Source organism: Aquimixticola soesokkakensis (genome assembly GCF_900172375.1).
GTDB classification, from domain to species: domain Bacteria; phylum Pseudomonadota; class Alphaproteobacteria; order Rhodobacterales; family Rhodobacteraceae; genus Aquimixticola; species Aquimixticola soesokkakensis.
Genome location: NZ_FWFS01000003.1, coordinates 54,393 through 166,477 on the forward strand (window position 1 = coordinate 54,393; position 112,085 = coordinate 166,477).

The 112,085-nt window shown below is 61.7% G+C and carries 105 protein-coding genes and 1 riboswitch (1 of these 106 only partly in view); of the genes, 35 read left to right on the forward strand and 70 right to left on the reverse strand.

Annotated features, from left to right (window positions below; all coding sequences use genetic code 11):
• The first annotated feature begins 111 nt into the window (after positions 1-111).
• Entirely contained in the window at positions 112-1,053 is a 942-nt protein-coding gene (locus AQS8620_RS04695; protein WP_085835700.1) for a LysR family transcriptional regulator, read from the forward strand.
• Between the two features lie 204 nt (positions 1,054-1,257).
• Positions 1,258-2,865: a peptide chain release factor 3 gene (locus AQS8620_RS04700; protein WP_085835888.1), complete on the forward strand. Its 1,608-nt coding sequence runs from the start codon at positions 1,258-1,260 to the stop codon at positions 2,863-2,865.
• Between the two features lie 138 nt (positions 2,866-3,003).
• On the opposite strand, the gene AQS8620_RS04705 is transcribed toward AQS8620_RS04700, so the two are convergent.
• Entirely contained in the window at positions 3,004-3,429 is a 426-nt protein-coding gene (locus AQS8620_RS04705; protein ID WP_143267421.1) for an OsmC family peroxiredoxin, read from the reverse strand.
• Between the two features lie 293 nt (positions 3,430-3,722).
• Between AQS8620_RS04705 and AQS8620_RS04710 the strand changes: the two genes are divergently transcribed.
• Complete coding sequence (locus AQS8620_RS04710; RefSeq protein ID WP_085835701.1) at positions 3,723-5,381, forward strand: DEAD/DEAH box helicase; 1,659 nt, start codon at positions 3,723-3,725, stop codon at positions 5,379-5,381.
• Between the two features lie 149 nt (positions 5,382-5,530).
• Here AQS8620_RS04710 and AQS8620_RS04715 read toward each other — a convergent pair whose 3' ends face one another.
• From AQS8620_RS04715 to AQS8620_RS04850, 27 genes are all read right to left on the reverse strand, one after another.
• Entirely contained in the window at positions 5,531-7,198 is a 1,668-nt protein-coding gene (locus AQS8620_RS04715; protein WP_085835702.1) for a ribonuclease J, read from the reverse strand.
• On the reverse strand, positions 7,195-7,974 hold the full coding sequence (locus AQS8620_RS04720) for a type III pantothenate kinase (RefSeq protein WP_085835703.1): 780 nt from the start codon (positions 7,972-7,974) through the stop codon (positions 7,195-7,197). Before AQS8620_RS04720 ends, AQS8620_RS04715 begins: the two co-directional genes overlap by 4 nt.
• A 30-nt stretch (positions 7,975-8,004) precedes the next feature.
• Positions 8,005-8,718 carry a biotin--[acetyl-CoA-carboxylase] ligase gene (locus tag AQS8620_RS04725; protein ID WP_268805297.1) on the reverse strand — a complete coding sequence of 238 codons (714 nt, stop codon included), beginning with the start codon at positions 8,716-8,718 and terminating at the stop codon, positions 8,005-8,007.
• Positions 8,719-8,740: 22 nt separating this feature from the next.
• Positions 8,741-10,180 carry an NADH-quinone oxidoreductase subunit NuoN gene (gene nuoN, locus AQS8620_RS04730; protein WP_085835705.1) on the reverse strand — a complete coding sequence of 480 codons (1,440 nt, stop codon included), beginning with the start codon at positions 10,178-10,180 and terminating at the stop codon, positions 8,741-8,743.
• A gap of 10 nt (positions 10,181-10,190) precedes the next feature.
• Positions 10,191-11,729, reverse strand: a complete 1,539-nt coding sequence (locus AQS8620_RS04735; RefSeq protein WP_085835706.1) for an NADH-quinone oxidoreductase subunit M — start codon at positions 11,727-11,729, stop codon at positions 10,191-10,193.
• The gene (gene nuoL / locus AQS8620_RS04740) at positions 11,729-13,867 is read right to left on the reverse strand and encodes an NADH-quinone oxidoreductase subunit L (RefSeq protein WP_085835707.1); all 2,139 of its coding nucleotides are present in this window, start codon (positions 13,865-13,867) and stop codon (positions 11,729-11,731) included. Before nuoL ends, AQS8620_RS04735 begins: the two co-directional genes overlap by 1 nt.
• 6 nt (positions 13,868-13,873) lie before the next feature.
• A complete protein-coding gene (gene nuoK / locus AQS8620_RS04745; RefSeq protein WP_085835708.1) occupies positions 13,874-14,179 on the reverse strand; it encodes an NADH-quinone oxidoreductase subunit NuoK in 306 nt (101 codons plus the stop codon).
• Positions 14,180-14,302: 123 nt separating this feature from the next.
• Positions 14,303-14,917 (reverse strand): NADH-quinone oxidoreductase subunit J, encoded by a 615-nt coding sequence (locus AQS8620_RS04750; protein ID WP_085835709.1) that lies wholly within the window; start codon positions 14,915-14,917, stop codon positions 14,303-14,305.
• Positions 14,914-15,321 carry a carboxymuconolactone decarboxylase family protein gene (locus tag AQS8620_RS04755; protein WP_085835710.1) on the reverse strand — a complete coding sequence of 136 codons (408 nt, stop codon included), beginning with the start codon at positions 15,319-15,321 and terminating at the stop codon, positions 14,914-14,916. The genes AQS8620_RS04750 and AQS8620_RS04755 overlap by 4 nt, the downstream gene beginning before the upstream one ends.
• Positions 15,318-15,815, reverse strand: a complete 498-nt coding sequence (nuoI, locus tag AQS8620_RS04760) for an NADH-quinone oxidoreductase subunit NuoI (protein WP_085835711.1) — start codon at positions 15,813-15,815, stop codon at positions 15,318-15,320. The genes AQS8620_RS04755 and nuoI overlap by 4 nt, the downstream gene beginning before the upstream one ends.
• Before the next feature lies 1 nt (position 15,816).
• Entirely contained in the window at positions 15,817-16,857 is a 1,041-nt protein-coding gene (nuoH, locus tag AQS8620_RS04765) for an NADH-quinone oxidoreductase subunit NuoH (RefSeq protein WP_085835712.1), read from the reverse strand.
• An 11-nt stretch (positions 16,858-16,868) separates the two neighbouring features.
• Positions 16,869-17,237 carry a YNQ4 family lipoprotein gene (locus tag AQS8620_RS04770; RefSeq protein ID WP_085835713.1) on the reverse strand — a complete coding sequence of 123 codons (369 nt, stop codon included), beginning with the start codon at positions 17,235-17,237 and terminating at the stop codon, positions 16,869-16,871.
• Positions 17,238-17,281: 44 nt separating this feature from the next.
• Positions 17,282-19,300: an NADH-quinone oxidoreductase subunit NuoG gene (nuoG, locus tag AQS8620_RS04775; RefSeq protein WP_085835714.1), complete on the reverse strand. Its 2,019-nt coding sequence runs from the start codon at positions 19,298-19,300 to the stop codon at positions 17,282-17,284.
• A gap of 6 nt (positions 19,301-19,306) precedes the next feature.
• Positions 19,307-19,732, reverse strand: a complete 426-nt coding sequence (locus AQS8620_RS04780; protein WP_085835715.1) for a DUF5333 family protein — start codon at positions 19,730-19,732, stop codon at positions 19,307-19,309.
• Entirely contained in the window at positions 19,732-20,148 is a 417-nt protein-coding gene (locus AQS8620_RS04785; protein WP_234990372.1) for a DUF5333 domain-containing protein, read from the reverse strand. The genes AQS8620_RS04780 and AQS8620_RS04785 overlap by 1 nt, the downstream gene beginning before the upstream one ends.
• A gap of 304 nt (positions 20,149-20,452) precedes the next feature.
• On the reverse strand, positions 20,453-21,748 hold the full coding sequence (gene nuoF / locus AQS8620_RS04795) for an NADH-quinone oxidoreductase subunit NuoF (RefSeq protein WP_085835717.1): 1,296 nt from the start codon (positions 21,746-21,748) through the stop codon (positions 20,453-20,455).
• A gap of 12 nt (positions 21,749-21,760) precedes the next feature.
• Positions 21,761-21,979, reverse strand: a complete 219-nt coding sequence (locus AQS8620_RS04800) for a DUF5337 domain-containing protein (RefSeq protein WP_085835718.1) — start codon at positions 21,977-21,979, stop codon at positions 21,761-21,763.
• Between the two features lie 3 nt (positions 21,980-21,982).
• Entirely contained in the window at positions 21,983-22,747 is a 765-nt protein-coding gene (locus tag AQS8620_RS17210; RefSeq protein ID WP_234990373.1) for a helix-hairpin-helix domain-containing protein, read from the reverse strand.
• A gap of 64 nt (positions 22,748-22,811) precedes the next feature.
• A complete protein-coding gene (locus AQS8620_RS04810) occupies positions 22,812-24,134 on the reverse strand; it encodes an NADH-quinone oxidoreductase subunit E (protein ID WP_085835719.1) in 1,323 nt (440 codons plus the stop codon).
• Positions 24,134-25,342 (reverse strand): NADH-quinone oxidoreductase subunit D, encoded by a 1,209-nt coding sequence (locus tag AQS8620_RS04815; RefSeq protein WP_085835720.1) that lies wholly within the window; start codon positions 25,340-25,342, stop codon positions 24,134-24,136. The genes AQS8620_RS04810 and AQS8620_RS04815 overlap by 1 nt, the downstream gene beginning before the upstream one ends.
• 3 nt (positions 25,343-25,345) lie before the next feature.
• On the reverse strand, positions 25,346-26,257 hold the full coding sequence (locus tag AQS8620_RS04820; RefSeq protein WP_085835721.1) for a sulfotransferase: 912 nt from the start codon (positions 26,255-26,257) through the stop codon (positions 25,346-25,348).
• Between the two features lie 5 nt (positions 26,258-26,262).
• Positions 26,263-26,862 carry an NADH-quinone oxidoreductase subunit C gene (locus AQS8620_RS04825; RefSeq protein ID WP_085835722.1) on the reverse strand — a complete coding sequence of 200 codons (600 nt, stop codon included), beginning with the start codon at positions 26,860-26,862 and terminating at the stop codon, positions 26,263-26,265.
• 5 nt (positions 26,863-26,867) lie between these two features.
• A complete protein-coding gene (locus AQS8620_RS04830) occupies positions 26,868-27,401 on the reverse strand; it encodes a NuoB/complex I 20 kDa subunit family protein (RefSeq protein WP_085835723.1) in 534 nt (177 codons plus the stop codon).
• A complete protein-coding gene (locus AQS8620_RS04835) occupies positions 27,392-27,757 on the reverse strand; it encodes an NADH-quinone oxidoreductase subunit A (RefSeq protein ID WP_085835891.1) in 366 nt (121 codons plus the stop codon). Before AQS8620_RS04835 ends, AQS8620_RS04830 begins: the two co-directional genes overlap by 10 nt.
• Before the next feature lie 309 nt (positions 27,758-28,066).
• Complete coding sequence (locus AQS8620_RS04840) at positions 28,067-28,636, reverse strand: hypothetical protein (RefSeq protein ID WP_085835724.1); 570 nt, start codon at positions 28,634-28,636, stop codon at positions 28,067-28,069.
• Positions 28,620-29,819 (reverse strand): DegT/DnrJ/EryC1/StrS family aminotransferase, encoded by a 1,200-nt coding sequence (locus tag AQS8620_RS04845; protein WP_085835725.1) that lies wholly within the window; start codon positions 29,817-29,819, stop codon positions 28,620-28,622. Before AQS8620_RS04845 ends, AQS8620_RS04840 begins: the two co-directional genes overlap by 17 nt.
• Entirely contained in the window at positions 29,816-30,505 is a 690-nt protein-coding gene (locus AQS8620_RS04850; RefSeq protein ID WP_085835726.1) for an HAD-IA family hydrolase, read from the reverse strand. The genes AQS8620_RS04845 and AQS8620_RS04850 overlap by 4 nt, the downstream gene beginning before the upstream one ends.
• Before the next feature lie 69 nt (positions 30,506-30,574).
• Here AQS8620_RS04850 and glmU point away from each other — a divergent pair, with 69 nt between their 5' ends.
• The 3 genes from glmU (at position 30,575) to moaA (ending at position 33,695) form a co-directional block, all read left to right on the forward strand.
• A complete protein-coding gene (gene glmU, locus AQS8620_RS04855; RefSeq protein ID WP_085835727.1) occupies positions 30,575-31,927 on the forward strand; it encodes a bifunctional UDP-N-acetylglucosamine diphosphorylase/glucosamine-1-phosphate N-acetyltransferase GlmU in 1,353 nt (450 codons plus the stop codon).
• A gap of 36 nt (positions 31,928-31,963) precedes the next feature.
• Positions 31,964-32,596: a DNA alkylation repair protein gene (locus tag AQS8620_RS04860; RefSeq protein ID WP_085835728.1), complete on the forward strand. Its 633-nt coding sequence runs from the start codon at positions 31,964-31,966 to the stop codon at positions 32,594-32,596.
• Between the two features lie 88 nt (positions 32,597-32,684).
• The gene (gene moaA / locus AQS8620_RS04865) at positions 32,685-33,695 is read left to right on the forward strand and encodes a GTP 3',8-cyclase MoaA (protein WP_085835729.1); all 1,011 of its coding nucleotides are present in this window, start codon (positions 32,685-32,687) and stop codon (positions 33,693-33,695) included.
• Positions 33,696-33,768: 73 nt separating this feature from the next.
• On the opposite strand, the gene AQS8620_RS04870 is transcribed toward moaA, so the two are convergent.
• The 3 genes from AQS8620_RS04870 to pepN form a co-directional block, all read right to left on the reverse strand.
• The gene (locus AQS8620_RS04870) at positions 33,769-34,932 is read right to left on the reverse strand and encodes a M20 aminoacylase family protein (RefSeq protein WP_085835730.1); all 1,164 of its coding nucleotides are present in this window, start codon (positions 34,930-34,932) and stop codon (positions 33,769-33,771) included.
• An 80-nt stretch (positions 34,933-35,012) separates the two neighbouring features.
• Positions 35,013-36,296 carry a DUF3422 family protein gene (locus AQS8620_RS04875; RefSeq protein WP_085835731.1) on the reverse strand — a complete coding sequence of 428 codons (1,284 nt, stop codon included), beginning with the start codon at positions 36,294-36,296 and terminating at the stop codon, positions 35,013-35,015.
• A 145-nt stretch (positions 36,297-36,441) separates the two neighbouring features.
• A complete protein-coding gene (gene pepN / locus AQS8620_RS04880; RefSeq protein ID WP_085835732.1) occupies positions 36,442-39,009 on the reverse strand; it encodes an aminopeptidase N in 2,568 nt (855 codons plus the stop codon).
• Between the two features lie 144 nt (positions 39,010-39,153).
• On the opposite strand from pepN, the gene AQS8620_RS04885 reads away from it, so the two are divergent.
• Positions 39,154-39,471, forward strand: a complete 318-nt coding sequence (locus AQS8620_RS04885) for a hypothetical protein (RefSeq protein ID WP_085835733.1) — start codon at positions 39,154-39,156, stop codon at positions 39,469-39,471.
• 87 nt (positions 39,472-39,558) lie between these two features.
• Here the strand turns inward: AQS8620_RS04885 and AQS8620_RS04890 are convergent, their stop codons facing one another.
• Positions 39,559-40,065 carry an SRPBCC family protein gene (locus AQS8620_RS04890; RefSeq protein WP_085835734.1) on the reverse strand — a complete coding sequence of 169 codons (507 nt, stop codon included), beginning with the start codon at positions 40,063-40,065 and terminating at the stop codon, positions 39,559-39,561.
• 132 nt (positions 40,066-40,197) lie between these two features.
• On the opposite strand from AQS8620_RS04890, the gene AQS8620_RS04895 reads away from it, so the two are divergent.
• Together AQS8620_RS04895 and AQS8620_RS04900 are read left to right on the forward strand one after the other, a co-directional pair.
• A complete protein-coding gene (locus AQS8620_RS04895; protein ID WP_085835735.1) occupies positions 40,198-40,626 on the forward strand; it encodes a GlcG/HbpS family heme-binding protein in 429 nt (142 codons plus the stop codon).
• Positions 40,627-40,736: 110 nt separating this feature from the next.
• Positions 40,737-41,522 carry a gamma-glutamyl-gamma-aminobutyrate hydrolase family protein gene (locus tag AQS8620_RS04900; protein WP_085835736.1) on the forward strand — a complete coding sequence of 262 codons (786 nt, stop codon included), beginning with the start codon at positions 40,737-40,739 and terminating at the stop codon, positions 41,520-41,522.
• Here AQS8620_RS04900 and AQS8620_RS04905 read toward each other — a convergent pair.
• On the reverse strand, positions 41,519-42,052 hold the full coding sequence (locus AQS8620_RS04905) for a GNAT family N-acetyltransferase (protein ID WP_085835737.1): 534 nt from the start codon (positions 42,050-42,052) through the stop codon (positions 41,519-41,521). The genes AQS8620_RS04900 and AQS8620_RS04905 overlap by 4 nt on opposite strands.
• Positions 42,053-42,395: 343 nt before the next feature.
• On the opposite strand from AQS8620_RS04905, the gene AQS8620_RS04910 reads away from it, so the two are divergent.
• Both AQS8620_RS04910 and AQS8620_RS04915 read left to right on the forward strand, forming a co-directional pair.
• Positions 42,396-43,970, forward strand: coding sequence for a Re/Si-specific NAD(P)(+) transhydrogenase subunit alpha (locus AQS8620_RS04910; protein ID WP_085835738.1), 1,575 nt, complete (start codon positions 42,396-42,398; stop codon positions 43,968-43,970).
• Between the two features lie 15 nt (positions 43,971-43,985).
• On the forward strand, positions 43,986-45,419 hold the full coding sequence (locus tag AQS8620_RS04915) for an NAD(P)(+) transhydrogenase (Re/Si-specific) subunit beta (RefSeq protein ID WP_085835739.1): 1,434 nt from the start codon (positions 43,986-43,988) through the stop codon (positions 45,417-45,419).
• Positions 45,420-45,472: 53 nt separating this feature from the next.
• On the opposite strand, the gene AQS8620_RS04920 is transcribed toward AQS8620_RS04915, so the two are convergent.
• Both AQS8620_RS04920 and AQS8620_RS04925 read right to left on the reverse strand, forming a co-directional pair.
• A complete protein-coding gene (locus AQS8620_RS04920; RefSeq protein WP_085835740.1) occupies positions 45,473-45,928 on the reverse strand; it encodes an Lrp/AsnC family transcriptional regulator in 456 nt (151 codons plus the stop codon).
• Positions 45,925-46,383 carry an Lrp/AsnC family transcriptional regulator gene (locus AQS8620_RS04925; RefSeq protein WP_085835892.1) on the reverse strand — a complete coding sequence of 153 codons (459 nt, stop codon included), beginning with the start codon at positions 46,381-46,383 and terminating at the stop codon, positions 45,925-45,927. The genes AQS8620_RS04920 and AQS8620_RS04925 overlap by 4 nt, the downstream gene beginning before the upstream one ends.
• Before the next feature lie 149 nt (positions 46,384-46,532).
• Between AQS8620_RS04925 and ilvC the strand changes: the two genes are divergently transcribed.
• A complete protein-coding gene (gene ilvC, locus AQS8620_RS04930; protein WP_085835741.1) occupies positions 46,533-47,555 on the forward strand; it encodes a ketol-acid reductoisomerase in 1,023 nt (340 codons plus the stop codon).
• Positions 47,556-47,674: 119 nt separating this feature from the next.
• Here ilvC and glmM read toward each other — a convergent pair whose 3' ends face one another.
• The 8 genes from glmM to AQS8620_RS04970 all read right to left on the reverse strand — a co-directional run bounded on the left by glmM (position 47,675) and on the right by AQS8620_RS04970 (position 58,409).
• Positions 47,675-49,021 (reverse strand): phosphoglucosamine mutase, encoded by a 1,347-nt coding sequence (gene glmM, locus AQS8620_RS04935; protein WP_085835742.1) that lies wholly within the window; start codon positions 49,019-49,021, stop codon positions 47,675-47,677.
• A 1-nt stretch (position 49,022) separates the two neighbouring features.
• Positions 49,023-50,036, reverse strand: a complete 1,014-nt coding sequence (gene folP / locus AQS8620_RS04940) for a dihydropteroate synthase (protein WP_085835743.1) — start codon at positions 50,034-50,036, stop codon at positions 49,023-49,025.
• Positions 50,037-50,066: 30 nt separating this feature from the next.
• The gene (locus AQS8620_RS04945) at positions 50,067-51,026 is read right to left on the reverse strand and encodes a dihydroneopterin aldolase (RefSeq protein WP_085835893.1); all 960 of its coding nucleotides are present in this window, start codon (positions 51,024-51,026) and stop codon (positions 50,067-50,069) included.
• A 148-nt stretch (positions 51,027-51,174) separates the two neighbouring features.
• Positions 51,175-51,939, reverse strand: a complete 765-nt coding sequence (locus AQS8620_RS04950; RefSeq protein WP_085835744.1) for a cell wall hydrolase — start codon at positions 51,937-51,939, stop codon at positions 51,175-51,177.
• A gap of 198 nt (positions 51,940-52,137) precedes the next feature.
• Positions 52,138-54,699, reverse strand: a complete 2,562-nt coding sequence (locus AQS8620_RS04955) for a putative PEP-binding protein (RefSeq protein ID WP_085835745.1) — start codon at positions 54,697-54,699, stop codon at positions 52,138-52,140.
• Between the two features lie 149 nt (positions 54,700-54,848).
• Positions 54,849-56,909 carry a glycine--tRNA ligase subunit beta gene (glyS, locus tag AQS8620_RS04960; RefSeq protein WP_085835746.1) on the reverse strand — a complete coding sequence of 687 codons (2,061 nt, stop codon included), beginning with the start codon at positions 56,907-56,909 and terminating at the stop codon, positions 54,849-54,851.
• Position 56,910: 1 nt separating this feature from the next.
• Entirely contained in the window at positions 56,911-57,435 is a 525-nt protein-coding gene (locus AQS8620_RS04965) for a DUF6446 family protein (protein WP_085835747.1), read from the reverse strand.
• The gene (locus AQS8620_RS04970) at positions 57,432-58,409 is read right to left on the reverse strand and encodes a glycine--tRNA ligase subunit alpha (protein ID WP_085835748.1); all 978 of its coding nucleotides are present in this window, start codon (positions 58,407-58,409) and stop codon (positions 57,432-57,434) included. The genes AQS8620_RS04965 and AQS8620_RS04970 overlap by 4 nt, the downstream gene beginning before the upstream one ends.
• Positions 58,410-58,577: 168 nt before the next feature.
• Here AQS8620_RS04970 and AQS8620_RS04975 point away from each other — a divergent pair, with 168 nt between their 5' ends.
• Positions 58,578-60,443 carry a serine protease gene (locus AQS8620_RS04975; RefSeq protein ID WP_159453199.1) on the forward strand — a complete coding sequence of 622 codons (1,866 nt, stop codon included), beginning with the start codon at positions 58,578-58,580 and terminating at the stop codon, positions 60,441-60,443.
• A gap of 102 nt (positions 60,444-60,545) precedes the next feature.
• Here the strand turns inward: AQS8620_RS04975 and folE2 are convergent, their stop codons facing one another.
• Both folE2 and metZ read right to left on the reverse strand, forming a co-directional pair.
• Positions 60,546-61,649 (reverse strand): GTP cyclohydrolase FolE2, encoded by a 1,104-nt coding sequence (gene folE2, locus AQS8620_RS04980; RefSeq protein WP_085835750.1) that lies wholly within the window; start codon positions 61,647-61,649, stop codon positions 60,546-60,548.
• Positions 61,650-61,754: 105 nt separating this feature from the next.
• Positions 61,755-62,936 (reverse strand): O-succinylhomoserine sulfhydrylase, encoded by a 1,182-nt coding sequence (gene metZ / locus AQS8620_RS04985; protein WP_085835751.1) that lies wholly within the window; start codon positions 62,934-62,936, stop codon positions 61,755-61,757.
• Positions 62,937-62,994: 58 nt separating this feature from the next.
• Positions 62,995-63,072: riboswitch (SAM riboswitch) on the reverse strand.
• Between the two features lie 145 nt (positions 63,073-63,217).
• Between metZ and AQS8620_RS04990 the strand changes: the two genes are divergently transcribed.
• Positions 63,218-64,162, forward strand: coding sequence for an alpha/beta hydrolase family protein (locus AQS8620_RS04990; RefSeq protein WP_085835752.1), 945 nt, complete (start codon positions 63,218-63,220; stop codon positions 64,160-64,162).
• A 27-nt stretch (positions 64,163-64,189) separates the two neighbouring features.
• Positions 64,190-64,894 carry a glutathione S-transferase N-terminal domain-containing protein gene (locus tag AQS8620_RS04995; RefSeq protein WP_085835753.1) on the forward strand — a complete coding sequence of 235 codons (705 nt, stop codon included), beginning with the start codon at positions 64,190-64,192 and terminating at the stop codon, positions 64,892-64,894.
• A 38-nt stretch (positions 64,895-64,932) separates the two neighbouring features.
• Here AQS8620_RS04995 and AQS8620_RS05000 read toward each other — a convergent pair whose 3' ends face one another.
• From AQS8620_RS05000 to ftsY, 4 genes are read right to left on the reverse strand one after another with little or no spacing between them, the layout of a single operon-like run.
• Positions 64,933-65,556 (reverse strand): inner membrane-spanning protein YciB, encoded by a 624-nt coding sequence (locus AQS8620_RS05000; RefSeq protein WP_085835754.1) that lies wholly within the window; start codon positions 65,554-65,556, stop codon positions 64,933-64,935.
• 9 nt (positions 65,557-65,565) lie between these two features.
• On the reverse strand, positions 65,566-66,468 hold the full coding sequence (locus AQS8620_RS05005) for an EamA family transporter (protein ID WP_085835755.1): 903 nt from the start codon (positions 66,466-66,468) through the stop codon (positions 65,566-65,568).
• A gap of 15 nt (positions 66,469-66,483) precedes the next feature.
• Positions 66,484-66,984 carry a hypothetical protein gene (locus AQS8620_RS05010; RefSeq protein ID WP_085835756.1) on the reverse strand — a complete coding sequence of 167 codons (501 nt, stop codon included), beginning with the start codon at positions 66,982-66,984 and terminating at the stop codon, positions 66,484-66,486.
• 1 nt (position 66,985) lies between these two features.
• Positions 66,986-68,194, reverse strand: a complete 1,209-nt coding sequence (gene ftsY, locus AQS8620_RS05015) for a signal recognition particle-docking protein FtsY (protein WP_085835757.1) — start codon at positions 68,192-68,194, stop codon at positions 66,986-66,988.
• A gap of 240 nt (positions 68,195-68,434) precedes the next feature.
• Between ftsY and AQS8620_RS05020 the strand changes: the two genes are divergently transcribed.
• Positions 68,435-69,628: an alkane 1-monooxygenase gene (locus AQS8620_RS05020; protein ID WP_306345899.1), complete on the forward strand. Its 1,194-nt coding sequence runs from the start codon at positions 68,435-68,437 to the stop codon at positions 69,626-69,628.
• Positions 69,629-69,729: 101 nt separating this feature from the next.
• Entirely contained in the window at positions 69,730-70,218 is a 489-nt protein-coding gene (locus tag AQS8620_RS05025; protein ID WP_234990374.1) for a hypothetical protein, read from the forward strand.
• Between the two features lie 2 nt (positions 70,219-70,220).
• Here AQS8620_RS05025 and xseA read toward each other — a convergent pair whose 3' ends face one another.
• The gene (gene xseA / locus AQS8620_RS05030; RefSeq protein WP_085835758.1) at positions 70,221-71,840 is read right to left on the reverse strand and encodes an exodeoxyribonuclease VII large subunit; all 1,620 of its coding nucleotides are present in this window, start codon (positions 71,838-71,840) and stop codon (positions 70,221-70,223) included.
• Between the two features lie 83 nt (positions 71,841-71,923).
• On the opposite strand from xseA, the gene purD reads away from it, so the two are divergent.
• On the forward strand, positions 71,924-73,186 hold the full coding sequence (gene purD, locus AQS8620_RS05035) for a phosphoribosylamine--glycine ligase (RefSeq protein WP_085835759.1): 1,263 nt from the start codon (positions 71,924-71,926) through the stop codon (positions 73,184-73,186).
• Positions 73,187-73,639: 453 nt separating this feature from the next.
• Here purD and purU read toward each other — a convergent pair whose 3' ends face one another.
• The 3 genes from purU to AQS8620_RS05050 are packed head-to-tail and all read right to left on the reverse strand — an operon-like array spanning position 73,640 to position 75,621.
• Positions 73,640-74,536, reverse strand: a complete 897-nt coding sequence (gene purU, locus AQS8620_RS05040) for a formyltetrahydrofolate deformylase (protein ID WP_085835760.1) — start codon at positions 74,534-74,536, stop codon at positions 73,640-73,642.
• Between the two features lie 39 nt (positions 74,537-74,575).
• Positions 74,576-75,298, reverse strand: a complete 723-nt coding sequence (locus AQS8620_RS05045) for an FG-GAP repeat domain-containing protein (RefSeq protein ID WP_085835761.1) — start codon at positions 75,296-75,298, stop codon at positions 74,576-74,578.
• Positions 75,298-75,621 carry a 2Fe-2S iron-sulfur cluster-binding protein gene (locus AQS8620_RS05050; RefSeq protein ID WP_085835762.1) on the reverse strand — a complete coding sequence of 108 codons (324 nt, stop codon included), beginning with the start codon at positions 75,619-75,621 and terminating at the stop codon, positions 75,298-75,300. The genes AQS8620_RS05045 and AQS8620_RS05050 overlap by 1 nt, the downstream gene beginning before the upstream one ends.
• Positions 75,622-75,789: 168 nt before the next feature.
• Here AQS8620_RS05050 and AQS8620_RS05055 point away from each other — a divergent pair, with 168 nt between their 5' ends.
• Complete coding sequence (locus AQS8620_RS05055; protein WP_143267423.1) at positions 75,790-76,323, forward strand: peptidoglycan-binding domain-containing protein; 534 nt, start codon at positions 75,790-75,792, stop codon at positions 76,321-76,323.
• A gap of 134 nt (positions 76,324-76,457) precedes the next feature.
• Here AQS8620_RS05055 and AQS8620_RS05060 read toward each other — a convergent pair whose 3' ends face one another.
• From AQS8620_RS05060 to rpiA, 5 genes are all read right to left on the reverse strand, one after another.
• On the reverse strand, positions 76,458-77,900 hold the full coding sequence (locus AQS8620_RS05060) for a Do family serine endopeptidase (protein WP_143267436.1): 1,443 nt from the start codon (positions 77,898-77,900) through the stop codon (positions 76,458-76,460).
• Between the two features lie 409 nt (positions 77,901-78,309).
• Positions 78,310-79,290: a protease modulator HflC gene (gene hflC / locus AQS8620_RS05065; protein WP_085835764.1), complete on the reverse strand. Its 981-nt coding sequence runs from the start codon at positions 79,288-79,290 to the stop codon at positions 78,310-78,312.
• The gene (gene hflK / locus AQS8620_RS05070) at positions 79,290-80,444 is read right to left on the reverse strand and encodes an FtsH protease activity modulator HflK (protein WP_085835765.1); all 1,155 of its coding nucleotides are present in this window, start codon (positions 80,442-80,444) and stop codon (positions 79,290-79,292) included. Before hflK ends, hflC begins: the two co-directional genes overlap by 1 nt.
• Positions 80,445-80,611: 167 nt before the next feature.
• Positions 80,612-81,973, reverse strand: a complete 1,362-nt coding sequence (gene gor / locus AQS8620_RS05075; protein ID WP_085835766.1) for a glutathione-disulfide reductase — start codon at positions 81,971-81,973, stop codon at positions 80,612-80,614.
• A gap of 153 nt (positions 81,974-82,126) precedes the next feature.
• Positions 82,127-82,903 carry a ribose-5-phosphate isomerase RpiA gene (gene rpiA, locus AQS8620_RS05080; protein WP_085835767.1) on the reverse strand — a complete coding sequence of 259 codons (777 nt, stop codon included), beginning with the start codon at positions 82,901-82,903 and terminating at the stop codon, positions 82,127-82,129.
• Between the two features lie 205 nt (positions 82,904-83,108).
• On the opposite strand from rpiA, the gene AQS8620_RS05085 reads away from it, so the two are divergent.
• Positions 83,109-83,624 (forward strand): YbaN family protein, encoded by a 516-nt coding sequence (locus tag AQS8620_RS05085; RefSeq protein ID WP_085835768.1) that lies wholly within the window; start codon positions 83,109-83,111, stop codon positions 83,622-83,624.
• 72 nt (positions 83,625-83,696) lie between these two features.
• Here AQS8620_RS05085 and AQS8620_RS05090 read toward each other — a convergent pair whose 3' ends face one another.
• Positions 83,697-84,368, reverse strand: coding sequence for a thiamine diphosphokinase (locus AQS8620_RS05090; protein WP_085835769.1), 672 nt, complete (start codon positions 84,366-84,368; stop codon positions 83,697-83,699).
• Positions 84,369-84,509: 141 nt separating this feature from the next.
• Here AQS8620_RS05090 and AQS8620_RS05095 point away from each other — a divergent pair, with 141 nt between their 5' ends.
• Positions 84,510-86,969 carry a hypothetical protein gene (locus AQS8620_RS05095; protein WP_143267424.1) on the forward strand — a complete coding sequence of 820 codons (2,460 nt, stop codon included), beginning with the start codon at positions 84,510-84,512 and terminating at the stop codon, positions 86,967-86,969.
• Between the two features lie 129 nt (positions 86,970-87,098).
• On the opposite strand, the gene AQS8620_RS05100 is transcribed toward AQS8620_RS05095, so the two are convergent.
• The 3 genes from AQS8620_RS05100 to AQS8620_RS05110 form a co-directional block, all read right to left on the reverse strand.
• Positions 87,099-87,398 (reverse strand): DUF2842 domain-containing protein, encoded by a 300-nt coding sequence (locus AQS8620_RS05100; RefSeq protein ID WP_085835771.1) that lies wholly within the window; start codon positions 87,396-87,398, stop codon positions 87,099-87,101.
• Entirely contained in the window at positions 87,398-88,693 is a 1,296-nt protein-coding gene (locus AQS8620_RS05105) for an adenylosuccinate synthase (RefSeq protein ID WP_085835772.1), read from the reverse strand. The genes AQS8620_RS05100 and AQS8620_RS05105 overlap by 1 nt, the downstream gene beginning before the upstream one ends.
• Positions 88,694-88,810: 117 nt before the next feature.
• Positions 88,811-89,386, reverse strand: coding sequence for a GNAT family N-acetyltransferase (locus tag AQS8620_RS05110; RefSeq protein ID WP_085835773.1), 576 nt, complete (start codon positions 89,384-89,386; stop codon positions 88,811-88,813).
• 181 nt (positions 89,387-89,567) lie between these two features.
• On the opposite strand from AQS8620_RS05110, the gene secG reads away from it, so the two are divergent.
• Entirely contained in the window at positions 89,568-89,939 is a 372-nt protein-coding gene (gene secG / locus AQS8620_RS05115; RefSeq protein ID WP_085835774.1) for a preprotein translocase subunit SecG, read from the forward strand.
• A 183-nt stretch (positions 89,940-90,122) separates the two neighbouring features.
• The gene (pyrG, locus tag AQS8620_RS05120) at positions 90,123-91,766 is read left to right on the forward strand and encodes a CTP synthase (protein ID WP_085835775.1); all 1,644 of its coding nucleotides are present in this window, start codon (positions 90,123-90,125) and stop codon (positions 91,764-91,766) included.
• 87 nt (positions 91,767-91,853) lie between these two features.
• Here pyrG and AQS8620_RS05125 read toward each other — a convergent pair whose 3' ends face one another.
• Positions 91,854-92,306, reverse strand: a complete 453-nt coding sequence (locus AQS8620_RS05125) for an Lrp/AsnC family transcriptional regulator (RefSeq protein ID WP_085835897.1) — start codon at positions 92,304-92,306, stop codon at positions 91,854-91,856.
• Positions 92,307-92,486: 180 nt separating this feature from the next.
• Between AQS8620_RS05125 and AQS8620_RS05130 the strand changes: the two genes are divergently transcribed.
• The 8 genes from AQS8620_RS05130 (at position 92,487) to AQS8620_RS05165 (ending at position 99,453) form a co-directional block, all read left to right on the forward strand.
• Positions 92,487-93,080: a LysE family translocator gene (locus tag AQS8620_RS05130; RefSeq protein WP_085835776.1), complete on the forward strand. Its 594-nt coding sequence runs from the start codon at positions 92,487-92,489 to the stop codon at positions 93,078-93,080.
• 60 nt (positions 93,081-93,140) lie between these two features.
• Complete coding sequence (ppk2, locus tag AQS8620_RS05135; RefSeq protein ID WP_085835898.1) at positions 93,141-94,097, forward strand: polyphosphate kinase 2; 957 nt, start codon at positions 93,141-93,143, stop codon at positions 94,095-94,097.
• Between the two features lie 58 nt (positions 94,098-94,155).
• Complete coding sequence (locus AQS8620_RS05140; protein WP_085835777.1) at positions 94,156-94,599, forward strand: tellurite resistance TerB family protein; 444 nt, start codon at positions 94,156-94,158, stop codon at positions 94,597-94,599.
• Positions 94,600-94,773: 174 nt separating this feature from the next.
• Positions 94,774-95,589 carry an ABC transporter ATP-binding protein gene (locus AQS8620_RS05145; RefSeq protein ID WP_085835778.1) on the forward strand — a complete coding sequence of 272 codons (816 nt, stop codon included), beginning with the start codon at positions 94,774-94,776 and terminating at the stop codon, positions 95,587-95,589.
• Between the two features lie 38 nt (positions 95,590-95,627).
• Entirely contained in the window at positions 95,628-96,347 is a 720-nt protein-coding gene (locus tag AQS8620_RS05150) for a transporter substrate-binding domain-containing protein (protein WP_085835779.1), read from the forward strand.
• 39 nt (positions 96,348-96,386) lie between these two features.
• Positions 96,387-97,265, forward strand: a complete 879-nt coding sequence (locus tag AQS8620_RS05155) for an ABC transporter permease (RefSeq protein WP_085835780.1) — start codon at positions 96,387-96,389, stop codon at positions 97,263-97,265.
• Positions 97,262-98,089 (forward strand): ABC transporter permease, encoded by an 828-nt coding sequence (locus AQS8620_RS05160; RefSeq protein ID WP_085835781.1) that lies wholly within the window; start codon positions 97,262-97,264, stop codon positions 98,087-98,089. Before AQS8620_RS05155 ends, AQS8620_RS05160 begins: the two co-directional genes overlap by 4 nt.
• Positions 98,086-99,453 carry a glutamine synthetase family protein gene (locus AQS8620_RS05165; protein ID WP_085835782.1) on the forward strand — a complete coding sequence of 456 codons (1,368 nt, stop codon included), beginning with the start codon at positions 98,086-98,088 and terminating at the stop codon, positions 99,451-99,453. The genes AQS8620_RS05160 and AQS8620_RS05165 overlap by 4 nt, the downstream gene beginning before the upstream one ends.
• 37 nt (positions 99,454-99,490) lie before the next feature.
• Here AQS8620_RS05165 and AQS8620_RS05170 read toward each other — a convergent pair whose 3' ends face one another.
• Genes AQS8620_RS05170 through AQS8620_RS05180 form a run of 3 tightly spaced genes read right to left on the reverse strand, consistent with a single transcriptional unit; the run spans position 99,491 to position 102,845 of the window.
• On the reverse strand, positions 99,491-100,801 hold the full coding sequence (locus AQS8620_RS05170; RefSeq protein ID WP_085835783.1) for an NAD(P)/FAD-dependent oxidoreductase: 1,311 nt from the start codon (positions 100,799-100,801) through the stop codon (positions 99,491-99,493).
• Complete coding sequence (locus AQS8620_RS05175; protein WP_085835784.1) at positions 100,801-102,156, reverse strand: glutamine synthetase family protein; 1,356 nt, start codon at positions 102,154-102,156, stop codon at positions 100,801-100,803. The genes AQS8620_RS05170 and AQS8620_RS05175 overlap by 1 nt, the downstream gene beginning before the upstream one ends.
• Complete coding sequence (locus AQS8620_RS05180; protein WP_085835785.1) at positions 102,153-102,845, reverse strand: type 1 glutamine amidotransferase; 693 nt, start codon at positions 102,843-102,845, stop codon at positions 102,153-102,155. Before AQS8620_RS05180 ends, AQS8620_RS05175 begins: the two co-directional genes overlap by 4 nt.
• 240 nt (positions 102,846-103,085) lie before the next feature.
• Between AQS8620_RS05180 and AQS8620_RS05185 the strand changes: the two genes are divergently transcribed.
• The gene (locus AQS8620_RS05185) at positions 103,086-104,294 is read left to right on the forward strand and encodes a DegT/DnrJ/EryC1/StrS family aminotransferase (RefSeq protein ID WP_085835899.1); all 1,209 of its coding nucleotides are present in this window, start codon (positions 103,086-103,088) and stop codon (positions 104,292-104,294) included.
• Between the two features lie 68 nt (positions 104,295-104,362).
• Here the strand turns inward: AQS8620_RS05185 and AQS8620_RS05190 are convergent, their stop codons facing one another.
• Entirely contained in the window at positions 104,363-105,331 is a 969-nt protein-coding gene (locus AQS8620_RS05190) for a LysR family transcriptional regulator (protein ID WP_085835786.1), read from the reverse strand.
• 142 nt (positions 105,332-105,473) lie between these two features.
• On the opposite strand from AQS8620_RS05190, the gene AQS8620_RS05195 reads away from it, so the two are divergent.
• A complete protein-coding gene (locus tag AQS8620_RS05195) occupies positions 105,474-106,835 on the forward strand; it encodes an aminotransferase (RefSeq protein WP_085835787.1) in 1,362 nt (453 codons plus the stop codon).
• A gap of 82 nt (positions 106,836-106,917) precedes the next feature.
• Here the strand turns inward: AQS8620_RS05195 and AQS8620_RS05200 are convergent, their stop codons facing one another.
• The 3 genes from AQS8620_RS05200 to AQS8620_RS05210 form a co-directional block, all read right to left on the reverse strand.
• Positions 106,918-108,501: a SulP family inorganic anion transporter gene (locus tag AQS8620_RS05200; protein WP_234990379.1), complete on the reverse strand. Its 1,584-nt coding sequence runs from the start codon at positions 108,499-108,501 to the stop codon at positions 106,918-106,920.
• A gap of 158 nt (positions 108,502-108,659) precedes the next feature.
• The gene (locus AQS8620_RS05205; RefSeq protein WP_085835788.1) at positions 108,660-109,301 is read right to left on the reverse strand and encodes an aminotransferase class IV family protein; all 642 of its coding nucleotides are present in this window, start codon (positions 109,299-109,301) and stop codon (positions 108,660-108,662) included.
• Between the two features lie 10 nt (positions 109,302-109,311).
• Entirely contained in the window at positions 109,312-110,502 is a 1,191-nt protein-coding gene (locus AQS8620_RS05210) for an aminodeoxychorismate synthase component I (protein ID WP_085835789.1), read from the reverse strand.
• A gap of 200 nt (positions 110,503-110,702) precedes the next feature.
• Between AQS8620_RS05210 and AQS8620_RS05215 the strand changes: the two genes are divergently transcribed.
• On the forward strand, positions 110,703-111,587 hold the full coding sequence (locus AQS8620_RS05215) for an S-methyl-5'-thioadenosine phosphorylase (RefSeq protein ID WP_234990375.1): 885 nt from the start codon (positions 110,703-110,705) through the stop codon (positions 111,585-111,587).
• A gap of 4 nt (positions 111,588-111,591) precedes the next feature.
• Positions 111,592-112,085 carry the 5' portion of an adenine phosphoribosyltransferase gene (locus AQS8620_RS05220; protein WP_085835790.1) on the forward strand. It continues 40 nt past the right edge of the window, so only the first 494 of its 534 coding nucleotides appear in the window; its start codon is at positions 111,592-111,594; its stop codon lies beyond the right edge, outside the window.

Here is a 112,085-nt window from a genome sequence, read left to right on the forward strand (position 1 = left end):
AGGCGGGGCTCACCAAAAGCGCCCTTCAGTGCCTATCATATAGGGCGCGCCCCAATATAAGCAAAACGATTAATCATTGACTTTCAAGTGAATTTATCTTATGGATGATCCATGGACATCACCCTGCTCAAAACCTTTATCGAGGTCGCGCATACCGGCTCGTTCAAAGCGGCCTCAGACCGCTTGTTCGTCACGCAATCGGCGGTCTCCCTACGGGTGCAGCGGATTGAAACCACGCTTGGCAAAGCGCTGTTTGCGCGTTCCAAAGCGGGGGCAGAGCTGACCCCCGCCGGGCGCGAGTTTGAAAAATATGCCGTCTCCCTGATCAAACTCTGGGAAGAGGCCCGCCAGCAGATCGCGATTCCCCAAGGTTACAGCCAAAGCCTGTCCATCGGGGCGCAATATTCGCTTTGGCCGCGCCTCGGGTTTCGCTGGCTGGATGCCTTGCAAGCGGACAGCCCACAGCTCAGCATCCGGACGGAGATGGGGATGCCGGACCGGTTGATGCGCTTTCTGATCGAAGGATCGGTGCAGGTCGCCTTGATGTACACACCACAGTTTCGCCCCGGATTGCGGGTGGAAAAACTGATGGAAGACGAATTGGTGATGGTGGCCTCATGGCCCGATCCGACGCTGGATGTCGCCGGGCGCTACAGCTTTGTCGATTGGGGGCCGGAGTTTGTTCACGCCCATGCCAGCGCCCTGCCCCATCTCACCAGTCCGGGGCTGACGCACGGTCTGGAAGCGATGGTCGCGGAATATATGATCCAGCGCCAATGTGCAGGCTACCTGCCAGCGCGTTACGTCATGCGCTATCTTGAGGAGGGCCGCCTGCACCTGGTGCCCGACGCGCCCCTGTTTCCCTATCCCGTCTACGCGGTTTGGCGCGACGATCTTGACCCCGATGTCACCCGCGCCGCCCGCAGTGCCCTGCAGCGCGTTGTGAGCGCCGTCGATGCGACCCAAGGCGCGATCCTGGACGAGCTGCGCGACCTTAGCGAGGACGCCACTCTGGAAATCCTTGGCCAAGGCGCCCCCCCTCCGCAAGACTGACGCCAGGCACACAGGCCCGCGGCCCTTTTGCGCCAGCGGACCGGCGGCGCGCGCAGGGGCGCTCCGGGGTGCTGGCAGCGGGAAAATACCGCGCTCTGCGGGACTGGCACACGCGGGTATCGCCGCGCGGCCAGCGCGGTGCAAAACAGGGCGCAGGCGCCTTCGCGTCTTGCCCCACGCCCGCCCGCATTGTACATGCAGCCCATGACACAGACCGCTCCCTCCGCCTCCGCCCTTCCGCCCGAGATTGCTCGTCGGCGGACCTTTGCGATCATTTCCCACCCCGATGCCGGCAAGACCACGCTGACGGAGAAATTCCTGCTGTTTGGCGGGGCGATCCAGATGGCGGGTCAGGTGCGGGCCAAGGGCGAAGCGCGGCGCACCCGTTCGGACTTTATGCAGATGGAAAAGGACCGCGGGATTTCCGTGTCCGCCTCGGCCATGTCCTTTGAATATGGCACCTATCGCTTCAATCTTGTGGACACGCCCGGCCACTCGGATTTCTCCGAGGATACCTATCGCACGCTGACGGCTGTGGATGCGGCCGTTATGGTGATTGACGGGGCCAAGGGCGTCGAAAGCCAGACGCAAAAGCTGTTCGAAGTCTGCCGTTTGCGCGATCTGCCGATCCTGACCTTTTGTAACAAAATGGACCGCGAAAGCCGCGACACCTTTGAAATCATTGACGAGATTCAGGAAAATCTGGCAATTGACGTCACCCCTGCAAGCTGGCCCATCGGGGTCGGGCGCGACTTTTTGGGCTGTTATGACATCCTGCACGACCGCCTCGAACTGATGGATCGCGCAGATCGCAACCGCGTCGCTGAAAGCATTTCCATCAACGGCCTCGATGACCCTAAACTGGCCGACCATATCCCCGCGCCGATGCTTGCCAAGCTGCGCGAAGAGGTCGAAATGGCGCGCGAACTGATGCCGACCTTTGACCACAAGGCGGTGCTTGAGGGCACGATGACGCCGATCTGGTTCGGCTCTGCGATCAATTCCTTTGGTGTGAAAGAGCTGATGGACGGGATCGCGCAATTCGGCCCCGAACCGCAAACCCAATCTGCCAGCCCGCGCAACATTGCCGCCGACGAGAAAAAAGTCATGGGCTTCGTGTTCAAGGTGCAGGCCAATATGGACCCCAAGCACCGCGACCGCGTGGCCTTCGTGCGCCTTGCCTCGGGGCATTTCGAACGCGGCATGAAACTGACCCATGTGCGCACGAAAAAGCCGATGGCGATCACCAATCCGGTGCTGTTTCTGGCCTCCGACCGCGAATTGGCCGAAGAGGCTTGGGCGGGTGACATCATGGGCATCCCCAACCACGGCCAGCTTCGGATCGGCGACACGCTGACCGAGGGCGAGGCGATCAGCGTCACGGGGATCCCGTCTTTCGCGCCCGAATTGCTGCAAAATGTGCGCGCGGGCGACCCGATGAAGGCCAAACACCTTGAAAAGGCGCTGATGCAATTCGCCGAGGAAGGCGCTGCCAAAGTGTTCAAACCCTCGATCGGCTCGGGCTTTATCGTCGGGGTCGTGGGCGCGCTGCAATTCGAAGTGCTCGCCAGCCGCATCGAGCTGGAATACGGGCTGCCCGTGCGCTTTGAACCCTCGCAGTTTACGTCTGCGCGCTGGGTCACGGGACCAAAGGACAAGGTCGAAGCCTTCGTCAAAGCCAATCCCCAGCACATCAGCACGGACCATGACGGCGATGTGGTCTTCCTCACGCGCTTGCAGTGGGACATCGACCGCGTCCTGCGCGACCATCCCGAACTCACGCTTTCGGCAACCAAGGAAATGGTGGCCTGATCCCCGGATCGCACAGCCGATCCCGGCCTCCCGCTCCTTGATCAAGCGCCATGCCCGGGTATAACGGGGGGCAGATTGCCACAGAAAAAGGGGCCACAGGGGCCCCTTTTGTCATTGGTCTGGCTTGCGCGCTTGGGATCAGGCGGCGGAAACCTTGGCGTCCATCGTGATTTCACAGCTCAAAACCGCCGACACCGGACAACCCGTTTCGGCCTCTTTCGCGCAGGCCATCACCGTGTCTTCGTCGCCATCCGACTGGATCGACACATCAAGATGGGCCTTCACGATTTTCGGGCCATCGTCCATCGACAGGGAAATTGTCGACGTGGTCTCGACCTTGGCCACTTTGATGCCTTTGCCGCTGAGAATATTGGACAGCGCCATCGAAAAACAGGCCGCATGCGCCGCACCGATCAGCTCTTCGGGGTTGGTGCCCGGCTGGCCATCAAAGCGCGTGTTGAACCCGTAGGGGTTGGAGGAAAGCGCACCGGATTGGGTGGAAACCTTGCCCGTGCCCTCTTTGAGATTGCCTTGCCAGATCGCGGAACCATGTTTGGTGATCATGTTAAACTCCATATTGGCGAGGGCAAAGCAATGCCTTGCGCACCCGCTGTGCGGCGCACCCTGCACGGGCCGCCATGTTACGCAGCCCAACCCGTGGCCGGGCGGAAGGTTCCCTGCGAATTTTTACGAAACCTGCACGATATCGTGCTAGATTGCCGCTCGGATTGACCTTTGCGGGATTCTGCGGTAGCACCGCGCCACTTGAGGGTCATTTTGTGCAAAGACGCACTTTCGCCGCTTCCCTCGCTGACGTTACGGGCCAGAAATCGTGTCCGTAAAACATCCGGATACATATGACAAAATTTTCTGATCTGAACTTGGACCCCAAGGTTCTCAAGGCCATCGTCGAGGCGGGGTACGAAACCCCCACCCCCATTCAGGCCGGTGCCATCCCCCCTGCGCTCGAGGGCCGCGACGTGCTTGGCATCGCGCAGACCGGGACGGGCAAGACCGCGTCCTTCACCCTGCCGATGATCACGATGCTCGCCAAGGGCCGGGCGCGTGCGCGCATGCCGCGCAGCCTTGTGCTGTGCCCCACGCGCGAACTCGCCGCGCAGGTTGCCGAAAACTTCGACACCTACACCAAACACCTCAAGCTCACCAAAGCCCTGCTGATCGGCGGCGTGTCGTTCAAAGAACAGGACATGCTGATCGACCGCGGCGTGGACGTGCTGATCTGTACCCCCGGTCGTTTGCTCGACCATTTCGAGCGCGGCAAACTGCTGCTGACCGGCGTGCAAATCATGGTGGTCGACGAGGCCGACCGGATGCTCGACATGGGGTTCATTCCCGATATCGAGCGCATCTTTTCGCTCACCCCCTTCACCCGCCAGACCCTGTTCTTTTCGGCCACGATGGCACCGGAAATCGAGCGGATCACCAATACTTTCCTGTCGGCCCCGGCCCGCATCGAAGTCGCCCGTCAGGCGACCTCGGGCGAAAACATTGCCCAGAGCGTGGTGATGTTCAAAGCCTCGCGCAAGGACCGCGCCGCGACCGAAAAACGCAACGTTCTGCGCGCGCTGATCGATGCCGAGGGCGAGAAAATGACCAACGGCATCATTTTCTGCAACCGCAAGGCGGATGTGGATATCGTGTCGAAATCGCTGGTCAAATACGGCTATGACGCCGCGCCGATCCATGGCGACCTCGACCAGTCGCAACGCACCCGCACGCTGGACGGTTTTCGCGCAGGCACGCTGAAAATCCTTGTGGCCTCCGATGTTGCCGCGCGCGGCCTCGATGTGCCTTCGGTGAGCCATGTGTTCAACTTCGACGTTCCCGGCCATGCCGAGGACTATGTGCACCGCATCGGTCGTACCGGCCGTGCAGGGCGCGATGGCAAAGCCATCATGATCTGCGAGCCGCGCGACGAGAAAAACTTTGAAGATGTTGAACGCCTGATCGCCAAGGAGATCCCGCGCCTCGACAATCCGATTGCCAAAACCAAAACCGCCGCGAAATCTACCGCTGCGAAATCGACCACAGCGCCCGCAAAAGAAACGCAAGATCAGGCGACAGATCAAGCAAGCGCGCAGACCACGGGCGATCAGGCGGTTGAAACCGCGCCCGAGGGCGATTCGCCCAAGCCGCGCAGCAGCTCCTCGCGCTCGCGGTCCCGCTCGCGCTCCAAGTCCAAAGCCAAGACCGAGGCTGCGCCGGAAACGACCAGCGACGCGCTTGCGCAAGAGACCCCTGCCGCCGCCAGCCAGGATGCCCCCAAAGACGCGCCCAAAGCTGTCGAGAAAGAGGCCGCAAACGCCGATCACAGCCAGAGCCATCACCACGGCTCCGACACCAGCCGCAGCAGCAGCAGCAGCCGGTCCTCATCCTCGCGCAGTTCCACCTCGCGCGGGCGCAGTGATTACAACGACCGCAACACGGTGGTGGGCTTGGGCGACCATCTGCCCGACTTTATCGCCCTCAGCTTTGACGAACGCGCCGCAGGGTAATCCCCGCGCGCCAAATCTGAACGCCGCTCAGAAAGCCGCTGCACCGAAAGGTCGGCGGCTTTTTCATGCGCCCTGCCCGGCACCGCTCAGGCACAAAAAAGCCGCCCCCTTCACATAGAAGCGGGCGGCATTCAGACGTGCAGGCCGGCTTATTCGCTCAGGCGCGAAATCACGATCTGCACTTCGGCTTTCTTGCCAACCTCGTCATTGGTGGTGCGGCGGATCACGCGCCGCATTTCTTCTTCGAGCTTGTCATCATCGGCCAGCGTTTTGCGCGCGGCGCGTTGCAAGAACTGGTTGAGGTCGGCCTCAAGCACCTCGACCAGCGGCGCGCGCGACGTGCCATTGGCGGGCAAGCCCATGGTTTCACACCAGCAATCGCCCAAGGGCGCATCGTCTTCGATGATGATTGTCGCCACCACCAATCCGTTCAGCGCCAGCCGGATACGGTCGCGCACAACCCCGTCCAATGCGCCGATCTGTACCGAACCATCCAGATAGGTGCGCCCCGTTTCGACGAATTCGACCACCTTGGGGGTCTCTCCCGCAAGGTCCACACCCGTGCCATTGGGGGCGAGGACCGACTGCAGGCCGTTCTCTGCCGCCAGTTTGCAATGTTCGCGCAGGTGACGGTGTTCGCCATGCATCGGCACCACGATCTGCGGTTTGACCGCCTTGTGCATCGTGCTCAGATCAGGGCGGTTGGCGTGGCCCGAGACGTGGTAGAGACCGCCGCGATCATCAATCACATCGACGCCCATTTCCGAAAAGGCGTTCACGATCCGCGCCACAGACATTTCATTGCCCGGAATGGTTTTGGACGAAAAGATGACCGTGTCGCCCTCTTGCATCTTGAGGCCAAGGTATTTGCCCCGGCTCAGCTGCGCCGTGGCGGCGCGGCGTTCGCCCTGCGACCCCGTGGTCAGCAGCATGAGGTTCTCGCGCGGCACCGACCCTGCATCTTCGGGGCTGATGGTCGAGGGGAAATCTTCGATGATGCCCGTTTCGATACCCGCCGTGACCATGCGGCGCATGGCGCGCCCCATCAACACCACCGAGCGGCCCGCCTTTTCCCCGGCGCGCGCAAGGGTGCGCACGCGGGCGATATTGGAGGCAAAGGTCGTCGCCGCGATCATGCCGCGCGAATTGGCAACCAATGCGTTGAGCGGCTCGATCACTTCGCTTTCCGAGCGACCGGCATGGGGAGAAAAGACATTGGTAGAGTCACAGACCAGTGCTTTGACACCGGCTTTGGAAATCTCTTCCCACATCTCGCGGTCGAATTTCTCGCCCACGACGGGGGTTTCGTCGACTTTGAAATCGCCCGTGTGCACGATCCGGCCCGCAGGCGTGTCGATGACCAAAGCCGAGCTTTCGGGAATGGAGTGGGACACAGGTGCAAAGCCGACCGTAAAGGGGCCGGTCTGGATGGTTTCGGGCCAGACGCCGACGGTTTTGATCTGCATCTCGTCGTGGCCGCGCTCTTCGAATTTCAGGCGCGCGATATGGGCGGTAAATTTACGCGCATAGATCGGGGCCTTGAGGCGCGGCCAAAGCAGGCCGACAGCGCCGACGTGATCCTCATGGGCGTGGGTGATAAAGATCGCTTCGATCCGATCGGCGCGCGCTTCGAGCCATTCGATGTCAGCAAAGATCAGATCAACACCGGGGGTGCCGTCCATATCCGGAAAGGTCACGCCCAGATCGACCACGATCAGGCGTTCCTGACCGGCCGGACCGTAGCCATAGACATAGCAGTTCATGCCGATTTCACCGGCGCCGCCAAGGGGGAGATAAAGTAGTCGCTCAATGCTCATAATGTGCCGAGGTCCTTGTTATATTTGTGGATGACCGTCAGGCCGTGGATGGTCAGATATTCGTCAAATGTGTCAAAGAGGGTATCGCCCTGTTCGAACAGCGGCGCAAGGCCACCCGTTGCAATCACACGCATGGGACGGTCGTATTCGGCTTTGATCCGCGCGCAAATCTCGCGCACCAGACCGACATAGCCCCAAAACACCCCGCTTTGCATACAGGCGACCGTGTTGGTGCCAATCACATCCGCAGGTTTGGTGATATCGACATGCGGCAAGGCCGCTGCCGCCTCGTGCAGCGCTTGCAGGCTCAGGTTGACGCCCGGCGCAATCACCCCGCCCACATAGGCCCCATCGGCGGCAACCACATCAAAGGTGGTTGCTGTGCCGAAATCCACCACGATCAAATCGCCGCCGTAGCGGTCATAGGCCCCTGCCGTATTGACCAGCCGGTCCGGTCCGACGGTGGTGCCCGCATCAACGCGCGGTGCCATGGGCAGGGCGCATTCGGGCTTGCCCACGACCACGGGGCGGCAGTTGAAATAGCGGTTGCACAGCACGCGCAGGTTGAACACGACGCGCGGCACGGTGGAGGAAATGATCGCCTCGGTGATATCGGCCTCGATGCCCTGAAAGCGCATCAAGGTCGACAGCCAGACATAATATTGATCACCGGTGCGCTGGTGCTCGGTGGACGTGCGCCATGTGGCGATAAAGCTGTCACCGTCCCAAATGGAAAACACCGTATTGGTGTTGCCGGTGTCGATACACAAAAGCATGTGCCCTCCGATCGGCCCCGTCTGGGCCGTTTAGAAAAAGACGTCCGCGGCGGGCAAAGCCAGCCTACCGCGCGACATGGACAGGATAAGATTGCCCTGCGCATCAACCGTCTCGAAGGTGCCGTGGAACTCTTCGGTCGCGGTGCGCGCGCGGATCGGCTGGCCCAGACGGGCAGCGCGATTCAGCCAGGCTTGGCGCAGCGGCGCAAAACCATAGGTCACAAACTGCGACTCCCAGCGGGCAAAGGCGGCCGCGAGCGGTGTCAGGAAATCCGTGGGCGTCACCAGCGCACCGGTTTCGGTGACCAGATCGACGGGGCTGACCGCGCCCGGCTCGACCTGCGCGGCGGCGGGGGCGGCGACCAGATTGACACCAATGCCGATGAACAGATGCGGGCCGGATTGTTCCAGCAGGATGCCCGCGACCTTGCCGCCGTTGAGCAGCACGTCGTTGGGCCATTTCAGCGCAAAGCTTTCGCTGCGCCCGCTGACGGCGACAAAGGCGTCAAACAGCGCCAGAGCGGCGGCAAAACTGCGCAAGGCGAAATCTGCGGGCGTGCCGGTCGGACGCATGACCAATGTGGCGGCGAAATTGCCGCGCGGCATGGTCCAGGCCCGCCCGCGCCGCCCGTGGCCCGCGGTTTGCTCAAGGGCGAGAATCCATTCGGGCGCTTGCAAAGAAGCCGCCACGCGGGCGGCCTCTTTCATGGTGCTATCGGTCGTGTTCAGGATACGTCGCCCCACCGCATGCGGCCACTCTGTCGCCTCAGCGGACAAGGGATTCAGCCGCAGTGGCCGCCATGTCCCCGACACCGAACAGGTTGATCACCGCGATCAGCATCAGCGCCCCCCCGATGAGCGTCGCAAGCGCGGCGACCGAGCGTTGGGGTTTGTCGAGGGCTTCGGTTTCGGCGCCAAAGAACATGTAGTAGACGATCCGCAGGTAGTAATAGGCCCCGACAACTGAGGCGATCACGCCCAGTGTTGCAAGCCAGATATGGCCGGCGTTGACCGAAGCCTCGAGCACGGCGAATTTGCCGAAAAAGCCGAGGAAGGGCGGCACACCCGCCAGCGACAGCATCAAGGCCATCACCGCCAGCGCGCGGCCCAGATCATTGCGCCAGTAAAGGTTGAGCGCGCGGATATCCACGATAGGCTGCCCGTCGCGCTCCATGGTGAGGATAAAGGCAAAGGTGCCGATGTTCATCGTGACGTAGATCGCCATGTAGATCAGCATCGCCGACACGCCGGCCTCGGTCCCTGCCGCAAGCCCCAGCAGCGCAAAGCCCATGTGCACGATGGACGAATAGGCCATCAGGCGTTTGATGTTGTACTGGCCGATCGCCGCGAAGGCGCCAAGGAACATCGAGGCGACCGCGATCACACCGACGACCTGCGTCCACTGGTCGGTCACATTGCCAAAGGCATCGAACATCACCCGCGCAAAGAGACCCATCGCCGCGACTTTCGGCGCGGTTGCGAAAAAGGCGGTGACGGGCGTCGGCGCGCCTTCGTAAACATCCGGCGTCCACATGTGGAACGGCACGGCCGACACTTTGAACGCAAGGCCGGTGATCACGAAGACAAGGCCGAACAGCAGGCCGGTCGAAATTTCGCCCTCGGTGGCGACAGAGGCGATTCCGGCGAAATCCGTGGTACCGGCGAAACCGTAGGTCAGCGAGCAGCCGTAAAGCAACAGGCCGGAGGACAAAGCGCCAAGCACGAAGTACTTCAGGCCCGCTTCGGTGGATTTGACGGAGTCACGGCGGAAAGAGGCGATGATATAGAGCGAGAGCGACATCAGCTCGAGCCCCATGTAGAGGGTCATCAGGTTGCCCGCAGAGACCATGATCATCATCCCGACCGTCGCAAGCGCCACGATCACCGGGTATTCAAAGCGCAGCAGGTCGCGTTTTTCGAGATAGGCCACCGAGATCGCCAGCACCCCTGCCCCGGAGAGCAGGATGGTGACCTTGGCAAAGCGCGCAAAGGCGTCTTCGATGAACAGACCGTTGAAGGCGACCGTATCGGCGCCGCCGCTCAGCGCGATGATGCCCGCAAGCACGACGAAGACCCCCGCCGTCACCCAGGTCAACAGGGGCGCGGCCTTGTCCTTGCTGGTATAGACCGCGAACAGCAAACCGGCCATGGCATAGAGCGCGAGGAGGACCTCGGGCAGAACTGCGGAGAAATCAGCGGATGTCATGTCCGTCCCCTTAGTGAGCGGCAGGAGCTGCGGCCAGATCGGCCGGAACTGCTGCTGCGTGGTTTTCAAGAAGGTTGGCAACCGCCGGACCCGTCACATCGGTGACAAGGCTCGGGTAGACCCCCAGCAAAATGGTCATGGCGACGAGCGGCGCAAAGATCGCCTTTTCGCGCAACGAAAGATCGGTGATCGCCTTCAGGCTTTCCTTGATCAGATCGCCCATCACGACGCGGCGATAGAGCCACAGCCCGTAAGCCGCCGAGAAGATCACACCGCTGGTCGCAATCGCCGCCACCCAGGTGTTGGCCTGGAACATGCCCATGAGCGTCAGGAATTCACCGACGAACCCCGAGGTGCCGGGAAGGCCGACGTTGGCCATGGTGAAGAACATGAAGATCAGCGCGTATTTGGGCATCCGGTTCACAAGACCGCCATAGGCGTCGATCTCGCGGGTGTGCATCCGGTCGTAGATCACGCCGACACAAAGGAACAGCGCGCCGGAAATGAACCCGTGGGAGATCATCTGGAAGATGGCACCGTCAAGCCCCTGTTGGTTCAGCGAAAAGATCCCCGCCGTCACGTAGCCCATGTGGGCCACCGAGGAATAGGCGATCAGCTTTTTCATGTCCTCCTGCACCAGCGCCACAAGCGAGGTGTAGACGATGGCAATGGCCGACAGCCACAGCACCATGGGCGCAAAGATTTCCGAGGCCATGGGGAACATCGGCAGGCTGAAGCGCAGGAAGCCGTAGCCACCCATTTTCAGCAGGATCGCCGCCAGAACCACCGAGCCTGCGGTCGGCGCTTGCACGTGGGCATCGGGAAGCCAGGTGTGCACGGGCCACATCGGCATCTTCACCGCAAAAGAGGCAAAGAAGGCGAGGAAGGCCAGGGACTGCATCCCGCCCGTCAGCGACATGCCCAGCACCGTGATGGGCGAGGTCGAGAAATCATGCGCGAGCAGAGTCACGATATCCGTGGTCCCCGCATCGACATACATCGCAATCATCGCCACCAGCATCAGCACCGAGCCAAGGAAGGTGTAGAGGAAGAATTTGAACGTTGCGTAGATGCGGTTCACGCCCCCCCAGATCCCGATGATCAGGAACATGGGGATCAGGCCGGCTTCGAAGAACACGTAAAAGAGCACCAGATCGAGCGCCGAGAACACGCCAAGCATCAGCGTTTCAAGCAGCAGGAAGGCGATCATATATTCCTTGACGCGCAGCTTCACATCCCATGCCGACCAGATGACCAGCGGCATGAGGAAGGTGGTGAGCATGACAAAGAGAACCGAAATGCCATCGACGCCCATTTTATACTGGAAGCCCATGATCCATTCCGCCTGTTCGACGAATTGGAAACCGGTGTTCGAAGAGTCGTATTGCGCGATCAGGAACAGCGACACCACGAAGGTGGCAAGCGTGGCAAACAGCGCCAGGCGCTTGGCGCCAAGCTGTGCCGCGGCGTCGTCACCGCGCAGGAAAATGGCCAGAATGAGCGCCGCGATTGCGGGCAAGAAGGTGATAATCGACAGGAGGTTATCCATTATTCGGCTCCTCCGCCGATCGACATCCAGGTAATCAAGATCGCAATCCCCAAGACCATCGCGAATGCGTAAGTGAACAGGTAGCCGGACTGTGCGCGGCCCGCGAGGCGGGTGAAGAAGGGCACGATGCCCATCGCCAGACCGTTAATCCCGCCGTCAATCGTCGCTGTGTCGCCCTTTTTCCAAAGGAAGCGGCCAAGCGCGAGGGCCGGACGGATAAAGATGAAATTATACAACTCGTCGAAGTACCATTTGTTGAGCAGGAATTTGTAAAGCGGCTCCTGGTTCTTCGCCAGACGCGCAGGCAGCGTCGGGTTCACGATATACATCAGATAGGCAAGGCCCAGACCGATCAGCATCGCGACAAAGGGCGACACTTTCACCCAAGCCGGCGAATGGTGCGCATCGTCGATCACCGTGTTGTCGGCGGCCATAAAGATCGCGCCCTGCGGCGCTTCGCCGATCACCGCATGTGCGGCCTCAGACGTCGCGTGATCCGCTTGGGCCATCGCCGCCGCGCCCTCGACCGTGTCGGCCTCTGCACCGGTCTGCGCCGCATGACTATCGACAACCGCGTGATCCCCGCCTTCGGCCAGCGTTTCCTCGTGATGCACCGGCATCCCGAAGAAGGCATTCATCTTGTCATGATCGCCAAAGAAGGAATTGTACCACAGCATCCCCGAGAAGATCGCGCCAAGCGCCAGGACACCCATCGGCACCAGCATGACCATCGGGCTCTCATGCGCATGGTCATGGGCGTGATGATCGCCCCGCGCCTCGCCGAAAAACGTCATAAAGATCAGACGCCACGAGTAGAAGGACGTGAACAGCGCCGCAACGACCAGCATCCAGAAGGCATAGGAGCCCCCGCCCGCAAAGGCGCTTTCGATGATCGCGTCTTTGGACAGGAACCCTGCAAAGCCGATATGGGTCAGCGGAATACCGACACCGGTAATCGCCAGCGTCCCGATCACCATCATCCAGAAGGTAAAGGGGATCTTTTTGCGAAGACCGCCGTAGTTGCGCATGTCCTGCTCGTGATGCATCGCATGGATCACCGACCCCGCGCCAAGGAACAGCATCGCCTTGAAGAAGGCGTGGGTCAGCAGGTGGAACATCGCCACGCCGTAGACGCCCGATCCGGCGGCCACGAACATATAGCCAAGCTGCGAACAGGTCGAATAGGCGATCACGCGCTTGATGTCGTTTTGTACAAGGCCAACGGTCGCGGCAAAAAAGGCCGTGGTCGCGCCAAGATAGACGATGAACTGCTTGGTTTGCGGGGCATATTCCATGAGCGGCGACATGCGGCACACAAGGAACACACCCGCCGTCACCATGGTGGCAGCGTGGATCAGCGCCGACACAGGTGTCGGGCCTTCCATCGCGTCGGGCAACCATGTGTGGAGCAAAAGCTGCGCCGATTTCCCCATCGCACCGATGAACAGCAACAGCGCCAGCAGGTTCGCCGCGTTCCAGTCGGTCCACAGGAAATGCAACTGCGTTTGCGCAATGCTTGGCGCTGCCGCGAAGATATCGTCAAACTTGATGCTGTCGGTCAGGAAAAACAGACCGAAGATACCAAGCGCAAAGCCGAAGTCCCCCACGCGATTGACCACAAAGGCTTTCATCGCGGCGGCATTGGCAGAGGGCTTTTTGTAGTAAAAGCCGATCAGCAGGTAGGAGGCGACCCCCACCCCTTCCCAACCAAAGAACATCTGCACGAGGTTGTCGGAGGTCACGAGCATGAGCATCGCGAAGGTAAAGAACGACAGATAGGCAAAGAAGCGCGCGCGGTAGGGCTCGGCATCGGAGAAGTTCTCGTCATGGGCCATGTAGCCAAGCGAGTAGATATGCACCAGCGCCGACACGGTATTGACCACGATCAACATGATGCAGGTCAGGCGGTCAAGCCGGATACCCCAGCTTGTCGACAGCGAGCCGCTGTCGATCCAGCGCAGGATTTCAATATGTTGCGTCGTGCCGTTAAAGCTAAGGAAAGTGATCCACGACAAAAGAGCCGCCAGCAACAGCAGACCTGTGGTCAGATATTGCGCGCCCTTCTCGCCAATGATCCGCCAGCCGAAACCGGCGATCAGCGCGCCCAACAGCGGGGCAAAGAGGATGATGGAAGTCATAGGTCCTTACCCTTTCATCACGTTGACGTCTTCGACGTCGATCGTGCCGCGGTTGCGGAAGAAGCTGACCAGAATGGCCAGACCGATGGCCGCTTCGGCGGCGGCAACGGTCAGCACAAACATGGTAAAAATCTGCCCGACGAGATCACCGAGGAACGAAGAGAAGGCGACGAGGTTGATATTGACCGACAGCAGAATAAGCTCGATCGACATCAAAATGATGATGACGTTCTTCCGGTTGAGGAAGATCCCGAAAATGCCGATGACAAACAGCGCCGCTGCCACCGTCAGGTAATGTTCAAGTCCGACCATGTCGTCCCTCGTGTTCTGTTCTCTTGCTGCGAGGCGGATGCCCCGTGGCGGTGTCATCGGGCGGGGGCGCGTGTTCGTCCCCGTCAGTTTTCAAAACCCCAAAGGCGGGGCGGTGTCAGGGACTTACAGCCCCTGCCCCGGTTTGATGTCTTTCATTTCCATCGTCTTGGCCGGATCGCGCCACATCTGGTGCAGCACGTTTTGGCGCTTGACGTCAACGCGGTGACGCATGGTCAACACGATGGCCCCGACCATCGCCACCAGCAGGATCAGCGCCGCGGTCTGGAAGAGGAAAAGATAGTCGGTGTACATCACCTGCCCCAAAGCGGCGGTGTTTTGTACCTGGCTCGGATCGGGGGTCACCGACGCGCGCAGGCCCATCGCCCCCTCGGAGGTCGTCCAGGCGCCATACACCAAGGCAAGCTGCATCAGGATCACCAGACCGATGAGCAGCGCGAGGGGCATATATTGCGCCATTTCGGCCTTCAGCTCGGCGAAATCGACATCCAGCATCATCACCACAAAGAGGAAGAGCACCGCAACGGCGCCGACGTAGACGATGATCAAAAGCATGGCGACGAATTCCGCCCCCAGCAGCACAAAAAGCCCCGCCGAGGAGAGAAACGCGAGGATCAACCACAACACCGAATGGACGGGGTTGCGCGACACCACCGTGAAGAGGCCAGCGACCACAACCACGAAGGCAAAGACATAAAAAGCGAAATCCGCGACACTCACTTGGGTTGCTCCTCATTCTCGGCAAAGACGCTTTGGGCAAGCCCCAGCGCCTTGTTCATTGCGGGCAAACCGCCCAGCATCGACATTTGATAGATCACTTCCGCGATCTCCTTTTGGGTGGCACCAGCGGTCAGAGCATGGCGCACCGTCATCTTGAAGGGCATTTCCGCCTGCGCGCCTTGGGCCGTCAGCCCCGCGAGCACGACCAAAAGCCGCGTCTTACTATCCAAACCGTCCTTGTTGAAAGACGTGCCCCAAAGCATGTCCATGTAATCCTTGGACATTGTCGGGAACAACTTATCGAATGCAGGGGCCTGAAACGTCTCCATCGCAGGGTTGAAGGAGGCGGCCATTTTTTGACCGCTTTCCATCATCTGTTCGAAAAGCTTGGAAAAATCGGTCATCTGTAGGGCGCATCCAATTCGAGGTTGCGCGCGATCTCGGCTTCCCAGCGCGCGCCGTTGTCGAGCAGTTTGTCCTTGTCATAGAACAGCTCTTCGCGGGTCTCGGTGGAAAATTCAAAGTTCGGGCCTTCGACGATGGCATCCACCGGACAGGCTTCCTGACAGAAACCGCAGTAGATGCATTTGGTCATGTCGATGTCATAGCGCGTCGTGCGGCGCGACCCGTCGTCGCGCGGTTCGGCATCGATGGTGATCGCCTGCGCGGGGCAAATCGCTTCGCAGAGTTTACAGGCGATGCAGCGCTCTTCCCCGTTGGGGTAGCGGCGCAACGCATGTTCGCCGCGAAAACGAGGCGAAAGCGGCCCCTTTTCATGCGGGTAGTTCAGCGTATCGGCAGGGCGGAAGAAATGCTTCATCCCCACTTTGAAACCGGCCCAGACATCCTGAAGAAGGAAGTATTTGACCGCGCGGGTGTAGTCGATCTGTTGTGCCATATCAGCCTCCGATAACCCAGCGGGCATAGGCCCCGCCAAATGCGCCAAACTGGGCGAAGAATGCGACGATCACGACCCAAGCCAGCGAGAGCGGCAGGAAGACTTTCCAACCGATGCGCATCAGCTGGTCGTAGCGATAGCGCGGGGTGGTCGCCTTCACGAGCGCGAACACAAAGAAGGCGGCGAGCATTTTGAGGATGAACCACAGCACCCCGTCGGGCAGGCCCGGAATGGGCGACAACCAACCGCCAAAGAACAACAGCGAGATGAGCGCGCACATCAGAACCACTGCCGTCAATTCACCGATCATGAACAACAGGAAGGGGGTCGAGGAATATTCCACCTGATAGCCAGCCACCAGTTCGGATTCCGCTTCGGGAAGGTCGAAGGGCGGGCGGTTCGTTTCCGCAAGCGCGGAGATGAAGAACAGGAAGACCATCGGGAAATGCGGCAGCCAGTACCACGAGAACAGACCAAAGCGGCCGTCTTGCGCCAGAACGATGTCGCCAAAATTCATCGAACCGGTGGAGATGATCACACCGATGATGATCAGGCCGATGGAGACCTCATAGGAAATCATCTGCGCCGCAGAGCGCAACGAGCCAAGGAAAGGGTATTTCGAGTTCGACGCCCAACCGCCCATGATCACGCCGTAAACCTCAAGCGAGGAAATGGCGAAGACATAGAGGATGGCAACGTTGATATTGGCCACGACCCAACCGTCGCTCCACGGGATCACGGCCCAGGCCACGATCGCACAGACGAAAGAAATCATCGGCGCAAGGAAGAAGACAAAGCGATCCGCACCCGCAGGCACGACGATCTCTTTGACCACATATTTCAGCAAATCCGCGAAGGATTGCAGCAGGCCAAAGACGCCCACCACGTTCGGACCCTTGCGCATCTGGACAGCCGCCCAGATTTTGCGATCCCCGTACATGAGGAACGCAAGCCCGATAAACAGCGGGATAATGACCAATAGGGCTTGTCCGAGAATCGTCAGAGCGATGCCCAAATTGGTTGTCGTGAAAAATTCGACCATGTCTTAGCCTCTCACACCGTCGGTATTCCGTTTTCCGCGCAGTTTTGCACAACCACTTCGGCATCCAAAGTTCGCAAACCGCGGGGCAGGTCTGGCGAGATGGTGTAAACAGCATCCGCCCGCCAAATACCACCCTCTTGCGACACATTTGTCCGCACGTGGCGCGCAAATCCATAACCACGGATCAGCGTATATTGGGCCGCCGCGCATTGCGCGTAATCGGCGACCGTTGTCGTATCCGCATCGCCGCGCGCGGCGACACGAAAGTTCACAAGATCCCCGTCCAAAAGCAGGGTTTCCACCCCCCCGTAGACGGTCGTTTGCGGGGCCCGCGCGACGCTGGCCCCCGTCGTTGTCTCGGGCGCACAGGCTGCGAGCATGACCAAAGCGGTCAGCCCGGCAGCCGGATATGCGCCCGACAGTCTCACTCTGCGGCCAGCGGCGCGGCGCTGCGCGCTTTGGCCTGCGCGGAACACTCGGCCATCGTCTGGCTGGCCCGCGCAATCGGGTTGGTCATGTAGAAATCCTTGACCAGCGTGCGGAAGGTGGCCGTTGCAGGCTCTTGCAGCGCCACAGGCGACCAATCGTTCTGGGCGACCGCGTCGATGGCGGCCAGATGCGGGACAGCCTCGACCAGCTTGCTGCGCAGCTGCGCAAGGCTGTCAAACGGCAGCGTCTCCCCGATTTCCGCCGACAGGGCGCGCAGGATCGCCCAGTTTTCCTTGGCTTCGCCCGGCGGGAAGGAGGCGCGCATCGCCAGTTGCGGACGGCCTTCGGTGTTGACGAAAAGGCCGTTTTCCTCCGTGTAGGCCGCGCCCGGAAGGATCAGATCGGCGCGATGCGCGCCACGATCCCCGTGCGAGCCCTGGTAAATCACAAAGGGACCGGCAGCGATTTCGACTTCGTCCGCACCAAGGTTGTAGACCACATCGGCCCCCTCAAGCGCAGCCGTCAGCCCGCCCTCGGTAACCGCGCCCACATCCATCGCCCCGACGCGTGCCGCAGCCGTGTGCAGGATCATCAGTTTGGACTTCGTGGCCTCGGCAAGTTTCATCGCTTGCGACAGCACCGCCGCGCCATCGGCCTCTTGCAAGGCAGCCTGGCCGACGATGATCAGCGATGGCACATCAAGCACTCCGCCAAAGGTCTTTTTGTTGAGATCCACAAGCGCCGCGCGATCCGTACCGACATGGGCGTAGTCATAGGTCAGATCGACCGCCTCGCCCACAAGCCCGATTTCGGCGCCATTGGTCCATGCCTTGCGAATACGCGCGTTGATCACCGGCGCCTCGACACGGGGGTTCGTGCCGATGAGCTGGATGAATTTCGCGCTGTCGATGTCTTCGATGGTCGCCGTGCCGACATAGCCCGAGCGGTTGCCAGCGGGCAGCTTCGCGCCATCGGTGCGGCATTCGATTTTGCCGCCAAGACTGTCCACAAGCGCCTTGAGCGCAAAACTTGCCTCGACGGGGGCAAGATCCCCGACCAGAGCCGCGACCTTCTTGCCGCGCATGGCGGCGGCGGCGGCGGCGAGCGCCTCGTCCCAACCGGCTTTGCGCAGCTTGCCGTTTTCACGGATGTAGGGGGTATCCAGACGCTGGCGGCGCAGACCATCCCAGATGAAGCGCGTCTTGTCGGAAATCCATTCCTCGTTCACCCCGTCGTGGTTGCGCGGCAAAATGCGCATCACTTCACGCCCCTTGGTGTCGACCCGGATGTTCGAGCCGACCGCATCCATCACGTCGATGGACTCGGTTTTGGACAGCTCCCAAGGACGCGCCGTAAAGGCATAGGGTTTGGAGGTCAGCGCGCCGACGGGGCACAGGTCGATGATGTTGCCCTGAAGGTTGGAGTCGAGCGTCTGGTTCAGATAGCTGGTGATTTCCGCATCCTCGCCGCGACCGGTCTGGCCCATCTGGGTGATCCCCGCCACCTCGGAGGTAAAGCGCACGCAGCGGGTGCAGGAAATGCACCGCGTCATGGTCGTGGCAACCAGCGGCCCGAGATCGAGGTCTTCAGAGGCGCGTTTTGGTTCGCGATACCGCGAGAAGTCCACGCCGTAAGCCATTGCCTGGTCTTGCAAATCACACTCGCCGCCCTGATCGCAGATCGGGCAATCGAGCGGGTGGTTGATCAGCAGGAATTCCATCACGCCTTCGCGGGCCTTTTTGACCATGGGCGAGTTCGTCTTGACCACAGGCGGCGCGCCATCGGGACCGGGGCGCATGTCCTTGACCTGCATCGCGCAAGAGGCGGCGGGTTTGGGCGGGCCACCGACGACCTCGACCAGACACATGCGGCAGTTGCCGGCGATCGACAGGCGCTCGTGATAGCAGAAGCGCGGCACTTCGATCCCTGCGACCTCGCAGGCCTGAAGGATGGTCATAGCCGGATCGACTTCGATCTCTTTGCCGTCGATGATGAGTTTGCGCAAATCTGCCATTTCACCTTACCTGTGTTTCTTGATCAGCGTGGACAGCACCGAAAGCTGCCCCTCCAGATCACGTTCTGCGTAGGCGCAAAGCGCCCGCGTGTCATCTATCGTCGCGCCGTGGGGCGCAAGGAATACTTCAGCCTCTTGAGCGATTTGCCCCAGATAGGCCGCATCGTTCAGCGTCGAAATCTCGTCGACCGCATAGCCGCGCGCCGCGACGATTTTCATCGTCTCCTGCGCCAGTTGCGCATTGCCCGCGATCTCCAGATCAAGCCGCTTGCAGTTTTGCGCCGCCGTCGAGGCGAGCATCGAAAACATCATGTTGCGCGCCACATCGGGATCCGCAGCAAGGCTTGTCTGGGCCCAAGCGCCCTGACCTGCCCCCTGCGCAGCAAGCAGCGCCAAAGCCGCCACTTTGGCGATATGCAGCGCGCGCACCATTATTTCGCCCTCAACAACGAGCCGATCAGGCTCTGGCTGGCGATTTCCTGAGTGCCCAATGTGCACAGGTCAGCCGACACTTTGGGGTCCAAGCCCTTGGAGGCGACATAGGCCTCGCCAAGCTTGCGAATGCGCGCCTTTTCGGCCTTGCTTTCGACATAGGCCTTGATCTGGGCGTCGGAATACCCAAGGTCGGAGGCCACGCCGCGCAGCGTCCAGAGATAGTTCAACCCCTTGAGCTTACGCGCGTCGATACTGTCGCATTTCTCGCTCACCTCATAGGCAATCGCGACCTGCAACATGGAATTGTCGATACGGGCCTGATCGCGCAGGGGCGGCAATTCAACGGCCTGAACAGCCGTCGTCATCAGCCCCAAAAGAGCAGTGGCAGACAGGATATGTGGAAAGATATTCATAGGGTTACTCCGCTTTGACCGGCTTGCACGACATGTCGCGGTGCAAACGGGCCTCTTTCAGAAATGACCAGCCAAAGGCTGCGTCACTGTCCCCATGGTCGTGTTTTTTGGCGATGGGTCTTATGCCCTCGTCCAAGATCGCGTCAAAACGCGCATAGTGGCCGACGGGCCCAACGCTGCGCCTATCCGCCGCGCAAGCCCACGCCCCCATGCAGCCGCCCACGCGCGCGACATCGGCCGGCGCGATGTGCCGTCCGGTGTCGCGTTGCGCAAATTGGGGGCCGCTGGGCTGCATGGTCCGGGCTTACTCCGCTGCCACGGCCGAAACGCGGCCGGTTTTCTTGTATTTGATGCGGTCCTCGATCTCGTTGCGAAAGTGACGCACGAGGCCCTGGATCGGCCAGGCGGCCGCATCGCCAAGCGCACAGATCGTGTGGCCTTCGACCTGTTTCGTCACCGCCAGCAGCATGTCGATTTCCTCGACCTCCGCATCGCCGGTGACCAGACGGTCCATCACGCGGCTCATCCAGCCGGTGCCTTCGCGGCACGGCGTACACTGGCCGCAGCTTTCGTGTTTGAAGAACTTCGACAGGCGCCAGACCGCTTTGATCACATCTGTGGATTGGTCCATGACGATCATACAGCCGGTGCCAAAGGAGGATTTATTCTCCCGCATCCAGTCGAAATCCATGATGGCGTCTTCCAGTGCCTCTTTGGGCAGAACGGGGCAAGAGGCACCGCCCGGAATGATGGCTTTGAGGTTGTCCCAGCCGCCGCGCACCCCGCCGCCGTGACGCTCGATCATCTCGCGCACGGTGAGCGACATTTGCTCTTCAAAGACCGAAGGGCTGTTCACGTGACCGGTGATGGCAAACAGTTTGGTGCCCGCATTGTTGGGGCGACCGAAACCGGCAAACCACTCGGGCCCGCGGCGCAGGATCGTTGGGGCCACGGCGATGGATTCAACGTTGTTCACCGTGGTCGGGCAGCCATAGAGACCGGCACCGGCCGGAAACGGCGGTTTCATCCGCGGCATGCCTTTTTTGCCCTCGAGGCTTTCGATCAGCGCGGTTTCCTCGCCACAGATATAGGCCCCTGCCCCGTGGTGCAGATAGAGGTCGAAATCCCAGCCGGATTTGGCGGCATTCTTGCCCAACAGACCGGCATCATAGCATTCGTCGATGGCCGCTTGCAGCACTTCCTTCTCGCGGATGTACTCGCCCCGGATGTAGATATAGGCCGCATTCGCCCCGATCGCGAAAGAGGCAATCAGCGCGCCCTCGATCAGCGTATGCGGATCGTGACGCATGATTTCGCGGTCTTTACAGGTCGCAGGCTCGGATTCATCGGCGTTGATCACCAGATAGGCCGGACGCCCGTCGCTCTCCTTGGGCATGAAGGACCATTTGAGGCCGGTGGGAAAGCCCGCACCGCCGCGACCCCGCAGGCCAGAGGCCTTCATCTGGTCGATGATCCAGTCACGGCCCTTGCCGATGATGTCTGCCGTGCCATCCCAATGGCCGCGCGACTGCGCGCCTTTGAGGCTACGGTCGTGCATCCCGTAGAGGTTCGTGAAGATCCGGTCCTGATCCTTGAGCATCGCTCTTATCCTTCAGCCTTTCTGACGCGAACGCCAGATCTGGTACACGTTCACCAGCGCCCACAAAAAGGCCGCCAGTGCTGCGAAATCAAACAGGAAAACGTAACGCGGGGCGAGCCCCAACCGTCCTCCCAACCATTGCGCCCCAAGCCAGAACATCATGGTGAACGCGATCACAAGGGCCGTGGCCCGTGCGCGTTTTGCCAGTTTCTGTTCCTCGTCGGGCGCCATAAGTTACTCTTTGTACACGCCGCCGGCTTTCACGCGGTCGGCAAAGTCCGTTTCCCCGCCAGAGGCGAGGATTTTCGATTGGCCGATCCAGTCATCGCGCTCGATGCGGCCCTTGAATTTCAAACGTGCATCGACCCAGGCCACCTGCGCAGGCGTGAAGGCCGCAATCTGGTCGAAATGCCAGAACCCGAGGCTGTTCAACTGCGCCTCAAGCTTGGGCCCCACCCCTTTGAGTTGCTTGAGGTCATCCCCGACACCGCCGCGCGGAGCGCTGAGGGTTTCGGGCGCGACCTCGATGGTGTCGCTCTGCGTGTCGCTCGAAACCGGCGCGTCAAGCATGGGCTCGGCCACGGCAGGATTCATCACGCTCGCGCCGTTCTCGCCACTGTGATGGGACGCGGCGGGTTCGACCGGTGCCGGCGTGACGGGCGCAGCGTCCGCCACTGCGGGATCAGCCACTGCGGGCTCAGCCGGTGCGGGGGTCGCCGGAGCGGGGGTCGCCGGTGCGGATTGCGACGCAGGGCTTGGGCTGGCCATCGCAGCGGCGACGGGGGCCGCGTCCGGCTTTTGCGAAACGGCGACCTCAACGTCATCCATCCAGCCGATCCACAACAGGATGGCCACGAGAAACGCCACAAGAACGCCAATCAAAAGCGACGCGACAATGCTGTAGCTCGCAAGAAACAGCAGCCCGAGAAAACTCAGGACACCTGCAATCGCAGCTATCAGAAAAATCGTTGTGCGTCTCTTTGTCTGCATCTCGTTCATCGCGTTACCTTTGCAAAACCCGTCCCGCAGCCCGTGGCGCGGTCACACTCGTTACTGTTTACACTCAATATTTTGCACGTTTGGAAAATTCGGTCTCTTCGCCGCTCGCTAGCAGCTTGGCCTGAGCGACCCAATCGTCGCGCGACGCACGGCCTTTGAAGCCCTCAAGGTTGGCATCCACCCAAGCCAGCTCATCCGCTTCCCAGGCAGCGACCTGATCAAAATGGTAAATGCCCATGCTGTTGAGCAGCTTTTCCAACTTTGGCCCCACGCCTTTGATCATTTTCAGATCATCGGCATTGCCGTCGCGCGCTGCGCTCAGCATGGCGGGCTTGCGGCCCGTATCGGCCTCGTTTTCCGCAGCTGCTTCGGCTTTGGCGGCACGACGCGCACGCCGCTCTGCCCGCAGGGCTTTGACCTCTTCGGGCGACAGCTTGGCCTCCTCAGAGGCGTCACTTTCGGCGGCATCGGGGTTGGATTTGCCCTCGGGCGCGCCCTTGTTGACAGCGGTTGCTTCCTGTTCGGTCACGCCGGTGCCATCGACCGGCTTGCCCTTGGCGGGGCGCGGTTCGGTGACATCGGCGGGCACCGTGGCGGTGTCGGTGTTCACCCGCGGCGCCGCTTCGGCTTTGGGCGAATTGGCAACCGGCGTTGCGCGCTTGTCCGCGTCCAGCGCACCATGCGAAATCCACGGGGTCAGCAGCGGCACTTCGGTGCCGTCAATCCGTTTCAACCCGTCGCGCACATCCATCTGCCGCGACACGGTGGCATTATAGGCGGGCTTGTCGTCGCCCACCTCGGTCAGGGCCACCAGACCGCTCACCGGCTCCGCCGCAAAGCGACCGTTCTGCGGGCCGGGCTGGACGAATTTGCCCTCGGCCATATCCGACAGCATCTGGCGGAAGCCCTCGGCGGTCAGGTCCTCGTAGTAATCCTTGCCAATCGCCGCCATCGGCGCGTTGGTGCAGGCGCCGAGGCATTCGACCTCTTCCCACGAAAACTTGCCATCTGCCGAGAGTTCATGCGGGTTGGGCGCGATCACCTCTTTGCACACATCGATCAGATCGCCCGCGCCGCAAATCATGCAGGTCGTGGTGCCGCAAATCTGGATATGGGCCACCTGACCAACCGGTTGCAGATGGAACATGAAGTAGAATGTCGCCACCTCGAGCGCGCGGATATGCGCCATGCCCAGCATGTCGGCGATGTATTCCATCGCAGGCTGGCTCAACCAGCCCTCTTGTTCCTGCGCGCGGTAGAGCAGCGGAATGATCGCCGAAGCCTGACGGCCTGCGGGATATTTCGCGATCTGGCCCTCGGCCCACGCAAGGTTGTCAGCAGTAAAAGCGAAAGAAGCCGGTTGATCCGACGCGAGACGACGCAGCATTAGCGGTCAACCTCCCCGAAAACGATGTCCATAGTGCCGATGAGCGCTGCCACGTCGGCCAGCTGATGGCCTTTCGCAACATGGTCCATCGCCTGAAGATGCAGATACCCCGGTGCGCGCAGCTTGGCGCGGTAGGGTTTGTTGGTGCCATCAGCGACCAGATAGACGCCGAATTCGCCCTTGGGCGCTTCCACGGCGGCGTAGACTTCGCCGGCGGGAACGTGAAAGCCCTCGGTGTAGAGTTTGAAATGGTGGATCAGGCTTTCCATCGAGCGTTTCATATCGCCGCGCTTGGGGGGCGTGATCTTGCCACGCGCCAGAACGTCGCCTTTTTCCACGCGCAGTTTCGCGATGCACTGCTTCATGATCTTCACCGACTCGCGCATCTCTGCGACACGGCACAGATAGCGGTCGTAGCAGTCGCCGTTCTTGCCGACAGGGATCTGGAATTCCATCTCGTCGTAGCATTCATAGGGCTGCGAGCGGCGCAAATCCCACGGCAGGTTCGAGCCGCGCGCCATGATCCCCGAAAAGCCCCATTGCTGGATTTCTTCTTCGGTGATGATGCCGATATCAACGTTGCGCTGTTTGAAAATGCGGTTTTCGGTGATCAGGCTTTCGATGTCGTCGATCAGCGACGGGAAGGTGTCGCACCACGCGTCAATGTCATCGATCAGCGCCGGCGGCAGGTCCTGATGAACCCCGCCGGGGCGGAAATAGGCCGCGTGAAAGCGGGCGCCCGATGCGCGTTCATAAAAGATGCACAGCTCTTCGCGGGCGGTAAAGCCCCAGAGCGGCGGCGTCAGCGCGCCAACGTCCATCGCCTGCGTCGTGACGTTCAGCAGGTGGTTCAGGATGCGCCCGATTTCGCAGTAAAGTACGCGGATCAGCGAGGCACGGCGCGGCACTTCGACACCGGTGAGTTTTTCAATCGCCAGACACCAGGCATGTTCCTGATTCATCGGCGCCACGTAGTCGAGGCGGTCGAAATAGGGCAGGTTTTGCAGGTAGGTGCGGCTTTCCATCAACTTTTCGGTGCCGCGGTGCAGCAGGCCGATGTGCGGATCGCAACGCTCGACAATTTCACCGTCCAGCTCAAGCACCAGACGCAACACGCCGTGCGCGGCGGGGTGCTGGGGCCCGAAGTTGATGTTGAAATTCCGGATCTTCTGTTCGCCCGTCAGGACATCTTCGAAGTTGCCGTCCATATCTCAGACCCTCACCATGTTGGCATGCCACCGCTGCGGCAACATCCCTAAGGTTTCTTCCACATAGGCATAATGCGGGGCGAGGAATTCCTGCGCCTCCCGCTTTTGCCGCTCGTTCATTTTGATCTTCACGCCCTCATGCACCCGTTTGTCCGTATCGGCAGGCATCGGGTCGAGGCCAAGAAAATCGCAAAGTTCCGTCACCCCCTCGGGCGTGATCAGCTGTTCGTTAAAGGCCAGCATCAGCTTGGCCTGTGGCACGGCGCGTTTCAGCTTGGCCACAATCGCAGGGTAATCGCCCCGCGTTAAAATATCCGCCTCGGCGCCCTTGCGCACAATCTGATTGAGCATCCGGCGCGACTTTTGCACCACATCCTCATCCGCCTTGGCCTGGCGCGACGCATTCATCCGCACGTGGCTCCAGAGCCGGTCCAGCGGATCGCGCATCAAAAACACGACGCGCACATCCTCGGCCATCCCGGCCATCGCCTTGAGCCGTTCCTCGCTGAGCAGCGCATAGGCCGGGGTGATGTCGCCCACAACGCGGACCTCCTGCCCGATCACCTTGGCGCGCGCCTCAACCCCGTCGTACAGATAGGCCAGATAGGCGGCCTCATCGACGGTTCCGGCCTCGATCAGCGCCAAGATCTGCGTCGCATCGGCAATCCGGCGCGTCAGCCAGTTGTGCCACTCCGTCCCGGCCTCAAGCGTGGCAAGTTTCGCCGCATCCGCCTTGATCTGGCCCTTCAGACCGTTGGCAACCCAGCCCGCCTTCAGGTCGATGGCATCAAAGTAATGCACTTCTTTGACCGTCCGCATCCAGACCTGCGGGTGCCCTTCCAGATAGTCGTACAACCACGACGTTCCGGCCTTGGTCGCACCAACGCAAATCAGGACTGTGGGCTTTCGGGCCAAGCGGCTTACCCCTGCTTTTCATCGCCCGGAAGGATGTATTCAGCACCTTCCCATGGGCTCATAAAGTCGAATTGACGGTATTCCTGCACAAGGCTTACCGGCTCATAGACCACGCGTTTGAGTTCCTCGTCGTAGCGCACCTCGGTGTAACCCGTGGTCGGGAAATCCTTGCGCAGCGGATGGCCGCGAAACCCGTAGTCCGTCAGGATGCGGCGCAGATCGGGGTGCCCCGAAAACAGGATGCCGAACATGTCGAACACTTCACGCTCGAACCAGTTGGCCGAAGGATGCGTGTTGATGACCGAAGGCACCATTTCATCCTCGCGCACAGCCGCTTTCACGCGAATGCGGTGGTTCTGGTACATCGACAAAAAGTGGTAAACCACTTCAAAGCGCGCCTCACGCGAGGGGTAGTCAACGGCGGTGATATCCACCAGCGACGAAAACTTGCACTGGCTGTCAGTCTTGAGAAACTCGACGAAAGCCGCGACGGAGGCCAGCGTCACGGTGACGTTCAGCTCACCAAAGGCGATCTCGGTTGAAAGCACACATTCGGGGCGTTTCAACTCAAGGTGCGCGGCGAGTTCTTGAAGAGCTTGCGTCATGCGCCTTACCTTTCGATCGTGCCGGTGCGGCGGATTTTGCGTTGCAACTGAAGGATGCCATACAGCAGCGCTTCAGCGGTCGGTGGGCAGCCGGGAACATAGACATCGACAGGAACGATCCGGTCACACCCACGCACCACCGAATAGGAATAGTGGTAATAGCCACCGCCATTCGCACAGGACCCCATCGAGATCACGTAGCGCGGCTCGGGCATCTGGTCGTAGACCTTGCGCAGCGCAGGGGCCATCTTGTTGGTCAGCGTTCCGGCAACGATCATCAGATCCGACTGGCGCGGAGAAGCGCGCGGCGCTGTCCCGAAGCGTTCAAGGTCGTAGCGCGGCATGGAGGTGTGCATCATTTCCACCGCGCAGCAGGCCAGACCAAAGGTCATCCAGTGCAACGAACCGGTGCGTGCCCAGTTGATGATATCCTCGGTCGAGGTCAGCAGAAACCCTTTGTCCTGCAACTCGGCATTGAGCGCCTGCGTGGCATGTTCCTTGTCGCCGCCGGCCGTGTTGGCTGTCGTGATCACGCCCATTCCAGCGCTCCCTTTTTCCATTCGTAGCAAAAGCCGATGGTGAGGACGCCCAGAAAGACCATCATCGACCAGAACCCGACCAAGCCGACATCCTTGAAGGCGACCGCCCAGGGAAAGAGGAACGCAACCTCAAGGTCGAAAATGATAAAGAGGATCGAGACGAGGTAAAAACGGACATCGAATTTCATCCGCGCATCATCGAATGCGTTGAACCCGCACTCATAGGCCGACACTTTTTCAGGGTCTGGATTGCGCACCGCCACGATCACGGCAGCGATGATGAAAACAAGACCAAGCGCAATGGCGAGGCCCAAGAAAATGAGAATGGGGAGGTATTCCCGAAGCAAGTCTTCCACGAGCGGCTCCTTGGCAAACGCAGGCACGCGGCGTGTCTGCACGGTAGAGGCTTGTCGTGGTTTAGCTTGGGGCGCGCAGGGGGTCAACCGAAGGCAGGGCACATTTGATGCAAGAAACGCGGCCAAGGTGCTGAATTTTCGCTCCCCTCCCCCGTTTCTCCCCCTATGTCGCGCGCTGGTGAACCGCATTTGACACATCGCCGCGACTCGGTCCGCTGCAGTGCACTTTCGACGCGGGTCGCGACCAGCTATTCCTGACAATTACACTCAACATTAAACCTTCGTCAAGCCGTTTGCGCGAATTTCCCGCTACAAAGTTCCGTATCCAAACAGCGTCACGACACAGCCCGCGCTCAGCGCCCAGGCCCAAAACAGCGCCGCCCCGCGCCGAATGGGGTGGCGCACACCGCCCGCAATCAGACAGCCCCACAGCCAACTCACGAGCAGTGCCAAAAGGCAGGGCAAAAGGTAGATCAGCGGTGCAAGGCTCTGCGCCACGCCCATGAATAGCAAAAATGCCGCCGAAACAGGCAATTGCAGGAAAAAGGCCACCGGAAATAACGGCCAGAACACCAAAGCGGTGATGGCGCGTGCGCGTGTGGGGCGAAACGCGTCGCGCAACAGGTGGCCACGTTTGCGAATGCCAAGGCACAGACCCGCCACGCTCGCCCCCGTCAGCATCCCTGCCCAAAGGCCAAGTTGCGAAAAAGGCAGGCGTTTTTGTCCCAACCCGACATCGGGAAACACCTGCACCGCGCTCCATAGCAGCGCGACCCCCAAACAGGCGGCAAGCGCCACCCCTCCCAGCTTTCGGGGAAGGGACAAGGGGGCGGGCCGGACCATCGCAGCGCGCGCGCCGGCCTCATTTTGCGGCGGCATTGCGCAGCTCCTCAGTGATGATACGGGCAATCTGGGCGCAATCTTGCGTCGAGAAGGTCAGCGGTAACCGCATGTCCATGATCGCCTGCAGAATGCGGTCGCTGTCGGGCAGGCTTTGCGGCGCGACGTAGCGCCAACTGTCGTAGCGCGACGTAAAGGCCACCGGCTCGGGCGCGCCAAACCATTTCAACTCCACGCCCCGCGCCAGACAGGCGGCCACCAGCGACTCGATCTTTGCGGGGGCCCAGTCCAGCAGCAGAAACTGGAAGGAAGAGGCAACATAGGCCTCCGCCTCGGGCCGCTCGATCAGCGTCAGCCCCGCGCCCCCGCGCAAGCCCTCCTCAAGGGCGCGATAAAGAGCATTCCAGCGCGCGCATTGGGCCGGCAGATCGGCCAGTTGCGGCCGCAGGATCGCGGCGCGCAGATTGTCCATGCGTCCCGACACATTCGGCGTGTGGTATTTGATCGCCTCGAACACCTCCGGCGCAGGGGCCGCGCGGTGTTTGGGATAGAGCATGTAGCTGCCCGACAGCATGATTGCGCGCGCTGCCGCCTCGGCGTCATCAGTGACAAGCAAACCGCCCTCGCCGGAATTCATATGCTTGTAGGTCTGGGTCGAATAGCAGCCGATGCGCCCGTGCCGCCCGCTGGGCGTGCCCTTCCACGCCGCCCCCATCGTATGGGCGCAATCCTCGATCACCGTCAGGCGGAGCCGATCCGCGAGCGCCATCAGGGCGTCCATATCGCAAATGTGCCCACGCATGTGGCTGAGCATCAAAACCCGCGCGCCGCTGGTGCGGGTTTTCTCCACCAGATCGGCCAGATCGATCACCAGGCCTTGGGTCACGCCCACGAACACCGGCTCTGCTCCAAGTGCGGCAATCGCGCCGGGCACGGGGGCGAGGGTAAAGGCGTTGGTGAGCACCGTGTCGCCCGCCTGCACGCCCACCGCGCGCAAGGCAGCGCCCAGGGCATAGCCGCCCGAGGCGACAGCAACGCAGTATTTGGCTCCTACGAAGGCGGCAAATTCTTCTTCCAGACGTGCGGTTTCATCCACCTCCCCCGCCACCGTGTTGTAGCGGTGCAAGCGCCCCGTGCGCATCACACGGATCGCGGCCTCGATCCCTGCGTCGGGGATGGGTTCCTGCTGGGTGAAGACGCCTGTGAAAACCTCGCCGCTCATCCGATCAGCTCCTGTGTCACGCGCATCAGATCGCGGTAATGGGGCAGCAGCGCCTCGGGCGACAAAGCGCGCACCGCCTCGCCGTCGGGACCGAAGGTCACCAGCGCACAGGGCACGCCAGCGGCGGCGGCGGTTTTGCGGTCGGTCACGGTATCGCCCAGCAAAAACGACTGTTTCACCGCGCCCCCGGCCCCCTCGACAGCGGCCAGATAGGGGGCGGGATCAGGTTTGCGCACAGGCAATGTGTCCGCGCCCACCATCGCCCCAAACATATCGCGCACGCCAAGCCGCTTGAGCAATTCTTCGGCAAGACCGCTGGGCTTGTTCGTACAAACCGCCACGCGGTAGCCCGCGGCTTTGAGCTGTTGAATGGCATCCACCGCGCCCTCATACATCACCGTATGCACGTCGATGTGCTGGCCGTAGTGGTCCAGAAGGGGCTGGTATTGCGTCTCGACCAGCGCCTCGATCGCGCTGCCCTCGACGCCCTCTGCCCGTGCGAACCCCAACCGCAGCATGGCCCGCCCCCCGTGAAAAGCCGTGGCGGCATCGGCCACGGGATCCAGCAGTGCCCCCTGCCCCAAACTGTCGAAACAGGCATTGGCCGCGGCGATCAGATCACGGCTGGTATCGGCCAAAGTGCCGTCGAGGTCAAAGACCACCGTTTTGCCGCTTGGCTGTGCCATATCCGTTTCCTTCTTGTGATATATGCCCCAAGGGGTAAAACGCCCCTGACTTCAAGGAAAGAGCAAACCATGGCCACTGCCCTCATTATCCTCGCCGCCGGTCAAGGCACGCGCATGAACTCCGACCTGCCCAAGGTGCTGCATCGCATCGGGGCCGCGCCCCTGTTTGCCCATGCGCTGGCCGCAGGTCAGGCCGTTGACCCCGAGCGGCGCGTTGTCGTCGTGGGCCATGGCGGCGCAGATGTGGCCACAGCGGCGCGCAAGATCGATGAAGACATTGTGATCGCCGAGCAAAGCGAACAGCTGGGCACCGCCCATGCTGTCGCGCAGGCCCGCGCGGCGCTTGCGGATTTTGAGGGCGATGTCTTTGTGCTTTATGGCGACACGCCCTTTGTGCAGGGCGAGACGCTGGAGCGGATGCTGGAGGCGCGCAAATCTCATGACGTGGTGATTTTGGGCTTTGAGGCCGCCGATGCGGGCCGCTACGGGCGGTTGGTGATGGCGGGCGACAAATTGGAGCGTATCGTCGAATTCAAAGACGCCACAGAGGACGAGCGCGCCATCTCCCTGTGCAACTCCGGCGTGATCTGCGCGGATGCGCAGCGGCTGTTTTCGCTGATCGACGCGGTGGGCAACGACAACGCCAGCGGCGAATTTTACCTCACCGATATCGTGGGCCTTGCCACTGCGCGCGGGCTGTCGGCCACCGCCGTGACCTGCCCCGAGGCCGAAACGCTGGGCGTGAACACCCGCGCCGAACTGGCCCGGGCCGAAGCCCTGTTCCAGGCCACCAAACGCGCCCAAGCGCTGGAGGACGGCGTGACGCTGGTTGCGCCCGAAACCGTCTATTTTGCCCTCGACACCTATCTCGGGCGCGATGCCTACATCGAACCCAACGTGGTGTTCGGCCCCGATGTCACCGTGGAATCCGGCGCCACCATCCGCGCCTTTTCCCACCTCGAGGGCTGCCATGTCGGTGCGCGCGCAACCGTTGGCCCCTTTGCCCGACTGCGCCCCGGTGCGGAACTGGCCAATGACGCCCATATCGGCAACTTCGTGGAAATCAAGAACGCGCTGATCGGCGAAGGCACGAAGGTGAACCACCTGTCCTATGTGGGCGACGCCGACATCGGCGATGGCACCAATGTCGGCGCAGGCACCATCACCTGCAATTACGACGGGGTGTTCAAACATCGCACCACGATCGGTCGCAACGCCTTCATCGGCTCCAACACCCTGCTCGTCGCCCCCGTCACCGTCGGTCATGAAGCGATGACCGCCACCGGCACAGTGGTGACAAAAGATGTCGAAAACGGTGCGCTGGCCATCGGCCGCGCCAAGCAGGAGAACAAACCTATGCTCGCGGTGCGTTTGTTCGATAAGTTAAAGGCAGCAAAGGCCGCAGGCCGTAAACCGTCCTGAAATTGTTCTATTTGTGCAACCAACCCAGAGGCTCCCATGACCCCGAATGACGCTCTTGAGGCGCTGCGTGCAGCCTCTGACCCTGACCGCGCCGCCCAGCTTGCCACCCGCCATGGCGACGGCACCTACCTTGGCACGCCTGCACAAACGATCTCCGATCTGGCGGGCGCGTGGCGCAAAACGCTTGACCTCACTGCCCGTCTCGAACTCGCGCAAGGCCTCTGGGAAAGCGCGGTGTTCGAGGCGCGCATCGCCGCCGCCAAACTGCTGACCCAAGCGCGCATCCCCGAGGATCAAGCGCTCTGGGACCAAATCCTTGCGTGGCTGCCCCAAGCCGGTCTTTGGCCCGTTCTGGACGCGCTCGCCGCCGCCGGCGCCCGCCGCCTTGCCGCCCGTCCCGACCGGTTGAGCGACGTCCTGCCGCTGGCCAGCGCCGAGGCCCCGTTGCTGCGCCGCGCCGCCCTGCTGCTGACCGAACCCATGGCCAAAGCCGATTTCCCCGATGCCGACGCGCTGATCCGCCGCGAACAGGTGCTCGGCCTGCTGCCCGCCCTGCTCGCTGACAGCGACAAAGACGTCCACCGCACCGCGCAAAGCTGGCTCAGAACCTTCGCCAAGCACGACTTCAAACGCGCACGCGCCTTTCGCCAAGATCATGGGCTGGCGTGACGCGCAGACCCCGGGCAGCGAGACCTGCCCGCGACAAGCAATAGCACTTGCCCTTGGCAAGCCCGCCAGCGCACCCTAGCTTGGCCTCATGAACACACCGCCCAAACTCATCGACCCGTTCGCGCGCCCAATCACCTACCTGCGGGTCTCGGTGACGGACCGGTGCGATTTCCGCTGCACCTATTGCATGGCGGAAAACATGACCTTCTTGCCGAAAAAGGAACTGCTCAGCCTCGAAGAACTCGACCGCCTGTGCAGTACCTTCATCGGTCTGGGCCTGCGCAAACTGCGCATTACCGGCGGTGAACCCCTTGTGCGCAAAGGGATCATGACCTTCTTTCAGGCGATGACCCGCCATCTCGACAGCGGCGCCCTGGACGAGTTGACCCTCACCACCAACGGCTCGCAACTTACGCGCTTTGCCCAACCGCTATTTGACGCTGGCGTGCGGCGCATCAACATCTCGCTCGACACGCTGGACGCCGACAAATTCGCGCAAATCACCCGATGGGGCCGCCTGCCCCAGGTGCTCGACGGCATCCAGGCCGCCAAAGCCGCAGGCCTGCGCGTCAAAATCAATGTCGTCGCCCTGAAAGGCTTCAACGAAAACGAACTTTTCGATCTGGTCGCGTGGTGCGCGCGCGAAGATATGGACCTCACCTTCATCGAAGTCATGCCCATGGGCGACATCGGCGGCGAGGACCGGATCGACCAATATTGGGCCCTCACCGACCTGCGCGCGCGCCTCTCACAGCGCTACACGCTCACCCCCCTGACCGAGCGGACAGGCGGCCCCGCGCGCTACGTAACCCTCGCGCAAACCGGCCAGAAAATCGGGTTTATCACCCCATTGACCCATAATTTCTGCGAAAGCTGCAACCGCGTGCGCATGACCTGCACCGGCGACCTCTACATGTGTCTGGGCCAGGAAGACCGCGCCGACCTGCGCAGCCCGCTGCGCGCTTCCCAAAGCGATGCGCTACTGATCAACGCCATCCATGAGGCCATCGCCCGCAAACCCAAAGGCCATGATTTCGACTACTCCCGCCAAAAAATCGACGGCCAGGTCCCGCGCCACATGTCCCACACAGGGGGCTGACACGGCGCGACTATGCGGGGATGCGAAAGCACGCCTGTTTCTTTCGGATAAAAATACCCAAAACCCTCACCCGTCAGCGCAGCGGCAGACGGGTCTCGATCAGTTCCACAAACCACGAGCTGCCCAAGGGAATGATTTCGTCGTCGAAATTATATTGGGGATGATGAACCGGCGCCGTATCGCCATTGCCAAGCAAAATATAGGCGCCGGGCCGTTCGTTGAGCATGTAGGAAAAATCCTCCCCCCCCATGATCAGCGGCGCGACAGCGCAATCTCCGGCGACACGACGCGCCGCTTCGGCGGCATAGCCCGTCTCGACATCGGCATTCACCATCACCGGATAGCCGCGCGTGTAGGTCACCTGCGCCTGCGCCCCAAGAGCCAAGGCCGTCCCGCGCGCGATCTCGGTGACGCGCGCCTCGGCCAGATCGCGCACATCCTCTTCCAAGCTGCGCACGGTGCCACGCAGCGTCACACGTTGCGGCAGAACGTTATAGGCTTTCGACGAACTCTCGATCGAGGTGACAGAAACCACAACCTGCTGCGTCGGGTCCACGGTGCGCGACGCAATCGTTTGAAGCGCCATGATAATCTGGCTCGATATCACCACCGTATCTACCGCCTCATGGGGCTTGGCGGCATGCCCGCCCTTGCCCTCGACAACGATGCGAAACTCGTCGGAGGCTGCAAAAAACGGTCCCGGCCGGATCGCAAAGGTGCCCAGCGCCTGACCGGGCCAATTGTGCATCGCGTAGACCTCGTCGATACCAAAGCGGCTCATCAGCCCCTCCTCGCACATCACGCGCCCGCCACCGCCCCCCTCTTCGGCCGGTTGGAAAATCACCACCGCCGTGCCGTCGAAGTTGCGGGTTTCACAGAGGTATTTCGCCGCCCCCAGCAACATTGTCGTGTGACCGTCGTGGCCACAAGCATGCATCACGCCCGCGTTTTTCGACGCATAGCTCAGCCCCGTATCTTCCAAGATCGGCAAGGCATCCATATCGGCGCGCAGGCCAAGGGTGCGACCGGATCCGCCCGCGCGCCCCTTGATGACCCCGACCACGCCCGTGCGCCCGATGCCCGCGACCACCTCGTCACAGCCGAAATCATGCAGGTAGCGCGCAACTTTGGCCGCTGTTTCATGCACCTCGAACATCAGTTCGGGGCTTTCGTGAAAATCGCGCCGCCACGCGGTCATTTCGGGCAGAAGATCGGCAAGGCGGTTTTTGACGGGCATGGGAGAGGTCCTGAAAGTTTGGCGCGCGCGGCAGTTGGCATAGGGTGAGCGCCGCGCGCGCGAAGGTCAAGGGAGCACGCTCAATGCACCGCTTTGCGCATCCGGCGCAAGCCAAGCCACACCGCAAGCACCACAAAGGGCGTGAGGCCCGCCATGGCCAGACCTTTGCTCAGCCCCAGCGGCTCAACCAGCGGGTAGGTCAGATATCCCAGCAAATTCAAGGCGTAATAGCTTATCGCGACCACGGACAGCCCCTCGACGGTTTCTTGAAGCTGCAATTGCAGATCAGCACGGCGATCCATTGAGGCCAGCAAGGCCTGGTTTTGCGCCTGCCGCGCCACATCGACCTTGGTGCGCAAAAGATCGGCAGCCCGTGCGGCGCGCTGCGCCAGAGAGGCAAGTTGCGCGTTGGTCGAGGTCACCGTGCGCATCGCCGGATCGTAGCGGCGCAGCATGAATTCGCCAAAGGTCTGCCGCCCCAAAAACCGCGCCTCCTGCAAAACCTCGATCCGCTGGGTGACGATGGCCTCATAGGCGCCTGTCGCGCCAAAGCGAAAGCTTGATTTCGTGACCAGCTTTTCGATTTGCGCCGAGAGCGCCAGCAGATCCGCCAGCGCATCCGCCTCGCCCACGGTGTCGGGGGCAGTCATCAGGTCGATCAAGGCCGCAAGTTCACCTTCGATTTTTGCCATTTCGAGGTGGGTTTTGCGCGCCTGCACAAGCCCCAGCATTGACATGGTTTTATAGGTCTCGATCTCGCAGAGCCGCTGGACAACGCGCCCGATGCGGTTCGCGCCGGTCTGCGCGTCGGGAAAAACGGCAAAGCGGGTGTGCCCCGCCGTATCGAGGCGAAAATCCGACGCGATGACCAACGCGCCCTCAAGGACTTCGGACACGGCAAGGCTTTCGCTTTCGAACCACTGGTCGATTTGATCGGCCATGCGGTTCTTATCCGGTTCGATGTCGATCCGCAGATGGGCAGACGCGATCCTCTGTCCCGGCGCTGTCGCAAGCCAATCCTCTGGAAACACTTCGAAATCACGCGCATCAAAGGAGCGTTGCGATTTTCCCGACAGCGTCACCATATAGGTCACAAACTCTGTGTGGCTTTCCCATTTCAAATGATAGGTGCCGATTTGACCGGACCAATGGGTGGCCTCGATCGGGGGCGGCGTTGCGCCAAAACGGGTCAAGAGCGCCACAAGATGGGCGTGATCAAGCGCGCGATCGCGCCGCGCCGCATCGCCGCTGGCCCGCAACGCAAGATAGACCGCGCGCGCGGGCGCCGCAATTTTGGGAAACGGGCGCGCATGCAATTCATTGGCAAGCGCATAGCGGCGCGGGTGGTCGTCAATCGGGGTCATCAGGCCAAGTCCACAAGAAGCAATTGTCGGGACAATAGGCTGCAAACCGGCGCGTGAAAAGTGAACTTATGTATTATTTTCAAACTCTTGCCGGAATACTTCGGCATACCGCCCTGCCCGCTACGGGCAGAGCGGCCTTGGCGTCTCAGTCCCCCAGAATGCGGGTGACCATTTCGGTGGTATCGCGGCTCAGGTCCGGTTTGGCCAAAATACGCATAAGCTGGTCGCGGATCATGGATTGGCGATCCCCGTCATAGCGCCGCCAGGTTTCAAAAGCGGTGCACAGGCGCGCCGTGGTCTGCGGGTTCAGGCTATCGAGGTCGATCAACGCATCCGCCAGCAGCTTGTAGCCACCCCCGTCGGGCGCATGGAACCCTGCGTGGTTTGCGGCCAATGCCCCGAAAACAGCGCGAAAGCGGTTGGGGTTTTTGGCATTGAAATCGGCATGTTGCGTCAGCTTTGCCACGATTTGCGCCGCTTCGAGTGGCGCGGCAGTTGCGACCTGCATCATGAACCATTTGTCCATCACAAGCCGGTCGTGAAACCACTGCGCGTAAAAGCTTGCAAGCTCTTCCTCTCCCTTGCCTGCGCCCAAAAGCGCCAGCAGGCTGCCCGCTTGCTCGGTCATATTATCGGCGCTTTCAAAGAGGCCCTGGGCGGCTTTCCCGGCGTCAATCAGGCTTAGCAGCGACAGAACCGACATGCGCAAAGACCGCTTGCCCGACCCGTCGGCATCCGGTTTGAACGTGCCCGCATCAAGCTGCGCGAACAGGTCGGGCAGGACATCGGCAAAATGATGTGCCAGAGCGTGGCGCAAGGCCTCGCGCGCCTCGTAGATTGCCATCGGATCGGGCGTCTGCCCCGCATCAAACAGCGTTTGAGCCAGATCATCTTGCGACGGCAGTCCAAGGGTCAGCGCGCGAAACGCCGGATCAAGACTGTCATCCGTGAGCACCGCTTTGAGCGCGTCCAGATAATCGCCAGCGGGGGCTTCGTTGCGCGTGATCATGGCGATCAACGTGTCCTTGGCAAGCATCCGCCCCATTTCCCATTTGTTGAACGGGTCGGTGTCATGGGCCAAAAGGAAGGCGCGGGTGGTCGCGTCGATGTCGCGGGTCAGGATCACCGGTGCCGAGAAGTCCCGCAAGATCGAGGCGGTCGGGCGCGCCGCCAGTCCCGAAAAGGTAAAGCTCTGGCTGGCCTGTGTCATTTCCAGAACCGTGGTGGGCAGGACTTCGGTCCCGTCCGCCGCGATCAGGCCGACAGCGATGGGCAACACCTGCGGCTTCTTCACGGCCTGTCCCGGCGTTGGCGGGGTCTCCTGAGTGAAGGTGAGGGTAAAACTGTCACCTGAAAACGCTTCGGTGACACTCAGGCGCGGCGTTCCGGCCTGGCTGTACCATTGTTGGAATTGTGCAAGGTCACGCCCCGTCACCTGCGCAAAACAGGCCAGCCAATCCTCGATCGTGACGGCCTGCCCGTCAAAGCGGTCAAAGTAAAGCGCACAGCCCGCGTAATAGGCTTCGTCGCCCACGAGGCGGCGCAGCATCCCGATGATTTCCGCGCCTTTTTCATAGACGGTCGCGGTGTAGAAATTGTTGATTTCCACAAAGCTTTCGGGGCGCACCGGATGGGCAAGCGGCCCGTTGTCCTCGCGAAACTGGCGGGCGCGCAATTGCAGAACTTCTTCAATCCTTTTAACCGGATGGCTGCGCATATCGCCTGAGAACATCTGATCGCGGTAAACCGTCAGCCCCTCTTTCAGGCAGAGCTGGAACCAGTCGCGACAGGTGATGCGATTGCCCGTCCAGTTGTGGAAATATTCATGGGCGATGATGCCCTCGACCCGCTCGAATGTCGCATCCGTCGAGGTTTCCGGCGAGGCCAGCACACAAGAGGAGTTAAAGATGTTCAGCCCCTTGTTCTCCATTGCGCCCATGTTGAAGTCGTCAACAGCGACAATGTTGAAAATGTCCAAGTCATATTCGCGCCCGTAGACCTCTTCGTCCCATGTCATCGAGGCTTTCAATGCCGCCATGCCAAAGGCGCATTTGTCCTCGTCGCCCTTGCGCACATAGATGTTCAGATCGACCTCTTTGCCCGACATCGTGGTAAAAGAGTCGTTATGCGCGATCAGGTCTCCGGCCACCAAAGCGAACAGATAGGCGGGTTTTTTCCACGGATCGTGCCATTCGGCCCAGCCCTTGCCCGATGCCACCGGATTGCCGTTGGACAAAAGCACAGGCAGCTCGGATTCGACGCGCACGGTGAAAACGCCCATCACATCGGGACGGTCGGGGTAATAGGTGATCTTGCGAAACCCTTCCGCCTCGCATTGGGTGCAATACATGCCGCTCGACATATAAAGCCCCTCAAGCGCCGTGTTGGTTTGGGGCGAAATTTCCACTTCCGCTTCGAACGTAAAGGCGCCGCTTGGCAGATCCGCTTGCGCAACGGTCAGATGCGTGTCGGTGACGGCGTATTCGACGCTCTCGCCGTCGATGCGCAGCGACAGCAGGGTCAGTTGTTCGCCGTTGAGCACCAGATCACCGGGATTTTCCGCATTGGGAACAAAGGCGATGCGCGACAGCACCCGCGTTGCCTGCGGCGCAAGGGTAAAGGTCAAATGGACCGTGTCGACCCAATGATGGGGGGCGGCGTAATCTTTGAGATAAATGGTCTGCGGGGCCGTGGGGGCGCTTGCGTCTTTCATGGGAGCCTTTCGGGTGGTCCAGATCGCCGGTGTCAAACGACATCTTTATGTCGAAAACTTTTGAACCGGATGCTGGCTGAAACGTTAGCCCTGTGATCGCGCCTTCACAACCGGAGGCCGTAAAAGAGATGAGGAAATGGGACCATGTCTGCGCCAAACACGAATATCGAAACTCAGGAACGCCGTCACAAAGGCCCGCTGGTCGGCATGGCGATTGGCATCGCATTTGTTGCTGTGATCACGCTTGTCTACATTTTTGCCTTCAGCAGTTCGCAGCCGCAGGACGGGGCGGAATTTGTCCCCGCATCCACCGAGCAGACCGAAAGCTTTATCATGGAGGACGCGCCTGCCAGCGATACCGAAACGCTGTCTCCCGAAGCCAGCGCCGCCGACAGCGGGATTGCCCAGGGCTCGGATGTGCAAATCCAAACGGACGCCGAACAAATCGAAGCGACCCAGTAACACGCGCACCGCACCAGCCGCACCAAAATCCGCTACCCCGCGGCTATCAGGCGGCCGTCCCCTCGGCCGCCTCTTTTTGTCACACGTTTAACGCGACAGGCTTTGTGCGTAGTCTTCCAGTTGATCCGCAACGGCGCCCCAGCCGTCGAAAAAGCCCATGTCGCGGTGCTGAACTTTTGCCTCGCCCGTGAGGTGGCGGGCGGTGGCGCTGTAGCGCGTTGTGCCATCACCGAGATCCTCGAAGGTCACGATCGCGGTCATGAACGGCGTGGGGTTTGGCAGCCAGCCTTCGGTGTAGGCGTCTGTAAAGACAATCTTTTTGTCCTGAACCACCTCAAGATACACCCCGTTGTTTTCCATCACGGTGCCGCCGACATCAAAGGTGGTATTGCATTTGCCGCCCGCGCGCGGATCCAGATCGCAATGGGTCACCCGATTGGGCTTGGGCACAAACCACGCCTTGAGATGCTCAGGCGTCGTCCAGCAGGAAAACAGCACCGCCGCGGGCGCGTTCAGCACCCGTGAAAACCCCAGGTCGCGCTCGTTTTCGAAGCGCTCGGTTCCAGACTGATCTTGCCCTATCGGCGCGCTCATGGCGACCTCCTTGTGACGGTGTTCAAGCGGGCAACACGCCCCTGACCCGACCAGTTTTGCAGATTTCACTTGAGCCGCGCAACCCGCACTGCGATGTCTTGCGCAGACCCTTTCCCTTTCGTGAGGCCGGACATGACCGACATTTCGCTAACCGTTGCCCAAGCCATCGTCGCCCACTCCATCGCTTACGGCGCCGAGCGCGGCTGGAACCCGCTTTCGACGGTCGTTGTGGATGCGGGCGGCCATGCGATTGCCTTTGCGCGCGGGGATCTCGCGCCTCCCGGACGGCTGGAACTGGCCATCGGCAAGGCGAAAATGGCGGTCATGCTGGGCATGGGCGGCACGGAAATTGGCGAGAAAGCTGAACTTCGGCCCGCGTTTTTCACCTCCCTTGCCCAGGCTTATGGTCCCTTCGCCCTTCCCGGCCAGGGGGGCGGCCTGATCAAGGACGCATCGGGGCGCGTGATCGGTGGCATTGGCGTCACCGGCGCAACCTCGCAGCAGGACGCCGAAGCCGCGACCTTTGCCATCACCGCCTGCGGATTTACGGCTGAAATCTAGGCAAATGCCGCAAGGTTAGGCCGCGCGCGCGCTAGTTTTGGCCCCCAGCCCTGTTTTTCCCGCCCTATCCGGCCTATAAATACCCTATTCAGTAGAGAAGGACCGCTCAGGTGGCACGACCCGTTGTCGGAATTATCGGAAATCATCACACGATTGATGGCGCTTACGAAATTCACGGAGGCGGGTTGATGAACTCGCAGGCCATTTCGCAGGTGAGCGACTGCACCCCGCTTTTGGTGCCCGCCGACCCGCGTCTGGTGCGTGTTGAAGACCTGCTGGAGGCCTGCGACGGCTTTTTGTTTACCGGCGGGCGCCCCAATGTCCACCCCGAGGAATACGGTGAGGCAGAGACCAAGGCGCACGGTTTCTTTGACCGCAGCCGCGACGCCATCGCCCTGCCCCTGATCCGCGCCTGTGTGGAGCGTGGCCAGCCGATCCTGGGCATTTGTCGCGGCTTTCAGGAGGTGAATGTGGCGATGGGCGGCACGCTCTATCCCGAAATTCGCGACCTTCCGGGCCGGATGAACCACCGCATGCCCCCCGATGGATCCATCGAGGAAAAATTCGCCCTGCGCCATAAGGTGACACTTGCGCAGGGGGGTGTATTTGCCAAACTTTTTGGCGCGCAAGAGGTCATGACCAACACCCTGCACGGTCAGGGAATAAAGGAGGCCGGCGCGCGGATCGTCGTCGAAGGATACGCGCCCGACGGCACGCCCGAAGCGATCTACGTGCAGGGCGCGCGCGGGTTCACGCTGGCCGTTCAATGGCATCCCGAATGGAATGCCGCCAACGATCCCGTGTCGCGCCCCTTGTTTGTCGCCTTTGGCAAGGCAGTGCAGGACTATGCCACAAGGCGCAGTCCGCCCAGCGCACAGGCCGACAAGGTCGCCTAAAGCCGTTTTTCCATCCTGAAATTTGTCAGCGCCACGCCATTGCGGATCACGCTTTGGCGCGCTGTGACCTGCCAGTCGCGCTTTTCAAAGAACCGGCGCGCGAGATGGCTTGCTTGCGTGTCGAGCTGGCGCAGCCCCGCCCGTTGCGCACAGGCAACGGCAGCGCAATAGAGCTGACCTGCAAGCCCGCTTCGGCGCTGTTCGGGCAAGACATAGAGAAAGTCGATATGCCCGTCGCGTCCGAGGGTTAAAAAACCTTCGACCCCGCGCAAGCCCTTGGCAACAAAGGTCCACTGGCGCGACAGCCGCGCCTCCCAGACATCGCTCGCCACGTCCTCCCCTGCCCAGGCGGCACGTTCGGCAGCGGTGTAATGGGGTGCCGTGCCCAAATGCACCGCCCGCAAGAACACGCGCTGACAGGCCGCCGCATCCCTGCGATGAAAAGTTCGGATTCGCATCATCGCGCAGTTTTGCGCCGCGATTTTGCGTTGCGCAAGGCCGTGGCGCGCATCAAAAGCCGGCAGGACCATGAGTGCACTGCAATTAACACCGTGTTAACGCCAACATTGCGGTTTTTTAGATCGTGGTGCATTTACCCTGGCGGCAACCTGGGTTTATGGTTCGCAAGTTTGCGCGGGGTCGCCCCATCGGGTGCCCTGTCGCACGCGTGTTGCACAGAGGTTTCATGCTGTCGGGCGTCGATGTGATGTCGCACTTTGGAATGTGTTGTGAGTTCACGCTGCAGTTGCTAACAATCGACTGCGCAATAAAATTGCTCGCACACGGGCAGACCGGAAATGACGATGCGGTATCCTCAGCGAGGGCCGCGGTAAACGCAGGGCCAACCTGCGCCTAGGGGAAGAGGACCAAAAATTGAAGATCGGGGTTCCGAAGGAAATTTTCGAGGGGGAAGCACGCGTTGCCATGACCCCCGACAGCGCGGGTCAGCTGCAAAAGCTGGGCTATGACTGTCTGATTGAAACCGGTGCAGGTGCTGCGGCTGGATTTGAAGATGCGGCCTATGAGGCTGCAGGCGTGACGGTGGTCAAAACGGCCGCTGCCCTGTTCAAAGACGCGGATGTGATCGCCAAAGTGCGCGCGCCCTCCGAGACGGAAGTCAAGCGGCTGGATAGCTCCAAGACCTTGATTTCCATGTTCAATCCAGCGGGCAACAGCGATCTGTTGGACCTGTCCAAAGCCAAGGGCGCAAATGTCATCGCCATGGATATGGTGCCCCGCATCAGCCGTGCGCAGAAAATGGACGCGCTGTCCTCTATGGCCAATATCGCGGGCTACCGCGCTGTCATCGAGGCGGGCAACAACTTTGGCCGCTTCTTTACCGGCCAGATCACGGCTGCGGGCAAAGTCCCCCCTGCCAAGGTTCTGGTCGTGGGCGCAGGCGTTGCGGGTCTTGCCGCCATCGGCACCGCGACCTCGCTGGGCGCGATCACCTATGCCTTCGACGTGCGCCCCGAAGTGGCCGAGCAGGTCGAATCGATGGGGGCAGAATTTGTCTACCTCGACTTCAAAGAGGAACAGCAGGACGGTGCGGCGACGGGGGGCTATGCCTCCGTGTCCAGCCCAGAATTTCGCGAAGCACAGCTGGCCAAATTCCGCGAGCTCGCCCCCGAGATGGACATCGTGATCACCACGGCGCTCATCCCCAACCGCGAAGCCCCCGAGCTTTGGACCGAGGACATGGTTGGCGCGATGAAGCGCGGCTCGGTCATCGTGGACCTTGCGGCCGAAAAAGGCGGCAACTGCAAACAGACCGTGGCGGACCAGAAAATCGTCACCGAAAACGGTGTGACCATCATCGGTTACACCGATTTCCCCAGCCGCATGGCCGCGCAGGCCTCGACGCTTTATGCGACGAATATCCGGCACATGATGGCCGATCTCACGCCCGAAAAGAACGGCGTGGTCAACCACAACATGGAAGACGACGTGATCCGCGGCGCGACCGTGACCCATCAGGGCGAGATCACCTTCCCGCCGCCGCCCCCCAAAGTGAAGGCGATTGCGGCCCAAAAACCCAAGGAAAAAGCGCCCGAACTGACGGCCGAGCAAAAGCGCGCCGCCGAAGTGGCCGCCTTCAAGAAAGAGACCAAAACCCAAGTGACGCTGCTGGCGGTCGGGGCGATCCTGCTGCTTGGCGTGGGCCTTGTCGCGCCCGCGTCCTTCATGCAGCACTTCATCGTTTTCGTGCTCTCGGTCTTCATCGGCTTCCAGGTTATCTGGAACGTGGCGCATTCGCTGCACACCCCGCTGATGGCGGTCACCAACGCGATTTCCTCGATCATCATTCTCGGGGCGCTGATGCAGATCGGGTCGGGAAGCTGGCTTGTGGTGGTTCTGGCCGCCCTGTCGGTTTTCATGGCCGGTATCAACATCTTCGGCGGCTTCCTCGTCACCCGGCGCATGCTCGCCATGTTCCAGAAATCGTAAGGCGGGAGAGAAAACATGGACTTTGGTTTCACAACGGCGGCCTATGTGGTCGCAGCTGTTCTTTTCATCCTGTCGCTGGGCGGTTTGTCGGGTCAGGAAAGCGCCAAACGCGCGGTGTGGTACGGGATTGCGGGCATGGCGCTTGCAGTTGTCGCCACGCTCTTTGGACCGGGCGCTGGCCTGTGGCTGTTGTCGCTGATCCTCATCGCAGGCGGCGGTCTGATCGGCTGGTATGTGGCGAAAAAGGTCGAAATGACCGAGATGCCGCAACTGGTCGCCGCCATGCATTCGCTGGTGGGTCTTGCAGCGGTTTTCGTCGGCTACAACGCCCATATCGTCATGAACAACGTGGCGGGCATGGACGCGCACAGCCTTGAAAACCTAGGCACATTTCCAGCCCTCGTCGCCCATAAAACCGGCGTGGAACTCGCGATCCTCAAGGTCGAGCTGTTCCTTGGCATCTTCATCGGTGCCGTGACCTTCACCGGCTCGGTGGTGGCATTTGGCAAACTTGCCGGCAAACTCACCTCCAAGGCGCAAAAGCTGCCCGGTGGGCATATGCTCAATGCAGGCTCTGCCGTGATTTCGGTGCTCTGCCTGATCTGGTACTGCAACACGGGCGCGGTCCTGCCGCTGATCATCATGACCCTGTTTGCGCTGTTCATCGGCTACCACCTGATCATGGGCATCGGCGGCGCGGATATGCCGGTCGTGGTCTCCATGCTCAACTCCTACTCGGGGTGGGCCGCTGCGGCGATCGGTTTCTCGCTCTCCAACGACCTGCTGATCGTGGTCGGCGCGCTGGTCGGCTCTTCGGGCGCGATCCTGTCCTACATCATGTGCAAGGCGATGAACCGCTCCTTTGTCTCGGTGATTCTGGGCGGATTTGGCGGCACCACCGGCCCTGCGATGGAAATCGAGGGCGAACAGGTGGCGATTGACGTCGATGGCGTGGCCTCGGCCCTCAACGAAGCCGACAGCATCATCATCGTGCCGGGCTACGGCATGGCGGTCGCCCAAGCGCAACAGGCCGTGTCCGAAATGACCCGCAAGCTGCGTGCCAAGGGCAAGAACGTGCGTTTCGCCATCCACCCCGTGGCAGGCCGCCTGCCCGGTCACATGAACGTGCTGCTCGCAGAGGCCAAAGTGCCCTATGACATCGTCATGGAAATGGACGAAATCAACGAGGACTTCCCCGACACCGACGTGGTCATCGTCATCGGCTCGAACGACATCGTGAACCCCGCCGCCCAGGAAGACCCCAACTCCCCCATCGCAGGGATGCCGGTCCTCGAGGTGTGGAAGGCAAAGCAGGTCTTCGTGTCCAAACGCGGCCAAGGCACCGGCTACTCCGGCATCGAGAACCCGCTGTTCTACAAAGAGAACACGCGCATGTTCTACGGCGACGCCAAAGAAAGCCTCAACGCGCTGCTGCCCAAGATCGACTGATCTTCGGCTAGGCTGGAACAGGAAAAGGGCGCTCTTTCGGGCGCCCTTTTTGCTTAGATCGGTCCGGTGAGGCGTTCCTCGGACAGCAGGATATTGGCCTCGACGTTGCCCACCCCCGGCAGGGTCATGATCCGGCGGCGCAGCACCCGCTCGAAGTCGGGCAAATCCCGCGCCACGACCCGCAGGCGGTAGTCAAACAGCCCCAGCGTATGCTGCACGATCTGTACCTCGGGGATCGCGCGCACCGCTCGCTCGAAATCATCGAGCGACACCAACCCCTTGGTCGCCAGCTTGATGCCGAGGAACACGGTGACGGTAAAACCCAGGGCATCCAGATCCAGTTCGACCCTGCGCCCCGCAAAGACCCCCGCGTCGCGCAACCGCTTGACCCTGCGCCAGGCGACCGACTGGTTGATCCCCACCTGCCGCGCCAAGGCCCCCGCCGACAGGCTCGCATCGCGCGACAGGGCGCGCAGGAAATGGCGGTCGATGTCATCAAGGTCGATCATAGCGGCACGCTTGTTTCGGATTTGATCGTGGCCACGTTCACCAGCGCCTCGATATCGGAAATATGCGGCAGGGTCAGAATGCGTTCACGATAAACGCTTTGATAATGGCCCATATCGCGCGCGATCACCAAAAGCCGCACATCGACCCGCCCCAAAAAGGTCTGGATACCAATGACTTCGGGCACAAGACGGGCAGCGGCGATAAAATCGTCAAAGGCACGCGGATCGGTCTTGTCCAACGAAAACCGCAGCGACACCTCCACCGCGTAGCCCAAGGCGGGCCAGTGGATGTCCTCGCGCGCGCCGCGCAAAATGCGGGCCTCGCGCATTTTTTCCATGCGCCGCGTGAAGGTCGCCGGCGTCACCCCGGCGCGCTCGGCCAGATCGCGCGGCAAAGCGTCGGGCGCGGCCTGCAACTGGCGCAAAATCCTGCGGTCCGTGTCATCAATCTGCATGAACTTCATCACAAATCTACAAATTATGCATGATTTTTTACATGAACCTGCAAAACATTCAAGTTTTGTCGCGCACCTTTCGCAATTTCCCCCTATTGTGCCCCCATCATATCCGGTCTGCACCGCAGACCCTACCAAAGGAGAGACCCATGCGCGTCTTTTACGATCGCGATTGCGATGTGAACCTCATCAAAGAGAAAAAAGTTGCCATCTTGGGCTATGGCAGCCAAGGCCACGCCCACGCGCTGAACCTGCGCGATTCCGGCGCGAAAAACATCGTTGTCGCACTGCGCGAAGGCTCCCCTTCGGCGAAAAAATGCGAAGCCGAAGGCCTGCAGGTCATGGGCATCGCCGAAGCTGCCGCCTGGTGTGACGTCATCATGTTCACCATGCCCGACGAACTTCAGGCTGAAACCTACAAAAAATACGTCCACGACAACCTCAAAGAGGGCGCGGCGATTGCCTTCGCTCACGGTCTGAACGTCCACTTCGGCCTGATCGAAACCAAACCCGGCGTCGACGTGATCATGATGGCCCCCAAAGGCCCCGGCCACACCGTGCGCGGCGAATACACCAAAGGCGGCGGCGTGCCCTGCCTCTTCGCCGTGGAATCCGACGCCTCGGGCAAAGCGCAAGAAATCGCGCTCTCCTACTGCTCGGCCATCGGTGGCGGTCGCTCGGGTATCATCGAAACCAACTTCCGTCAGGAATGCGAAACCGACCTCTTTGGTGAACAAGCCGTTCTGTGCGGCGGCATCGTCGAACTGATCCGCTGCGGTTTCGAAACCCTCGTGGAAGCAGGCTACGAGCCCGAAATGGCCTATTTCGAATGTCTGCACGAAACCAAGCTGATCGTGGACCTGATCTATGAAGGCGGCATCGCCAACATGAACTACTCGATCTCGAACACCGCCGAATACGGCGAATACGTCTCCGGCCCGCGCGTTCTGCCCTACGCAGAAACCAAACAGCGCATGAAAGACGTGCTCACCGACATCCAGAACGGCAAATTCGTGCGTGACTTCATGCAGGAAAACGCTGTCGGCCAGCCCTCGTTCAAAGCGACCCGTCGCATCAACGACGAACACCAGATCGAAAAAGTCGGTGAAAAACTGCGCGCCATGATGCCGTGGATTTCCGCAGGCAAAATGGTCGACAAAGAGCGCAACTAAGCCGCGTCACCACAAAACGAAAAGGGCGTGCCAAGTGGCGCGCCCTTTTTGATCTCACCCCCTACAACCCTGCCACGGCCGTGGGTTTCTTTCGGATCTAAATACCCAATTTCAACGCATCAACGCGTGGTCGCTTCGACCGCCTCGACAACGCTGTCCACAGCAGCCCTCATCAGGGTCTCGTCCTCGCTTTCGGCCATGACGCGGATCAGCGGCTCGGTGCCGGATTTGCGGATCAACAGCCGCCCCTTTCCAGCCAGCTTGACCTCGGCGTCACGAATGGCCGCTTGCACCTGCGCCGCCTCAAGCGGGGTCTGGCCCGCAGTATAGCGGACGTTTTTCAAAAGCTGGGGCACCGTGTCAAATTGCTGCGCCAGTTCCGACGCCGGTTTGCCCGTCTGCACCATTGCCGATAGAAACTGCAATCCCGCCAAAAGCCCGTCGCCGGTGGTGGCATAGTCGCTCATCACAATATGACCCGATTGCTCACCGCCCAGATTGAATCCCCCCGCGCGCATCCGCTCGACCACGTAGCGATCCCCCACGGCTGTACGTTCCAGCCGCAGGCCCGCCTCATCCATGCAACGCTCCAGCCCGAGATTGGACATCACCGTGGCCACAAGCGCGCCCCCCTTCAAGCTGCCTGCAGCGGCCCCCTGTTTGGCAAAGAGCGCCATGATCTGGTCGCCATCGGCCACCCGCCCCTGCGCGTCAAGGATCATCACACGATCCGCGTCACCATCAAGGCAGATCCCCACATCCGCACCATGCGCCACCACGGTTTGCGCAGCGGTACTCACCGAGGTCGACCCGCAGTTTTCGTTGATATTCTGACCGTTGGGCGTGGTTCCGACAGGGATCACCTCCGCGCCCAACTCCCAAAGCACCTCGGGAGCCGCGCGATAGGCCGCGCCATTGGCGCAATCAATCACCACCTTCATCCCCGCCAAAGTCATCCCGCGCGGCAACGAGGCCTTGATCCGTTCGTTATAGCGAAAGCGCCCGTCGTCGATGCGTTTGGCGCGGCCGATGTTGCGGGCCTGCGCCGGTTCGACCCCCTCAAAAACCAAACGCTCGATTTCGGCCTCGGCCTCGTCGGACAGCTTGAATCCGTCCGGCCCGAAGAATTTGATACCATTATCTGCGGCAGGATTGTGGGAGGCGGAAATCATCACGCCGACATCCGCCCGCATCGAGGTCGTGAGCATACCCACCGCAGGCGTGGGCACCGGCCCCAGCAAAAACACGTTCATCCCCGTCGAGGTAAAGCCGGCCGTCATCGCCGTTTCGAACATGTAACCCGAAAGCCGCGTGTCCTTGCCAATCACCACGCGGTGCGCGGTCGAGCCGTCGCGGCGAAAGTAGCGCCCGGCGGCCGCGCCCAGTTTCAACGCCATCTCGGCCGTCATCGGATAGGAGTTCGCCGTGCCGCGCACCCCGTCGGTGCCAAAGAGTTTGCGTGTCATATCAGGCCTTTCCGCTTTCAACGGCCTGCCAGAGGGACAAGGCCTGTCGGGTCTGAGCTATATCATGGACGCGGGTAATCTGAACCCCCTGCGCGATGCCCGCCAACGCCACGGCCACCGATCCGGCCATCCGGTCGGCGGGGTTTTGCGTATCTGCGATCACGCCGATGAAACGTTTGCGCGATGCGCCAAGTAAAATCGGGACGCCGAGGCTGTGAAACAGCGATATGCGCGCCAGCAGCGCCAGATTATGCGCCGTGCTTTTGCCAAAACCGATCCCCGGGTCGGCGATGATCTGATGGCGCGCGATGCCAGCGGCCTGCGCATGGGCGATCCGCGCCTCCAGAAAATCATACACATCAAGCAACACGTCGTCATACTGCGGCGCGTCCTGCATGGTTTCGGGATCGCCCTGGGCATGCATCAGGCAATAGGGAGCACGGGCTTGCGCGGTGCAGGCCAAAATATCGGGATCGAAGGTGCCCGCCGCAACATCGTTGACCAAAGTCGCCCCTGCCGCGAGAGCGGCCTGTGCAACCGGCGCTTTGCGGGTGTCGATGGAGATCGCTGTACTGCCCGCGCCGCGAATGGCGGCAATCACCGGCACCACGCGGTCGATTTCGGCGTCAACGCTGACCTCTGCGGCTCCGGGGCGGGTGCTTTCGCCCCCGATATCCAGAATATCGGCGCCCGCTGCCACCATGCCCTGCGCATGCGCGATCGCGGCCTGAGGCTTGTCGAAACGGCCGCCATCGGAAAAACTGTCGGGGGTGACATTGAGGATGCCCATCAAATTCGGCCGCCCCATGTCAAGGCCGGCGCAATCGGCACGCGGCGCGCTCAACGCCCAAAGCACATCGGGCGCAAGCTCTTTTGCGGCAATAACCTGCGGCGGCGCGCCACGGCTGAGCACTTCGACCTGCGTGAACCAACCCCAGCCCCCTGCAAGCCTCTGCGCGTCAGCGGGACGCGCGATGTCACATTGAACGAGCGGGCGAAAATACTGCGAGCGCATGCGGCCTCCGAAAGCGGGTCTGCGGCCTCTTTAAAGCGCTTGCGCCGCGAGGTCGAGATGCGCGCTCAACGGCAGGGAGCGTCGCGGGACCTGCGTGTCCTGTGGCGCGCTCTTTGCGCCCGTGTCCTGCCCCAGGATCAACAGTTCGGTCGCTTTTTCTTCGCGCGCAAACCATGTCACCAGATCAAGCGGTGCTCCATGGGGGCCATGCGGCGTGTCGAGCACGATTTTTGACGGGGCCCAGACCGACAGCTGGCCGGTTTTCATGGCCCAGTCCAATTCCGTGCGCGTGGCGCGCACCACGGCCCGCGGATCGCGCGCGCCCAAACGCCACGCGTTCTGCTCGATCGCCAAAAGGTCGATGCGGCGTTGGGCAGCGCTGGCCTGAACCTGCGGGCGCGGGCCATCCGGCAGCCCCACGGTCAGGATCACCGGACGCGGATCGTGGGCCAGGGCGTCCAGCCAGCCAGACAAATGCGGCGAGGCAATCGCGACGTTGTCCAGATAGACCACCAAGGGGCGCGGCGCGGGGGCGATGATTTGGGCCGGCGTGGCACTGGCCCCTTTCGTGCGCACGATTTCCACGCCCAAAGCGCCGGGGCCGCGATCCAGTTTTTCGATCCGCACGAACACCCGAAAGGCGCGCGGCTCGGCCAGAATGCGCGCAGCGATCCGTTCGGCAAGCGTTTCCAGCAGCGCAAGGCGCTCGGCATGGGTTTCAAAATGGATCGCTTCGGTGATGCGGTCGTAGCTGAGAATGCGATCAACGTCATCCTCGACGGGGCCGGTGTCGGGCGTGACCTCGACAACCACGTTGAAGTTGATGCGCTGGTTCACCCCGCGTTCGGCCTGAAAGGCCCCGATTTCGACCTCAAGCATATGATCACGCAGCGAAATACGGTCAAATGGCGCATCGTGACGCGCAGAGCCTGCGGTGGCTGCTGCCCGGGCTTCGGGGTGGTCGAATGCGTGGCCGATGTCGGAACTCATCGCGGATGTCTCTTGGCTTGCCTCGGGCTGTGCCTGCCCTACCCCAAAAACACGCGCTTGGCCATGCCCGCGCCGTTTCACGCCAAAAACGGGCGGATCCCCCGCCCAAAGCCCGCCGCGGCAACGGCAAAACCCGTTGCCTGCCGGCTTAGGCCTGTGGCATCCGGTAAAACAGATGGACGCCAATCGTTGCGGTTTGCGCGAATTGACGCGACCAGCGCGGGTTCACGGCGCGGGTGTGATAATGCGTGGCACCATCGGTCAACACACGCGGTGCCCCGTCAAGCATGAGGCGGGCCACCTTGCCGACCCGTTCCCAGGCCGCGCGTTCATTCACCTTTTCAGCGAGGCCGTCGCAGGTGTAGGTGAACTGGCACTGGTATTTCTTGCCCGTCCCCTGATTGATGACCTTGCAAACGGTCGCGGGGAACTTTGCGCTGCTTGCGCGGTTGAGAATGACTTCGGCAACGGCGAATTGCCCTTTGACGCTTTCGCCGCGCGCCTCGAAATACAGGGCCTGCGTGAGGCATTCCCACTGCGCATCCCCCGTGGCGATGGGCTGGGCGTCGATGAAGGCGCGGGTATAGGCAACAACCGGCACCTGCACATCAGCTTCGGGCGTCAAGGGCTGGAAAATACGACGAAAGAGCGATGTGCCCAGGCCGCGCGACATATCGTTCCCCAGACCCTCGGCGGCCACTCCGGCATCGATCGAGATGTTGGGATCGTTCGAGGCACTCACCGTGACATCCGCCTGTGCAGCGCCCGGCGCAAAGGCAATCGCGCCCGCCAAAAGCTGGGCACACAGAACGGTTGCCCCGAAGGCACGGCGCAGGCTGGCCGGTGTAAACAGGCTGGCCGGTGTAAACTGTCGCGCGATCGGCTGGGCCGTGGCTGCGTTAAGGGTCGGCATAGGTTCCCCCTCCGTTGCGGCCCGCAGATGGGCTCAAGGTGGTCAGATCGGCGCGTCTGCTACATCACAAAGCGCAATTCGTCCAGCCTGCCTGCCTTTTAATCGGGAATAAAACATGAACAACGTTGCAGAGACTCCCCAGGGGAGACCGCAATATTTCATACAAAATTGTGGGAAATCTTGGGGTTAACCTAAACGTCAACTTTCGCGTGATTTTATTGCGAGCTGCGCGGCCGCAAGGCGGGCAACGGGCACACGGTAGGGCGAACAGGACACATAATCGAATCCATGCGCGCGACAAAAGGCGATAGATTCGGGGTTGCCGCCATGCTCGCCGCAGACCGACAATGTCACCCCCGGATGGCGCGCCCGCCCGCGCTCGGCCCCGATGGCAAGCAACTCGCCGACCCCCTCGACATCAAGCACGTGGAACGGGTCTTCGGGGTAAACCCCCTGCTGGACGTAGGTGTTCATAAAGCGCCCCGCATCGTCGCGCGACAGCCCATAGGTCATCTGCGTCAGGTCATTCGTCCCGAAAGACAAAAATGCCGCATTCGCCGCGATATCTCCGGCCCGAAGCGCCGCGCGCGGCGTCTCGACCATCACGCCGAGGCGATAGGTAAATTGTTTGCCGGTTTCGTTGCGCACCGCCGCCGCCACCGCATCGATGCGGGTTTTGACCAGCTCGACCTCGCGTTTGGCCGAAATCAGCGGCACCATGATTTCGGGCACCACAGCCTCACCGCCACGCTGGGTCGAGGCCTCGATGGTCGCTTCGAAAATCGCCCGCGCCTGCATGTCGTAAATTTCAGGGATGGTGATGCCAAGTCGCACCCCCCGCATTCCCAGCATCGGGTTGAATTCGCTGAGATATTCGACCCGCCGCGTCACATCCGACAGCGGAAGATCCAGCGCCTCGGCCAATTCGCGCAGCCCCGCGCGGTCGTGGGGCAGGAATTCATGCAAGGGCGGATCGAACAGCCGGATACAGACAGGCAAGCCCTGCATGATCTGGAACAACTCGATGAAATCAGCCCGCTGCATGGGCAACAGGCGCGACAGGGCCTCGGCGCGATCCGCCGGTGCCTTGGCAAAAATCATCTCGCGCATCACCGTCAGGCGATCCCCGTCGAAAAACATATGCTCGGTGCGGCACAGCCCGATGCCCTCGGCGGAGAAATTGCGCGCGGTGGCGGCATCTTTGGGGGTGTCGGCATTGGCGCGCACACCGATGTCGCGAAAACTGTCGGCCCAATCCATCAGCTCGACAAAATGATCGTCGAGCGCGGGCGCCAACATATCCGCCTCCCCCGCAAGCACCTGCCCGGTCGTGCCATCGAGGGTGATGATCTCGCCCTCTTTGATGGTCACACCACGCGCCGTGGTGAAGGCGTGGCCGCGCATGCTGATGGAAATTTCCGACGCCCCGACCACACAGGGCACGCCAATGCCGCGCGCGATCACAGCCGCATGCGAGGACATGCCGCCCCGTTCGGTAAGAACGCCCGCGGCGGAATGCATCCCACGAATGTCTTCGGGCGCGGTTTCGCGTCGCACAAGGATACAAGGCTCGCCCCGCGCGGCAGAGGCCTGCGCGGCGGCGGAGGTAAAGACCGCCTTGCCTGAGGCCCCCCCCGGAGAGGCGGCAATGCCGGTGGTGATCAAGCTGCGCGAGCCGCGCGGATCGATTTGCGGGTGCAACAATTCCGTAAGCGAGCGGGGCGCGATGCGCGTGACCGCTTCGGATTTCGGGATGATATTGTCGCGCGCCAGATCAACCGCGACATGCAGGGCCGCGCGCGCCGAACGTTGCACGCGCACCGCGTCAATCAGGGCCAACTTACCGTTTTCAATGGTAAATTCGATCTGCATTTCTTCGCGCAGCTTCACGCGACAGAGTTTCGAAATACGGACCAGTTCGGCAAAGATCTCGGGACAATCGGCCTCAAGCGACGATCCGCGCTTGTCGCGCGTCAGAAACATGACCTGTGTCTGAGCGCCTGCTGCCATGGCATCGCGCCCCTGCGCCTGGCGCAGATACCGCCCCTTGATCAGCGGTGCGCCACTGACCTCATCGACCAGTTGCATCACCCCCGCGCCGCTTTCCCCCGGCCCAACCCCAAGCGCCATCGCCTGAACGACCAGCCCCAGACCGGCCTCGGCCGGCGCACCTTTGGCCTGTCGCAACAGCCGCGCCGTCGTGCCCTCCCACGCGCGCGCCATCGAGCGCAGAACCTCGGCAAGTTGCACGGCAGGTTCTTGGGGAAAGGGTTCGTCGGTTTCGTCCATATAGGCTGCCAGCGCCGTTTTCAGCGCCGCCGCCGTGGTGGCGTCCTTGTCAAATTCGAACATATCCGGATCAAGGCGGGCCACGTGAACCGAGTAGGATTGCACAAATCGAAGATACAGCCCATCTGCCGCCTCGGCCCCATGGCTTTGGGTCAATTCGGCATGGCGGGCGTCATTCATGCCGACATTCAGCATCGCGCCGGGACCGCCCCAATCGGGATCCTCCGAGGAAGGGCGCACCGAAAGCAGTGGCTTGGTGCCAAAAATGCCGAGCAACGTGTCGACATCGGTCATCTGCCCGTCCGCGATGCGGTGCACGGCATCAAAGGACAGAGCAACCGTTTCGGGCACCGGAAAATCGAGGCGGATCAAGCGTTGCAGGCATTTTGCACGCCCGCCATGGGTGTTGACCGCAATCGCGGCCACCCGACGGATTCGCGTGAACCCTTTGAAGTCAACAGCTTGCTGCATTGCAGCACTCCCCCTTTTGGTCTGAACAATAGGCCCCTCTTCGGGCGCCACGCAACGCAGGATTTGAAGCGACCGGGGGAAACTGCGCAAAAGTGATGTAAAGTCGGGACAACCCGCAGCACAAAAGGGTGAACTGCGGGTCGGCATTGTCAGCCCTCGATGCGGGTCAGGTCAGCGACCCCAAGGCAGGTGGTGCGAATGCGCGACAAAAGGTTCAGCCGGTTGCGCCGGATGATTTCGCTCTCGGCATTGACCTGCACGGCCTCGAAGAACGCATCAATCGGGGCGCGCAAACTGGCCATCGCCTGCATTGCGGCCGCAAAATCCTGCGCGGCCATCGCGGGGTTGATTTGGGCCTCGGCCGCGTCGAGCGCAGCAAACAGCGCCCGCTCCTCGTCGGTTTCGCAGAATTTCACATCCGCGCCAAAGCTGTATTCAACCCCGTCTTTTTCCTCTTCTTTGCTGAGAATATTATTGGCGCGTTTGAACCCCTGGATCAGGTTCGCGCCGTCATCCGTGCCCAGCACATCCGACAGGGCGGTGGCGCGTTTGACGAGCAAGGTCAAATCGTCATTGCCCTCCATCGCAAGGCAAGCGTCGATCACATCGTGGCGAATACCTTGATCTTTCAGGAAAACCTTGAGGCGGTCGTGGAAGAAAGACAAAAGGTCGGCGGCATCCGCCCCTGCAAATCCCTTGCCAAACAAATCGCTGAGCGAAGCCGACAACCCGTTCACCACGATCAAACGGATCACCCCCAAAGCGGCACGGCGCAGCGCGAAGGGGTCTTTGGAGCCTGTGGGTTTTTCGTCGATGGCCCAGAAACCGGTGAGCGTGTCGAGCTTGTCCGCGAGCGCCACGGCAACGGTGACGGGCGCGGTGGGCACGTCATCAGACGGCCCGAGCGGGGAATAGTGGTCACGGCAGGCATCGGCCACGGCGTCCGACAGGGCGGCGCGTTTGGCGTAATACCGGCCCATGATCCCCTGCAATTCGGGGAATTCATAGACCATTTCCGAGGACAGATCGGATTTGGCAACCCGCGCCGCCACGTCGGCCTCATCCGCGTCGGCGCCGACAATCGGCGCGATCGTGCGCGCAAGGGCGGCGATCCGGGTGATGCGGTCGGCCTGGCTTCCGAGTTTGTTGTGGAAAGTGACATTGCCAAGCGGCGCGCCCATGCCCTCAAGGCCCTGACGTTCCACGGTACGCAGATCGTTTTCCCAAAAGAACTTGGCATCCGACAGGCGGGCCGAGAGCACTTTCTGGTTGCCCGCAAGGATGGTCGCGCCCTGATCGGCGGTGTCACGATTGGCCACGGTCACGAATTTTTCGATGCGGCCGGTTTTCGGATTGCGCACGGAGAAAAATTTCTGGTGCTCTTTCATCGAGGTTTGCAGCACTTCGGGCGGCAGGTCGAGGAAGGCCTCCCCGATGCTGCCCAAAAGCACGACAGGCCATTCGACCAGACCCGAGACCTCGGCCAAAAGGCCTTTGTCTTCAACCACCTCAAGGCCCAGCGCGAAGGCCTGATTGGTTGCATCGTGCCAGATATGTTCGGCGCGCTCGGCACCGTCCAGCATCACAAAAGCACGTTTGAGTTTGGTTTGGTAATCGTCGAAACCATGCACGGTGATCGCGTCTGGCCCCATGAAGCGGTGGCCGCGCGTCGTGTTGCCTGCGCTGATACCATCAACCGTCAGCGGCACAACTTCGGCCCCCTCTTCAGAGGACAGGATGCACAGGATCGAATGCAGCGGGCGCACCCATTTCAGCGTGCCCGTGCCCCAGCGCATGGATTTGGGCCATGGAAAGCTGCGGATCGCGGTTTCCAGCGCCTCGGCCACGATCTCGGCGGCGGGACGGCCCGGTCTGGTGATCTTGGCATAGTAGATCTGGCCCTTTTTCTCGTCACGCGCTTCCAGCTGGTCGCGCGTGACACCGGCACCGCGCAAGAAGCCCTCGATGGCTTTCTCGGGCGCATCGACGCGCGGACCCTTGCGTTCCTCGGTCGTGGTCGGGCTTTGGGCAAGCAAGCCGTCGATGGACAAGGCAAGGCGGCGCGGCGTGGCAAAGCAACCGGCGGAGGCATAGGTCAGGCCCGCGTCGACAAGCGCGTTGGTGAGGAGCGTTTTAAGATCCTCGGCGGCACGTTTTTGCATGCGCGCAGGGATTTCTTCGGAAAACAGTTCGATGAGAAGATCGGGCATCTCAATATCCTTCGGGGGCGGGCGGACAGCCTTCGGGCGCGGGATCGCCGTCGAAAACAACTTCGCCGCAGCGGTTGATCTGGGTCCACGCAAAGGCGCGGCCATCGGTGTAGACCGCAATCACACGGTCGATGCCGTAGGGCTCGTTGGTTTGCGACAGAAAGGCGGTTGCAACCCCGCGTTCCAGATCCGCGCCAATGCGCGCGGCGTTGAAACAGTCGAACCATTTGGGCGCATTCAGCGGCACGGGGCTAAGATAGGTCAGATAGGTTTCGGTCAGCATCGCCGTGGACATCGGCGTGGTAAAGCAGGCGCGATAGCGGATGGGCGAGCTATCGGCATCAATGGCGCGGAAATTGTCGGCCAGAAACGGCTCGGATGCCCCGCTCACGGTGGTCAGGGTCAAGCTGTCGCCTGCGCTGGCGGGCAGCTCTTCGTAATAGGCGTATTCCTGGGTGTAATAGACGACCGCGCCAAAAGCGGCGGCGGCGAGCACGATCACCCCTGCGATAAATTTCCCGTTCATGCCGTTTCCGTCGCGATCTCGGTGCTGTCCGGCGTCCACCCCCCTGCCTCGGTCTGCACAAAGGCATCCGCGCAGGCCTTGGCGAGCGCGCGCACGCGGCCGATATAGGCTTGGCGCTCGGTGACGGAAATCACGCCGCGCGCGTCGAGCAGGTTGAACATATGCGAGGCTTTGATGCATTGATCATAGGCCGGATGCACCATGATGATGCGCTTGCCGGTCTTGGGGTCTGTCGCATCCTGCGCCAGCAGCGCGTGGCATTCGGCCTCGCATTCCTCGAAATTGCGCAGCAGCTTGGCGGTATCTGCGGCGTCGAAGTTATGGCGCGAATATTCCTGTTCGGTCTGGCGGAAGATATCGCCATAGCTCATGGCAATCGGCGCATCGGGATCGTTGAAGGGCATGTCCATGACGTGATCCACGCCCAGCACATACATCGCAAGCCGTTCAAGACCATAGGTCAATTCGCCCGATACAGGGTGGCAGTCGTGGCCGCCGACCTGTTGGAAATAGGTAAATTGCGACACTTCCATGCCGTCACACCAGACTTCCCAGCCCAGCCCCCATGCGCCCAGCGTGGGGCTTTCCCAATCGTCCTCGACGAAGCGGATGTCGTGCATCGACGTGTCGATCCCGATGGCATCCAGCGAACCGAGGTAGAGATCCTGCATCTCGGGCGGGCTTGGTTTGATCAGCACCTGATACTGGTAGTAGTGCTGGAGACGGTTGGGGTTTTCACCATAGCGCCCGTCGGTGGGACGACGCGAGGGCTGGACATAGGCCGCCGCCCAAGGCGTGGTGCCCAGGCTGCGCAGCGTGGTCGCAGGGTGGAATGTTCCCGCGCCCACTTCCATGTCATAGGGCTGCAACACGGCGCAGCCCTTGGACGCCCAGTAGGACTGGAGCCTCAGGATGATTTCCTGAAACGAGCGGGGCTTTGCGGCGGGGGCTGCGGCGGATGTGGTTGCGGACATGGGGCAAACCCTTTGAAGGAAGAGGCGGGTAACCGATAAAGAAGCCACGCTTGAGGGTCAATGCGGCCCTGCGCGAATATTGAGCTTTTCACCGGGGGCCGAAAGCTGTCAAAAACCCGATAACGGTCGAAAAAAGACGTTGGAGCAGTAGAGTTAATGAAACGTGAAATGACATCCCGATTGGTGCGCTCGAGGTTCGGGGTTGGTTTGATGGTCCTGGGATCGGCGCTTTCGGCCCCCCTTTCTGGCGCCTTTGCGCAAGACACAGCGCGCGCCTGGATCCAGATCGAAGCGCAACCCTCCCTGCGTCAGGCCACGCAGGCGGCCAGCGGCTATGCGCGCAGCTTGCCCGCGGTGAACGGGTTTGCTTTGGGCGGGCGGTGGTATGGCATCGCCCTTGGCCCCTACAACGCACCCGATGCCCGCGCGCTGCTGCGCCAGTTGCGCGCCTCGGGGGCGATCCCGCGCGATGCTTTCGTGTCCGATGGTGCAAGCTACGGCCAGCAATTCTGGCCTGTTGGCGCGCAAACCGGCCAAACCGCGCAAAGCGTGACGGTGCCGCAAGTGGACACCGCCCCCCTGCCCGCTACCGACCTGCCGTCAACGCAGGACATCGCGCGCGATCTTGCGGCGAACAGCGCGACGGGAGCAACGGGCGCGACGGACACCGAGGCCCGCATCGAGGCGCAGGTCGAGGAGGCCATCGCCGTCGAGCTGCCCGACGAGACCCCCGCACAGGCCCGCCGCTCGGAAGCGGCGCTGGACCGCGCCGCGCGTGACGCCTTGCAGGTCGCGCTGGCCTGGGCCGGATTTTACGACGGGCGCATTGACGGGGCCTTTGGCGCGGGCACCCGCGCCTCCATGGCCGCATGGCAAGCCGCGCAGGGCTACACGCAGACCGGCGTGCTGACAACGCGCGAGCGCGGTGAATTGCTGAGCGATTACCAAGCGGTTCTGGACGCGCTTGGCATGGAGCTTGTGCGCGACGACACCACCGGCATTGCCGTCGAAATGCCCAAAGGTCTGGTGCAATTCGACGCCTACGCCCCGCCTTTTGCGCGCTATGTCGAAAAGGACGGCTCGGGTGTGCAGGTGCTGCTGATCAGCCAGACCGGCGATCAGGCCACGCTTGGCGGCCTGTATGAAATTCTGCAAACCCTCAAAATCGTTCCCCTTGATGGCGAGCGCAGCCTGAAAAACGGTAGTTTCGACCTGAGCGGCGCGGATGGCACGCGGGTGACCTATGCCACCGCAAAGCTCGTGAATGGCACCGTGAAGGGCTTCGTTCTGGTCTGGCCTGCGGGCGACGACAAGCGCCGGCGCATGGCGATGGAGGCCATGAAAACCTCCTTTGCGCCGATTTCGGGCGCTGTGCTGCCCGACGCTTACGGTGCTGGCGCCGCCCAGGACATCGACCTGCTGGCCGGTCTGGAAATCCGGCGTGCGGATCGGGTGAGTTCGGGGGTCTATGTGGATGCTGCGGGGCATATCCTGACCACGGCGCAGGCCGTGGCCGAGTGCCGCGAGATCACGCTGGACGCAGACACAAGCGCAACCCTGACCACTCTTGGCGACGGCTTCGCCCTGCTCACGCCCGACACGGCCACCGCCCCCTTGGGCATCGCCGGCTTTGCAGCCGCAACGCCGCGCCTGCAATCCGAAGTGATGGTCGCTGGCTTCCCCTATGAGGGGCGCTTGGGCGCGGCCACCTTGAACTACGGCACGCTTGCCGACACCAAAGGCCTCAACAACGAAGCAGGTGTGTTGCGCCTGGCGATGAACGCCATGCCCAGCGAGGCCGGCGGTCCGGTGCTGGCCGATACCGGCGCGGTCGTGGGGCTTTTGGCGGATGAGGACGGCGCGCGGGTCCTGCCGGAAGGTGTGAGCTTTGCGCGCGACCTCGACAGCATCACCGCCTTTCTGAGCGGGGCGGGCGTCACGATCACGGCCAGCACCAGCAGCCTTGACCTTGGCCCGGATGTCTTGGTGCAAACCGGACGCGACATGGCGGTCATGGTGTCCTGCTGGAAATAAATGTCCTGCTGGAAATAACGCCCGCATTGTCGCATCACACCCTCATGCGTGCCGCCATGAAAAAGCCCCGCAGCCGCGGGGCTTTTTGCTGCGCGATCCGTGTCAGCCGATGTGAAACAAAGTCGCGAACAGTTTGGGATCAAGGCTTTGGGAGGCAAAAGTTGCGCCTTCGGTCAGCACCGAAACGGCATCATGGCTGTGCAGACTTTCCTGATGTGAGGCCACGACACGGAAATCGCGCACCCGCTGCTCGGCTTCAAGCGCCTGCGCAAAAAGCCGCGCGGCGTCCTCGACAAAGATCGGATTGGCGGCGTTGAGTTCGGCAAAGGCCTGCTCGTCCTCGCGTTTGACCATGACTTGCGTTTCGGTGGGCACCGCCGCGCGGCACAGGTCGATCAGGTCTTCAAACCACAGGATCGGCCCCTTGGGAACCTCAACGGAAATCCGCGCCACCGAACGCTGCGAATGCGGCGTGGCAAGCTGGCCGCGGGTCTGGCGCGCGTGTTCGGAGAGTTCCAGCGAACAGGGGCAGGTCGAGGAATAGACATAATCGAGATGGAGGATTTTCTTGCGCACCCCCGCCTGTTCCACCAGTTCCAGCGCGATGTTGTAATATTGGTAGCCCGCAAGGTTCGAGCGCAGGCTCTGGACCTTGGCGGGAAACGACAGGCGCATCATGATACGGGCATCAAAGCTGTCGAGATCGGATTTATAGTCGTCGAGCGCGGCCTCGATCGTTTCCAGCGAAAACCGGTTTTCGGCATGTTTGTAGAACGAGCGCATGATGCGGCTCATGTTGATGCCTTTTTTCTCCGCTTCCAGGCTGACCGTGCCCGTCACCGATGTTTCCAGCACCAGATCGCCGCCCGCCCGCGTGCGATAGCGGATCGGCAGGCGGAAGTTGGAAATCCCCACGTGCTGGATTTGACGGTGCGCGCCCTTGATCAGGCTTTCGGGACCGTTTTGCAGATCCGGCAAGGTCGCACGATACGCCTCATCCACCGCGAAATCCTCGGGGTAGGCACGGCGCAGCGCGGGATAATTCGACAGCCCCTCCTGCGGCAACAGCCGCGCAATCGAGGGGTCGAGTTCCGCGACTTCGGTAGGGGTCGCTTTCAACGCCCAAGCGCGCAGCACGGCCAGCGCATCGGCGGCCTCTGCGCGGTCGGGGGTCGCGGCGGTCAGATCAGCTTTGTGCAGGTTCATAGGATCCTTCCCGAGTGGGGGTTGTGAAGGATGTAGGCGTTTGCCTGTCATTTACCAACTCCTACGCCCCGAAAAGCCGATCGGATCACTTTCTCGGGCGCCTTTTCAAACCGCGTCGAGGGCCTGCAAAATATCGGCAAGCAGATCCTCTGCATCCTCAAGCCCAGCAGACATGCGCAACATGCCCGGCGTAATGCCTGCGGCCTGCCGGCTGTCTTCAGTCAGGTTCTTGTGCGTGGTGGTCGTGGGATGCGTTGCGATGGATTTCGCATCGGCAAAGTTGTTGGAAATCGTAAATACTTCCAATGCGTTGAGGAATTTGAACGCCGCCGCCTTGCCCCCTTTCACATCAATCGTGAACACGGTGCCGCCCGCCTCATACTGACGTTTGGCCAGATCGTATTGGGGGTGGGATTTTTGCGTCGGATAGCGCACGCCGTTGAGTTTGGCGTGACCTTCCAGCGCATCGGCCAGAAACAGGGCAGTGCCCGCCTGCTGGCGCACCCGCAGATCGAGCGTTTCGAGCGATTTGAGCTGCACCCAGGCGTTGAACGGCGAAATCGCGCCGCCGGTGTGTTTGACGTAGGTCTCGACAGGCCCACGGATCAGCTCGCGGGTGCCGATGATCATGCCACCAAGGCACCGCCCCTGCCCGTCCACATGTTTTGTGGTCGAATAGACGATCAGATCACAGCCCGCCGCTTTGGCTTGGGTGAAGATCGGGGTGCTCATGGCATTGTCACAGACCACCAGCGCACCCACGGCATGGGCCAAGTCGCACACCGCTTTCATGTCGATGACTTCGAGCGTGGGGTTGGAAATGCTTTCAAAGAACACAGCCGTCGTGTCGGGGCGAATGGCCGCTTTCCACTGCTCCAGATCGGTGCCATCGACCAGGGTGATTTCCACGCCAAAGCGCGCCAGAACCGATTCCAGAATATAGAGGCACGATCCGAACAGTGCGCGTGACGAGACCACGTGATCGCCCGCTTTGACGATGGACATCAGCGCCCCATTGACCGCCGCCATGCCCGAGGCGGTTGCAAACGCGTCCTCGCAGCCCTCGATCGCGGCCATGCGATCCTCGAACATACGCGAGGTGGGGTTGCCGTAACGGGCGTAGATGAATTCATCCTCGCCGGTTTTCAGGAACCGCGCTTCGGCCGCTTCGGCACTGTCGTAAACAAAGCCCTGGGTCAGGAACAGCGCCTCGGAGACCTCGCCATATTGCGAGCGCCGCGCGCCTTGGTGAACCAGTTTCGTGCGTGTTTTCCAAGTGTCAGACATGATGTCTCCTTTCGCCCAAAGAAAAACCCCCACCTCTGTGCAAAGAGTCGGGGGCGGTGTGGGGGCGTCCTCGACCTGTTTAGCGGCATGTTTAACGTGGCCCGCAAGCAAGGTGCAAATCGCCACGCGGACAGGTCGTAGCGCCCTGCCCTGCCCCTGTCAACGAAAGCGGGCGTTGCGCCTGTTCGGCGGGCCACCGTCACGGTGCTGTAGCGGGCATTTCACACCCGCGTCATAGGCTTGAGGCAGGATGAACCCACAAGATGTAGAGGATGCACCGGATGCCCCTGCTGGAAGTCAACGTAAGCGGCGCCCATGCGCGGATTGACCCTTCGGTTCTGGCCCATGCTTTGGCAGCCCTGCCCAAGGGCGCGCCTGTCGTTATCTGCATCCACGGCTTCAAATTTTCGCCCCACGCCCCCGAAACCTCGCCCCATTTGCATATTCTGTCTCTCGATCCGCGCCCTGATTGCTGGAAAGCCATGAGCTGGCCGCGCGCGTTGGGGTTCGGGCGCGGGCGCGCCGAGGAAGGCCTGTGTATCGCCCTGGGCTGGGACGCGCGCGGCACGATCTGGCAGGCGTGGAAGCGCGCGCCACAGGTCAGTCGCGCCCTTGCCCGCCTCATCGCCCAGATCGACCGCCCCGTGCATGTGGTGGGGCATTCGCTGGGCGCGCGGGTCGCCTTGGGCGCATTGCCCCTCGTGCGGCGCGGAACCGTTGCGCGGATCATTTTGCTGGCGGCCGCCGAATTTCGCTCCACCGCCCAAGCGGCGATGGACAGCCCTGCGGGCACCTCTGTCGAGGTTTTCAACATCACGAGCCGCGAAAACGATCTTTTTGATGTGATGCTGGAAAAGCTGGTGCGCGCGCCGGTGCGCGGGGATCGCGCCCTTGGTGCCGGGCTGGGCACCGGACGGGGCGCAAGCGCGCCGCCGCCCCTCCCGCGCTGGCTGGACATCCAGATCGACGCCCCCGCAACGCTGGCGGCGCTCGGGTATTTGGGATTTACCGTTGCCGGCCCCGAGCGGCGCATCTGCCACTGGTCGGCCTATCTGCGCGGCGGCATGTTTTCGGTCTACACTGCTCTGATCCGCACGCCCGAGCGTCTGCCGCTGGGACTGCTGCGCGAATTGCTGCCCCAGGAGGCAACGCCACGCTGGTCGCGCCTGATCGGCCCATGGCCTGCACGGCTGCCCTTGCCATTCGGGCGAAAAGCGACATCCTGACGACGATCAATTGTCAGGAGAGTCCCAATGACCGCCCCCATCGAGTTGCACACATGGGCCACGCCCAACGGCAAGAAAGTCGCCATCGCGCTGGAAGAAATGGGCCTTCCCTACACCGCGCATTTCGTCAACATCGGCAAAGGCGAGCAATTCGACCCCGCCTTTCTGGAGATCGCGCCCAACAACCGTATTCCGGCGATTCTGGACCCCGATGGCCCCGATGGCGCGCCGATTTCGGTGTTTGAATCCGGCGCGATCCTGCAATATCTGGCGCGCAAGACCGGACTGTTCTGCGGCCCCACCCAGCGCGACCGCGTGATGGTCGATCAATGGCTGATGTGGCAAATGGGGGGGCTTGGCCCGATGGCCGGACAGGCCAACCATTTCCTGAAATATGCCCCGGCCATGGAGCCGCCGCAGGTGCTGCCCTATGCGCAAGATCGCTACCGCCTCGAAACGCAGCGGCTTTTGGGTGTGCTGGAACGCCAGCTTGAGGGCAAGGATTTCGTAGCGGGCGATTTCTATTCCATCGCGGATATGGCGATTTACCCTTGGGTGGTGGGCAGCGAAGAGCGTGGTCAGAAATTCGACGACAAACCCAATATCAACGCCTGGATGCAGCTGATCGGCGCGCGCCCTCTTACAGCCGCCGGTATGGCGGTGGGCACGGCCGCACGCGATGCCGCCCCCACCGACCCCGAAAGCCAAAAGAAACTTTTCGGCCTCAAATAAACGCCTTCGGCCTCAAACAAACGCCTTCGGCGGGCAGCCTAGTCGGGCTTGTCCGCCACCGTTTCATCAGCATGGCGCGCAAACAGCCGGCTTTGCGCCATGATGAAGGCAAACATCACGATGGGCAGGCCGAAGGTCTTGAATTTGACCCAAGTGTCCGTGTCCATGGTGCGCCAGACGATTTCGTTGGCAACAGCAAGCCCCACAAACAAGGCGATGAAGCGCAGCGTCAAAATGTGCCAGCCCGCAGGCGTCAGCGGCACCATTTCCCCCATCACCGATTTCAACCAGCTCTCTTTGCGCAAGACGCCCACCCCCAGAAGGATGGCAAAGAACAGGTAGATGATCGTCGGCTTCATTTTAAAAAACCGGTCATCGTTGAGATAGACCGACAGCCCGCCAAACACCGTGACCAGCACCAGCGTCATGATCTGCATCGCGGAAAGTTTTCCGCTCAGACGCCACAGCGCGAAAGACGACAATGCAATCAAGGGGATAAAGGCGGCAGTCGCAACGATGAAGCCGCTATACTCCTGTCCGGCGAAGCTGAAGGTTTTGTCCTTCAGCGCGATATAGGCGACAAAGAACAGCAGGATCGGCCCCAGTTCAAGCGCCGTTTTCACTCCGGGCGAGACGTGTTTTTGCGCAGGTTTCTTGTCCATAACTCTGTCCTAGCTTCCCATTTCCACGATCACCGCGCCCAGCGCGATCAGGGCCATCAGCGCCAATCTGCGCGGCCCGACTTTTTCCTTGAGCACCAGCCAGCCGATCAGCGCGGCAAAGACGGTGGAGGTTTCACGCAACACCGCCGCTTCGCCGACCTTGTCGAGCCGCGTGGCCAGCATCACGGACCCGAAGGACCCATAGGCCACCAGCCCGCCGATCACCCCCTTGAGCAAAAGCGGTTTCAGCGGCGGGCGCTGGGGCATATTGAGATACCGGCGGGTCGCAAAGATCGGCATGACAATCCCGTCGAGGAAGAAAAACCACGCCAGAAAGGTAAACGGGTCGGCCGTCGCGCGGATGCCATAGGCGTCATAGGTGGTGTAGAGCGCAACAAACCCGCCTGTCACCACGGCAAGGCCCAGCGCCGCCACCATCGTTTCGCGCCCCAGGGTGATCGTGCGCAGATTATAGACGGCCAGTCCGAAAATTCCCGCCAAAAGCGTGACCACCCCCGCCCATTGCACCAGGGTGAAATGCTCGCCAAAGACGATGCCCGCCCCGATCACCGTGAACAGCGGCCCCGTGCCGCGCACGACCGGATAGACCACCGTGTAGGCCCCCATCGTGTAGGTATAGCCTTGGGCGATTTTATAGAGCAGGTGGATGAGAAACATCCCCGCAAAGATCACCCACATATGCGGTTCGGGCCACGGCACGACGAAGAGCGCAAAAGGCGCGGCCATGATGCCATAGAAAAAATCCATCGCCCCGCGCGACAACCACGGGTCGTAGCGCCCCTTTTGCAGCGCGCCGAAAAAAGCATGCAGAACGGCAGCCGACAGCGCGAGGATCAGCGCAAGCTGGTGCCCCGCTTCGGTGCCTTCAAGCGATGTGAGCCACTGTGTCATGGAACCTGCCGCCGTTTAGTTGGCAAACAGGGGGCGCAGCGCGCAGGCGGCCTGCTGGTAGGCATCGGGGATCGGGATGCGCCGCCCGTTGTGCCCTGCGACCTCTTCAAAACCGGGATCGAGATTCCCGAGCTCGACCAGCGCATCCTCAAGCGAGGTAATCACGAACTCTGTGCGATAGTCCGGCTTGAGCCCGAAATTCACGATCCGCGCGGGGGCAACGCTGACGGGATAGTCGCTGGCAAGATAAGCCTCATGATCCGACGGCATCTCGTCGAAAAAATCCGCCACATGGGCGTCGGGGTCAACCACCAGCATGGCCGTGCCCACCGGCGCGCCCGCATCAAGCAGGACGATCTCGGCAAAGAGCATCCGCGCGTCCAGCCCCTCCTGCTGCATCGGCCCCAATGGGTGATCGTCGCGCAAATCGGTGAGCGTGTCATAGCGGTGATCGTCATCACGATCGAGCCAGCCGGCCCCTTCGGGTCCGAACCAGACGCTGCGCAGTTCCAACATCTCAGGCCCCGCCTGTCGTGGCCGTGCCGCCGGTCAACGCCGCCGCAAAATCCGCCGGATCGAAAGCATCAAGATCGTCGATCTGCTCGCCCACGCCGATGGCATGGATCGGCAGGCCGAATTTATCCGCCAGCGCCACCAGCACGCCGCCCTTGGCGGTGCCGTCGAGTTTGGTCATCACAAGCCCGCTGACATCCGCCATTTTGCGGAAGGTTTCGACCTGCAACAGCGCGTTCTGGCCCGTGGTCGCATCCAGCACCAACAGCGTATTATGCGGGGCGGAGGGGTCTTTTTTGCGGATCACGCGGATGATTTTCGCCAGTTCTTCCATCAGGTCCGCGCGGTTTTGCAACCGACCGGCCGTGTCGATGAGCAACAAATCGGCGCCCTCGGCTTCGGCCTTGGTCATCGCATCAAACGCCAACGAGGCGGGATCGGAGCCTTCCGGTGCGGTCAGCACTGGCACGCCCGCACGCGCGCCCCAGACCTGAAGCTGCTCGACGGCGGCGGCGCGAAACGTGTCGCCTGCCGCGATGACGACAGATTTGCCCGCCGCCTTGAATTGCAATGCCAGCTTGCCAATCGTGGTCGTTTTGCCCGAACCGTTCACCCCGACCACCAGAACCACCTGCGGGGTTTTGGCATAGAGCGGCATCGGTTTGGCCACAGGTTCCATGATTCGGGTCACTTCGCGCGCCATCAGCGCCTTGATTTCATCGACCGACAGCTTTTTGCCCAGACGGCCCTCGGCCATGGCGGCGGTGACGCGCAGCGCGGTATCCACGCCCATATCGGCCGAAATCAGCAGCTCTTCGAGCTGTTCAAGCATCTCGTCGTCAAGCTCGCGCCGCACCACCGCACCGGATTTTGCGCCAAACAACCGCCCGACAAGCCCGCCCGACTGTCCCGTAGAGGGGGCGCGCGCAGGCGCTGAGGGCGGCGTTTCGATCGGAATTTCCAGCGGCGCGGTGGCGGCTGCGGGGTCCGCATCAGGTGCCGGCACCTCCTGGGGCGTCGGCGCGGGCGCGGGGTCACTTGGAAGCGGGAACGGATCGGGCGGGCTCTGCGGGGCCGCAGCGGCGGGCGAATCGCCTGCCTCGCCAGCGGTCCGGTCGGATGTACCGCCATCGGCCACAATCGCCGCAAGCCCCTCATCGAGGCGCGACGACGACTTGAACAGCCGGTCCTTGAGTTTTGAGAACAATGCCATTGGGGCCTCCGTTTCGCCGCTACTTAGTGTGAAACGGGCGCAGTTGAAAGGGTTTTACCGTTGTCAGACGCCCAAATCCCCCCCAAACCGCCCCCCAAACCGAGCATCGCCCCCTGCCCGTGCAAAGCGGGATCGTCGCCGCGCCAGGCGGCATGATCGCTGACTGGCCGCTCACTGGCCGCTCACTGGCGGCCTACTGGTGGCGCACCGGACACTCACTGGCGCGCGGCGCGTTTTGATGTGACAGCCGCGCAGGGCTGCGCTATCGTTTTTGCCATGCAGCCCCCCCTGTCCCGGCCTCCCGCCCGCCTCGGTTCGACCCTCAAAGCCTATCTCCTGCCCAAGCCGCAGATACGCCTCTTTGCAATCGCCACGGTGGTTCCCGTGGCGCTGCTCGGGCTTGCGGATCTTTTTGGCGGGCTGTGGGCTCTGGCCGCATTGGGCTACATGACCGCGCTCACCGCCTCGCTTGACGCGCTGGTCGGTCTTGTCCTTTTGCCCAGCCAATCCCCCGCCACCCTGCGTGCGGGGGATCGCTTGTCGGTGGTGCTGGCGCTGGCGCATTTCATCCTGCTTGCACTCGCGGTTCTGGCCTTGGGGGCAAACCGCTTTGCGCTGTGGGAACAGGTCGTGATCTTTTTGGCCAGCGGCTTGTTCTTTGGGCAGGTCAGCAATTCCAATGCCCATGAGTTGATCCACAGGACGACGCGCGGGCTGCGGAATCTGGGCACCTGGGTCTATATTTCGCTGTTGTTTGGTCATCATGCCTCCGCCCATCCCAAAGTCCACCACCGCTTTGTCGCCACAGACGAAGACCCGAATTCCGCGCGTTCGGGCGAAGGGTTTTACCGCTTTGCCCTGCGCGCATGGCTGGGGTCGTTTCGCGCCGGATTGAAGATCGAAAACGATTTGCGGGCCAGAACGCGCGGCGGAGCTTGGTGGCACAAGAAACTGCATCCTTACGCGGTCTACACTCTTGGGGCACTGATGTGCCTTGGCCTCGCTTTTGCGATCGCAGGGCCGCGTGGACTTGTGGCCTATGTCGCCCTGTCGAGTTTTGCGACCATGCAATTGCTGCTCTCGGACTATGTGCAACACTACGGGTTGCGCCGCCCGAAAGGCCCCGATGGCCGCTACGCGCCTGTCGATGTGCAACATTCATGGAACGCGCCACAGTGGTTTTCTGCCTTGCTGATGCTGAACGCGCCGCGCCATTCCGACCATCACGCCCATCCCATGCGCCCCTACCCCGCTCTCAAACTCGATACAGGGGCGCCGCTTCTGCCCCATTCCTTGCCCATCATGGCAACGATTGCGCTGGTGCCCCCGCTGTGGAAACGCAAGATGCGCAAGCACGTTCTTGCAGTGATCAACGGCACGCAAAACCACCCCGATCGCGCGAAAGCAGCGCCGCGAAATCCCACAAGCACCTGAGAAAGATATATAATTTCAAGACCGCCCGCGAAAGTCCCGCCGTTTACCATGCCCCGCGAAGGGTATTGGTTTCCATAACATGAAGGCCTATAGATTTTAGCATGACAGCCAGCGTTTTCCCCGGATCGGCATTGCGCCGCACCGTCGCTTTGATCGCTCTCGGCCTTGCGACTGTTTCCCCGCAAGTGTCGGGGGCGCAATCGGCCCCAGAGCACAACGCGCCGGCCGCAAATACCGCGCGCCAGATTGCCTCAACCCCTCTGACAGCCGAAGAATTCGAGGCCTATGCCAAGGGCAAGACCCTGACCTATTCCGATCATGGCATTGCCTATGGCGCAGAACAGTATCTGCCCGACAACCGTGTGCGCTGGGCCTTTGACGAGGACACCTGCATGGAGGGCTACTGGTATCAATCCGGTCCCTCGATCTGCTTTGAATATGACGATGGCGAGGGCCCGCAATGCTGGCAATTCTTTAACGAAGGCGGCAAATTGCGCGCCGTTTTTGAAGGCGAAAGCGGCACGGAATTATACGAGGCCTACCGCTCGGACGAACCGCTGGCCTGCGTGCCTGAGGGGCTTGGGGTGTAACCCTAAAACAGGCTGCCCTGATCGGGCGGCGCATCCGATTTCTTCTGCGCTTTTCGCTTGGCCTTCTTTGGGCCCGCCTGTGCGACGGAAGCGCCCTGCGTCGACTCTGGCTGCGCAGATGCCGCCGGCGCCGCCCCGGGCCCGACGGCCACCAGACCGTCAGAAAATTCCACCGAGACAATCGCGGCCGCGTCCTGCGCCGACGTCACAAGCCCCTGCGCGCCGCGAACCACCGCATAGCCGCGTGTCAGCGTTGCGGTGTAGCCCAGGGTCTGGCGCATCCGCTCCAAGGCGTCCAGACGCGCGCGCCAGTCGCTGATCTGCCCCTGTGTGACGCGGGAAAAACGCTGCGTGGTGGTCGCAAGCGCCTCGGATTTGCGCAGGGCAATCTGCGAAACCATGTCGCCGTCCAAACGCTGGGCGACCCGCGCAAAGGCTTTGTGATGATCGTTGGTGCCGCGCGCCAAAGCCGGTGCAAGCCGCGCCGAAAGACCCATCGCCCGCTCCTGCGCGGCGGCGATGCGCGCCTGCAACACCGCCGGTCGCAACGCCGCAGCCGTGCGCGCCAGCTCGACCGAGCGTTTCGCAACCAACCCTTGCAGCGCCACGTCCAAGCGCTCCGACGCGCGATCAAAGCGTTGTTGGGGGGCTTCAAGGGCGCGTTCGGGGCGCGCCAGACTTCTGGCCAAATCGCGCAGACGCTGCGCGCGCCGCTCTTGGGCCTGCGTCACGCTGCGCGCCATCCGCGTCTCTTGATCGGACACCCAAGTCGCCAGTTCCAAACGCACCGGCACGGCGATTTCCGCCGCTGCGGTCGGTGTCGGCGCACGTCTGTCCGACACAAAATCAATCAATGTCGTGTCGGTTTCATGCCCCACCGCCGAGATCAGCGGGATGCGAGAGGCCGCAGCGGCGCGCGCAACGATTTCCTCGTTGAACCCCCAGAGATCCTCGACCGAACCGCCCCCCCGTGCCACGATCAGCAAATCGGGACGCGGCAGCGCGCCACCGGGGGTCAAGGCGTTGAACCCGTTGATTGCATTGGCAACTTCGGCGGCGCAATTTTGCCCCTGCACCGCGACAGGCCAGATAAGCACCTTGCGCGCGAAGCGCTCGCGCAAGCGGTGCAAAATGTCGCGGATCACCGCCCCCGTGGGGGAGGTCACGACGCCGATAATGTCGGGCAAATAGGGCAAGGGACGCTTGCGCGCAGGGTCGAACAGCCCCTCGCTTGCCAAAAGCGCCTTGCGTTTTTCCAGCATCGCCATGAGCGCGCCCGCCCCCGCCGGTTCGACATTTTCCACCGTCATCTGGTAGCGCGACTGTCCGGCAAAGGTGGTCATGCGCCCCGTGGCGATCACCTCCATCCCCTCTTCGGGGCGCACGGTCATCTTCGCGACCTGCCCTTTCCAGCTGATGGCCGACAAAACAGCGCGCTCGTCCTTGAGATCGAAATACAGATGCCCCGTGCGCGCCAGCGTCACCCGCCCGACCTCGCCGCGCACCCGAATATGCGAGAACCCGCTTTCAATCGTGCGTTTGACTGCCCCCGAAAGTTCCGAAACGGAAAATTCAGGCGCATTGGAGGGGGTCTGGGCGGTGTCGTCTTCGAAAAGATCCATTGGCTGCGGGTCTTTCTTGTCTCGCGTGTCCGGAGACTTTAGAACGCCCGCAACCGGAAAGTGAAGGCAGGGGACGCAAAACCATGAACATTCTTATTCTCGGCAGTGGCGGTCGCGAACATGCGCTCGCCTGGGCGGTTTTGCAGAACCCCAAATGCGACAAGCTGATCGTCGCGCCGGGCAACGCAGGGATCGCCGCCATCGCCGAATGTGCGCAGTTCGACATCAACGACGGGGACCGCGTGGTCGACTTCGCCGCCAACAATGCGATTGATTTTGTGATCATCGGCCCCGAAGCGCCCCTTGCCGCCGGTGTCGCCGATGCGTTGCGCGCCGCCAATATCCTGACCTTCGGCCCCTCGGCCCAAGCGGCGCAGCTTGAAGCCTCCAAGAGCTTTACCAAGGACATCTGCGACGCCAGCGGCGCCCCGACCGCCCGCTATGCCCGCTTTGACGATGCCGCTGCGGCCAAGGCCTATGTCACCGCCCAAGGCGCGCCGATTGTCGTCAAAGCCGATGGGCTGGCCGCCGGAAAAGGCGTGATCGTCGCGATGGAGGTGCAAGAGGCACTGGATGCCATCGACGACATGTTCGGCGGTGAATTCGGCGCAGCCGGCGCGCAGGTGGTGATCGAGGAATTCATGGAAGGCGAGGAAGCCTCGTGGTTCATTCTGTGTGACGGCGAAAACGTGCTGCCCGTGGGCACCGCACAGGATCACAAACGAGTGGGCGACGGTGATACCGGTCCCAATACCGGCGGCATGGGCGCCTATTCCCCCGCCCCCGTGATGAGTGACGCCGTGATCCAAAAGGCCATGGACGAGATCGTGAAACCGACCGTCGCAGAGATGGCGCGGCGCGGCATGCCCTACCAAGGCGTGCTCTATGCTGGCTTCATGATCAAAGACGGCCAGCCACGGCTCGTCGAATACAACTGCCGCTTTGGCGATCCCGAATGCCAGGTGCTGATGCTGCGCCTGGGCGCGCAGGCGCTCGACCTGTTGCAGGCCTGCGCCGAGGGACGCCTGGACACCGTCCAGGCAAATTGGGCCGATGACCATGCCATCACCGTCGTCATGGCTGCAAAGGGCTACCCCGGACCCTATGCCAAAGGTACTGAAATCAAAGGCCTCGCCGACCTTCCCGAAGACAGCGCCAATATGGTGTTTCATGCGGGCACCGCAAAAAAAGATGGTGTCCTTGTTGCCAATGGGGGACGGGTGCTCAATGTCACCGCCCGTGGCGACACGCTTGCACAAGCGCGGGCACGCGCCTACGCAATGGTGGACCAGATTGACTGGCCCGAAGGCTTTAACCGCAAAGATATCGGCTGGCGGGCGCTATAAACGCGAGGCTCGCCCTAAAGAGGCATCGTCGTTAACGCAGCTTTAACCAAAACCTGCGAAAACAGGTCTATGGACAGCAAGAGCGAAGCTCTTTGATCGCTGGCACATGCTCTGGCAGGGAAATCCCTGCCATCCGGAACAGAATAAAGAAAGGCGTGCTCGAACGGCACGCCTTTTTGCTGTCCGCCTATACTGCCGCCGAAAAAGGGGCTCTGCCCCTCTTGCGCCAAAGGCGCAATTCACCCAGGGATATTTCGCGACAAAAAAGCAGATAAAGGATTTGTTAACGAAGTTTCGGCATGCTGAAAAAGCGGTACAGGCGGGGACGCCGATGACCGCGGCAAAAAAGGCCCTCTCGCGTCTTGCGCGTGGAGGGCCCGCTTTTTTTGTCTTGAAATATCCCGGGGTGAGACGCGTAGCGTCGAGGGGCAGCGCCCCTTGGTTTGGCCCCTCTCAGCCCATACGCTCGGAGGCATAGCTTCCGGGGCTTGCCGGGAAGACCACTGTTTTATTACCGTTGATAAAAACGCGGTGGTGGATATGAGCGTGAATCGCGCGCGACAACACGGCCGCTTCAACGTCGCGCCCCAACGATACGTAATCTTCGGGGCTTTGGGCGTGGGTGATGCGCACCGTATCCTGTTCGATGATCGGCCCCTCGTCCAAGTCGGCCGTTACATAATGCGCCGTGGCACCGATCAGTTTCACCCCCCGCTCGAAAGCTTGTTTATAGGGATTCGCCCCCTTGAAGGACGGCAGGAAAGAATGGTGGATGTTGATGATCCGCCCCGACATGTTCTGACACATCTCATCGGATAGGATTTGCATATAGCGGGCCAGCACGATCAACTCGGCGCCTGTCTCGCGCACGACATCCATGATTTGTGCTTCGGCCTGCGGCTTGTTCTGCTTGGTCACCTTGATGCAGTGGAAGGGGATGTCGTGGTTCACAACGGTTTTCTGGTAGTCCATATGGTTGGACACCACCGCTACGATGTCGATGGGCAACGCGCCGATTCGCCAACGGTAAAGCAGGTCATTCAGGCAGTGACCGAAGCGCGAAACCATGAGCACGACTTTCATCTTATGCGCTTGATCGTGGATCGCCCAAGCCATGTCGAACGCGTGCCCCACGGGTGCGAACCCGTCATGCAGGACCTGAGCATCCGCGCCGGTTTCGGGAATAAAGGTTACCCGCATGAAAAACATCCCCGTTGCCGGATCGTCGTATTGTGCGGAGTCGGTGATGTTGCAGCCCAGCTCGGCAAGTTTGCCGGAAATCGCGGCGACGATGCCGCGTTTCGAGGCGCAGGTCACGGTCAGCACATGGCCGTTGGGAAGGGTGGTCATGGGGCGTTTCTCCGGTCCGCTCGTCAATATTTCGTAGGCTTAATCGCAGCTTTGCAGTTGGGCAAGGCTCTGTGCGCCCGCATATTCGCCTGCGTCTTGCGCCGTGTAGGCGCTGCCATCCCACGCGACGGTGATGCGGCGCGCCCAGGTGTCATCGGCAAGCACCACAGCGGGCATCGCGCCCTCGCAGGCCCGCAAGCCCCCCTCGATCAGTGCGGATTTCAGGTGGTGGTTGGTTAGCCCCGCAATCTCGGCTTCGGCTGTCAGGCGCCACAGCTCGCCAGTGCGCGAGACTTCGGCGATGCGCAGGGTTTTGGCCAGATGCGGGCGGTCGACATAGGCAATTTCCATGCGCCCGTCCCCGTCCAGATCGGCAATGGCCGCGATGGCAAACCAGCGATAGCCCTGCCCTGCGGCGCTTGAGGCCAGAACCGGCGCGGGGGCACCATCCACCTCGGCAAAGATTTGAATGCGAGCGCCCTGCGCGGCGGTCGACACCACGCTGACCGCCTCAAGCCGCCCGTCCCCGTCCAGATCCACCAGACGGGGCGCGGTGTCTTCGAACACCGCCGTTGCGTAGCGGATGAAATGGGTGCGCCCGTCGATACTCAGGGACAGGGCGGCGTATTCGCCGCCCTTGAGCGCGCCGTGGCCGTAGGCGGTCGTTGGTTCGACGTAGCGGGCTGCGGTGATGCCCTCCGCGCAGGCCGGTGCTGCCAGCGCGCAACACGCGGCGACAAGCCCGGCTTGCGCGCGGCGCATCAGATTTGTTTCTCGGGCAGGTTCACGACCAAGCCGTCGATCGCATCGGACACTTTAATCTGGCATGTCAGCCGCGAGCGCACCGCATCGGGCTGATAGGCGAAATCAAGCATATCCTCTTCCATCGGGTCTTTGGCAGGCAGTTTTTCAACCCAATCGGCGGCGACGTAAACGTGACAGGTCGAACAGGCACAAGCGCCCCCGCAATCGGCGTCGATCCCGGGCACACCGTTGTCACGCGCGCCCTCCATCACCGTGCGCCCGTTGGGCACGTCGATGACATGTTCGGTGCCGTTGAATTCGATGTAGGTGATCTTGGCCATGGGGTCCTCGCAAACTGGGGCAAATCGGGTTGTTCCAGATGTAGGCGAACTTCGGTGGAGTTTCCAGCCAAGCCGCACGCGCAGCACGCTTTGCACATCGCAATTTTGTGGGTAACAAGGCAGCATCGGCCCCAGCGCCGGATGTCGCGCAGCAACCATCGGGATTTTATGTTTCACACCCGCGCCCTATTTGCCCCTCTTTTGTCGCTCGGCCTTGCCGGCTGCGCGCCGAGCGGTGGGATCATCGAGCCGGAAGTGACGGTCTACCGTGCATCCGATCTGCGTGGTCAGGTCCCCGCAGATGCCGATCCCGATGCCTGTTTTGGCAAAAATGAAACCCCTGCGGTGATCGAAACGGTCACTGTGCATGTGCTTGACAGCCCCGAGCAGCGCGATGCCAGTGGGGCGCTGACCAGCGGCGCAAGCTATCGCACCGAAACCCGTCAGGAAATCGTGCGCGAACGGACCGTGCAGTGGTTCGAAACCCCCTGCGCCGAGGTGTTTACCCCCGAATTTACCGCAACACTCCAGCGCGCCCTTTCGGTGCGCGGCATCTATGGTGGCCCGATCAGTGGCGAGATGGATGCCTCGACGCGGCGGGCGGTGCGGGTGTTTCAAAAGGGTCAGGGCTTGGACAGCGCGGTACTGTCGCTGGCGGTGGCGCGCAAATTGGGCCTTCTGGCGGTCGAGCGCGACTTGTAAAAGCGCCAAATTTGTAAAAGCGCCGAGCGGACAGCGGAAAAAATGACAAAAAGAAAGGGAGGCAAACTGCCCCCCTTTCCCGAACCCATCCTCTTGGAGAAGGACAGTGCCCCCGAAGGGGGTTGGTGCGCCGATCACTCGGCGATGTTGAGCGCGACAAAGCGCGGGTCGGCGCCGCGCCGCACCAGAAGCAACAGCGTGTTGCGCCCGGCGTCCTTGGCGTCTGCGATACGGGCATCAAGGTCACTGGCCGAGGCGATTTTTTGCTGACCGGCTTCGGTAATCACATCGCCCGCGCGCAGGCCCTTCATATAGGCCTCGGAGTCTTCTTCCACATCGGCAACGACAAGCCCTTCGGCCGAGCCGGGCAAGGACAATTCCGCCCGCAGCTCGTCGGTCATGGGCGACAGCACCATGCCCAGCATGTCAGAGGTCGAGGGTTCCTCGACATTCTGCTGCACAGAGGCAGGCACGGCCTCGCCTTCGGCGTCTTCGCGACGGCCCAGCGTGATCGTGAGGTCCATCTCGGTGCCATTGCGCACGACAACCATCGTCACGGCCTTGCCCACAGCGGTGTTCCCGACCGTGCGCACCAGTTCGCGGGTGTCCGAAACCGGCTTGCCGTCAAAGGCGGTGATCACATCGCCGGCCTCCACGCCCGCATCCTGCGAGGGCCCCGTGGGCACATCGGTGACCAATGCCCCGGAGGCCGAAGCAAGACCCATCGCATCCGCGACATCATCCGTCACGTCCTGAATGCGCACGCCCAGCCAACCGCGGCGGGTTTCGCCGTATTCTTTGAGCTGGTCCACCACGCGGGTCACGACATTGGAGGCCATCGAAAACCCGATACCGATCGAGCCGCCATTGGGCGACAGAATGGCCGTGTTCACGCCGATGACCTGTGCGTCCATGTTGAACAGCGGACCGCCGGAATTACCGCGGTTGATGGCAGCATCGGTCTGGATGAAATCATCGTAGGTCCCTGACAGAGCACGCCCGCGCGCCGACACGATGCCCGAGGACACAGAAAAGCCCTGCCCCAGCGGGTTGCCCATCGCCATGACCCAATCGCCCACGCGGCTGGCATCGGAATCACCGAATTCAACATAGCCAAGCGGTTCGTCGGCCTCGACTTTCAGCAGGGCGATATCGGTTTTGGGATCGGTGCCGATGAGTTTGGCGTCCAGCGTAAAGCCCTCGTAGAACTCGATCTGGATTTCATCCGCACCCTCGATGACGTGGTTGTTGGTCACGATGTAGCCGTCGGGCGAAATCACAAATCCCGAGCCCAGCGCCTGACTGCGATGGGGGCGGGAATCGGGGGTTTGGCCGTTTCGCTCCATGAAGTCCCTGAAGAACTCCTCGAAAGGAGAACCTTCGGGCAGCATCGGTGTCTCGTTGGTCGAGGCGGCGACCGTCGTGGTGGTGGTGATGTTGACCACCGCCGGGCTGACCTTTTGCGCAAGATCGGCAAAGCTCAGCGGCACGCCCACCTGTCCCGGCGTCATGTCTTGCGCCTGCGCGGGCATCGTCTGAACAAAGGCCAGCGACAAGGCCACAAGGCTCGCCATCATGAAACGGCTGGCGGGGTTACGCGGCGCGGCGCGGGTTGCGGCGCGGGTGTCGGGCGTGGCGTGAGGGGCTGCGCTGGAAAGGGGCACAGGACGTGCTTGGGCTCTCAAATCTAAATCCTCCTGACGGGTGATGCGTCGCGCCTGCCGCGCGGCGGATGACATATGGGTAAAGGTAGCCATGCGCAGGCTCAATTCAAAGGCCAGTCGCGCGCGCTCAACTGCATGTGACGTGGCTGTGCGCCCTTGTAACAATTGCGCATAACCAAAGCGTAAACATCTGGCTTTCCTCACAAAATTCACGAACCCCGCCGACATCAGCAGGCCCGCGTTCTGAAAGGACGGTGCACAGAAAAAGGGCCGGTCGTGCGATGGACCGGCCCTTTTTTGAGGAGTTTCGTGATCTGCGCGCTTATTGCAGCGGCACAGCCGAACCGTTCGTGCCCGTCGCAGCGCCCGAGGTGGCGCTTGTCGCAGGGCCGCTTTCGGGGCCGCTTTGGGGGCCGCTTTGGGCGTCCGACAGTCCCTGATCCGATTTCAGGTAATCGAAAAACGCGGAATCAGGCGAGAGAACCATCGTGGTATTTTCGCCTTTCAGCGCCGTGCGATAGGCTTCGAGCGAGCGGTAGAATTCAAAGAAATCCTCATCCGCGCCGTAAGCATCGGCATAAACGCGGTTGCGTTCGGCATCGGCTTCACCGCGCACGATTTCCGATTGGCGGTTCGCGTCGGACTCAAGCTCGACCACGGTCCGGTCGGCCTGCGCCCGCACACGCTGTGCCGCTTCCTCGCCGCGCGCACGCTCATCGGCGGCTTCGCGTTCGCGTTCGGCGCGCATCCGCGCGAATGTGGCGTCCAGGTTCTGATCCGGCAGGTTGGTTTGCTTCAACCGCACGTCGACGATTTCGATCCCCAAGGTTTGCGCCTGACGGTTTGCCGCTTCGGTGATGCGCGACATCAAGGTGGCGCGTTCCGACGACAGAATCGTGTTCGAGGTCACCCCTTCGGAGCCGAGGACGGCACGGATCTGCGGGTTGATAAAGCCCTCAAGGCGGTCCTCGGCGGCGCGAATGCCCCCCGAACCGACGGCCTGACGAAAGCGCACGACATCGGCGATACGGTAGCGCGCGAAAGCATCCACCACGAGGCGGCGGTCATCCGACGGCGTGACCTCGAATTCAGGCGTATCGAGCGACAGAATTCGGTCGTCGTAAAAGACAACCTCTTGGATGAACGGGATTTTGAATGCCAGTCCCGGTTCTTCCTTGACCGATTTGATCTGGCCGAATTGCAGCACCAAAGCCTTTTCGCGCTCATCCACGATGAACAGCGAGGACATGAAAACCACGAGAGCGACGATGACGACGCCGATGAAAATAGGAAGACGTTTCATCAGTTGCTCCCCCCAGAGTTAGACGAGCTGCGCAGCTCGTTGAGCGGCAGATAGGGAACGACGCCGGAACCACCCACGCTGTCGTCGAGGATCATCTTGTCCACGTTGCCGTAGATTTCCTCAATCGTCTCCAGATACAGACGCTTGCGGGTCACTTCGGGCGCGTTCAGATATTCGGCCAGAACGGCGGAAAAGCGCGAGGCCTCACCTTGGGCTTCGTTCACCACACGCGCACGGTAGCCTTCGGATTCCTCCAGAATCTGCGCCGCAGAACCGCGTGCGCCGGCGACAACCGTGTTGGCATAGGCATCGGCCTGACGTTGCAAACGGTCGCGTTCCTGTTCGGCCGCTTGCACATCCCGAAAGGCGTCGATCACCTCATTGGGCGGGTCGGCTTTGTCGAGGTTGACGCGGATCACGTTCATGCCGCTGTCATAGCTGTTGAGCGTGTTCTGGATCAGCGTCATGGCCGTATCGGCAATCAAGCCGCGATCGCGGTTGAGGATCGGGGCCAATTCCGAAGCGGCGATGATTTCGCGCATCGCGGATTCGGACACCGCCTGAATCGTCTGACCGGGATCGGCGAGGTTGAACAGGTACTTGGCGGGATCGTTGATGTTCCAAACAACCTGAAAATCGATGTCGACGATGTTCTCGTCGGTGGTCAGCATCAGGCCGTTGTCATCGGTGCTCGAGGTGCTCATGCCGATATTCTCGGTGCGCTCGCCCGTCACCTGGACCTTCTCGTAGCTCACCAGCGGCCAAGGGGCAAAGTTCAGACCGGGATTGCCGACCTTGTAGAATGCGCCCAGGAAAAGTTCGACCGACTGTTCTTCGGGACGCACGGTGTAAAAGGACGATGCCGCCCAGACACCCGCTGCCACAAGGACACCAAGGCCGACCATGCCACGCGAGACCTTAAAGCCGTCGCCGCCATCACCCGAGCCGTTGGGACGGCCACCTGTGCCACCGCCACGCCCGCCCATCAGAACGCGCAGGTGCTCTTGCCCCTTGCGCACAAGATCGTCGATTTCGGGCATCTGTTGGCCGCCGCGCGGGGGCTGACCGCTCGGGCGCGGCCGGTTCCCCTGTTTGTCGTCCTCGTCACGGCCTGAGCCGCCTCCCCCCCATGGTCCGCCATTGTTGCTGGCCATTCGGTCAGATCCCCTTTTTCACTTCTGTCTATCTGTATCGCCCCAACCTGTTCATTCGGGGGCGGATTTGCAAGGCTGGGCCTGCAAAAGTCATGTGATATTCCCGCGTGGAACGTTGCAAAACCTCTCCACGCGGTTTGCCAAACGACCTGCCCGCCGCCAAAGCCCTAGTCGGTGACGCGCACGGGCGTCTTGAGCAGCACGATTTCTTCGGCCATCGTGGGGTGAACCGCCACGGTTGCATCGAAATCTTCCTTGGTTGCACCCATTTTCACCGCCACACCGGCAAGCTGGATCACTTCGCCCGCGCCCGGTGCGACGATATGGCACCCCAGAACCTTGCGGGTCTCCTTGGACACGATCAGCTTGTACATCACGCGGTGGTTTTTCTCGATAAACGCGTTTTGCATCGGGCGAAAGGCCGCGCAATAGACCTCGATCGGTTCCTGGTCGCGCGCCTGTTCCTCGGTCAGACCCACGCTGCCATATTCGGGTTGGGTGAAAATCGCCGAAGCCACCAGCGCGTGATCGGGCTTCATCGGGTTGCCCTTGAACACCGTCTCGTGGAACGCGACGGCTTCGCGAATGGCCACCGGTGTCAACTGGATGCGGTCGGTCACATCGCCCACCGCATAGATCGAGGGAATGTTGGTTTGCGAATAGTCATCGACGACCACCTCGCCCGAGCGGCCCATTTCGACGCCGACCGCCTCAAGCCCCAAGCCTTGGGTGTGCGGTTTGCGGCCTGTGGCGTAGAGCACCACGTCGAAGTCGCCTTCCGAGCCGTCGGAGGCTTTCACCCAGAGGCCATCGTCGCGCTGTTCGATCCGCTCGACATCGGTCCCGACGCGCAGGTTGACGCCCTGTTCGGAGATCAGTTCGGAAATATGGCCGCGCGCCTCGTCATCAAAGCCGCGCAGGATTTGCGCGCCGCGGTAATATTGCGTGACCTCTGACCCGAGACCTTTGAAAATGCAGGCGAATTCGCAAGCAATATAGCCGCCGCCGACGATCAGGATGCGTTTGGGCAGGGTTTTGAGGTCGAAAACCTCATTCGAGGTGATCGCCAGTTCATGCCCGGGAACCGTGTCCGGCACAAAGGGGGTGCCCCCGACCGCGATCAGAATGTGTTTGGCGGATTTTTCGGTGCCATCGGCCAGCACAACGGTGTGGGCGTCCTTGACGGTCGCGCGCTGGTGCAGGATTTCGACACCCGCGTTTTCGGCGTTGCGGGTGTAGATGCTCTCAAGGCGCGACAGTTCCGCCGACAGTTTGCCTTGGAATTTGGACCAGTCGAAATCGCCCACGGACGCGTCCCAGCCATAGGCTTTCGCCTCGGCAATCGCCTCCGAGTAGCCCGAGGCAAAGACCATCAGCTTTTTGGGCACACAGCCGCGAATGACACAGGTCCCGCCCATGCGAAATTCCTCGGCCATGGCGACCTTATGGCCGTCTGCTGCTGTCAGCCGCGCTGCGCGCACGCCACCCGAACCGCCACCGATCACGAAGAGATCATAGTCGAAATCCATCTGTCTCGCCTTTTTGGAAGAATTCTAAATCGGGGTTAGATGTAGGGGCTTTGAGGACAAAGGAAAACCCTGCGCCGCACAGACACAGGGTTTTCACAGGGTTTTCCAAATCTTTTTGTCGGATATTTGCGCAGCGCGCGCCATGCGCCCCGCCTAGAGGAAAATATTGTCGCTTTCCGCAAGCTCGACATGGCCCTCTTCGACAGCGCCGGTATTGATGTCACGCGCTTCGACACGCCCATCGCCATGGCCGATGATCACAATGTCGCAAATGTCGATGAACAACCCGTTCTCGACCACACCGGGGATCTGGTTGAGCACAAGGCTGAGCTGGCGGGCATTGCCGATGCGCTGCAAATGCAGGTCGATGATGTGGTTGCCCTCGTCGGTGACAAAGGCGCGATCGCCATTCATGCGCAGCGTCGAGGTTTCGCCCAGAACATCCATGGATGACAGCGCTTCCTCGACCAAGGCCTTGCTGGTTTGCCAGCCGAAGGGAATGACCTCGACCGGCAAGGGAAAGGCCCCCAGCGTTTCGACCTGTTTGGAAATATCCGAGATCACCAGCATCTGGTCCGAGGCGGTGGCGACGATCTTTTCTTGCAGCAAAGCGCCGCCGCCGCCCTTGATCAGGTTCAGATCGGGGTCGAATTCATCGGCACCGTCGATGGTCAGGTCCAACCATTTCGCCTCGTCCAGCGACACGACATTCACCCCCACCTGCCGCGCCAGCGCAGCCGTGCGGCTCGATGTCGGGACACCCGTCACCCGCAGGCCTTCGGTGCGGATCCGTTCGCCCAGAAGTTTGACCATCCACGCGGCGGTCGATCCGGTGCCAAGCCCGAGTTTCATCCCGTCCTCAACAAATTCGACGGCCCGTTTGGCCGCGACAAATTTAGCTGTATCAATCGGCGAAAGCGTATCGGACATGTTGGCAGGTCTCCTTGGCGTTTCTTGAAGGTCTTAACAGGAATTAACGGTTGTGTAAGGGGGCTGGTGATCAATTTTACCCGCTATGGGCGACCAAATGAAACCAACCACCACCCAAGGTGTCGAAAACTGTACTGGTAGGTTTGGCGTAGGGCGCTAAATAGGGGAAAGATGTCCTTTCCCCACCCCGCAGGAGCCCCCCGGCATGAGCCACAAGAGCAGGTCCGGCGAATCTCGCCCCCCCGCCGCTGCCCCCGCGTCGACGCGCGGCGAGATCACGGGCAACAGGGCCGCGGGTAACGGGACCACCGGCACGCAGGCCCCAGCCACGCAGGCCCCGCCCATACCAGCCCCCATCGGGCGCACGAAACGGCTGGTCCATCTTGTCATGGGCTGGGTCTGCCTGGGCCTTGGCGTCGCGGGCGCGATCCTGCCCTTGCTGCCCGCCACGGTGTTTTTCATTCTGGCGGCGTGGTTCTTCACCAAAGGCTCACCCCGTCTGCGTGCACGGCTGCTGGCCCATCCCCGCATCGGCCCCGCAATCGCCAATTGGGAAGCGAGCGGTGCCATCGCGCGCCCTGCAAAACGTCTGGCAATCGGCATGATGGCCGTGACCTTGGCCATCTCGGCCTTTTTGGGCGTGCCGCTCTGGGTGCTGGGCGTGCAAGCCGCCTGTATGATTGCCGCTGGGACCTATATTTTGACGCGCCCAGATATTTGACCCGCCCAGATACCGCCCAGATACCGGCCGCGAGTATTGGCCGCGAGTATTGGCCGCGATGAACGGCCTGCCCTAGGCGGGGGCCGTGCGTAACACCGCGATCACCTGCGCAAGCTGGTCGCGCGGCAGGATGATCAACATGCCGTCGCGCTCAAAGCTGAGGGTGACGCGCGCCTCTGTGGCCTCGTTGGAGGTGCCGCAACGCCCCATCGGCGCCATTTCGATACCGTCGATCGGCCAGCGCAACCCGCGCGATGTGCCACAGACCGGCTGCATCGCAAACAGCGACACCCGCGTCCCCTGCCCCACCTCCAGGCTGATGTGGCGCGGCGCATGAAAGCAGATGTCCTCGCCCCCCACCACGATACAGCGCCCCGCCGGCTGGCGCACCAGCACGTTATACACCGCGAGTTCGTGATCAATCCGCGCGCCGGTAAAGCCCGCCGCCAGTACCAGAGGGCTGTGGATATGGCGCAGGCATTTGGCAAAATCGGTGCTGTCTTGCTCCAAAACAGGGTAAAGACGCTCGGGCGCAATCAAGGCACGGGTGTTATCGCTGATCGAGTCGAAGTCCCCGATGACCAGATCGGGCATATGCCCCAGTTCCAACGCACGATTGGCCCCGCCATCGGCTGCCACAAGATGCGGCGCATGGGATAAACACATTGAAATCGTTTGACTATCTGACTCCCCGCCCCCCAAAAGCGTCACGAAACCCGCAGGCTGGTAGCTAAAATCTTGCATCGGGAAACGGCCTCTTAAGCTTTGTCTGCCACATTTCGGACAGGAAATGATCACGACCTTTTCCCGCTTCTGTTCCTATTTGCGAACCAATTCATGGTAAATATGACTGCAATCGGATCGAGGAGAAAGTGAGTAACGGCTATGGTTAGCGACAACAAGATCCTAACAGTTTCGTACGGGACGTTCTCCTGTACGCTAGAAGGCTTTGACGACCCCTTCTCCACCATGCGCTCGATTGCGGAGTATTTCCGCGATCTTGCAGCGGACGACCGCTATTTTGGCGCGGAGCCGCCGACACCGGATGCCGATATGTTGCACCGGATCGCAGAAAAGGAAATCCAGCGCCGCGTTGAAGCGCGCGTCGAGGAAAACGGCGTGGTTCTGCGCCAAAGTGCGGACGCCCCTGCGACGGGCCCTGCGCCCTATGCAACGACCGCCTATCCTGCGACCTCGGCGCTGTCGATCACCTCGGCGGCCATGCATACGGCCAAATCCGCCCCCCCAACGCAAGCCGCCCCAACGCAAGCCGCTCCAAAGCAAGCGGCCCAGCCCCGCCAATCCCCGCTGAACGCGCCCTTGACCCCTGATTCTGCACCGGTTGCGCAAGAGACGCCTCAGGATCGGAGTGCGCCCGCCCAGGAGGATGCGGTGGACCGTCTGGCACGCCAGGCCGAAGAGGAGGCCGATCATCAGGCCCAGATGCGCGCCAAGCGGCGGGCCAAACGTCTGGCACAGGCCGAAGCAGAACAAGACGCGCAGGAACATGCACAAAAGCAGGCCAAAGCGATGGCCGAAGAGGCCATGCGCAAAGCACGCGATGAGGCCGCGGCCAAAGCACGCGCCAAAGCCCCCGCTGCACCGGCGGCCCCGAGCGCCGCGGCGCCCTCTGCCTCGATTGCCGAAAAACTTTCGCGCATCCGGGCCGTGGTGTCGGGCGAAGACTATACCGAAGACCAACATGCCGAAGACGACAAGCTGGCCGATATCGCCCCCGCAACAGCGACCGCGCAGGGGCACAACACTCTCGACGCCGCCGACACAGCGGATGAGACGGTTGAAGACCTCGACATCAACGCGGTGATGAAGGCCGCGCGTCTGGTCGATCCCGCGCCCCAGACCCCGCAAGCGGACGATGCGTCTGAGGATCTGGCACAGGCAGACCCTGCCGAGGGGATCGACACGAGCGGTGATGACGCCACAGAGGCCGATGCGGACAGCGACACGGCCCTCGACGCCGTAACATCCGCGATGAGCGCGGCGCCAAGCGCACAGGACGCGCCCGCGACCGTCGAGAAAGCGACAGACGAGAACGAAACCACCGATGACCCGACCGAGGACACAACCGAGGAGGACGCGGACACCGCCCTCTCCGCGCAGCCCGAACCTGTCGAGCCGACACGCCGCGCCCGCGCCCGTGTGATCAAAATGCGCCGTGCGGATGTCGATACCCCGCGCGTCTCTGACGATGATGCGGCCGCGCAGATCAACGCGGTTGCCGCCCTTGCGCAGGCCTCCGATGAATCGGGCGCGCCAGAAACAGCCGCGTCAGCGGATGGGGCAAAGGATGAATCGCTGGCGGCGCGCCTGAGTGAAGAACTCGGGGCCTCCTCGCTCGACGATGACGCCGAAGCGGACCTGTTGCGCGAACTTGCAGCGGTGGCCACGGATGAGGAGCCTGTTGCACAAAAGGGCAGGACCCAAACGGCAAAAGACCTCGATGCAGAGGATCTGGCCGCAGAAGATCTGGATGAGGCCGATGAGCAAACCAGCAGCGCAGCGCTGCAAGCGGCCATTGCCCAAGCCACGGGCACGGCGACTGAAGCGCCCGCGCCGGACGCCGACGGATCGCGTGCCAAGGCCGAGACTGCCAAGGCAGAGAACGAAGGTCGCGCGGTGCTCGAACAGGTCACGCGCGGCGACGAGACGGTGGACCGGCTGCTGCAAACCACCGACCGCGAACTGGACCTTGAGGATGGCAAACGTCGCCGCAACGCGATCCAGCACCTCAAGGCGGCCGTGGCCGCAACCCGCGCGAAACAAGAGGATGGCGAGAAGGAAACCAATCCCGACGAGGCCGAAGTCTACCGCGAGGATCTCGCGCGTGTCGTGCGCCCTGCGCGTCCCGCCGCGCGGCGCACCGAACGCCCGCAAGGCATGCCCGAGCGCCGTCTCGCGCCGCTGATGCTGGTGTCCGAACAGCGCATCGACACGACCGAAACCAAAGCCCCCCAAGCGCCCGTGCGTCCGCGTCGGGTGGGCACGCAGGCCCCGCAGCCCGTCGAGGCACAGGACACAGGTGACAATATCTTCACCGAAACCACGTCCTTTGCCGATTACGCCGATGACCTCGGGGCCAGCTCGCTGACGGATATGCTTGAGGCCGCTGTGGCCTATTCCGCGCTTGTCGAGGGCCGCCCGCATGTGTCGCGCCCGCAGGTGCTCAAACAGGTCAGCGAAGTGATCGACGGCGGGTTCACACGTGAGGAAGGTCTCAAAAGTTTTGGCACTTTGTTGCGCCAGAACCGCATTCAAAAACAAGCGCCCGGTCAGTTCATTCTGGCCCATGGCTCGCGCTTTGGATCGGAGCTTGCGGGCGAGTGATCGCCCCCGAGCCTTGCAATATCAGGCAACTGGGCGTCCCCTTGGGGGCGCCCTTTTTTATCGCGCCCCGCACAGGCAAGGCGCACAGGACAGGAAACGAAAAAGGCCCGCGCGCTGGCGGGCCTTTTCCTATTTCTTGATCTCGTATTTTTCGCGCAGCTTGTCGGCTTCGCGCACCGCGTCGTCCAGATAGACGGGCGGTTCGGCATCGGGATCAGCGCCGCCGACCCCTTGGAACACCGACTTGAGCGGAAAGGCCCAAGCCACCCCCAAGGCGGCATAAATCACGAATTCCAACAGGATCGAGGGACGCCCCAAAGCGCGCTCGGCCAGATTTACAACCGTCACACAAGCGACGATATAGGCGGGCAAGCCCACCACGAGAGCCAGCATCGCCAGCCGCCGCCGTCCCTTGTAGGACAGCGCCATCAGTCGGAAAACGGATCGGTGACGAGGATGGTGTCTTCGCGCTCGGGCGAGGTCGACACCAGCGCCACGGGGCAGCCGATCAGCTCTTCGATGTGGCGGACGTATTTCACCGCGTTGGCGGGCAGATCGTTCCAGCTGCGCGCGCCTTCGGTGCTTTCGGACCAGCCTTCGACTTCTTCGTAGATGGGCGTGCAGCGCGCCTGCGCTTCGGCAGCGGTCGGCAGGTAATCCAGCGTCTCGCCGTCCAATTCGTACCCGACGCAGATCTTCAGCGTCTCGAACCCGTCCAGAACGTCAAGTTTGGTCAGGCAGATGCCATTCATCCCCGAGGTCGCGCAGGTTTGGCGCAAAAGGGCCGCATCGAACCAGCCGCAGCGCCGCTTGCGCCCTGTGGTGGTGCCGAATTCATGGCCGCGCTCGCCCAGCCGCTGACCGTCTGCATCAAGCAATTCGGTCGGGAACGGACCTTCCCCGACGCGGGTCGTATAGGCTTTGACGATGCCCAGAACGTAGTCGATGGAGCCCGGACCGATGCCGACGCCCGTCGCCGCCTGACCGGCAATCACGTTGGAGGAGGTCACGAACGGATAGGTGCCGAAATCGATATCCAGAAGCGCGCCCTGCGCCCCTTCGAACAGGATGCGTTTGCCCGCCTTGCGTTTTTCGTTCAACACCTTCCAGACCGGACCGGCAAAGGGCAGGATTTTCGGTGCGATTTCCTTGAGTTGCGCGATCAGCGCCTCACGGTCGACTTCCTCGAACCCAAGGCCTTTGCGCAGCGGATTGTGGTGCTGCAAGGCACGATCGACGCGCGCGGCCAGCGTGTCGGGATCGGCCAGATCCATCACGCGGATGGCGCGGCGTCCGACCTTATCCTCATAGCACGGGCCGATGCCGCGCCCCGTGGTGCCGATTTTGGTGCCCTTGGTCGCCGCTTCCTCGCGCGCGCGGTCAAGTTCGCCGTGAATCGGCAGAATGAGCGGCGTGTTTTCAGCGATCATCAAGGTTTCCGGCGTAATTTCAACGCCTTGCTCGCGGATGGTCGCGATTTCGTTCAACAGGTGCCACGGATCAAGAACAACCCCGTTGCCGATGACCGACAATTTGCCACCGCGCACGACACCCGATGGCAGCGCATGCAGCTTGTACACCTTGCCGTCGATGACCAACGTATGGCCTGCGTTATGTCCGCCCTGAAAGCGCGCGATGACATCGGCGCGTTCGGACAACCAGTCCACGATCTTGCCTTTTCCTTCGTCACCCCATTGGGCGCCGACGACGACGACGTTGGCCATACTGAGTCTCCTCGAATTTCTGGCGTCAAACCGAAGCCCGTATAACGACAGGCGCGCGGGCAGGAAACCGGAAAGTGCGCCGCCTGCTGCGGCATTCTTGCGCTGTGTCCTGCGCCTTTAGGAGGTCACCCGACGTTCAAGCGCCGATAGGTCGCGCCAGCCATAGGCCACTTCGCCCACCGCATCGGGTTCTTCGGGGTTGAACCGCTGATGCACAAGCACACCGCCAAGGGCCGCATAAAAATCGCGCGCCACCTGGTTGCCTTCGATCACCCAGACCGCAAGGCTGTCGTGACCGCGCGCTTTGGCGGCCTGCGCCAGCTGCGCCATCATCACGCGACCGATTCCCTGACGCTGCATATCCTCAAGCAGGTAGATCGACGTCAATTCCGCCGAAAACCCCAAAGCCTCCAGTTCCGAATCCCGCTGTGGCCCCATCGTCGCGAAGCCGACAGGCTTGCCCGCCGCCTCGCACAGATAGCCAGCGCCAAGCCCGCCCTCGTCAAAAGTCGTCAGAATTTTGGTCCAGGCCTGCGCACGGTCCCCCGTCGTCATCGCCTCGATCAGCGCGCGCGGAAGAAGTCGGGCATAGGTGGTTTGCCAGGAGGCAACCTGCACCTCGGCAATGCTCTGCGCATCGGAAGGGGTTGCGGAGCGGATGTGAAGTGTGGCGGGTGTAGGCATCTGTGTCATGGGGGCAGCATGAGCACCCCGCGCGACAGGATGCAAGGGGCCAACCCCGCCTCTCGCACCGCCGCTGGCCCCGCCTGGGCGGAAAAATTCCCAAACCTTGCGCTCAATCCCCCGTCAGGGGTTGCGAGCCGCGCGCATTTTCCATAGAGAACCGCATCGAACCAAACGGCAGGCCCGACCCATGCAAAATGTCATCCTCGTCATCCATCTGATCCTCGCACTCGGCCTCATGGGCGTTGTGCTGCTTCAGCGCTCGGAAGGCGGTGGTCTGGGCATGGGCGGCGGTGACGGCGGGGCCGTGTCCAGCCGCGGCGTTGCAAGTGCCCTGTCGAAAATGACCTGGATCCTTGCAATCTGCTTTATCGGCACCTCGCTGACCCTCACCGTTCTGGCCCGCCGCGAGGCCTCGACCTCCTCTGTGGTTGACGGAATCGCCATTGAAGCCCCGGCCACGGATGGCACCAGCCCGCTGGGCAGCGACCTTCTGCCGCCCTCTGCTGCAACGCCAACAGCACCGGCCGTTGACCCGCTGACGCCTCCGCGCGCCGAGTAACTTACGACCTACCACAAGAAATGGCAGTCGCGGGAGGATACTTCCGCGACATGTTGAGGTTTGGTTGTGCGGGACAGCCGAATCTGTTAGATCATAAATCCCGTGGTAATGCGTTTTTTGAACCGGTTTCGAAGGCGCAGCGCTCAGACGTTTGACCGAACAGATCACGGGAGATCACCGCATATGGCACGTTACGTATTTATCACCGGCGGGGTGGTTTCCTCTCTCGGCAAGGGGCTTGCCTCTGCCGCTCTGGGCGCGCTGTTGCAAGCGCGCGGCTATTCGGTCCGCCTGCGCAAACTCGACCCCTATCTCAACGTCGACCCCGGCACGATGTCGCCCTTCGAACACGGCGAAGTCTTTGTGACCGATGACGGGGCGGAAACCGACCTCGACCTTGGCCACTACGAGCGTTTCACCGGCGTTGCCGCGCGGATGACGGATTCGATTTCCTCGGGGCGCGTCTATTCCAATGTCCTCGAAAAAGAACGCCGCGGCGACTATCTGGGCAAAACCATTCAGGTCATCCCGCATGTAACCAACGAAATCAAAGACTTCATCAACATCGGCGACGATGAGGTCGACTTCATGCTCTGCGAAATCGGGGGCACGGTTGGCGACATCGAAGGCCTGCCCTTCTTCGAGGCCATCCGCCAGTTCGCCCAAGACAAACCGCGCGGCGAATGCATTTTCATGCACCTCACCCTGCTGCCCTATGTGACCGCATCGGGCGAGTTGAAGACCAAACCGACCCAACACTCGGTCAAGGAACTGCGCTCCATCGGCTTGCAACCGGATGTGCTGGTCTGCCGCTCCGAGCGCCCTATCCCTGAAAAAGAGCGCGAAAAAATCGCCCTTTTCTGCAATGTCCGCAAAGAGGACGTCATCGCCGCCCCCGACCTCAAATCCATCTACGAAGCCCCGCTGGCCTACCACCGCGAAGGCCTCGATCAGGCGGTTCTGGACGCCTTCGGCATTGCCCCTGCCCCCAAACCCAACCTCGACGTCTGGCACGATGTGGCGGACCGCGTGTTCAACCCCGAAGGCGACGTGCGCATCGCCATCGTGGGCAAATACGTCCAACTCGAAGACGCGTATAAATCCATCGCCGAGGCCCTGACCCACGGCGGCATGGCCAACCGCGTGAAGGTCAATGTCGAATGGGTGGACGCCGAAGTCTTCGAGCGCGAAGATCCCGCGCCCTACCTCGAAGGCTATGATGCGATTCTCGTTCCGGGCGGCTTTGGCGAGCGCGGCACAGAAGGTAAAATCAAAGCGGCCCATTTCGCCCGCACGCAAAACATCCCCTATCTGGGCATTTGTCTGGGCATGCAGATGGCGGTGATCGAAGCCGCCCGCAACCTCGCGGGCATCAAAACCGCAGGCTCCGAAGAATTCGACCATGAAGCGGGCAAAAGCCGCTTCGAACCCGTCGTCTACCACCTCAAGGAATGGGTTCAGGGCAGCCAGACCGTGCGCCGCAAAGCGGGGGACGACAAAGGCGGCACCATGCGCTTGGGCGCCTATAACGCCAGCCTCACCGAAGGCTCGCGCGTGGCGCAGATCTACGGCACAACCACCATCGAAGAACGCCACCGCCACCGCTACGAAGTCGATACCAAATACCGCGATCAACTCGAGGCCCACGGCCTGAAATTCTCCGGCATGTCCCCCGATGGACGCCTGCCCGAAATCGTCGAAGCCGTGGATCACCCCTGGTACATCGGCGTGCAGTTCCACCCCGAACTGAAATCCAAACCCTTCGACCCGCACCCGCTGTTCAAGGATTTTGTGCGCGCCGCCAAGGAAAATTCCCGCCTCGTCTAAAACGCGACATGCGGCTTCTTTCGGATAAAAATACCCAAAACGGCGCGACGGTTCCCCCGTTGCGCCGCTTTTGCATTCAGCAGACCGCTACGCGCGCTCGTCCTTGGGGCTCCCCATAACGATGTAGCTGGTGATAGAATTCACATGCGGCAGCGTGCCGAGACGATCCGTATGAAACGCCTTATACGCCGCCAGATCGGCCGTCTCGACCCGCATGATATACTCGAATGCGCCGGTCACATTGTGACATTCTCGGACTTCGGGGGCGGCGCGCATGGCCCGCTCGAAGCCTTCCTGGGCCTCTTTGGTATGCAGCGCCAGACCGACGGTCAGATAGGCCACAAATCCTTGTCCCATCACATCGCGGTTCAAACGCGCCCGATAGCCCGCAATCACCCCGCGCCGTTCCAGATCCTGCACACGGCGCGAGGTCGCAGAGGGCGACAATCCCACCTGCGCCGCCAGGTCCAGATTCGATTGGCGCCCGTCGCGGGACAGATGTCGCAATATCTTTCGGTCAATTTCATCAATTTTCGTCATTTGTTGCAAATATTCACGCATACCCCTGAAAATTGCAACCAAATTGCGCAAACCTCCGCGTAGAATTGCGTGATCCGACGACAGGCTGCACTGTCAGGCACTCACTGTCATCGCCCGATAACGCGTTCCGATAAAAAGCCCCGATAACAAGCGCAAACTGCGTCTCCAGAAAGCCGTTCCATGACCTACGCTCTCGCCTTTGCGCTTTTGACCTTCACCTTCGTGTCCACGATCACCCCCGGCCCGAACAACCTGATGCTCATGGCCTCGGGCGCGAATTTCGGCTACCGGCGCAGCTTGCCGCATATGGCGGGCGTCACCATCGGCTTTACCACCATGGTTGCGCTGATCGGCCTTGGGCTGGGCGAGGTGTTCACGCGCTGGCCGCAGCTTCACACCGTGCTCAAGGGGCTGGCGCTGATCTATATGCTCTGGCTCGCATGGAAGATCGCCCATGCCAGCGCCCCCAAGGACAAAGGCCCCTCCGCCCGCCCCATGCGCTTTCTGACAGCCGTCAGTTTCCAATGGGTCAACCCCAAGGCATGGGCCATGGGCCTGACCGCAATCGCCGCCTATGCCCCGGATGCAACGTGGCAATCAGCACTTTGGGTTGCCGCGGCCTTCGGGCTGGTTTCCTTCCCGCTGATTTCGCTCTGGACCATTGCCGGCACCAAATTGCGCCTGTTGCTGACCAACGCCCGCCGCCTTGCGACCTTCAACTGGACAATGGCAGGGCTGCTGGTTTTCTCGCTGATCCCCATTCTCACCCATTAAGATTTTAGGTTTCTGTTACATTGGCATGATCAAAGCGGCGCAACCGCAGGAGACATGCCGATGACCGATTCCAATACCCCGCTCGACGGCCTTCCCGACGCCCTGACCGCCGAACAATCGGGGGGCGAAGACTGGCTGGACGCCGAGCTGAAAGATACGCTTGACGAGGATTACGAGATCGAACTGGAGGACGCTGTCCTGTCCATGCAGATCAAGAAAATCTACCAAAAGGCCCATCCCGACACGATCCCGCGCCCGGAATATTTCCGCGCCCTGCTTTCACTGCAATCGGAACTGATCAAACTGCAGGACTGGGTGCAATCGACGGGCCAGAAAGTCGTGGTCCTGTTTGAGGGCCGCGATTCGGCGGGCAAAGGCGGGGTGATCAAGCGCATCACCCAGCGTCTGAATCCCCGTGTCGCCCGCGTCGTCGCCCTGCCCGCGCCCAATGATCGCGAAAAGACCCAGTGGTATTTCCAGCGCTACGTCAGCCACCTGCCCGCCGCGGGCGAAATGGTGCTGTTTGATCGTTCCTGGTACAATCGCGCCGGTGTCGAACGCGTCATGGGGTTTGCCGATGAAACGCAGGTCGAAGCCTTTTTCAACGATGTGCCCGAATTCGAACGGATGCTGGCCCGCTCGGGCGTGCGACTGGTGAAATACTGGTTCTCCGTCACCGATGAAGAACAGCAGATGCGCTTTTTGATGCGCATCCACGACCCGATGAAACAGTGGAAATTGTCGCCGATGGATCTGCAAAGCCGCGTGCGCTGGGAACAATACACCATCGCGAAAGAGGAAATGCTGGCGCGCACCAATATCCCCGAAGCCCCTTGGTACATCGTTCCGGGGAACGACAAAAAACGCGCCCGCCTTAACTGCATGGCCCATTTGTTGTCCTTGATGCCCTATGAGGACGTGCCCCACGAGGACATCCAGCTGCCCGAACGCGTGTACAACAAGGACTACGAGCGCGCGGTTTTGCCGCCCGAGCTCTACGTGCCGTCCAAATACTGACGCTCACGAGCCTGTGTGCGGCCTTTCCCCGCAGACAGGCTCGCGTTATATAAGCGCCATGTTTGCTGATTTTCTCACCCGCCTCATCCAGCCCGAACCGCAGCGGCTTCCCGATCCTGATGCGCGCATCGCGCTTACGGCCTTGTTGGTGCGTGTCGCGCGGGCCGATGGCAGCTATGACGCCGATGAGGCACGCCGCATCGACCGTGTCATCGCCGGGCGCTACGGGCTTGGGCCGCAGGAGGCGACCAACCTGCGCGCGCAGGCCGAGCAGCTTGAATCCGAGGCCCCCGACACGGTGCGCTTTACCCGCGCGATCAAGGATGCGGTGCCCTACGAGGCCCGCGAAGGCGTGATCGAAGCGCTCTGGGATGTGGTGCTGGCGGATGGCGTGCGCGATGAGGAAGAAGACGCGCTGTTGCGGCTGGTGTCCAATTTGCTTGGTGTGAATGATCGCGATTCTGCCTTGGCACGCCAAAGGGTCGAGGCCGCGCGCAGCTAGGGGCTTTGCCCGCACAGAGCGCGTCTTGGGTGGGGACTTGCGGGCAATCTTTGCCCCGGCCAGTGCCGCAGCCTGCCTTCGCTGCGAACATTTGCCCATATTAGTGGCATTTCCCAACGTCACCCTGCCAAAGATCATTGCATTATCGAGGCAAATTGGCGCAAATTTGACGCCATGTTTACCAAACGATCAAATCCAGTCCAGACGCCCCAATCCGATCCCGCAACGCCGGTGATCGAGATCCGCGACCTGCATAAATCCTACGGTTCGCTCGAGGTGCTCAAAGGCGTCTCGCTTAGCGCGCCGCGGGGGCATGTGATTTCGCTGATCGGCTCGTCGGGTTCGGGAAAATCCACCCTGCTGCGCTGTGCCAACCTGTTGGAACTCAGCCAGTCGGGCGATGTGTTTTTCGAAGGGGAAGCGGTCAGCTGGAAGGGCAGCGGCCTTGCCCGCCGCCCCGCAAGCGCCAAACAGGTGATGCGGATTCGCACGAACCTGTCGATGGTGTTTCAACAGTTCAATCTCTGGGCGCATATGACCATTCTGGAAAACGTGATGGAAGCCCCCGTCAGCGTCCTGGGCCGGGCGCGCAGCGATGTCGAAGCGGCGGCCCGTGGCTATCTGGACCGCGTGGGAATTGGTGACAAATGCGACATGTACCCCGCTCAGCTTTCGGGCGGGCAACAGCAACGCGCCGCCATCGCGCGGGCGCTGTGCATGGAGCCGCGCGCCCTGCTGTTTGACGAACCGACCTCCGCGCTCGACCCCGAGCTGGAGCAAGAGGTGATCAAAGTCATAAAATCGCTTGCCGATGAGGGGCGGACGATGTTGATCGTGACCCATGACATGAAAATGGCTGCCGATATTTCCGACCATGTGGTGTTCCTGCACCAGGGGCTGATCGAAGAACAAGGGCCGCCGGACGCGCTGTTCGGCACCCCCGCATCCGAGAGGCTCAAAGGCTTTCTCGGCACAACAATGGCCCATTAAGGGCTTGAAAAACCTATAATTTCCAACGGGAGACCCCAATGAAGACCTTGATCCTGACCACCGCTGCCGCCGCTTTGTTTGCCAGCGGGGCCTTTGCCCAAGATGTTGTGCGTATGGGCACCGAGGGCGCTTACCCTCCGTACAACTTTATCAATGACGACGGCGAAGTTGACGGGTTCGAGCGCAAACTGGGCGACGCGCTGTGCGCGCGGGCCGAGTTGACCTGCGAATGGGTGACCAACGATTGGGACAGCATCATTCCCAACCTGCTTTCGGGCAACTACGACACGATCATCGCGGGCATGTCCATCACGGACGAGCGCGACAAAACCATCGATTTCACCCAGGATTACTACCCGCCCACCGAATCCGCCTATGCAGCTTTGTCTGACAGCGTCGATGTCGAAACCGGCGTTGTTGCGGCGCAAACCGGCACAATCCAGGCGGGCTATGTTGCTGGCACCGCGGCCGAGCTGGTCGAATTTGCCACGCTGGACGACACGATTTCCGCCGTGAAAAACGGCGAAGCGGATGCGGTGTTTGCCGATAGCGACGCGCTTGTGCCCTTCGTCGAAGAGCAGGATTTCGTCTGGGTTGGCGAAGGCGTGCCCTTGGGCGGCGGCATCGGCATCGGCCTGCGCGAAAGCGACACCGAGTTGAAGGAAAAATTCAACGCGGCCATCACCTCGATGAAAGAAGACGGCTCGCTCAACGCGCTGCTGGTCGAATATTTCGGTGATGCGGTCACGACCTACTAAAGCCAGACGGCGGGGGCCTGTGCTCCCGCCATCCTGCTCATGTTCGCAAATTGTGCCGACCCCGATAGCCTTCAAGGCCTTGCCTGGCTTGCCTGTTACCTGACAACGGGCAAGCATATGCTGTTCTATCGTTCCTTTGGAACGGTGCTGGCACTGCTTGTGATCACCGCCCCCGTTGCCCTTGCCTTCGGCTTTGGGGGCGCGATGGCGGCGCGGGCCCGCTTTGCCCCGCTGCGCGCCTTTGGCAAGCTCTACACCGCCATGGTGCGCGGCGTGCCGGATATCATTTTCTTCCTTTTCGTGCCGCTCGCCCTCGATCAGGGTTTCGAGTGGCTGCGCCATAAGGTCAAATGCCCCGATTGGGACGAACCGATCCGCCAAGGCGCGGATTTCATCGTCTGTCAGGCCGCCAAACTGCCGCTCAATTCCGATCCGCAATGGGTGCATGAAACCTACGGATTCTTTCTGGCCGTGCTCGCCTTTGCGGTGGTGTTTGGTGCCTTTGCCGCCAATGTGCTGTCGGGGGCGATGAACGCGGTCCCTCATGCGCAAATGGAAACCGCCGCCGCTTACGGGCTGACGCCGCGCAAATCATTCTGGCGGATCATGGTGCCGCAAATGTGGATCTATGCTCTGCCCGGCCTTGGAAATTTGTGGCTGATCCTGATCAAGGCCTCCCCCTTGTTGTTCCTTCTGGGCGTTGAGGACATCGTCTACTGGGCGCGCGAACTGGGGGGGGCGAAAACCTCGCAATACAGCTACCCCCACCCCGACTGGCGGCTGTGGTATTTTCTGGGTCTTTTGGTGTTTTACCTCGCGCTGACGGGCCTCTCCGAACGGGTTCTGGGGCGCCTCACCCGCCGCCTGTCGCGTGGTCAGGCCACCGCTTTGGGCGCGCAGATGGGGCGTGACACATGAGCTGCGCCGAAACCTTTATGACCTACGCGCTGCGCGCCATCGGCATCGGTCCGCGCGGCCTGCCCAAAGTCGATATCACCCTGTGCGATCAGGTTGTGCTGATCGGCTCTGGCATGTTGTGGAACCTCTATTTTGCGGTTCTGGCGCTGCTGGTGGGATTCATGTTTGCCAACGGGCTTGCCTTTGCCAAAGGCGCCCCCAGCCCGCTTGTGCGTAAACCCGCGCAATGGTTCATTTTCCTGTTTCGCGGCTCGCCGCTGTTCATCCAGTTTTTCCTCGCCTACGAATTATTCGTGATGCTGCCGCGTGACGGGATCAATCTTTTGGGGCTGCATCTGCCCACGGGCAATTTCACCCGTGCGTGGCTCGGGGCGTTGATCGTGTTGATCCTCAACACCTCCGCCTATTCGGCCGAGATTTTTTACGGCGCGATGCGCGCGGTGCCCAAGGGCGATCTGGAGGCCGCAGATGCCTATGGGATCACCGGTTGGGCACGGTTTCGACGCATCACCTGGCCCACAACGCTACGCCTTGCCTGGCCTGCCTACACGAATGAGGCGATTTTCCTGTTCCACGCCACGGCGCTGGTGTTTTTCTCCGGCTTTCCGGCATGGCAGCAAAAAGGCGATGCGCTGTATTACGCGTCCTATTTTGCCGAACGCACCTTCAACCCCTTTGTGGCCTACCCTGTCGCTGCCGGATTTTTCATTCTGGTCACCCTGTGCATCATCGGCGTTTTCGGGCTTGTGAACCGCCGTCTGAACCGCCACCTTCCACAACAGAGCCGCACGCGCCTCAGGGTGCGGCCAAAGGTGATCAGATGACAACTTCCGATATTCCGCCCGATCTTGCGCCAGATAGCTGGCTCGCCCAACACCCCCAAGTGCGCACCATCCGCGTCGCGGCCGCCGACCTCAACGGTCAGCCGCGCGGCAAACGCATCGCGCGCCGTTTCGCCGGCAAGGTGGAACAGGAAGGCACGCGCTTTCCGCTGTCCGTGCTGAACCTCGACATTTGGGGCGAGGACATCGAGGACAGCCCGCTGGTGCTTGATAGTGGCGACCAGGACGGCGTGTTGCGCCCCACCGAACGCGGGTTCATTCCCATGCCCTGGCTGAACGCCCCCACCGCCCTGTTGCCGGTCTGGATGTACCGCGAGGACGGAAGCCGGTTTGACGGCGATCCGCGCCAGGCGCTGGCACAGGTCATGGAGCGCTACACTGCCCGTGGCCTTACGCCGGTTGTCGCGACCGAGTTGGAATTCTACCTGATCGACGACAGCACCAAAGTGCTGCGCGTGCCCAAATCCGAACGCTCCGGCAAGCGCCGCCCCGGTGCGGAAACGCTGGCCCTACGCGCGCTGGATGCTTTTGATAACTTCTTCACCGATCTCTACGATTACTGCGAAGAAATGGATATTCCCGCAGATACGGCCATTTCCGAAGCCGGTCTGGGACAATTCGAAATCAACCTGATGCATTCGGATGACGCCATGAAAGCCGCCGATGATACGTGGCTTTTCAAGGTCTTGGTCAAAGGCCTCGCGCGCAAATACGGCTTTGCCGCCAGTTTCATGGCCAAACCCTATGAGGAATATGCGGGCAACGGGATGCATATGCATTTTTCGATGCTCGACCGCGATGGTGTGAACGTCTTTGACGATGGAACGGCCAAAGGATCGGATCTGATGCGCTCGGCGATTGCGGGCTGCTTGCGCGCGATCCCCGATAGCACCCTGTTGTTCGCCCCCCATGGCAACAGCTACGACCGGCTTGTGCCCGGCGCCCATGCGCCGACGCGTATTTGCTGGGCCTATGACAACCGCACCGCCGCTGTGCGCGTTCCGGGTGGTTCGCATAAAGCCCGCCGGATTGAACACCGTGTGTCGGGGGGGGATGTGAACCCCTATCTGATGATTGCGGGCGTTTTGGGCGCGGCCCTGACGGGGATCGAGGACAATCTCGCCGCCCCGCCCCCCATTACCGGCAATGCCTACACCCAACCCCTGCCGGAAATGCCGGGCGATTGGGGCACGGCCTTGGCGATGTTCGAAACCTCCGAGATCATGCGCCGCATTTTGCCCGACGAGATGATCCGCAACCTCACGCTGACCAAGCGACAGGAGCTGCGCGACTATCAGGAACTGACGCCGGACGAACAGGTCGAACTGTATCTCGACACCGTCTGAGGCGCGGTCTTCCCTTTGGGCCCCTATGGCCGCGCCGCTAGAAACCCAATTTGTCGCGAAGGGAATACCATGTCATCCCGAGGGCGAGCAAAGGCTGGCGCGCCATGGGACCGCCGGGAAAGGCGCGCGCGGGCAGGCTGGCCAGTAGATCAAAGCGCTCGGCTTGGGCGGTGATGGCTTCGGCCATCAAACGCCCTGACAGGCCCGCCAGCGCCACCCCATGCCCCGAATAGCCCGATGCACTCAACACATTGGGCGCGAGCCGTGCAAGATAGGGCATGCGGTTCATCGTGACCGACAGCGTACCGCCCCAGGCATGGTCGAAAGCGACATCCGCAAGCTGGGGAAAAACCGCCGCCAGATGTTTGCGCACGCGGCTGTCGATGTCTTTGGGATAGCGGTAGCCGTAGCTTTCGCCCCCCCCGAATACGAGGCGCTGCTTGTGATCGAGGCGGAAGTAGTGAACGACGAATTTGTCGTCGGCCACGGCGATATTCTGGCGCAGGATATCTTGGGCCTGATCCCCCAGCGGCACGGTTGTGGCGATAAAATTGTTGATGGGCATCACGCGCGTGGCGACCTGCATCGACAGGTCGGGCCCAAGATAGCCCCCCGCCGCGAGGATCAAATGGTCGGCCTTGATCCGCCCCTGCTCGGTCTGGACCGTGACCTGTTTGCCCTGCGTGATGTGATAGGCGGTGCTGCGTTCGCAGATCGTGACCCCTGCGCCAAGCGCCGCGCGCCCCAGCCCGAGGCAATAGGCCAGCGGATCAAGATGCGCAGCCCCGTGATCGAGCGTGCCACCTTGATACCTGGGGCTGCCGATAAGGTGCTGCATCGCGCGCGCATCGAGCCGCTCGAGCTTGTCATAGCCATAGTGGCCGGCAAGATAGTCGGCATAGGCATGATCGGCCCCCACATCGCGCGCGTGCCAATGGGCATGGGCCACGCCGTGCGACAGAAAGGCATCGGGGGCATGGGCAGTTGCAAGGTCACGCGTCAGGGCCTTTGCCTCCTCTGCCATGTCCCACAAAAGCCGCGCCTTTGATGCGCCCAGCGTTTTTTCCAACCATTTCTGGTCTTTGTTATATCCTGATCCGACCTGCCCCCCGTTGCGCCCAGAGGCCCCAAAGCCGATACGATGCGCTTCGAGGACGGTGACACGGAACCCGCGTTGCGCCAGATGCAGCGCCGCCGACAGCCCCGTGTAGCCCGCGCCGATCACGCAGACATCCGCGCGCGCCTCGCCGCGCAAAGGCGGCTGTTCGGGCAGGAAACTGGCCCCGGCCGCATAGGAGGACGGCGGATAGGTCGCCCGCTTGTCGTTGGAAAACAAAAGCGTGGCCATCACACGTTCAAGAGCAAATGCTCGCGCTCCCACGGGCTGATGACTTGCAGGAAGGCGGCATTTTCCGTGCGTTTGACGATTTCATAGACCTTGCAGAATTCCTCGCCCAGCACGCCGCGCAACGCATCCGCTTCCTCGAACACGTCCAGTGCGACGCCGAGGCTTTCGGAAATCCCTTCGGACTGGTTGTAGGCATCCCCGACACAGGGCGGGCGCGGATCGCTTTTCTCCATCAACCCCAGATAGCCGCAGGCCAGAGAGGCCGCGATCCCGAGGTAGGGGTTCACATCCATCCCCGGCAGGCGGTTTTCCACGCGGCGCGCTTCGGGCGGCGACACAGGCACGCGCAGCCCTGTGGTGCGGTTGTCGCGGCCCCACTCAAGGTTGATGGGCGCGGCAAAATCGCGCACGTAGCGGCGATAGCTGTTCACATAGGGCGCGATGACCGCGATGGCCGAGGCCATGTGGTTTTGCAATCCGGCGATGAAATGCATGAATTCCGGCGTTTCGTTGCCATCCTCGTCGGAGAAAATATTGCGCCCTGTTTCCAGCGAGACCACCGAGTGGTGGATATGCATCGCCGATCCCGGCTCGTCCTGGATCGGCTTGGCCATGAAGGTGGCAAAACAATCGTGGCGCAGAGCCGCTTCGCGGATCAGGCGTTTGAAATAAAAGATTTCATCGGCCAGTTTGACCGGGTCACCATGGCGCAGGTTCATTTCGATCTGCCCTGCCCCGCCCTCTTGCAAGATACCGTCGATTTCGAGGCCCTGCGCTTCGGCAAAGTCATAGATATCGTCGATCACCTTGCCGTATTCATCGACCGCCGACATGGAATAGGCCTGACGCGCGGCGGCGCGACGCCCCGAACGCCCGATGGGCGGCTCGATCGGCTGGTTGGGGTCGGTGTTGCGCGCCACCAGAAAGAATTCCATCTCCGGTGCCACGATCGGGTCCCACCCGTGGCTGCGGTACAATTCCACGACCCGTTTCAACACGTTGCGCGGCGCGACGGGCACAGGTTCGCCCTTCTGGTCAAACACATCGTGGATCACCTGAAGCGTCCAATCCGCCGTCCAGGGCGCGGCAGAGGCGGTTGTGAAATCGGGTTTCAGCACCATATCCGGTTCGGTGAATTCGGCATCCGCCGCCTGACACCAATCGCCGTTGATGGTCTGAAGAAAGATCGAGTTGGGCAGGTAGAAATGCGCCTGATGCGCAAATTTCGATGCAGGCATTGCCTTGCCGCGCGCGATGCCCGACAGGTCCGGCACGATACATTCGACCTCGTCCAGACGTTTGCCCTCAAGCCAAAGGCGGGCATCTTCGGGAAGTTTTTCGATAAAGTCACTCATGCGGGAGCCCTTTCCTGTGTCAGGAATTGCGCCATCAGTTGCGCGATTTTGTCACCATCCACGGGGGCGTCCTGCGTGGCGCGGGCCGCCGTGATGATCGCCTCTGGATAGGCGGGATCGTCGCCGCGCGCGGCCAGATAATCGCCGATGATGGCCGTGGAAAATTCGGGATGCGCCTGCACGGTCAGGATGCTGTCGCCATAGACCAGCGCCGCATTGGCACAAAAGTCATTGCGGCCAATCACCCGCGCGCCCTGCGGCAAAGCCACCACCTGATCCTGGTGCCACGCGTTCAACTGCACCTCCCCCAGCCCCTCGAACTCATAGGCCGTGCGCCCGACCGACCATCCGCCCGCGAATTTTTCGACCCGCCCGCCCAGCGCCTGCGCGACGATCTGATGGCCGAAACAGATCCCCAGCATCCGCTTGCCGCTGGCGTGAATGTCACGGATCAGCTGTTCGAGCGGGGGAATGAAGGCATGATCCTCGTAGGCCCCGTGGCGCGAGCCGGTCAAAAGCCAGGCATCCGCCGCCTCGGGCCCGCTGGGAAAGTCCATATCGACAATGTTGAAGACCTGCCAATCAAAGGCTTCGCCTGCAAAAAGAGTTTGAAACATGACGTCGAAATCGCCGTGCAGACGGGCAACCGCCTCGGGCGTGTGGCCGCATTGAAGAATGCCGATTTTCATGGAGCACCGATGGTTAGAGACAGGCAGACGCTAGCCGCTGCGCGCAGGCGCGACAAGGGGGCGTGAGGGAGCGAAAGGCGCGCGACAGCCCCCCCAACGGACACCATTGACGCCCCCACCGGCGCGCATTCGCAACGGTTTTCGCGCAAAATCACGCCGATCCGCAAAAATGTCATTGGTATTTTACATTTGCAGGTCATACGCTTTTCCCGAAACATGTTTTCGGAAAAGGTGAACAGTATGGCCCTCGCATCGCAAAACGCCGCCGCGCCCAGCGTTTATGACGCCGAACCGATCCCCCAAGCCGCCCGCGCTGAACTGGAGCGGCTGATCACGAGCGGCGATTTGTTCCGCTATACGTCCGACAACTCACCTGTGGCGTTGTTGGAACAGGAATTTGCCGCGATGATGGGCGCGAAATACGCGCTTGCCGTGGCCTCCTGTTCCGCCGCCCTGTTCCTCACGCTCAAGGCGCTGGACCTGCCGCGCGGGGCGCGCGTCCTGATCCCCGCCTTCACCTTTGGCGCGGTGCCCTCCTCGATTGTCCATGCCGATTGCACGCCGGTTCTGGTGGAATGCGGCGACAATTACCGCATTGATCTGGCGGATTTCGAGGCCAAACTCGAGGGCGCGGATGCGGTGATGATTTCGCACATGCGCGGCCACACCTCGGATATGGATGCGATCATCGCCGCCTGCGAAGCGCGCGGCCTGCCCCTGATCGAGGATGCCGCCCATTCCCTTGGCACCACATGGCATGGCCGCAAGATCGGCACTCTGGGCAAGATCGGCTGTTTTTCCTTCCAGTCCTACAAGATGCTCAACTCCGGCGAGGGCGGCATCTTGATCACCGACGATGAAGACATCTTTGCCCGCGCGGTGATCATGTCGGGTGCCTATGAACATATGTGGAAAAAGCACCCGATGCTGAGCGACCGCTTTGCCGCATGGCAAAACAAACTGCCGCTCTACAACACCCGCCTTGGCAACCTCTCGGCGGCCGTCATCCGCCCCCAGCTTGCCGAAGTGCCACGCCGTGTGCGCGACGGGCGGGCAAACCACGACTATGTGGCGGCACGCCTTGCCACCTGCGCGCATTTGCACGTGCCCGACAAGCTCGATGCGGAATTGCGCGCGCCCGACAGCCTGCAATTCAACCTTGTCGATTTCAACGAAGACGAAGCCCGCGCCTTTGCCCGAGCCGCCAAAGAGCGCGGCATCAAGGTGCAGATTTTCGGCCTGAGCGAGGACAATGCCCGCGCCTTTTGGAACTGGCAGTTCATCGGTGAGATCCCCGATCTGCCCCGGACCCGCGCCATGCTGATGAAGGCCTGCGACACCCGCCTGCCCGCCCGCCTGACGCGCGCGGAATGCGATGTGGTCGCACAGGCGCTGCTGGAGGCGGCCGCCTCGGTCAAGCCCCTCGATTGCGCCACCGCAGCCGAATAAACGCCGGGCAGTTTGCACCATCGCCGCGCCTTCGGGGGCGGCGTTTGCCGTTTAAAGAACTTTGCCGTTTAAAGAACCCTGAGCGCGCCCGCGAGAAACGGGTGGCGCGCAACATTGGGCGCGACCACAAGTTCTTGCAGCAAGGGGCGCAGATCGGCGGCAATCCGTGCGCCGGTTTCGGCCAGCCCGTCGCGGCGCACCCCCAGCGAAATCGTGCGCTTGAGCGGCGCAAAAGGCAGGGCCAGCACCTCGATGCGGTCCAAAAACCGGTGCGCGTGATCCACGCCCAGCGCCGACAGGATCGTCCAGCCCGCACCGCCCGCCACCATCGCCAGAATGGCACGATAGCTGTCCAGCTCGAAGCGGTGCGACAGGGCCACATCCTGCGCTTCGAGATGGCTCGCGATCACGCGCCCCATCACATGGCGTTGGGTGTATTGGATCAAGGGCAAGCGGCGCAGCGCCTGGGGATCAAGCGGCTCACCTGCCGCCACAAACCCCTTGGGCACCACGGCGACAAAAGGATCGTCCAGCAGCGGCGCGCGCTCCATCCAGCTTGGCACCGCCCCCATATCCGCCGCCACCACCACATCCAGAAGCCGCGTGTCCAGCCGGTCCAGCAGGCGATGCGACGGGCCGGTTTCCAACTGGAACTGCGTGGATTTGAGCGCGCCGGCCATCGAGGACAGCAGGGCGGGTGTGACGGAGGCGTCGAAATCCTCGATCATGCCAAGGCGCAGCTGGGAAAGCTGGGTGGGGTCGAGTTCGGCCAGCTCGGCACGTACCTGCGCCGCTTCGCCCAGGATGATTTGCGCACGCCGCATCAACACGTCGCCCGCAGGGGTCAGCGGAATAGGCCGCTCGCGGCGGTGCATCAATTCGGCCCCCATCGCCGTCTCGAGATTGGAAATCTGCTGGCTCACCGACGAGGGCGACGCCCCCAGACGGCGCGCTGCCGCCGTGATCGAGCGCTCCTCGGCCACGGCAACAAAGACCTCGATTCCCCAAAGCGTGATCCGCCCGCCGTTGTCGGCCATCGCCCGTCCTCACCTTGCCCCGATGCGTTGCGCGCAGGCTAGGGCCAAGGCGTCGGCGGCGCAACCGCTCAGCGCCCTCACGCCCCATTGCGAGGGCACGCGCTCCGCGATAGCGTGAGCGCAACAACCACAGGAGCTTCCTATGACCATCCCGCAAAGCTGGGACGCGCGCGCCAAATCGGCGTCCTTTTTCGGCTTCACCGATTTCCCCTCGATCAACGAGCGCGGCACGGTGATCGTGACCCACGGCAAGGGCCCCTATATTTACGACACCGAGGGGCGCAGCTATCTCGACGCCAATTCGGGCCTTTGGAACATGGTCGCAGGCTTTGACCACGAGGGGCTGATCGCGGCCGCAAAGGCCCAGTTCGACACCTTTCCCGGCTATCACGCCTTCTTTGGCCGCATGTCCGACCAGACCGTGATGCTCAGCGAAAAGCTGGTCGCCGTGTCGCCCTTCGAGCGGGCCAAGGTGTTCTACACCAACTCCGGTTCCGAGGCGAATGACACAATGGTCAAGATGCTGTGGTTCCTCAATGCCTCCGAAGGCAACCCGCAAAAGCGCAAGATTCTGACCCGCGTGAACGGCTATCACGGCGTCACCGTTGTGTCGGCCTCGATGACCGGCAAGCCGTATAATTCGGTCTTTGGCCTGCCGCTTGACGGGTTCATCCATCTGGGCTGCCCGCACTACTGGCGCTTTGGCGCGGCGGGCGAAACCGAGGCCGAATTCACCGCCCGCCTGGGGCGCGAGCTGGAAGAAACGATTGCGCGCGAAGGCGCCGACACCATCGCCGGTTTCTTTGCCGAACCCGTGCAGGGGGCCGGTGGGGTGATTCCGCCCTCGCAAGGCTATTTCCAGACCATCGTGCCGATCCTGAAAAAACACGGGATTCCCCTGATCGCTGACGAGGTCATCACCGGCTTCGGGCGCACCGGTGAAATGTGGGGCTGCGAGACATATGGTTTCACGCCCGACGCCATCATCAGCTCGAAAAACCTCACGGCCGGATTTTTCCCGATGGGTGCCGTGATTTTGGGGCCTGATCTGGCCGACCGCTTGCAAGCGGCCGCCGACGCGATCGAGGAATTCCCCCATGGCTTTACGGCCTCGGGCCATCCCGTGGGCTGCGCGATTGCGCTCAAGGCCATCGATGTCATCGAAAACGAGGGGTTGCTGGAGAATGTGCGCAGCCTGACCCCCTATTTCGAGGCGGGTCTGGCGCGGCTGGCCGAGAACCCCAATATCGGCGAATGGCGCGGCAAGGGGCTGATGGGCGCTTTGGAAGCGGTAAAGGACAAAGACACAAAGACGCCGTTTGACGGATCGCTGTCGGTGTCGGAACGCATCGCCAATACCTGCACCGACCACGGATTGCTGTGCCGCCCGCTGGGCCAGTCCATCGTGCTTGCGCCGGCGTTCATCATGACCGAGCCACAGATGGACGAGATGTTCGACAAGCTGGGCGCCGCCTTGAAACAGGTTTTTGCCGAGGTCGGCTAAACCGCTGCGAAGTTGGCATAAAAATATCCCCGTCGGAGCCTCCGGCGGGGATATTTTTTGACAAAAAAGCCGGGCTTGCGGGTCAGTGACCGCCCGCAAGGATGCCCGTGCGCACGTTGTAATCGGTGGCGACCTGATAGTCGGGATCGTCATCGCTATCCACGATCAGCTGACCGGCGTTGGCGAGCAAGCGGTGGCAATCGTGGCTCAGGTGGCGCAGTTGCAGCATCTTGCCGGCCGCCTCGTATTTGGCCGCGAGTTGTTCGATGGCGGTCAGGGCCGATTGGTCGGCCACGCGGCTATCTGCGAAATCGACGATGACATGGGGCGGGTCGCCCGCCACATCGAAGGCTTCGAGAAAGCCATCGGTCGAGCCAAAGAACAGCGGCCCCTGGATGGCATAGACCTTGGCGCCATCGGGGCTGATGGAGGTCTGTGCGTGGATGCGTTTGGCGTTTTGCCAGGCATAGGCCAATGCGGAGACGATGACGCCGACCACGACCGCGATGGCAAGGTCTTCGAAGACGGTCACAACCGTCACCAGCACGATGACAAAGGCATCGAGGCGCGGCACGCGGCGCATCACCTTGAAGCTGTTCCATGCGAAGGTGCCGATCACCACCATGAACATCACCCCCACGAGGGCGGCCAGCGGGATTTGTTCGATCAGCGGCGAGGCGACGACGATGAAGGCCAAAAGGAACAGCGCCGCTGCGATGCCCGCAAGGCGGGTGCGCCCGCCGGATTTCACGTTGATCATGGATTGGCCGATCATGGCGCAGCCGCCCATGCCGCCGAAAAAGCCGGTGACGAGGTTGGCAACACCCTGCGCGACGCATTCCTGGGACACGCCGCCGCGCTCGCCCTTGATTTCGCCCACGAGGTTGAGGGTCAGAAGGCTTTCGATGAGGCCGATCGCGGCAAGGATTACCGCATAGGGCAGGATCACATGCATGACCTGGCCAAACTGTGCCCAGCTTTCAAACATTGGCACCATGGGGATATGGAACTGCGGCAGACCGCCTTGAATGGAGGCCAGATCGCCCACGCGCGGCACGTTGATGCCAAAGACGATCACAATGACTGCGGTGATGGCAATGCCTGCCAGCGGCGCGGGAATGACATTGGTGATTTTGGGCAGCCCCCACACGATCAGCATGGTGAGCGCCACAAGCGCAAGCATCATCATCAAGCGTCCGCTTTCCATCCACATGAGTGTGCCATCGGGGCCCATGACTTTGAACTGGCCAAGCTGAGCGAGGAAAATCACCACCGCCAGCCCGTTCACAAAGCCCATCATCACCGGCTGCGGCACCAGCCGGATAAATTTGCCCAAGCGCAACACACCCGCAAGGATTTGCAGGATGCCCATCAGCACAACGGTCGCAAAGAGGTATTCAACCCCATGCTCGGCCACGAGCGCCACCATCACCACCGCCAAGGCACCGGTTGCGCCGGAAATCATCCCCGGACGCCCGCCGATGCAGGCGGTGACCAGCCCCACGATAAAGGCCGCATAGAGCCCCACCAGCGGGTTCACCCCCGCGACAAAGGCAAAGGCCACCGCTTCGGGCACCAGCGCCAGCGCCACCGTCAGCCCCGACAAGAGGTCGGTGCGCGCTTGGGCTGCTGTCAGCGGGTAGGCGGAGGATTTATTGGGCAGGATACTTTCCGCAAAAGCGGTCAGGACGGGTTTGAGCACGTGCGTGGTTCCATCTGGTCCGGAGGGTTTTGCACTGGCATAGCGCACCTTCGGGCTGTTCTGAACCCCCAAGCCATGAATCCGCGCCCCTTGGTGCCCCCGTGGCGGGTGTGCAACAGAGGCTAGAGCCGCAAATCGGCGGCGCTTGGCGGTGTGCAGGCGATCAAGCCGCGCAGGGAATTGCCCACCAAGACCTCCGCCCCGCAGAGATCGCGCGCGCTCAGAACGGCCTCGCGCGCCAATCCTTGGGCCAGAAGGTCTTCGCGCAAAATACCCGGGAGCAGGCCGCAACTCAGCGGCGGCGTCAGCAAAATACCCCCGTGGCGCAGGAAAATATTGGTGATCGTCCCCTCGCATACCGCGCCGTCATCATTGGCAAAAATCACCTCGTCGATGCCTTGCGGCAGGGCCGCGCGCGTCTGGTCATAGAGGGCGCGCGCGGTCGTTTTAACCCGCAGCATCGGGTCGTTTTTATCGAGGCGCCGCGGCGACAGCGCCACGCGCCACGGCCGGTCGATGTCCGTGAGGGGCGCGGTGGTCAGGCCAAGCGCGCCCGTGGTCGCCAGCGTGAGGCGCAAGCGCAGGGGCTGCGCGCTGCTGACGGTGTCAAGCGCGGCTGCGACCTGATCAGGATCACAGGCAAAGCCGAGATGGGCTGCGCTGCGCTGCAGCCGCGCCACATGCCGCGCGCGGCGCACAATCGCGCCCGCAGGGCCAAGCGCGGGATCAAAGCGCAGCGTTTCAATCAGCTGCAGCGCTCTCATTGCCGCGCCCTCATAGCTGGGCAAAGCGCGCTTTCAGCAGCGCTTCCTCCCATTCGTCCTCGGCTTGGCTGTCAAAGACCAATCCGCCCCCGACATTCAGCCGTCCCTGCCATGTCGCGCCCTCTTTACGCAGCAAAAGCGTGCGGATGGCCACGTTGAACACCGAGCGGCCATCCGGCGCCATCCAGCCAATCGCGCCGCAATAGGGCCCGCGCGCAGTATCTTCGAGGTCGTGGATGATTTCCATCGCGCGCAGTTTCGGCGCGCCGGTGATCGAACCGCAGGGAAACAACGCCGTGAGGATATGCGTCAGGCTGGTTCCCGCCGCGAGCCGGCCCGTGATACGCGACACCATCTGATGCACGGTTGCATAGGTTTCAACGGCAAAAAGATGCGGCGTTTTCACCGATCCGATGTCACAAATCCGGCTGAGATCGTTGCGCAGCAGATCCACGATCATCAGGTTCTCGGCCAAATTCTTTTCCGAGGTCTCCAGCCATGCCTTGGCCGCGGCATCCGCCGTCGGGGTTGCGCCGCGTGCCACCGTGCCCTTCATCGGGCGCACCTCGATTGCGCCCTGTGCGTCTGTCGCAAAGAACAGTTCCGGCGAGCGCGACAATAGCGCGCGCGTGCCCAGATCCACAAAGGCACCAAAGCGCACGGGCTGGCAGGCCTTGAGCGCGCGATAGAGCGGTTCGGGGTCCAATGCGCTGTGCACCTCCAGCGGGACGGTCAGATTGACCTGATAGGTGTCCCCCGCCAGCAAATGATCGTGCACGCGCGCAAAAGCCGCGTGGTACTGCGCCGCGCTCCACAGCGGTGTCAGCGACGTCCGGGGCCCCGAAGACATTTGGGGAGCCGCAGACGTGGAGGAGGGCGTGGAGGCAGACGTGGAGGCGGGGTCAGCCAGCGCTTGGGGGGCATCGAACACCCCGATCTCCAACAGCGGCCAGCCCTCCTGCTCTGGCGCGACACCGCCCCGGCCCGAGGACAGTGCCGCAAGTTTTGCGTCCAACGCATAGCCCATTTCGTAGGAAAAATACCCGGCGATCCAGTAGCCCTGCGCCCGCGCGGCCTCGATCGCCAAAAGCGCTGGACCAACGCCCTCAGCACGATGCGCGCGGATCACCTGACGCGGGTGGGCAAACCGTGTGCCCTGCCCCGCTCCCCCCAATGGGCCTTCATCGAAATCAATGCGCATCTGCCGCCTGCTGTGTTGCCGCCTATGGCTTTCGCCGGATCGCGTTTGCGCGGTTCTAACAGCTCCGCCAAACCAAGGCCAAGCCCGCGCCCCCTTGCGGGGCGAATTTTTACGCGCCAGCGCGGCAACTTGGCCTTGCAGCGCCCCAGCACAGCCCGCACACTCGCGCTAAAGTGGATCGCAATCTCGAAAGGGCGTTTATGAGCACGCAACCTGAAACCATGATCGGGGTGATCGGTGGCTCCGGCGTCTATCAGATCGACGGTTTGCAAGACGCCGAATGGGTCGGCATCGACACACCATGGGGCGCGCCTTCGGACAAGATCCTGACCGGAACGCTCGACGGGGTGGCCATGGCCTTTTTGCCCCGTCACGGGCGCGGACATGTCCATTCGCCCAGCACCGTGCCCTACCGCGCCAATATCGATGCGCTCAAGCGGCTTGGCGTCACCGATCTTTTCTCGGTCTCGGCCTGCGGGTCGTTTCGAGAAGACAAAGCGCCGGGCGATTTTGTGATCGTCGACCAGTTCATCGACCGCACCTTTGCGCGCGACAAAAGTTTCTTTGGCACCGGATGCGTGGCCCATGTGTCTGTCGCCCATCCCACCTGCGCGCGCCTTGGCGATCTGGCCTTTGAGGCGGCGCAGGCCCAAGGGGTCACTGTCCACAAGGGCGGCACCTATCTGGCGATGGAAGGACCGCAGTTTTCGAGCGTGGCCGAAAGCAAAATGTACCGCGCATGGGGCTGTGATGTGATCGGCATGACCAATATGCCCGAGGCAAAATTGGCGCGCGAGGCGGAAATCTGCTATGCTTCCATTGCGATGATCACCGATTTCGACAGCTGGCATCCCGATCACGGCGCGGTGGAGATCACCGATATCATCGCCACGCTCGGCGCCAATTCAGCCAATGCAAAAGGCACCGTCGCGCGCCTGCCCCAGGCCTTGGGACGCACGCGCGCGCCCTGCCCCTGCGGCTGTGACCGGGCGTTGGAATTTGCCCTGATGACCGCGCCCGACACCCGCGACCCCGAACTGGTTGCCAAACTTGATGCGGTCGCCGGCCGCGTACTAAAGGCCTGATTCCATGTCTAAAAACGTCAAAGATTACATCCGCACCATCGCCGATTTCCCCCATGAGGGAATCATGTTTCGCGATGTGACCACCCTGTTTGCCGATCCGCGCGGCATGCGTCTGGCCATTGACCAGCTCCTTGAACCCTACGTGGGTCAACGCATCGACAAGGTCGTGGGGCTGGAGGCGCGCGGTTTCATCCTGGGCGGCGCGATTGCGCATCAGCTGGCGGTCGGGTTTGTGCCGATCCGCAAGAAAGGCAAATTGCCCGGTGCGGTGATTTCCGAGGCCTATACGCTGGAATATGGCGAGGCCGTGGTCGAGGTCCATGATGATGCGATCCAACCGGGCGAGAAGATTTTGCTGGTGGACGATCTGCTCGCCACAGGCGGCACGGCAAGCGCGGGAGTCAAGCTGATCGAGCGGCTGGGCGGTAAAATCGTGGGCTGCGCCTTTGTCATCGATCTGCCCGAAATCGGCGGGCGCAAAGTGCTTGAGGATATGGG

What these genes read in the sequence shown, in the direction of transcription:
- AQS8620_RS04695 (WP_085835700.1), top strand. Translation starts at nt 112, where the DNA reads ATGGACATCACCCTGCTCAAAACCTTTATCGAGGTCGCGCATACCGGC.
- AQS8620_RS04700 (WP_085835888.1), top strand. Translation starts at nt 1,258, where the DNA reads ATGACACAGACCGCTCCCTCCGCCTCCGCCCTTCCGCCCGAGATTGCT.
- AQS8620_RS04705 (WP_143267421.1), bottom strand. Translation starts at nt 3,429, where the DNA reads ATGATCACCAAACATGGTTCCGCGATCTGGCAAGGCAATCTCAAAGAG.
- AQS8620_RS04710 (WP_085835701.1), top strand. Translation starts at nt 3,723, where the DNA reads ATGACAAAATTTTCTGATCTGAACTTGGACCCCAAGGTTCTCAAGGCC.
- AQS8620_RS04715 (WP_085835702.1), bottom strand. Translation starts at nt 7,198, where the DNA reads ATGAGCATTGAGCGACTACTTTATCTCCCCCTTGGCGGCGCCGGTGAA.
- AQS8620_RS04720 (WP_085835703.1), bottom strand. Translation starts at nt 7,974, where the DNA reads ATGCTTTTGTGTATCGACACCGGCAACACCAATACGGTGTTTTCCATT.
- nuoN (WP_085835705.1), bottom strand. Translation starts at nt 10,180, where the DNA reads ATGACATCCGCTGATTTCTCCGCAGTTCTGCCCGAGGTCCTCCTCGCG.
- AQS8620_RS04735 (WP_085835706.1), bottom strand. Translation starts at nt 11,729, where the DNA reads ATGGATAACCTCCTGTCGATTATCACCTTCTTGCCCGCAATCGCGGCG.
- nuoL (WP_085835707.1), bottom strand. Translation starts at nt 13,867, where the DNA reads ATGACTTCCATCATCCTCTTTGCCCCGCTGTTGGGCGCGCTGATCGCC.
- nuoK (WP_085835708.1), bottom strand. Translation starts at nt 14,179, where the DNA reads ATGGTCGGACTTGAACATTACCTGACGGTGGCAGCGGCGCTGTTTGTC.
- AQS8620_RS04755 (WP_085835710.1), bottom strand. Translation starts at nt 15,321, where the DNA reads ATGACCGATTTTTCCAAGCTTTTCGAACAGATGATGGAAAGCGGTCAA.
- nuoI (WP_085835711.1), bottom strand. Translation starts at nt 15,815, where the DNA reads ATGGCACAACAGATCGACTACACCCGCGCGGTCAAATACTTCCTTCTT.
- nuoH (WP_085835712.1), bottom strand. Translation starts at nt 16,857, where the DNA reads ATGGTCGAATTTTTCACGACAACCAATTTGGGCATCGCTCTGACGATT.
- AQS8620_RS04770 (WP_085835713.1), bottom strand. Translation starts at nt 17,237, where the DNA reads ATGCTCGCAGCCTGTGCGCCCGAGACAACGACGGGGGCCAGCGTCGCG.
- nuoG (WP_085835714.1), bottom strand. Translation starts at nt 19,300, where the DNA reads ATGGCAGATTTGCGCAAACTCATCATCGACGGCAAAGAGATCGAAGTC.
- AQS8620_RS04780 (WP_085835715.1), bottom strand. Translation starts at nt 19,732, where the DNA reads ATGGTGCGCGCGCTGCATATCGCCAAAGTGGCGGCTTTGGCGCTGCTT.
- AQS8620_RS04785 (WP_234990372.1), bottom strand. Translation starts at nt 20,148, where the DNA reads ATGAATATCTTTCCACATATCCTGTCTGCCACTGCTCTTTTGGGGCTG.
- nuoF (WP_085835717.1), bottom strand. Translation starts at nt 21,748, where the DNA reads ATGCTCAAGGATCAGGACCGGATCTTCACGAACCTCTACGGGATGCAC.
- AQS8620_RS04800 (WP_085835718.1), bottom strand. Translation starts at nt 21,979, where the DNA reads ATGGCGCCCGACGAGGAACAGAAACTGGCAAAACGCGCACGGGCCACG.
- AQS8620_RS17210 (WP_234990373.1), bottom strand. Translation starts at nt 22,747, where the DNA reads ATGAACGAGATGCAGACAAAGAGACGCACAACGATTTTTCTGATAGCT.
- AQS8620_RS04810 (WP_085835719.1), bottom strand. Translation starts at nt 24,134, where the DNA reads ATGCTGCGTCGTCTCGCGTCGGATCAACCGGCTTCTTTCGCTTTTACT.
- AQS8620_RS04815 (WP_085835720.1), bottom strand. Translation starts at nt 25,342, where the DNA reads ATGGACGGCAACTTCGAAGATGTCCTGACGGGCGAACAGAAGATCCGG.
- AQS8620_RS04825 (WP_085835722.1), bottom strand. Translation starts at nt 26,862, where the DNA reads ATGACGCAAGCTCTTCAAGAACTCGCCGCGCACCTTGAGTTGAAACGC.
- AQS8620_RS04830 (WP_085835723.1), bottom strand. Translation starts at nt 27,401, where the DNA reads ATGGGCGTGATCACGACAGCCAACACGGCCGGCGGCGACAAGGAACAT.
- AQS8620_RS04840 (WP_085835724.1), bottom strand. Translation starts at nt 28,636, where the DNA reads ATGCCGCCGCAAAATGAGGCCGGCGCGCGCGCTGCGATGGTCCGGCCC.
- AQS8620_RS04845 (WP_085835725.1), bottom strand. Translation starts at nt 29,819, where the DNA reads ATGAGCGGCGAGGTTTTCACAGGCGTCTTCACCCAGCAGGAACCCATC.
- AQS8620_RS04850 (WP_085835726.1), bottom strand. Translation starts at nt 30,505, where the DNA reads ATGGCACAGCCAAGCGGCAAAACGGTGGTCTTTGACCTCGACGGCACT.
- glmU (WP_085835727.1), top strand. Translation starts at nt 30,575, where the DNA reads ATGGCCACTGCCCTCATTATCCTCGCCGCCGGTCAAGGCACGCGCATG.
- AQS8620_RS04860 (WP_085835728.1), top strand. Translation starts at nt 31,964, where the DNA reads ATGACCCCGAATGACGCTCTTGAGGCGCTGCGTGCAGCCTCTGACCCT.
- moaA (WP_085835729.1), top strand. Translation starts at nt 32,685, where the DNA reads ATGAACACACCGCCCAAACTCATCGACCCGTTCGCGCGCCCAATCACC.
- AQS8620_RS04870 (WP_085835730.1), bottom strand. Translation starts at nt 34,932, where the DNA reads ATGCCCGTCAAAAACCGCCTTGCCGATCTTCTGCCCGAAATGACCGCG.
- AQS8620_RS04875 (WP_085835731.1), bottom strand. Translation starts at nt 36,296, where the DNA reads ATGACCCCGATTGACGACCACCCGCGCCGCTATGCGCTTGCCAATGAA.
- pepN (WP_085835732.1), bottom strand. Translation starts at nt 39,009, where the DNA reads ATGAAAGACGCAAGCGCCCCCACGGCCCCGCAGACCATTTATCTCAAA.
- AQS8620_RS04885 (WP_085835733.1), top strand. Translation starts at nt 39,154, where the DNA reads ATGTCTGCGCCAAACACGAATATCGAAACTCAGGAACGCCGTCACAAA.
- AQS8620_RS04890 (WP_085835734.1), bottom strand. Translation starts at nt 40,065, where the DNA reads ATGAGCGCGCCGATAGGGCAAGATCAGTCTGGAACCGAGCGCTTCGAA.
- AQS8620_RS04895 (WP_085835735.1), top strand. Translation starts at nt 40,198, where the DNA reads ATGACCGACATTTCGCTAACCGTTGCCCAAGCCATCGTCGCCCACTCC.
- AQS8620_RS04905 (WP_085835737.1), bottom strand. Translation starts at nt 42,052, where the DNA reads ATGGTCCTGCCGGCTTTTGATGCGCGCCACGGCCTTGCGCAACGCAAA.
- AQS8620_RS04915 (WP_085835739.1), top strand. Translation starts at nt 43,986, where the DNA reads ATGGACTTTGGTTTCACAACGGCGGCCTATGTGGTCGCAGCTGTTCTT.
- AQS8620_RS04920 (WP_085835740.1), bottom strand. Translation starts at nt 45,928, where the DNA reads ATGATCGACCTTGATGACATCGACCGCCATTTCCTGCGCGCCCTGTCG.
- AQS8620_RS04925 (WP_085835892.1), bottom strand. Translation starts at nt 46,383, where the DNA reads ATGCAGATTGATGACACGGACCGCAGGATTTTGCGCCAGTTGCAGGCC.
- ilvC (WP_085835741.1), top strand. Translation starts at nt 46,533, where the DNA reads ATGCGCGTCTTTTACGATCGCGATTGCGATGTGAACCTCATCAAAGAG.
- glmM (WP_085835742.1), bottom strand. Translation starts at nt 49,021, where the DNA reads ATGACACGCAAACTCTTTGGCACCGACGGGGTGCGCGGCACGGCGAAC.
- folP (WP_085835743.1), bottom strand. Translation starts at nt 50,036, where the DNA reads ATGCGCTCGCAGTATTTTCGCCCGCTCGTTCAATGTGACATCGCGCGT.
- AQS8620_RS04945 (WP_085835893.1), bottom strand. Translation starts at nt 51,026, where the DNA reads ATGAGTTCCGACATCGGCCACGCATTCGACCACCCCGAAGCCCGGGCA.
- AQS8620_RS04950 (WP_085835744.1), bottom strand. Translation starts at nt 51,939, where the DNA reads ATGCCGACCCTTAACGCAGCCACGGCCCAGCCGATCGCGCGACAGTTT.
- AQS8620_RS04955 (WP_085835745.1), bottom strand. Translation starts at nt 54,699, where the DNA reads ATGCAGCAAGCTGTTGACTTCAAAGGGTTCACGCGAATCCGTCGGGTG.
- glyS (WP_085835746.1), bottom strand. Translation starts at nt 56,909, where the DNA reads ATGCCCGATCTTCTCATCGAACTGTTTTCCGAAGAAATCCCTGCGCGC.
- AQS8620_RS04965 (WP_085835747.1), bottom strand. Translation starts at nt 57,435, where the DNA reads ATGAACGGGAAATTTATCGCAGGGGTGATCGTGCTCGCCGCCGCCGCT.
- AQS8620_RS04970 (WP_085835748.1), bottom strand. Translation starts at nt 58,409, where the DNA reads ATGTCCGCAACCACATCCGCCGCAGCCCCCGCCGCAAAGCCCCGCTCG.
- AQS8620_RS04975 (WP_159453199.1), top strand. Translation starts at nt 58,578, where the DNA reads ATGACATCCCGATTGGTGCGCTCGAGGTTCGGGGTTGGTTTGATGGTC.
- folE2 (WP_085835750.1), bottom strand. Translation starts at nt 61,649, where the DNA reads ATGAACCTGCACAAAGCTGATCTGACCGCCGCGACCCCCGACCGCGCA.
- metZ (WP_085835751.1), bottom strand. Translation starts at nt 62,936, where the DNA reads ATGTCTGACACTTGGAAAACACGCACGAAACTGGTTCACCAAGGCGCG.
- AQS8620_RS04990 (WP_085835752.1), top strand. Translation starts at nt 63,218, where the DNA reads ATGCCCCTGCTGGAAGTCAACGTAAGCGGCGCCCATGCGCGGATTGAC.
- AQS8620_RS04995 (WP_085835753.1), top strand. Translation starts at nt 64,190, where the DNA reads ATGACCGCCCCCATCGAGTTGCACACATGGGCCACGCCCAACGGCAAG.
- AQS8620_RS05000 (WP_085835754.1), bottom strand. Translation starts at nt 65,556, where the DNA reads ATGGACAAGAAACCTGCGCAAAAACACGTCTCGCCCGGAGTGAAAACG.
- AQS8620_RS05005 (WP_085835755.1), bottom strand. Translation starts at nt 66,468, where the DNA reads ATGACACAGTGGCTCACATCGCTTGAAGGCACCGAAGCGGGGCACCAG.
- AQS8620_RS05010 (WP_085835756.1), bottom strand. Translation starts at nt 66,984, where the DNA reads ATGTTGGAACTGCGCAGCGTCTGGTTCGGACCCGAAGGGGCCGGCTGG.
- ftsY (WP_085835757.1), bottom strand. Translation starts at nt 68,194, where the DNA reads ATGGCATTGTTCTCAAAACTCAAGGACCGGCTGTTCAAGTCGTCGTCG.
- AQS8620_RS05025 (WP_234990374.1), top strand. Translation starts at nt 69,730, where the DNA reads ATGACAGCCAGCGTTTTCCCCGGATCGGCATTGCGCCGCACCGTCGCT.
- xseA (WP_085835758.1), bottom strand. Translation starts at nt 71,840, where the DNA reads ATGGATCTTTTCGAAGACGACACCGCCCAGACCCCCTCCAATGCGCCT.
- purD (WP_085835759.1), top strand. Translation starts at nt 71,924, where the DNA reads ATGAACATTCTTATTCTCGGCAGTGGCGGTCGCGAACATGCGCTCGCC.
- purU (WP_085835760.1), bottom strand. Translation starts at nt 74,536, where the DNA reads ATGACCACCCTTCCCAACGGCCATGTGCTGACCGTGACCTGCGCCTCG.
- AQS8620_RS05045 (WP_085835761.1), bottom strand. Translation starts at nt 75,298, where the DNA reads ATGCGCCGCGCGCAAGCCGGGCTTGTCGCCGCGTGTTGCGCGCTGGCA.
- AQS8620_RS05050 (WP_085835762.1), bottom strand. Translation starts at nt 75,621, where the DNA reads ATGGCCAAGATCACCTACATCGAATTCAACGGCACCGAACATGTCATC.
- AQS8620_RS05055 (WP_143267423.1), top strand. Translation starts at nt 75,790, where the DNA reads ATGTTTCACACCCGCGCCCTATTTGCCCCTCTTTTGTCGCTCGGCCTT.
- AQS8620_RS05060 (WP_143267436.1), bottom strand. Translation starts at nt 77,900, where the DNA reads ATGATGGCGAGCCTTGTGGCCTTGTCGCTGGCCTTTGTTCAGACGATG.
- hflC (WP_085835764.1), bottom strand. Translation starts at nt 79,290, where the DNA reads ATGAAACGTCTTCCTATTTTCATCGGCGTCGTCATCGTCGCTCTCGTG.
- hflK (WP_085835765.1), bottom strand. Translation starts at nt 80,444, where the DNA reads ATGGCCAGCAACAATGGCGGACCATGGGGGGGAGGCGGCTCAGGCCGT.
- gor (WP_085835766.1), bottom strand. Translation starts at nt 81,973, where the DNA reads ATGGATTTCGACTATGATCTCTTCGTGATCGGTGGCGGTTCGGGTGGC.
- rpiA (WP_085835767.1), bottom strand. Translation starts at nt 82,903, where the DNA reads ATGTCCGATACGCTTTCGCCGATTGATACAGCTAAATTTGTCGCGGCC.
- AQS8620_RS05085 (WP_085835768.1), top strand. Translation starts at nt 83,109, where the DNA reads ATGAGCCACAAGAGCAGGTCCGGCGAATCTCGCCCCCCCGCCGCTGCC.
- AQS8620_RS05090 (WP_085835769.1), bottom strand. Translation starts at nt 84,368, where the DNA reads ATGCAAGATTTTAGCTACCAGCCTGCGGGTTTCGTGACGCTTTTGGGG.
- AQS8620_RS05095 (WP_143267424.1), top strand. Translation starts at nt 84,510, where the DNA reads ATGGTTAGCGACAACAAGATCCTAACAGTTTCGTACGGGACGTTCTCC.
- AQS8620_RS05100 (WP_085835771.1), bottom strand. Translation starts at nt 87,398, where the DNA reads ATGGCGCTGTCCTACAAGGGACGGCGGCGGCTGGCGATGCTGGCTCTC.
- AQS8620_RS05105 (WP_085835772.1), bottom strand. Translation starts at nt 88,693, where the DNA reads ATGGCCAACGTCGTCGTCGTCGGCGCCCAATGGGGTGACGAAGGAAAA.
- AQS8620_RS05110 (WP_085835773.1), bottom strand. Translation starts at nt 89,386, where the DNA reads ATGACACAGATGCCTACACCCGCCACACTTCACATCCGCTCCGCAACC.
- secG (WP_085835774.1), top strand. Translation starts at nt 89,568, where the DNA reads ATGCAAAATGTCATCCTCGTCATCCATCTGATCCTCGCACTCGGCCTC.
- pyrG (WP_085835775.1), top strand. Translation starts at nt 90,123, where the DNA reads ATGGCACGTTACGTATTTATCACCGGCGGGGTGGTTTCCTCTCTCGGC.
- AQS8620_RS05125 (WP_085835897.1), bottom strand. Translation starts at nt 92,306, where the DNA reads ATGACGAAAATTGATGAAATTGACCGAAAGATATTGCGACATCTGTCC.
- AQS8620_RS05130 (WP_085835776.1), top strand. Translation starts at nt 92,487, where the DNA reads ATGACCTACGCTCTCGCCTTTGCGCTTTTGACCTTCACCTTCGTGTCC.
- ppk2 (WP_085835898.1), top strand. Translation starts at nt 93,141, where the DNA reads ATGACCGATTCCAATACCCCGCTCGACGGCCTTCCCGACGCCCTGACC.
- AQS8620_RS05140 (WP_085835777.1), top strand. Translation starts at nt 94,156, where the DNA reads ATGTTTGCTGATTTTCTCACCCGCCTCATCCAGCCCGAACCGCAGCGG.
- AQS8620_RS05145 (WP_085835778.1), top strand. Translation starts at nt 94,774, where the DNA reads ATGTTTACCAAACGATCAAATCCAGTCCAGACGCCCCAATCCGATCCC.
- AQS8620_RS05150 (WP_085835779.1), top strand. Translation starts at nt 95,628, where the DNA reads ATGAAGACCTTGATCCTGACCACCGCTGCCGCCGCTTTGTTTGCCAGC.
- AQS8620_RS05155 (WP_085835780.1), top strand. Translation starts at nt 96,387, where the DNA reads ATGTTCGCAAATTGTGCCGACCCCGATAGCCTTCAAGGCCTTGCCTGG.
- AQS8620_RS05160 (WP_085835781.1), top strand. Translation starts at nt 97,262, where the DNA reads ATGAGCTGCGCCGAAACCTTTATGACCTACGCGCTGCGCGCCATCGGC.
- AQS8620_RS05165 (WP_085835782.1), top strand. Translation starts at nt 98,086, where the DNA reads ATGACAACTTCCGATATTCCGCCCGATCTTGCGCCAGATAGCTGGCTC.
- AQS8620_RS05170 (WP_085835783.1), bottom strand. Translation starts at nt 100,801, where the DNA reads ATGGCCACGCTTTTGTTTTCCAACGACAAGCGGGCGACCTATCCGCCG.
- AQS8620_RS05175 (WP_085835784.1), bottom strand. Translation starts at nt 102,156, where the DNA reads ATGAGTGACTTTATCGAAAAACTTCCCGAAGATGCCCGCCTTTGGCTT.
- AQS8620_RS05180 (WP_085835785.1), bottom strand. Translation starts at nt 102,845, where the DNA reads ATGAAAATCGGCATTCTTCAATGCGGCCACACGCCCGAGGCGGTTGCC.
- AQS8620_RS05185 (WP_085835899.1), top strand. Translation starts at nt 103,086, where the DNA reads ATGGCCCTCGCATCGCAAAACGCCGCCGCGCCCAGCGTTTATGACGCC.
- AQS8620_RS05190 (WP_085835786.1), bottom strand. Translation starts at nt 105,331, where the DNA reads ATGGCCGACAACGGCGGGCGGATCACGCTTTGGGGAATCGAGGTCTTT.
- AQS8620_RS05195 (WP_085835787.1), top strand. Translation starts at nt 105,474, where the DNA reads ATGACCATCCCGCAAAGCTGGGACGCGCGCGCCAAATCGGCGTCCTTT.
- AQS8620_RS05205 (WP_085835788.1), bottom strand. Translation starts at nt 109,301, where the DNA reads ATGAGAGCGCTGCAGCTGATTGAAACGCTGCGCTTTGATCCCGCGCTT.
- AQS8620_RS05210 (WP_085835789.1), bottom strand. Translation starts at nt 110,502, where the DNA reads ATGCGCATTGATTTCGATGAAGGCCCATTGGGGGGAGCGGGGCAGGGC.
- AQS8620_RS05215 (WP_234990375.1), top strand. Translation starts at nt 110,703, where the DNA reads ATGAGCACGCAACCTGAAACCATGATCGGGGTGATCGGTGGCTCCGGC.